Annotated in this window: 123 protein-coding genes, 4 tRNA genes, 1 rRNA gene and 1 pseudogene (1 of these 129 only partly in view); 49 read left to right on the forward strand and 80 right to left on the reverse strand. The window is 51.8% G+C overall.

Features of this window, described 5'->3' with window-relative positions; all coding sequences use genetic code 11:
* Positions 1-388 precede the first annotated feature (388 nt).
* Genes E3E23_RS06980 through E3E23_RS07005 form a run of 6 tightly spaced genes read right to left on the reverse strand, consistent with a single transcriptional unit; the run spans position 389 to position 12561 of the window.
* Entirely contained in the window at positions 389-2317 is a 1929-nt protein-coding gene (locus E3E23_RS06980; RefSeq protein ID WP_167907547.1) for a VWA domain-containing protein, read from the reverse strand.
* Positions 2318-2330: 13 nt separating this feature from the next.
* Positions 2331-5885 carry a magnesium chelatase subunit H gene (gene bchH, locus E3E23_RS06985; protein WP_167907548.1) on the reverse strand — a complete coding sequence of 1185 codons (3555 nt, stop codon included), beginning with the start codon at positions 5883-5885 and terminating at the stop codon, positions 2331-2333.
* Positions 5864-9619, reverse strand: a complete 3756-nt coding sequence (gene cobN, locus E3E23_RS06990; RefSeq protein WP_167907549.1) for a cobaltochelatase subunit CobN — start codon at positions 9617-9619, stop codon at positions 5864-5866. The genes bchH and cobN overlap by 22 nt, the downstream gene beginning before the upstream one ends.
* Positions 9616-10389: an ABC transporter ATP-binding protein gene (locus tag E3E23_RS06995; protein ID WP_167907550.1), complete on the reverse strand. Its 774-nt coding sequence runs from the start codon at positions 10387-10389 to the stop codon at positions 9616-9618. The genes cobN and E3E23_RS06995 overlap by 4 nt, the downstream gene beginning before the upstream one ends.
* Positions 10382-11428 carry an iron ABC transporter permease gene (locus tag E3E23_RS07000; protein ID WP_167907551.1) on the reverse strand — a complete coding sequence of 349 codons (1047 nt, stop codon included), beginning with the start codon at positions 11426-11428 and terminating at the stop codon, positions 10382-10384. The genes E3E23_RS06995 and E3E23_RS07000 overlap by 8 nt, the downstream gene beginning before the upstream one ends.
* A gap of 2 nt (positions 11429-11430) precedes the next feature.
* Positions 11431-12561, reverse strand: coding sequence for an ABC transporter substrate-binding protein (locus tag E3E23_RS07005; RefSeq protein ID WP_167907552.1), 1131 nt, complete (start codon positions 12559-12561; stop codon positions 11431-11433).
* Between the two features lie 349 nt (positions 12562-12910).
* On the opposite strand from E3E23_RS07005, the gene E3E23_RS07010 reads away from it, so the two are divergent.
* Positions 12911-13921: a lipopolysaccharide assembly protein LapB gene (locus E3E23_RS07010; protein WP_167907553.1), complete on the forward strand. Its 1011-nt coding sequence runs from the start codon at positions 12911-12913 to the stop codon at positions 13919-13921.
* 113 nt (positions 13922-14034) lie between these two features.
* Here the strand turns inward: E3E23_RS07010 and E3E23_RS07015 are convergent, their stop codons facing one another.
* The 4 genes from E3E23_RS07015 to E3E23_RS07030 form a co-directional block, all read right to left on the reverse strand.
* A complete protein-coding gene (locus E3E23_RS07015; RefSeq protein ID WP_167907554.1) occupies positions 14035-14310 on the reverse strand; it encodes an elongation factor 1-beta in 276 nt (91 codons plus the stop codon).
* 18 nt (positions 14311-14328) lie between these two features.
* Positions 14329-14508: a zinc finger domain-containing protein gene (locus E3E23_RS07020; protein ID WP_012572828.1), complete on the reverse strand. Its 180-nt coding sequence runs from the start codon at positions 14506-14508 to the stop codon at positions 14329-14331.
* Positions 14509-15103: 595 nt separating this feature from the next.
* A tRNA-Ile gene (locus E3E23_RS07025) sits at positions 15104-15181 on the reverse strand.
* A 14-nt stretch (positions 15182-15195) separates the two neighbouring features.
* Positions 15196-15273 (reverse strand) — tRNA-Glu (locus E3E23_RS07030).
* Positions 15274-15460: 187 nt separating this feature from the next.
* Here E3E23_RS07030 and E3E23_RS07035 point away from each other — a divergent pair.
* A pseudogene (locus E3E23_RS07035) lies at positions 15461-15637 on the forward strand (hypothetical protein); the annotation flags it as partial.
* Here the strand turns inward: E3E23_RS07035 and purF are convergent.
* The gene (gene purF, locus E3E23_RS07040; RefSeq protein WP_167907555.1) at positions 15600-16931 is read right to left on the reverse strand and encodes an amidophosphoribosyltransferase; all 1332 of its coding nucleotides are present in this window, start codon (positions 16929-16931) and stop codon (positions 15600-15602) included. The pseudogene E3E23_RS07035 and the gene purF sit on opposite strands and share 38 nt — an antisense overlap.
* Before the next feature lie 166 nt (positions 16932-17097).
* Between purF and purC the strand changes: the two genes are divergently transcribed.
* Positions 17098-17793 (forward strand): phosphoribosylaminoimidazolesuccinocarboxamide synthase, encoded by a 696-nt coding sequence (gene purC, locus E3E23_RS07045; RefSeq protein WP_305849838.1) that lies wholly within the window; start codon positions 17098-17100, stop codon positions 17791-17793.
* Here the strand turns inward: purC and E3E23_RS07050 are convergent.
* Positions 17777-17956: a hypothetical protein gene (locus tag E3E23_RS07050; protein ID WP_167907545.1), complete on the reverse strand. Its 180-nt coding sequence runs from the start codon at positions 17954-17956 to the stop codon at positions 17777-17779. The two genes, purC and E3E23_RS07050, sit on opposite strands and share 17 nt — an antisense overlap.
* A gap of 23 nt (positions 17957-17979) precedes the next feature.
* Positions 17980-18984: a phosphoribosylformylglycinamidine cyclo-ligase gene (gene purM, locus E3E23_RS07055; RefSeq protein WP_167907858.1), complete on the reverse strand. Its 1005-nt coding sequence runs from the start codon at positions 18982-18984 to the stop codon at positions 17980-17982.
* A gap of 118 nt (positions 18985-19102) precedes the next feature.
* Here purM and purT point away from each other — a divergent pair, with 118 nt between their 5' ends.
* On the forward strand, positions 19103-20392 hold the full coding sequence (purT, locus tag E3E23_RS07060) for a phosphoribosylglycinamide formyltransferase 2 (protein WP_167907557.1): 1290 nt from the start codon (positions 19103-19105) through the stop codon (positions 20390-20392).
* A gap of 294 nt (positions 20393-20686) precedes the next feature.
* On the opposite strand, the gene purE is transcribed toward purT, so the two are convergent.
* From purE to E3E23_RS07075, 3 genes are all read right to left on the reverse strand, one after another.
* On the reverse strand, positions 20687-21118 hold the full coding sequence (purE, locus tag E3E23_RS07065; protein WP_167907558.1) for a 5-(carboxyamino)imidazole ribonucleotide mutase: 432 nt from the start codon (positions 21116-21118) through the stop codon (positions 20687-20689).
* A gap of 66 nt (positions 21119-21184) precedes the next feature.
* Complete coding sequence (locus tag E3E23_RS07070; protein WP_167907559.1) at positions 21185-21934, reverse strand: hypothetical protein; 750 nt, start codon at positions 21932-21934, stop codon at positions 21185-21187.
* A 3-nt stretch (positions 21935-21937) separates the two neighbouring features.
* Positions 21938-22570, reverse strand: a complete 633-nt coding sequence (locus E3E23_RS07075) for a hypothetical protein (RefSeq protein ID WP_167907560.1) — start codon at positions 22568-22570, stop codon at positions 21938-21940.
* Positions 22571-22730: 160 nt separating this feature from the next.
* On the opposite strand from E3E23_RS07075, the gene purD reads away from it, so the two are divergent.
* The 9 genes from purD (at position 22731) to E3E23_RS07120 (ending at position 31284) form a co-directional block, all read left to right on the forward strand.
* Positions 22731-24047 (forward strand): phosphoribosylamine--glycine ligase, encoded by a 1317-nt coding sequence (gene purD / locus E3E23_RS07080; protein ID WP_167907860.1) that lies wholly within the window; start codon positions 22731-22733, stop codon positions 24045-24047.
* A 10-nt stretch (positions 24048-24057) separates the two neighbouring features.
* Positions 24058-25200, forward strand: a complete 1143-nt coding sequence (locus tag E3E23_RS07085; RefSeq protein WP_167907561.1) for a formate--phosphoribosylaminoimidazolecarboxamide ligase family protein — start codon at positions 24058-24060, stop codon at positions 25198-25200.
* Positions 25201-25210: 10 nt separating this feature from the next.
* Entirely contained in the window at positions 25211-25456 is a 246-nt protein-coding gene (purS, locus tag E3E23_RS07090; RefSeq protein WP_167907562.1) for a phosphoribosylformylglycinamidine synthase subunit PurS, read from the forward strand.
* A gap of 1 nt (position 25457) precedes the next feature.
* Positions 25458-26129, forward strand: coding sequence for a phosphoribosylformylglycinamidine synthase I (gene purQ, locus E3E23_RS07095; protein WP_167907563.1), 672 nt, complete (start codon positions 25458-25460; stop codon positions 26127-26129).
* A gap of 5 nt (positions 26130-26134) precedes the next feature.
* Positions 26135-28279, forward strand: a complete 2145-nt coding sequence (gene purL, locus E3E23_RS07100; RefSeq protein ID WP_167907564.1) for a phosphoribosylformylglycinamidine synthase subunit PurL — start codon at positions 26135-26137, stop codon at positions 28277-28279.
* A complete protein-coding gene (locus E3E23_RS07105; protein WP_167907565.1) occupies positions 28276-29271 on the forward strand; it encodes a formate--phosphoribosylaminoimidazolecarboxamide ligase in 996 nt (331 codons plus the stop codon). Before purL ends, E3E23_RS07105 begins: the two co-directional genes overlap by 4 nt.
* Positions 29272-29338: 67 nt before the next feature.
* Complete coding sequence (guaA, locus tag E3E23_RS07110) at positions 29339-30262, forward strand: glutamine-hydrolyzing GMP synthase (RefSeq protein WP_167907862.1); 924 nt, start codon at positions 29339-29341, stop codon at positions 30260-30262.
* A 10-nt stretch (positions 30263-30272) separates the two neighbouring features.
* The gene (locus E3E23_RS07115) at positions 30273-30839 is read left to right on the forward strand and encodes a GMP synthase subunit A (RefSeq protein WP_167907566.1); all 567 of its coding nucleotides are present in this window, start codon (positions 30273-30275) and stop codon (positions 30837-30839) included.
* A gap of 166 nt (positions 30840-31005) precedes the next feature.
* Positions 31006-31284 (forward strand): TonB-dependent receptor, encoded by a 279-nt coding sequence (locus E3E23_RS07120; RefSeq protein ID WP_167907567.1) that lies wholly within the window; start codon positions 31006-31008, stop codon positions 31282-31284.
* Here E3E23_RS07120 and E3E23_RS07125 read toward each other — a convergent pair.
* From E3E23_RS07125 to twy1, 11 genes are all read right to left on the reverse strand, one after another.
* Positions 31236-31985 carry a DUF2101 family protein gene (locus tag E3E23_RS07125; protein ID WP_167907568.1) on the reverse strand — a complete coding sequence of 250 codons (750 nt, stop codon included), beginning with the start codon at positions 31983-31985 and terminating at the stop codon, positions 31236-31238. The two genes, E3E23_RS07120 and E3E23_RS07125, sit on opposite strands and share 49 nt — an antisense overlap.
* Positions 31986-32004: 19 nt before the next feature.
* On the reverse strand, positions 32005-33075 hold the full coding sequence (locus E3E23_RS07130; RefSeq protein ID WP_167907569.1) for a hypothetical protein: 1071 nt from the start codon (positions 33073-33075) through the stop codon (positions 32005-32007).
* A 2-nt stretch (positions 33076-33077) separates the two neighbouring features.
* Positions 33078-35636 (reverse strand): hypothetical protein, encoded by a 2559-nt coding sequence (locus tag E3E23_RS07135; RefSeq protein WP_167907570.1) that lies wholly within the window; start codon positions 35634-35636, stop codon positions 33078-33080.
* Positions 35636-37090 carry a hypothetical protein gene (locus tag E3E23_RS07140; RefSeq protein ID WP_167907571.1) on the reverse strand — a complete coding sequence of 485 codons (1455 nt, stop codon included), beginning with the start codon at positions 37088-37090 and terminating at the stop codon, positions 35636-35638. Before E3E23_RS07140 ends, E3E23_RS07135 begins: the two co-directional genes overlap by 1 nt.
* On the reverse strand, positions 37087-37560 hold the full coding sequence (locus E3E23_RS07145; protein WP_167907572.1) for a hypothetical protein: 474 nt from the start codon (positions 37558-37560) through the stop codon (positions 37087-37089). The genes E3E23_RS07140 and E3E23_RS07145 overlap by 4 nt, the downstream gene beginning before the upstream one ends.
* Positions 37541-37981, reverse strand: a complete 441-nt coding sequence (locus E3E23_RS07150; protein ID WP_240920769.1) for a hypothetical protein — start codon at positions 37979-37981, stop codon at positions 37541-37543. Before E3E23_RS07150 ends, E3E23_RS07145 begins: the two co-directional genes overlap by 20 nt.
* A gap of 2 nt (positions 37982-37983) precedes the next feature.
* Complete coding sequence (locus E3E23_RS07155) at positions 37984-38619, reverse strand: class III signal peptide-containing protein (RefSeq protein ID WP_167907574.1); 636 nt, start codon at positions 38617-38619, stop codon at positions 37984-37986.
* A gap of 39 nt (positions 38620-38658) precedes the next feature.
* Positions 38659-39288: a hypothetical protein gene (locus E3E23_RS07160; protein ID WP_167907576.1), complete on the reverse strand. Its 630-nt coding sequence runs from the start codon at positions 39286-39288 to the stop codon at positions 38659-38661.
* Positions 39285-40376, reverse strand: a complete 1092-nt coding sequence (locus E3E23_RS07165; RefSeq protein ID WP_167907577.1) for a cell division protein FtsZ — start codon at positions 40374-40376, stop codon at positions 39285-39287. The genes E3E23_RS07160 and E3E23_RS07165 overlap by 4 nt, the downstream gene beginning before the upstream one ends.
* A gap of 7 nt (positions 40377-40383) precedes the next feature.
* The gene (locus tag E3E23_RS07170; protein ID WP_167907578.1) at positions 40384-42609 is read right to left on the reverse strand and encodes a prenyltransferase/squalene oxidase repeat-containing protein; all 2226 of its coding nucleotides are present in this window, start codon (positions 42607-42609) and stop codon (positions 40384-40386) included.
* A gap of 72 nt (positions 42610-42681) precedes the next feature.
* Complete coding sequence (twy1, locus tag E3E23_RS07175; protein ID WP_167907866.1) at positions 42682-43668, reverse strand: 4-demethylwyosine synthase TYW1; 987 nt, start codon at positions 43666-43668, stop codon at positions 42682-42684.
* A 131-nt stretch (positions 43669-43799) separates the two neighbouring features.
* Between twy1 and E3E23_RS10080 the strand changes: the two genes are divergently transcribed.
* Complete coding sequence (locus E3E23_RS10080; RefSeq protein ID WP_256366235.1) at positions 43800-43934, forward strand: hypothetical protein; 135 nt, start codon at positions 43800-43802, stop codon at positions 43932-43934.
* Here the strand turns inward: E3E23_RS10080 and E3E23_RS07180 are convergent.
* Positions 43931-44512, reverse strand: a complete 582-nt coding sequence (locus E3E23_RS07180; RefSeq protein ID WP_167907579.1) for a HemK2/MTQ2 family protein methyltransferase — start codon at positions 44510-44512, stop codon at positions 43931-43933. The genes E3E23_RS10080 and E3E23_RS07180 overlap by 4 nt on opposite strands.
* Positions 44513-44632: 120 nt before the next feature.
* Here E3E23_RS07180 and E3E23_RS07185 point away from each other — a divergent pair, with 120 nt between their 5' ends.
* On the forward strand, positions 44633-45913 hold the full coding sequence (locus E3E23_RS07185) for a S8 family peptidase (protein ID WP_167907580.1): 1281 nt from the start codon (positions 44633-44635) through the stop codon (positions 45911-45913).
* A gap of 123 nt (positions 45914-46036) precedes the next feature.
* Here E3E23_RS07185 and E3E23_RS07190 read toward each other — a convergent pair whose 3' ends face one another.
* The 10 genes from E3E23_RS07190 to E3E23_RS07230 form a co-directional block, all read right to left on the reverse strand.
* On the reverse strand, positions 46037-46192 hold the full coding sequence (locus E3E23_RS07190) for a 30S ribosomal protein S27ae (protein WP_012572872.1): 156 nt from the start codon (positions 46190-46192) through the stop codon (positions 46037-46039).
* Between the two features lie 2 nt (positions 46193-46194).
* Entirely contained in the window at positions 46195-46491 is a 297-nt protein-coding gene (locus E3E23_RS07195) for a 30S ribosomal protein S24e (RefSeq protein WP_167907581.1), read from the reverse strand.
* On the reverse strand, positions 46481-47014 hold the full coding sequence (locus E3E23_RS07200) for a GTP-dependent dephospho-CoA kinase (RefSeq protein ID WP_167907582.1): 534 nt from the start codon (positions 47012-47014) through the stop codon (positions 46481-46483). Before E3E23_RS07200 ends, E3E23_RS07195 begins: the two co-directional genes overlap by 11 nt.
* Positions 47014-47199 carry a transcription elongation factor subunit Spt4 gene (gene spt4, locus E3E23_RS07205; protein WP_068665664.1) on the reverse strand — a complete coding sequence of 62 codons (186 nt, stop codon included), beginning with the start codon at positions 47197-47199 and terminating at the stop codon, positions 47014-47016. Before spt4 ends, E3E23_RS07200 begins: the two co-directional genes overlap by 1 nt.
* Complete coding sequence (locus E3E23_RS07210) at positions 47196-47756, reverse strand: DNA-directed RNA polymerase (RefSeq protein WP_167907583.1); 561 nt, start codon at positions 47754-47756, stop codon at positions 47196-47198. The genes spt4 and E3E23_RS07210 overlap by 4 nt, the downstream gene beginning before the upstream one ends.
* A 36-nt stretch (positions 47757-47792) precedes the next feature.
* Positions 47793-48329: an inorganic diphosphatase gene (locus E3E23_RS07215; protein WP_167907584.1), complete on the reverse strand. Its 537-nt coding sequence runs from the start codon at positions 48327-48329 to the stop codon at positions 47793-47795.
* Positions 48330-48440: 111 nt separating this feature from the next.
* Positions 48441-48710 (reverse strand): hypothetical protein, encoded by a 270-nt coding sequence (locus tag E3E23_RS10150; RefSeq protein WP_371807529.1) that lies wholly within the window; start codon positions 48708-48710, stop codon positions 48441-48443.
* Positions 48710-48874, reverse strand: coding sequence for a hypothetical protein (locus E3E23_RS10155; RefSeq protein WP_371807530.1), 165 nt, complete (start codon positions 48872-48874; stop codon positions 48710-48712). Before E3E23_RS10155 ends, E3E23_RS10150 begins: the two co-directional genes overlap by 1 nt.
* A 4-nt stretch (positions 48875-48878) precedes the next feature.
* Entirely contained in the window at positions 48879-49094 is a 216-nt protein-coding gene (locus E3E23_RS07225; RefSeq protein WP_167907585.1) for a hypothetical protein, read from the reverse strand.
* A gap of 401 nt (positions 49095-49495) precedes the next feature.
* Positions 49496-49571, reverse strand: a tRNA-Gln gene (locus E3E23_RS07230).
* Positions 49572-49698: 127 nt separating this feature from the next.
* Here E3E23_RS07230 and E3E23_RS07235 point away from each other — a divergent pair.
* Positions 49699-49956 (forward strand): hypothetical protein, encoded by a 258-nt coding sequence (locus tag E3E23_RS07235; RefSeq protein ID WP_167907868.1) that lies wholly within the window; start codon positions 49699-49701, stop codon positions 49954-49956.
* A gap of 721 nt (positions 49957-50677) precedes the next feature.
* On the opposite strand, the gene E3E23_RS07240 is transcribed toward E3E23_RS07235, so the two are convergent.
* Positions 50678-50755 (reverse strand) — tRNA-Pro (locus E3E23_RS07240).
* 79 nt (positions 50756-50834) lie between these two features.
* On the opposite strand from E3E23_RS07240, the gene E3E23_RS07245 reads away from it, so the two are divergent.
* Both E3E23_RS07245 and E3E23_RS07250 read left to right on the forward strand, forming a co-directional pair.
* Positions 50835-51893 carry a glycosyltransferase family 2 protein gene (locus E3E23_RS07245; protein WP_167907870.1) on the forward strand — a complete coding sequence of 353 codons (1059 nt, stop codon included), beginning with the start codon at positions 50835-50837 and terminating at the stop codon, positions 51891-51893.
* A 71-nt stretch (positions 51894-51964) separates the two neighbouring features.
* Positions 51965-53653: a DUF4910 domain-containing protein gene (locus tag E3E23_RS07250; RefSeq protein WP_167907872.1), complete on the forward strand. Its 1689-nt coding sequence runs from the start codon at positions 51965-51967 to the stop codon at positions 53651-53653.
* On the opposite strand, the gene E3E23_RS07255 is transcribed toward E3E23_RS07250, so the two are convergent.
* Together E3E23_RS07255 and E3E23_RS07260 are read right to left on the reverse strand one after the other, a co-directional pair.
* Entirely contained in the window at positions 53650-53991 is a 342-nt protein-coding gene (locus E3E23_RS07255) for a transcriptional regulator (RefSeq protein WP_167907586.1), read from the reverse strand. The two genes, E3E23_RS07250 and E3E23_RS07255, sit on opposite strands and share 4 nt — an antisense overlap.
* Before the next feature lie 69 nt (positions 53992-54060).
* On the reverse strand, positions 54061-54711 hold the full coding sequence (locus E3E23_RS07260; protein WP_167907588.1) for a metallophosphoesterase: 651 nt from the start codon (positions 54709-54711) through the stop codon (positions 54061-54063).
* A gap of 517 nt (positions 54712-55228) precedes the next feature.
* Here E3E23_RS07260 and E3E23_RS07265 point away from each other — a divergent pair.
* Both E3E23_RS07265 and E3E23_RS07270 read left to right on the forward strand, forming a co-directional pair.
* The gene (locus E3E23_RS07265) at positions 55229-56023 is read left to right on the forward strand and encodes a nitrilase (protein ID WP_167907590.1); all 795 of its coding nucleotides are present in this window, start codon (positions 55229-55231) and stop codon (positions 56021-56023) included.
* 292 nt (positions 56024-56315) lie between these two features.
* Positions 56316-56693 carry a multidrug transporter gene (locus tag E3E23_RS07270; protein ID WP_167907874.1) on the forward strand — a complete coding sequence of 126 codons (378 nt, stop codon included), beginning with the start codon at positions 56316-56318 and terminating at the stop codon, positions 56691-56693.
* A 16-nt stretch (positions 56694-56709) separates the two neighbouring features.
* Here the strand turns inward: E3E23_RS07270 and E3E23_RS07275 are convergent, their stop codons facing one another.
* Genes E3E23_RS07275 through E3E23_RS07295 form a run of 5 tightly spaced genes read right to left on the reverse strand, consistent with a single transcriptional unit; the run spans position 56710 to position 59213 of the window.
* Positions 56710-57498, reverse strand: coding sequence for a methyltransferase domain-containing protein (locus E3E23_RS07275; protein ID WP_167907592.1), 789 nt, complete (start codon positions 57496-57498; stop codon positions 56710-56712).
* A 20-nt stretch (positions 57499-57518) separates the two neighbouring features.
* Positions 57519-57764, reverse strand: coding sequence for a hypothetical protein (locus tag E3E23_RS07280; RefSeq protein WP_167907594.1), 246 nt, complete (start codon positions 57762-57764; stop codon positions 57519-57521).
* A gap of 35 nt (positions 57765-57799) precedes the next feature.
* On the reverse strand, positions 57800-58168 hold the full coding sequence (locus E3E23_RS07285; RefSeq protein WP_167907596.1) for a PadR family transcriptional regulator: 369 nt from the start codon (positions 58166-58168) through the stop codon (positions 57800-57802).
* A 5-nt stretch (positions 58169-58173) separates the two neighbouring features.
* On the reverse strand, positions 58174-58878 hold the full coding sequence (locus tag E3E23_RS07290; protein WP_167907876.1) for a YhfC family glutamic-type intramembrane protease: 705 nt from the start codon (positions 58876-58878) through the stop codon (positions 58174-58176).
* Positions 58879-58883: 5 nt separating this feature from the next.
* Positions 58884-59213, reverse strand: coding sequence for a heavy metal-binding domain-containing protein (locus E3E23_RS07295; RefSeq protein WP_167907598.1), 330 nt, complete (start codon positions 59211-59213; stop codon positions 58884-58886).
* Between the two features lie 118 nt (positions 59214-59331).
* Between E3E23_RS07295 and dph2 the strand changes: the two genes are divergently transcribed.
* From dph2 to E3E23_RS07320, 5 genes are all read left to right on the forward strand, one after another.
* Positions 59332-60366 carry a diphthamide biosynthesis enzyme Dph2 gene (gene dph2, locus E3E23_RS07300; RefSeq protein ID WP_167907600.1) on the forward strand — a complete coding sequence of 345 codons (1035 nt, stop codon included), beginning with the start codon at positions 59332-59334 and terminating at the stop codon, positions 60364-60366.
* Positions 60363-60974, forward strand: coding sequence for an METTL5 family protein (locus E3E23_RS07305; RefSeq protein ID WP_167907602.1), 612 nt, complete (start codon positions 60363-60365; stop codon positions 60972-60974). Before dph2 ends, E3E23_RS07305 begins: the two co-directional genes overlap by 4 nt.
* A gap of 77 nt (positions 60975-61051) precedes the next feature.
* The gene (locus E3E23_RS07310; RefSeq protein ID WP_167907604.1) at positions 61052-62029 is read left to right on the forward strand and encodes a hypothetical protein; all 978 of its coding nucleotides are present in this window, start codon (positions 61052-61054) and stop codon (positions 62027-62029) included.
* A gap of 122 nt (positions 62030-62151) precedes the next feature.
* The gene (locus tag E3E23_RS07315) at positions 62152-62985 is read left to right on the forward strand and encodes a hypothetical protein (protein WP_167907606.1); all 834 of its coding nucleotides are present in this window, start codon (positions 62152-62154) and stop codon (positions 62983-62985) included.
* A gap of 36 nt (positions 62986-63021) precedes the next feature.
* Complete coding sequence (locus E3E23_RS07320) at positions 63022-64347, forward strand: RsmB/NOP family class I SAM-dependent RNA methyltransferase (protein ID WP_167907608.1); 1326 nt, start codon at positions 63022-63024, stop codon at positions 64345-64347.
* A gap of 4 nt (positions 64348-64351) precedes the next feature.
* On the opposite strand, the gene E3E23_RS07325 is transcribed toward E3E23_RS07320, so the two are convergent.
* From E3E23_RS07325 to E3E23_RS07365, 9 genes are all read right to left on the reverse strand, one after another.
* Positions 64352-65434, reverse strand: a complete 1083-nt coding sequence (locus E3E23_RS07325; protein ID WP_167907610.1) for a mechanosensitive ion channel family protein — start codon at positions 65432-65434, stop codon at positions 64352-64354.
* A 2-nt stretch (positions 65435-65436) separates the two neighbouring features.
* Positions 65437-66075: a DUF432 domain-containing protein gene (locus tag E3E23_RS07330; protein WP_167907612.1), complete on the reverse strand. Its 639-nt coding sequence runs from the start codon at positions 66073-66075 to the stop codon at positions 65437-65439.
* A 74-nt stretch (positions 66076-66149) separates the two neighbouring features.
* Positions 66150-66335 carry a hypothetical protein gene (locus tag E3E23_RS07335; protein WP_167907614.1) on the reverse strand — a complete coding sequence of 62 codons (186 nt, stop codon included), beginning with the start codon at positions 66333-66335 and terminating at the stop codon, positions 66150-66152.
* A 152-nt stretch (positions 66336-66487) separates the two neighbouring features.
* Positions 66488-67135 (reverse strand): DUF434 domain-containing protein, encoded by a 648-nt coding sequence (locus E3E23_RS07340; RefSeq protein ID WP_167907616.1) that lies wholly within the window; start codon positions 67133-67135, stop codon positions 66488-66490.
* 20 nt (positions 67136-67155) lie between these two features.
* Positions 67156-67926, reverse strand: a complete 771-nt coding sequence (locus E3E23_RS07345; protein WP_167907878.1) for an HD domain-containing protein — start codon at positions 67924-67926, stop codon at positions 67156-67158.
* Between the two features lie 102 nt (positions 67927-68028).
* Positions 68029-68439, reverse strand: a complete 411-nt coding sequence (locus E3E23_RS07350; protein ID WP_167900031.1) for a PIN domain-containing protein — start codon at positions 68437-68439, stop codon at positions 68029-68031.
* A gap of 30 nt (positions 68440-68469) precedes the next feature.
* Positions 68470-69702: a translation initiation factor IF-2 subunit gamma gene (gene eif2g, locus E3E23_RS07355; RefSeq protein ID WP_167907618.1), complete on the reverse strand. Its 1233-nt coding sequence runs from the start codon at positions 69700-69702 to the stop codon at positions 68470-68472.
* Positions 69703-69858: 156 nt separating this feature from the next.
* Positions 69859-70236: a 30S ribosomal protein S6e gene (locus E3E23_RS07360; protein ID WP_167907620.1), complete on the reverse strand. Its 378-nt coding sequence runs from the start codon at positions 70234-70236 to the stop codon at positions 69859-69861.
* 121 nt (positions 70237-70357) lie between these two features.
* A complete protein-coding gene (locus E3E23_RS07365; RefSeq protein WP_167907622.1) occupies positions 70358-70663 on the reverse strand; it encodes a hypothetical protein in 306 nt (101 codons plus the stop codon).
* 295 nt (positions 70664-70958) lie between these two features.
* Between E3E23_RS07365 and E3E23_RS07370 the strand changes: the two genes are divergently transcribed.
* Positions 70959-71129, forward strand: coding sequence for a preprotein translocase subunit Sec61beta (locus E3E23_RS07370; protein ID WP_167907624.1), 171 nt, complete (start codon positions 70959-70961; stop codon positions 71127-71129).
* Here E3E23_RS07370 and E3E23_RS07375 read toward each other — a convergent pair.
* A complete protein-coding gene (locus E3E23_RS07375; protein ID WP_167907626.1) occupies positions 71126-71788 on the reverse strand; it encodes a hypothetical protein in 663 nt (220 codons plus the stop codon). The genes E3E23_RS07370 and E3E23_RS07375 overlap by 4 nt on opposite strands.
* A 93-nt stretch (positions 71789-71881) precedes the next feature.
* On the opposite strand from E3E23_RS07375, the gene engB reads away from it, so the two are divergent.
* The gene (gene engB, locus E3E23_RS07380; protein ID WP_167907880.1) at positions 71882-72511 is read left to right on the forward strand and encodes a GTP-binding protein EngB; all 630 of its coding nucleotides are present in this window, start codon (positions 71882-71884) and stop codon (positions 72509-72511) included.
* Here the strand turns inward: engB and E3E23_RS07385 are convergent.
* A complete protein-coding gene (locus tag E3E23_RS07385) occupies positions 72458-72922 on the reverse strand; it encodes an Lrp/AsnC family transcriptional regulator (RefSeq protein WP_167907628.1) in 465 nt (154 codons plus the stop codon). The genes engB and E3E23_RS07385 overlap by 54 nt on opposite strands.
* Positions 72923-73094: 172 nt before the next feature.
* Here E3E23_RS07385 and E3E23_RS07390 point away from each other — a divergent pair, with 172 nt between their 5' ends.
* The 3 genes from E3E23_RS07390 to E3E23_RS07400 are packed head-to-tail and all read left to right on the forward strand — an operon-like array spanning position 73095 to position 75430.
* Positions 73095-74162, forward strand: coding sequence for a Clp1/GlmU family protein (locus tag E3E23_RS07390; protein ID WP_167907630.1), 1068 nt, complete (start codon positions 73095-73097; stop codon positions 74160-74162).
* Positions 74163-74206: 44 nt separating this feature from the next.
* On the forward strand, positions 74207-75037 hold the full coding sequence (locus E3E23_RS07395) for a geranylgeranylglycerol-phosphate geranylgeranyltransferase (RefSeq protein ID WP_167907882.1): 831 nt from the start codon (positions 74207-74209) through the stop codon (positions 75035-75037).
* Positions 75038-75049: 12 nt separating this feature from the next.
* Positions 75050-75430 carry a ribonucleoside-triphosphate reductase gene (locus tag E3E23_RS07400; protein WP_167907632.1) on the forward strand — a complete coding sequence of 127 codons (381 nt, stop codon included), beginning with the start codon at positions 75050-75052 and terminating at the stop codon, positions 75428-75430.
* A gap of 100 nt (positions 75431-75530) precedes the next feature.
* Here E3E23_RS07400 and E3E23_RS07405 read toward each other — a convergent pair whose 3' ends face one another.
* From E3E23_RS07405 to E3E23_RS07425, 5 genes are all read right to left on the reverse strand, one after another.
* On the reverse strand, positions 75531-76337 hold the full coding sequence (locus E3E23_RS07405; protein WP_167907634.1) for an OB-fold nucleic acid binding domain-containing protein: 807 nt from the start codon (positions 76335-76337) through the stop codon (positions 75531-75533).
* Positions 76334-76702 carry a replication protein RepA gene (locus tag E3E23_RS07410; RefSeq protein ID WP_167907636.1) on the reverse strand — a complete coding sequence of 123 codons (369 nt, stop codon included), beginning with the start codon at positions 76700-76702 and terminating at the stop codon, positions 76334-76336. Before E3E23_RS07410 ends, E3E23_RS07405 begins: the two co-directional genes overlap by 4 nt.
* Positions 76703-77767, reverse strand: coding sequence for an OB-fold nucleic acid binding domain-containing protein (locus tag E3E23_RS07415; protein WP_167907638.1), 1065 nt, complete (start codon positions 77765-77767; stop codon positions 76703-76705).
* A gap of 124 nt (positions 77768-77891) precedes the next feature.
* The gene (scpB, locus tag E3E23_RS07420) at positions 77892-78467 is read right to left on the reverse strand and encodes an SMC-Scp complex subunit ScpB (protein WP_167907640.1); all 576 of its coding nucleotides are present in this window, start codon (positions 78465-78467) and stop codon (positions 77892-77894) included.
* Positions 78468-78509: 42 nt separating this feature from the next.
* Positions 78510-79556 (reverse strand): DUF835 domain-containing protein, encoded by a 1047-nt coding sequence (locus tag E3E23_RS07425; protein ID WP_167907642.1) that lies wholly within the window; start codon positions 79554-79556, stop codon positions 78510-78512.
* 139 nt (positions 79557-79695) lie between these two features.
* Here E3E23_RS07425 and rrf point away from each other — a divergent pair.
* The 3 genes from rrf to E3E23_RS07440 all read left to right on the forward strand — a co-directional run bounded on the left by rrf (position 79696) and on the right by E3E23_RS07440 (position 81198).
* Positions 79696-79817, forward strand: a 5S ribosomal RNA gene (rrf, locus tag E3E23_RS07430).
* Positions 79818-79876: 59 nt separating this feature from the next.
* On the forward strand, positions 79877-80536 hold the full coding sequence (locus E3E23_RS07435) for a protein-L-isoaspartate(D-aspartate) O-methyltransferase (protein WP_167907644.1): 660 nt from the start codon (positions 79877-79879) through the stop codon (positions 80534-80536).
* 38 nt (positions 80537-80574) lie between these two features.
* A complete protein-coding gene (locus E3E23_RS07440) occupies positions 80575-81198 on the forward strand; it encodes an HAD-IB family phosphatase (RefSeq protein ID WP_167907646.1) in 624 nt (207 codons plus the stop codon).
* A gap of 184 nt (positions 81199-81382) precedes the next feature.
* On the opposite strand, the gene E3E23_RS07445 is transcribed toward E3E23_RS07440, so the two are convergent.
* Together E3E23_RS07445 and E3E23_RS07450 are read right to left on the reverse strand one after the other, a co-directional pair.
* A complete protein-coding gene (locus E3E23_RS07445) occupies positions 81383-82594 on the reverse strand; it encodes an A24 family peptidase C-terminal domain-containing protein (protein WP_167907648.1) in 1212 nt (403 codons plus the stop codon).
* Between the two features lie 22 nt (positions 82595-82616).
* Positions 82617-82784, reverse strand: coding sequence for a class III signal peptide-containing protein (locus E3E23_RS07450; RefSeq protein ID WP_167907650.1), 168 nt, complete (start codon positions 82782-82784; stop codon positions 82617-82619).
* A gap of 93 nt (positions 82785-82877) precedes the next feature.
* Here E3E23_RS07450 and E3E23_RS07455 point away from each other — a divergent pair, with 93 nt between their 5' ends.
* Together E3E23_RS07455 and E3E23_RS07460 are read left to right on the forward strand one after the other, a co-directional pair.
* Positions 82878-83213 carry an ASCH domain-containing protein gene (locus E3E23_RS07455; RefSeq protein ID WP_167907883.1) on the forward strand — a complete coding sequence of 112 codons (336 nt, stop codon included), beginning with the start codon at positions 82878-82880 and terminating at the stop codon, positions 83211-83213.
* Positions 83214-83216: 3 nt separating this feature from the next.
* The gene (locus tag E3E23_RS07460; RefSeq protein WP_167907652.1) at positions 83217-83786 is read left to right on the forward strand and encodes an ASCH domain-containing protein; all 570 of its coding nucleotides are present in this window, start codon (positions 83217-83219) and stop codon (positions 83784-83786) included.
* Here E3E23_RS07460 and E3E23_RS07465 read toward each other — a convergent pair.
* Positions 83767-84048, reverse strand: coding sequence for a hypothetical protein (locus tag E3E23_RS07465; RefSeq protein WP_167907654.1), 282 nt, complete (start codon positions 84046-84048; stop codon positions 83767-83769). The two genes, E3E23_RS07460 and E3E23_RS07465, sit on opposite strands and share 20 nt — an antisense overlap.
* A gap of 158 nt (positions 84049-84206) precedes the next feature.
* On the opposite strand from E3E23_RS07465, the gene E3E23_RS07470 reads away from it, so the two are divergent.
* The gene (locus E3E23_RS07470; RefSeq protein WP_167907884.1) at positions 84207-84917 is read left to right on the forward strand and encodes a TIGR02253 family HAD-type hydrolase; all 711 of its coding nucleotides are present in this window, start codon (positions 84207-84209) and stop codon (positions 84915-84917) included.
* 126 nt (positions 84918-85043) lie between these two features.
* On the opposite strand, the gene pgsA is transcribed toward E3E23_RS07470, so the two are convergent.
* The 3 genes from pgsA to E3E23_RS07485 are packed head-to-tail and all read right to left on the reverse strand — an operon-like array spanning position 85044 to position 87753.
* Positions 85044-85607 (reverse strand): archaetidylinositol phosphate synthase, encoded by a 564-nt coding sequence (gene pgsA / locus E3E23_RS07475; RefSeq protein WP_167907885.1) that lies wholly within the window; start codon positions 85605-85607, stop codon positions 85044-85046.
* Between the two features lie 2 nt (positions 85608-85609).
* On the reverse strand, positions 85610-86152 hold the full coding sequence (locus E3E23_RS07480; RefSeq protein WP_167907656.1) for a tRNA (cytidine(56)-2'-O)-methyltransferase: 543 nt from the start codon (positions 86150-86152) through the stop codon (positions 85610-85612).
* Positions 86149-87753: a transglutaminase-like domain-containing protein gene (locus E3E23_RS07485; RefSeq protein ID WP_167907658.1), complete on the reverse strand. Its 1605-nt coding sequence runs from the start codon at positions 87751-87753 to the stop codon at positions 86149-86151. Before E3E23_RS07485 ends, E3E23_RS07480 begins: the two co-directional genes overlap by 4 nt.
* Before the next feature lie 48 nt (positions 87754-87801).
* On the opposite strand from E3E23_RS07485, the gene E3E23_RS07490 reads away from it, so the two are divergent.
* From E3E23_RS07490 to E3E23_RS07500, 3 genes are read left to right on the forward strand one after another with little or no spacing between them, the layout of a single operon-like run.
* Positions 87802-88575 carry an S-adenosyl-l-methionine hydroxide adenosyltransferase family protein gene (locus E3E23_RS07490; RefSeq protein WP_167907660.1) on the forward strand — a complete coding sequence of 258 codons (774 nt, stop codon included), beginning with the start codon at positions 87802-87804 and terminating at the stop codon, positions 88573-88575.
* Between the two features lie 18 nt (positions 88576-88593).
* Positions 88594-89157: a nicotinamide-nucleotide adenylyltransferase gene (locus E3E23_RS07495; protein WP_167907662.1), complete on the forward strand. Its 564-nt coding sequence runs from the start codon at positions 88594-88596 to the stop codon at positions 89155-89157.
* 44 nt (positions 89158-89201) lie between these two features.
* Complete coding sequence (locus tag E3E23_RS07500; protein WP_167907664.1) at positions 89202-89966, forward strand: nucleotidyltransferase domain-containing protein; 765 nt, start codon at positions 89202-89204, stop codon at positions 89964-89966.
* On the opposite strand, the gene E3E23_RS07505 is transcribed toward E3E23_RS07500, so the two are convergent.
* From E3E23_RS07505 to E3E23_RS07515, 3 genes are read right to left on the reverse strand one after another with little or no spacing between them, the layout of a single operon-like run.
* The gene (locus E3E23_RS07505) at positions 89944-90528 is read right to left on the reverse strand and encodes an HAD family phosphatase (protein WP_167907666.1); all 585 of its coding nucleotides are present in this window, start codon (positions 90526-90528) and stop codon (positions 89944-89946) included. The two genes, E3E23_RS07500 and E3E23_RS07505, sit on opposite strands and share 23 nt — an antisense overlap.
* An 11-nt stretch (positions 90529-90539) precedes the next feature.
* Entirely contained in the window at positions 90540-91727 is a 1188-nt protein-coding gene (locus E3E23_RS07510) for an MFS transporter (RefSeq protein ID WP_167907668.1), read from the reverse strand.
* 38 nt (positions 91728-91765) lie between these two features.
* The gene (locus E3E23_RS07515; protein WP_240920770.1) at positions 91766-92236 is read right to left on the reverse strand and encodes a GNAT family N-acetyltransferase; all 471 of its coding nucleotides are present in this window, start codon (positions 92234-92236) and stop codon (positions 91766-91768) included.
* A 118-nt stretch (positions 92237-92354) separates the two neighbouring features.
* Between E3E23_RS07515 and E3E23_RS07520 the strand changes: the two genes are divergently transcribed.
* Positions 92355-93674, forward strand: a complete 1320-nt coding sequence (locus tag E3E23_RS07520) for a glycosyltransferase family 39 protein (RefSeq protein ID WP_167907670.1) — start codon at positions 92355-92357, stop codon at positions 93672-93674.
* 93 nt (positions 93675-93767) lie between these two features.
* Here the strand turns inward: E3E23_RS07520 and E3E23_RS07525 are convergent, their stop codons facing one another.
* Positions 93768-94589, reverse strand: coding sequence for a GNAT family N-acetyltransferase (locus E3E23_RS07525; protein ID WP_167907672.1), 822 nt, complete (start codon positions 94587-94589; stop codon positions 93768-93770).
* A 72-nt stretch (positions 94590-94661) separates the two neighbouring features.
* On the opposite strand from E3E23_RS07525, the gene E3E23_RS07530 reads away from it, so the two are divergent.
* Positions 94662-95165: a hypothetical protein gene (locus E3E23_RS07530; RefSeq protein WP_167730835.1), complete on the forward strand. Its 504-nt coding sequence runs from the start codon at positions 94662-94664 to the stop codon at positions 95163-95165.
* On the opposite strand, the gene E3E23_RS07535 is transcribed toward E3E23_RS07530, so the two are convergent.
* A complete protein-coding gene (locus E3E23_RS07535; RefSeq protein WP_167907674.1) occupies positions 95137-96297 on the reverse strand; it encodes an MFS transporter in 1161 nt (386 codons plus the stop codon). The two genes, E3E23_RS07530 and E3E23_RS07535, sit on opposite strands and share 29 nt — an antisense overlap.
* A 57-nt stretch (positions 96298-96354) precedes the next feature.
* Here E3E23_RS07535 and E3E23_RS07540 point away from each other — a divergent pair, with 57 nt between their 5' ends.
* Positions 96355-97296, forward strand: a complete 942-nt coding sequence (locus E3E23_RS07540; RefSeq protein ID WP_240920771.1) for a carotenoid biosynthesis protein — start codon at positions 96355-96357, stop codon at positions 97294-97296.
* A gap of 77 nt (positions 97297-97373) precedes the next feature.
* Here the strand turns inward: E3E23_RS07540 and E3E23_RS07545 are convergent, their stop codons facing one another.
* Complete coding sequence (locus E3E23_RS07545; protein WP_167907888.1) at positions 97374-98141, reverse strand: DUF2202 domain-containing protein; 768 nt, start codon at positions 98139-98141, stop codon at positions 97374-97376.
* A gap of 233 nt (positions 98142-98374) precedes the next feature.
* Between E3E23_RS07545 and E3E23_RS07550 the strand changes: the two genes are divergently transcribed.
* Entirely contained in the window at positions 98375-99049 is a 675-nt protein-coding gene (locus E3E23_RS07550) for a carbon-nitrogen hydrolase family protein (protein WP_167907889.1), read from the forward strand.
* Positions 99050-99061: 12 nt separating this feature from the next.
* Here E3E23_RS07550 and E3E23_RS07555 read toward each other — a convergent pair whose 3' ends face one another.
* Complete coding sequence (locus E3E23_RS07555) at positions 99062-99814, reverse strand: DUF2202 domain-containing protein (RefSeq protein ID WP_167907676.1); 753 nt, start codon at positions 99812-99814, stop codon at positions 99062-99064.
* Between the two features lie 146 nt (positions 99815-99960).
* On the opposite strand from E3E23_RS07555, the gene E3E23_RS07560 reads away from it, so the two are divergent.
* Positions 99961-100410 (forward strand): dual specificity protein phosphatase family protein, encoded by a 450-nt coding sequence (locus tag E3E23_RS07560; RefSeq protein WP_167907890.1) that lies wholly within the window; start codon positions 99961-99963, stop codon positions 100408-100410.
* Here the strand turns inward: E3E23_RS07560 and E3E23_RS07565 are convergent.
* Both E3E23_RS07565 and E3E23_RS07570 read right to left on the reverse strand, forming a co-directional pair.
* Positions 100397-100960 (reverse strand): nitroreductase family protein, encoded by a 564-nt coding sequence (locus E3E23_RS07565; protein ID WP_167907678.1) that lies wholly within the window; start codon positions 100958-100960, stop codon positions 100397-100399. The two genes, E3E23_RS07560 and E3E23_RS07565, sit on opposite strands and share 14 nt — an antisense overlap.
* A 43-nt stretch (positions 100961-101003) precedes the next feature.
* Positions 101004-101753 carry an MBL fold metallo-hydrolase gene (locus E3E23_RS07570; RefSeq protein ID WP_167907680.1) on the reverse strand — a complete coding sequence of 250 codons (750 nt, stop codon included), beginning with the start codon at positions 101751-101753 and terminating at the stop codon, positions 101004-101006.
* 63 nt (positions 101754-101816) lie between these two features.
* On the opposite strand from E3E23_RS07570, the gene E3E23_RS07575 reads away from it, so the two are divergent.
* Genes E3E23_RS07575 through E3E23_RS07585 form a run of 3 tightly spaced genes read left to right on the forward strand, consistent with a single transcriptional unit; the run spans position 101817 to position 103423 of the window.
* Complete coding sequence (locus E3E23_RS07575; protein ID WP_167907682.1) at positions 101817-102278, forward strand: Mut7-C RNAse domain-containing protein; 462 nt, start codon at positions 101817-101819, stop codon at positions 102276-102278.
* A 32-nt stretch (positions 102279-102310) separates the two neighbouring features.
* Complete coding sequence (locus E3E23_RS07580) at positions 102311-103021, forward strand: 6-hydroxymethylpterin diphosphokinase MptE-like protein (RefSeq protein WP_167907684.1); 711 nt, start codon at positions 102311-102313, stop codon at positions 103019-103021.
* A 48-nt stretch (positions 103022-103069) separates the two neighbouring features.
* Positions 103070-103423 carry a hypothetical protein gene (locus E3E23_RS07585; protein ID WP_167907686.1) on the forward strand — a complete coding sequence of 118 codons (354 nt, stop codon included), beginning with the start codon at positions 103070-103072 and terminating at the stop codon, positions 103421-103423.
* 15 nt (positions 103424-103438) lie between these two features.
* Here E3E23_RS07585 and E3E23_RS07590 read toward each other — a convergent pair whose 3' ends face one another.
* Positions 103439-104266 carry a hypothetical protein gene (locus tag E3E23_RS07590; protein WP_167907688.1) on the reverse strand — a complete coding sequence of 276 codons (828 nt, stop codon included), beginning with the start codon at positions 104264-104266 and terminating at the stop codon, positions 103439-103441.
* Between the two features lie 61 nt (positions 104267-104327).
* Between E3E23_RS07590 and E3E23_RS07595 the strand changes: the two genes are divergently transcribed.
* Positions 104328-104546: an LSm family protein gene (locus E3E23_RS07595; protein WP_167907690.1), complete on the forward strand. Its 219-nt coding sequence runs from the start codon at positions 104328-104330 to the stop codon at positions 104544-104546.
* A 9-nt stretch (positions 104547-104555) separates the two neighbouring features.
* Positions 104556-105293 (forward strand): molybdopterin-guanine dinucleotide biosynthesis protein B, encoded by a 738-nt coding sequence (mobB, locus tag E3E23_RS07600; RefSeq protein ID WP_167907692.1) that lies wholly within the window; start codon positions 104556-104558, stop codon positions 105291-105293.
* Positions 105294-105709: 416 nt separating this feature from the next.
* Here mobB and E3E23_RS07605 read toward each other — a convergent pair whose 3' ends face one another.
* Together E3E23_RS07605 and E3E23_RS07610 are read right to left on the reverse strand one after the other, a co-directional pair.
* Complete coding sequence (locus tag E3E23_RS07605; protein WP_167907694.1) at positions 105710-105865, reverse strand: hypothetical protein; 156 nt, start codon at positions 105863-105865, stop codon at positions 105710-105712.
* Between the two features lie 133 nt (positions 105866-105998).
* Positions 105999-106689, reverse strand: partial view of a hypothetical protein gene (locus E3E23_RS07610; RefSeq protein ID WP_167907696.1) — the 3' portion only. The gene runs 77 nt beyond the window's last position; 691 of the gene's 768 nt are visible here — the last part of the coding sequence; its start codon lies beyond the right edge, outside the window — the gene reads right to left on this strand; its stop codon occupies positions 105999-106001.

Raw genomic sequence — 106689 nt, forward strand, 5'->3', positions numbered from 1 at the left:
TTGTCCATACCCTTCGGACCGAGGGTGGTCCTGATGGTCTCGGCGACTATCCTAGCGGCCAGAATGTTGAGCCTCTGGGCGTCCCTTCCAACGTACCTCTGGGTTCCCTCGGGCAGAATAACAACCGGCTGTCCAGCGAGCTGGGCCATCTCCCCTCACCTCCGCCCGTTCTCTTTTTTATGAGTGGAGGACTTTTAGTTACAATTAGTGCATCCGCTTTATCGTTCCTTTGGGCTATTTATAAAATTTTCGGTCCCTTGCTACGCCAGTGCGGCAGTGCGGTACGCCAGGGGATGAAAGTTTCAGGAAATCAGAGCCGCCAGGTGACCCAGTCTTCTCTCTTAACACTAACACCGTCATTCTTCCAACTACAGAGCGCTTCAGAGGGCTAAACTTTGTGCACCTTTGCCCCAGCAACCCGCTCCAGGATGGGGACGTAGGACAGGCCCGGGTTTATTCCCCTTCCTCTCGTGTCATAAACCGTAAGCTCAATATCCCTCTTTTTCAGCGCCCTGGCCAGCTCCGTTATTTCCTCCTTAATCCTCTTTCCAAAGAACGGAACGTTCGCCTTTCCGTCGGTTATTAGAAAAGCTCTCACCTTGACCGACCGGTCCTTCATCCTCTCCCTGTTCGCTAAAAGCAAAAGATTGTAGAGGGCAGAGCTTAAAGGTGTCCTCCCTCCAGTCGGAACGCTCTCTATTTTCTCAAGCACTTCCCAGTAGTTCTTAGTGGGTGGGACGAATATCTCCGCCTGGTTACCTTTCGCAACGATCAGGGCCATCTTTGACTTTTTGATGTAGCCGTTCTCAACCAGCTTCTCCGCTATCCCCTTCGCGATGCTAATTCTTTTCTGCACAGCCATGCTTCCGCTCGAATCCAGGAGCAGAACCCAGAGCGTTGGTGCCTTTGCTTTCCTGACTCTAACGCGAAGGTCGTTTAAATCAAGCTTTATTGGAGGCTTTTTTCCATTCAACATGGCGCAGATAGCCGAGTTGTAAAAATCAACATCCCTTATTTCACCTTTGGGGGGAACGTAAGAGACGGGAATGCCTTTCGGAAAGTTTACCACTGTAACGCTGACGTCCCTTGAGGAGCGGTATCCTATGAATTCGCTTCCATCGAAGTTTTTGCTCTCTATCCTTGGGATTTTAGCTTCGCTTGAGCGAAAATTTTTCTCTAAATTTCCAATCCCCTGACTTCGAGACTCCTGGTTTCTCCTTTCACTTTTTTCTTCCTTCTTGTGCTCATGCTTATGGTCGTGTTTGTGGTCGTGATTGTGCTTGCCATCGTCCTTAGGCTTTGGGGGCCTCATCTGGGGTGGCTTTTGGAAGGGCTTGTCCCGCAGGCGGTGCGGTAAAGCTAATTCCATGGCTTTTTCTAGGTCTTCCAGTGAGACCCTTCTCCTTCCGTTTAGGGCAGCTATTGCCTTGGCCGTCTTTATCGTTGCTATCTCGGCCCTGTTGGTTTTGATTCCCAGGTTAACGACCGTTTCAGCCAAAAGCTTCAGCAAATCGTCGCTTATCTCGACCTTCGGCAGAATCTCCCTTGCCTTAACGATCCTCTCCGTGAGCTTCTTCTCTTCGCTCTCATACTTTCTGTAGAAGCTTATGGGGTCTTCATGGAACTCCTCAACGCGCTTGACTATCTCTATCCTCTCCTCTGGGTTCATCGGTGCTGAAACTTCAACGCATAAACCGAACCTGTCGAGGATCTGCGGTCTGAGCTCGCCTTCCTCAGGGTTCATGCTTCCAACCAGGATGAACCTCGCCGGATGCCTGAAAGAAATCCCTTCCCTCTCTATCGTGTTCCATCCCATTGCTGCAGCATCTAAGAGTGAATCGGCTATGTAGTCATCGAGAAGGTTCACCTCATCGATGTAAAGGACCCCTCTGTTTGCTTCCGCTAGTATTCCCGGCTGCAGAGCTTTTTTGCCCTCCTTCAAAAAGCGCTCCACATCAACGGTTCCAACGAGCCTGTCTATGGTAACACTAAGGGGCAAGTCCACAACGCGCATCTTCCTCTTTGCAACCGGCAGCTCTTCTCCCCGCTCATACCTCTCATAACAGCTGTCGCACATCTCCAAAGGATTTCTCGGATTGCAGTTGAAGGGACAATCTGCCACAACTTCAATCTCGGGCAAAACGTTGGCCAAAGCCCTAACTAGGGTCGATTTCCCCGTTCCCTTATCACCCTTAAGCAGGACACCACCGATCAGCGGATTAACGGCCACAGCCAGCAACGCCAGCTTGGCCTTTTCCTGCCCGACTATTGCAGAGAACGGGAAGACCAAACGCTTGTCTCTTTGAGCTTTTTCCATTGATGTCACCTCCTCAGATCTCTTCTTCAAGCATTCCGTCCAGCTCAAGGTATCTGTCCTCTAGTTCATCCAAAACTTCCTCATCAGCGTCCCAGTAACCCCTCTTATTCGCTTCAAGGAGCCTTTCGAGTATTTCCTTTGTCGCATACGGATTGCTTTCCTTTAGCCTTTCAAATATCTCCTCATCAAACACAAACCTTTCAGCAACTTTATCCCATACCCAGTTTTCCACGGCATTTGTAGTTGCCGCCAAGCCGAGCAGGTTCTCAATCCTTTCCGCTATTTTTTGCACTCCTAAAAACTCATGCTTCAGCATCTCATTTATCCACTTTGGATTGAGGATCCTTGTTATGGTTCCTCTTTCTATCGCCTCTTTAACGCTCTCAACTTTTACAACCTCCCTTGTAGTGTCCGCTATGAGCATTTCTGGCTTCTCACCCTTCAGGAGTTCAATGGATTTTGATAAACCGCCAAAAAACTCGTAGTAATGGTCTAAATCCGTGATTTCGTAGTCGTGAGAGTCCCTCACTTGCGAAACGAGGTCCACTTTCCTCAAAAGACTTTCGAAGACTTCACGCGCCTCCCTGGAGTAGTGCCCTTTTGTGTATGCGTAACTCATGGAGGAGATGTAAGCTTCTGCTAGGTCTCTTTCTTCGCCCCAAATGCCATCCTCGACAAGTTGGAGTAATCTCGTGTTGTATTCTGTTGAAGTAGGCCCAAAAATTCTCGCCTTTGCCAGCTCTCCATAGTTACCTAGCTCTTTCACATGTTTTTTCACAAAGTTCATCTCTTCCGGCTCATCAAGCTCCGCGACCATTCTAAAGGCTTTATCGAGCAGCTCCATAACATTTGGAAACATCTCCCTAAAGAAGCCACATATTGTAACGACAACGTCTATCCTCGGCCTTCCAAGTTCCTCAAGGGGAATCACTTCAAGCTTCTTTTCCCAGGGGCTTGCGTGAACTACCCTGACCCCAATGTATTCCAGTATTTGGGCGATTGTTTCTCCATAAGTTTTTGCCGTTTCAAATCCCCAAAGAACTACACCGACGCTCTCTGGATATTTTCCATGCTTTTCTAGATATTTCCTTATTGTTGTCTCTGCTATTTTCCTTCCCCTCTCAACGGCGGATTCCGTTGGGACTTTTAGCGGATCAAATGCGTAAATGTTCCTTCCCGTTGGCAAGACCTCTGGATTTCTTATAACGTCTCCTCCAACGGAGGGCTCTATATACAGCCCGTTCAGACCTTCAATCAAGTTTTCAAGCTCCAAAGAGTTATCTGCAAACTTTTTAGCAACCTCAAGAGCGTGTTTCAGTGTCTTCTCATACTCCGGGAATCTTTCGCCCTTTAAAAATCGCTTAACAATTTCTTTCGCCTCTTCCTCGATTTCTTTGAGTTTTGATGGGTTGTTAAGCACTTCTTCGTAGGCTAAACCCTTCTTCTCGGCGATTAACCTGTTCAGGGACTTTATCTCCCCTCTATCGTATCTTGCTATGAGTGTTATGAAGTCCTCCAATTCCTCCAGGCTGTATTCCTCCCCTATTACGTGCAGGCCCTTTGGAATTATTGAGCGTTTGTATTCGTAGAGTTTTGCCTCTATTTCGTCCAGGTTGTCCCCAAGATTTAACTTCTCCGCAAGCTCTAACGCTTTTTTCTTTGCTATCTCCGCCCTCGGCTCATCTTTGCCTGAGGCCTCTCTGTACTCATTTAAGAGCTCCTCAAGCCTTGCATATTCCTCGTAAAGCCCGGAGGTCGTATATGGAGGGGAGTTGTAGCTGATTAAAGTCCCGTAAAGTCTTCTTTTGGCTATCGTCGCTTCAGAGGTGTTTATAACATGGTAGACGTAGAGGTTTGGCATCGTTCCGATTAAAATGTCCGGGAAGCATTTCGAACTCAATCCCACTTCCTTCCCTTTCATAAACTCCGCCAGCCCGTGGGTTCCAACGTGAATAACACAATCCGCCCTGAAAACATTCTCAATCCACTTGTAGAATGCTATGTACTGATGGTGAGGCGGCTTAGTTTGGTCGTGAATTGCCGAATAAAGATCCTCACAGCTCAGCGGGGGCCTTGACGGCTGAACGCCAATGAAGACGTTTCCTAAAATTACTCCGGGGATTAAAATGCCATCCTCATCGACCATTATTTCTCCCGGCGGCTCTCCCCAGAATTTTATAACCTCCTCTCTAACATCCTCCGGCAGCTCGTTGAAGTATCTCAAATACTCTTCAAGGCTCATCCTCGGACATTCGATTTTTTCTGGGGGATAGAGCTTTGGATTGAAGAGCTTTCTTTCTATGAATAGATCCTTTATTCTGGCTTTCTCAACTTTGTAACCTTCTTTTTCAAGCCTTTCAAGAATCCTCTCAACGCTCGCAAAGGTGTCTATGTAAGCCGCACTGCCGAGATTCTCTTCTCCAGGAGGATAATTGTAGATAATTATTGCCATCCTCTTCTCTTCATTTGGCTTCCTTTTAAGCTCAAGCCATTTGTTCACTCTATTGACAAACCTATCAACCCTATCCGGTATAGGGACAACTTCACAATCTCTCACCCCGCAGATAGGGATGGGCTCAACCCCACCATCCATCTCCGGCAGTTCAACAGTAGTTATGGTCTGAAGGACATTTAATCCCCTCTTGCTCCTTTCCCAGTCCTCTATCTCCTGCATCAGCATTATAGCCGGCGTGAACAGCTTTGCCTTTTTCTTTTCCAAAAACTCTATCGCCGGCCTTGGGTCACCTCCCAAAGGCCCTCCGTTCAGCCGGAACCACAGCAAGCTGATTATGCAGTCGATGTCATCCTTAAGGTACTCCCTCATGGCTTTCAGATTCACAATCCCGTCGGAGTATACGGGGATTATATTCGCGTCCAGCCTGTTCATGATCTCCCTAAGTGTCGGTATGCAGGATTCGAGGTGCATCCCGCCGTAAAAGATTATTCCAACAGTTGGCTTGCTTGGATCGATTTGGGGCTTATAACCGTACCCATAATCTGGGTGATACAGGCCAATCTCTGGATATTCAATTGGATTCCCAGCCCTGACGTCCAATCCCTTTATTTTGCAGATAAAGAGGAACATGTTCTTGTAGTTCTCATAGCCTCCGTTGGCCCAATACTTCACAATCCTGATGTAACTCCTGGCATCCCTAAAAACTCCAAAAGGCAGAATTTTTCCCATCGCTTCTATAATGGTCTGAATTCTGTTTATCCACTTCTTTACGCTTTCAGGATTTGTTCCGTAAGACATGTTAGCTCCTTTTACCCTGCTCATTCTAAAATTGCCAAGCTTTGCGAGGGAAAACAGGGAAGAGCCGCCAACTAAGATTACAACGTCCTTATCTTTATAATCAAGCTCTGTAAGCGAGAGAGGATCTCCTCTAACGTCTATTAAAACTATGTCTGCCCAATCAACATAGCTCTGGAGGTTATCCACCTTGTGAAGGTCGTGAGCAAATATTAGCTTGACATCTGCATGCTCCTTAACATCCTCAATTGCCCTCACGATGCTTCTGTTCACAATGGTCGAGATTAAGAGAATCTTCACCCTCTTATTTTCTGCCATAGCTCTTCCACCTCCCTTATGTTTTCACTCCAGTGTTCGTCGTCTTCAGCCGTGTAAATTTCAATCGTCCCGCCCTGGACTTCCCCTTCACCAAGGCTTTCCTCCAGAATTCCCTCAATTTCCGAATAAACTTCCATGAGCCTTTCAATGAGCTCATCGCTCGTCTCCCACAGGCCGCGCTCATAAGCTTCAATCAATCTTCTTGCAATTTCCTCAATAGCATAGGGATTATGCTCCTCAAACCATCTCCTCATCTCTTCGTCCAGAACGTATTTCTGTGCTATCTCGTCAAAAACCCAGTCTTCAACGAGCTTCGTCGTTGCCTCCCAGCCGTATAGGTGGTTGATCTTCTTGGAGAACTCGCTCGCCCCCCTGTAGCCGTGCTTCTTCATCTCCTCAATCCAGCGCTCGTTGAGGAGCTTTGCCCTGACGACTCTCTCGAGCTCAACTTTCATGTCAACGATTTTGGTATCGCTTATGTCCCTCGTGTCTGTCTGAACCACTTCAGCGTTCTTGCCGGTTAGGGCATCAACTGCGGCCTTGAATCCTCCGTGATGGGCAAAATAGCAGCAGCAGTTAGTCGGGTCGTGCTCGTCGCTTATGTGGTTTCTGTTGATTATATCTACTTCCTTTAGGTTCAAGACCAGCGAGTCATATGCTTCAACGCCAAAGGTATCCTTTCCGTAGGCGTAGCCGCTCCACTGAATCCATACCTTAGCCAAGTCCTCATCACTTCTCCAGCCCGATGATTCGACCGCTAAATTCACTCCAGCCCCGTAGGCACTCGGTGGGGCCGAGAAAACCCTAAACCTTGCGAACCTCTGTGCCTCTTCAAAGCTCTTTCCGAGCTCAATGAACTTTTTGATGTGCTCAACGTAGTGCTTTCTAATGTAGTTCATTTCCGGGGGTTCATCCAGCGTAACGACCTTCTCTATGGCCTCGTCAATCAGGTAGATGTAGTTCGGCAGCGTGTCCCTCACGATTCCGCTTATTCTAACCAGGACATCAATCCTCGGCCTTCCGAGCTCCTCCAGAGGTATGACTTCAAGCCCGGCAACCACATCTCCCTTCCAAACCGGCCGGACTCCGATCAGATACAGAATCTGGGCTATCTGCTCTCCATCCGCCTTATAACCGTCTATGCTCCAGAGAACCTGCCCGACGCTTTCCGGGTATTTTCCATGCTTTTTCATGTATTCCTCCAGGAGCTTCTCCGCGGTTTCGACTCCTATCTGCCACGCTGCTTTAGTCGGCAGAGTCCTTGGATCAACTGCATAGAAGTTCCTTCCCGTTGGCAAAATCTCGAACTTCCCCCTCGTTATCGCGCCCGAGGGGCCGGGTTCAACGTATTCTCCACTCAGTCCCTTCAAGAATCCTTCGTGCTCCTTTTTACACTCAATTATTTTCTCTGCAACTTCCAGGGCTTTTCTAAACGTTTCTTCAAGCTTTTCTTCCTTCTTAACTTTAAATCCAAACTTTTCAATTTCTTCTGCAATGACTTCAAAGCTTTCTCCCTTAAGCAAACGCTCCAGGCTCTTGACTGCTATCCTGTGGAAAATCTCCAGAAGCTCCCTGTTCGTGAACCCGTTTGTAGTTCCCAAGGGGTTCTTTTTCATCTCATCGTAGTCAAGGCCCACTGCCTCAGCTATGACGCGCTTAATCGAAGGAGAAGCGTAGGAATCATAGGCCATTGCAGTGGCAACGTATTCTGCCAGCCTCTCGGGCTCCTCTGGCGGATAGCCGAAGATGTGCAGGCCGAGGTTTATCTGGGAGCCCCTCATCAGCTCAACGTAGCGGTGTATCTCCTCTATCGTCCGCTCCTCATCTTCGGGATCTGCTATTCTCAGCCTGTTTTCCTTGGCCTTCTCAAGAATCTGTTCGTAAATTTTCTTTCTCCTTGCCTCGTCTCCCAAGTTCTTAGCCTTTGCATACTGGGTTAGGAGGGAGTCCAAATCGTCCAGAACCTCCGCCATTCCCATCGGGGGGTAGATGTGGTCTATCAACGTTGCGTAGCTTCTCCTCTTGGCGATAACACCCTCCATTGGATTGGAGACAGCATAAACGTAGAGGTGAGGAACGTCGTCCAGGCTCGCCTCAGGGACACACGAGGGGGAGAGCCCGACGCCTTTTCCGGGCCTGAATTCAAGGTAGCCGTGGGTTCCGAAGTGGACCATTACATCAGCCTTGAATTTCCTGGTTATCCACCTGTAAACGGCCCACCACTGGTGCGGTGGGACTATCCTTGGATCATGCAAAATTCTGCACACCTTTCCATCGCACCTTGCCCCAGCGCAGCCGAACTTGGGCTGGGGAGTTATGAAGACGTTCCCGAACCTTATCCCCGGGACGACGAACTTCCCGTCGTGGACCATACCGACCAGCGCTTTGTCAACTTTCCCAGCCAAAACATCCTCAGGTCTTCCCCAGTCCCTGACGATTCTCTCCCTCAAGTCCTCCGGTAGCTCGTTGAACCACTCCAGGTACTCCTCCAGGCCCACGAAGTCAATCGCCCCGCCGCTCTTGACAATCTCCTCAATGCTCGTCCACCTAAACTCGCTTATCGCCTTCCTCTCCAGGATCAGCTTTATCAGCTCTTCACCGTTCTCCGGCAGGTCTTCACCAACGTAGTAGCCTTCTTCTTTGAGCCTGTGCAGAAGTCTGACGATGCTTTCGGGAACGTCCAGGCCGAGGCCAACGGCGACGTTCGCCTCAAGGCCTTTGCACGGCGGGTTTATCAAAACGATTGCTATTCTAACTTCATCCTTGGGCTTCTTCCTGAGCTCGACCCACTTCTTCACCCTTCTGGCCAGGTACTTCATGTGCTCTTCATAGGGCTCGCCCTTCTTGTAGCCCTCAATGTTTCTGGTTCCGGCTATGAAAATCGGCTCAATTGCACCCGCGACTTCCGGAATTATCACCCCATAAACCTGAGTCATGTAGTCAACGCCCTTCTCGCTTTTCTTCCAATCCTCGAGGGACTGGTGGTAGGATCTTATCGGGGCGAAGACCGGGACGTTGAGCCTCTGCAGGTTCTTCAGCTCGACCGTGCCGAAGGAGATTAAGCTCACGAGGGCTTCTACAACCGGCTTTCCATCCTTCATGAAGAACTCCTCAACGGCCTCGCTCTTCTCCCTTCCAAGCCCCGTCCTTGAGTCTTTTCCGTAGGTGAAGACCGGGATTACCCCAAAGCCTTCCTCCTCAAGGGCCCTGATGAGCTCTCCAATTGGTCTGAAGTCCTTGTAGAGCCAGGTGCTCCTCCAGAAGAGAACTCCAATGAGGGGCTCCTTCCCGTAGGCTTTCAGGTATTCGTCCAGGCTTTCAAAAAGGCCCAGTTCAGGGTGGTAAATGCCGTGCATCGGCACCTCTTGGGGATCTTCGTAGTCGACCTCCGCTCCAGCGAGGCCCGCAAGGAACCTGACCAGGTTCCTCAGGTTCTTCTCGCCCCCGAGGACGTAGTAGGTCTTGGCCTTGATCAGAACCTCCTCCGGGACGTTTGCCAGGCCCTCCAGGCCGGCGCAGGCGATGACTTTAGCTTTGCTTTCTTTAATTCTCTCCTCCACTATTCCAGGAAGCTCGTGGGCGTAGATGAAGATTACATCCGACTTCTCTATCTTGTCCAGCTCTCTCTCACAGTTCTGGTCGGTGAGCACGAGCCCATCTATTCTCTCCTCCCCAAGTATCTCTTCTAGCAGGGGCAGGGGCCTCGCGCCGTATCCCAGGATGAAGCATATCATTGAATCACCTCCGTTCTGGGGAGTATGAGCCTGAAGCCGTCGAACTCAAGGACGCACACGGGGACGCCGTAGACATCGCGGAGTATCTCCTCCCGCAGGACTTCAGGCGGTCTCCCGACGGCCCTGATCTTGCCCTCCCTGACGAGGGCTATCCTGTCGGAGTAGAGGGAGGCCAAATTGGGGTCGTGGAGCGTCATGATGGCCGAGATGCCCTCCTCCCGCGCGAGCCTCTTGACTATCCCGAGGACTTTGACCTGGTTCTTGAAGTCAAGGTGAGCCGTTGGCTCGTCGAGGAGCAGAACCCTCGGCTCCTGGACGAGGGCCCTCGCTATCAGAACCAGCTGCATCTGACCGCCGCTCAGCTGGGTGTAAGGTTTATCCTTAAAGCGCTCGAGTCCGAGGAGCCTGAGCTTTTCGAGGGCCTTCTCGTAGTGCTCTTTTCTCGGGCTCTCAAAGGGACCGAGCTGGGAAGCTAAACCCGTGACGACCACGTCCAGAACCGTGTAGGAGAAGGGCGGCGTGTGGGACTGTGGGACGTAGCCGGCCAACTTGGCCCTCTCCCTGATGGGCAGCCCGTGGAAGTCCCGGCCGTCAATGAAGACGCACCTCTCCTTGGGCTTCAGCAGCCCGTAGATGGCCTTCAGTATGGTGGTCTTCCCGCTTCCGTTGGGGCCGAGGAGCGTCACGACTTCCCCTTCCTTCACCTCGAGGGTGACCCCTTCGATGCTGAAATCACCGTAGCTGAACGACAGGCCTCTGACCTCAAGCATCCCATCCACCGCCCGTCTTCCTGAGCAGGTAAGCGAAGAAGGGAATTCCAAGGAGGGTCGTTATTATACCGATCGGTATCTCGTAGGTCGCCACAGACCTCGCGAGCGTATCTGCTAGGGCCATGAACGAAGCCCCCAGGGTTATCGTCAGGGGTATCAGGGTCTTGTGGTCCGGACCGAAGGCCATCCTGACTATGTGGGGTATCATCAGCCCGACCCACCCGATTATACCGCAGAAGGCTATGGAGACGGCCGTTATCATGGAGACGATGACTATGAAGACGAACTTCAGCTTCTCGGTCTCGACACCCACGATTTTAGCCTCCTCACCGAAGGAGAGCACGTTCAGCTGCCAGCGCATTGAGTATATCAGGAAACAGCCGACGAGGATCACCGGGAAGGCCACTCTGACCGAGCCCCAGTCCGAGTTGGCGAAGCTCCCCATGAGCCAATAGACGATGCTCGCCAGCTTGTCGTGCTCCATAAGGAACTTGAGGAGGGATGTTAAAGCTGAAAAGAGGGCGTTGACTATGATTCCAGCGAGAACGAGCGAGACTGGGGTTATCCTCCCGCCGACCCTCGCCAGCGAGGTCGTTATGAAGACCGCGAGGAGCGCGAAGGCGAACGCTGAAGGAGTCACACCTACGCCAACGGAGAGGCCTATAGCTAAAGCCGCGCCGAAGGCAGCCCCGGAAGAGATGCCAAGGATGTAGCTGTTGACGAGGGGGTTCCTGAATATGGCCTGCAGGACGGCACCCGAAATGGCAAGGGCCGAGCCGACGAGCATGGCCATCAGGACGCGGGGGAGGCGTATCTCAAAGAGTATGGTCTGGTAAACGCTCGGGTAGGGGATTGTGACGGAGAAGGATATCTTTCCAAGGGTTAAAGTTTTCAAAACTTCGGAGATGATCTGAGCCCCTTTAAGGAGCACCATACTCACGACGGCGGAGGGAGGAATTGGATAGGTTCCTATACACAGGCTTACGATGAGGGCAAGAACCGGGGAGAGCAAAAAGGAAAGGTGGAGGGCCTTCCTCATGCTCACCCACCCTGGTAGAACGGGCTGTAGAATTTCTCAATCAGCTCGTCCCTGACCGACTCCCAGCTCTGGTAGCGGTCGGGGTAGATTACGTTGGCCATCTGGTAGAGGCCGACTATTATCCTCGGGCCCCAGTCGAGGTAGCCCTTTGAACCTGCGAGGATGCCGTAGACGTGTCCTTCCCTCACGGCCTTGATTTCCTGCCACCTTGAGTCATTTTTAATGCCGTTCACGGCGCTGTCAAGCTTGTCCTGGCTGAATGACGTCACAATTAAAACGTCCGTGTCGTTGCCCCAGTAGGCGATTATCTTCTCGAGGTCGAGCTTGGGCCACTGGGTATCGAAGGTCATGTCGAAAGCTAAGTTGTGGGCACCGACGAGCTCCACCATGCTCGCCCACGCGCTTCCGTTGGCGTAGACAGTGACCGGGCCCGCGATGTCCTTGGGGGCGCTTATGAGAAGGGCGTTCTTCCTCTCACTCTCTGGAATCTGGGCGGCGGTTTCCTTCACGGCGCTGAGCTTCTCCTCCATCCACCCGGCCAGCTCACCGGCCTTCTCTTCTTCATCAAAGACCTTTCCAAGGAGCTCGACGACCTCCACGTTATCCTCGATGGTCTTAGCAGTGAGCGCTATGACGGGTATGCCGAGCTCTTCCGCCTTCTGTATAGTCTCGGCATCGGCGTACTTGCCGCCGTACCAGTCGATTATTATGAGGTCTGGATTTAAGCCGACGACGGTCTCCCAGTTGAGGCCCTTGAAGTTGCTGCCAACGACGGTCTTGTTCTTCACATCATCCGGGAGGTAGGGGTCATAGGGGACGTACTTGCCTATGCCGATTATCCTGTCCTGGACGCCGAGGACGCAGAGTATCTCCGCCCAGTAGCCGGAGAGCACTATCACCCTCTCGGGCGGCTTATCTATGGTGACGGTCCTTCCCGCGAAGTCCGTGACGGTTATCGGGTACTTGGGAGCGGCAGTGGTGGTTGTCTGAGATGAAGTCGTCTCGACGTGACTGGAGGGGGGCGCGGTGGTAGTCGTCGTGGCGGTCCCGCCGCTTATACAGCCGCTCGCCACGACGCCAAAAATCAAAACCCCGACCAGAAACAGGGTGAATATCTTTCCGCGGGATTTCATTGTGCTCACCACCATGTTGTGCTACTAATTTTCAACTTAGTAATACAAAACCCGTGGAGTATAGCTGACTTTTAACACTTTTTAAAACAACAAGTTCCAAACTTATGGTTTTTGATAATACCAAAAACGAAAAGAATTAGACCCACCTGTTTATGTGGACTTCGACGCCGAGCCCTCAAGCCCTATCCCTGTATGTTCCACTTCTTCCTTTAGCCCAGGGATTTTAGCATTAGTCATTGTTCCGAGCCTTTAGAATCAAGCAAATGTCCGAGTCTTTGATGACACATCGGCCGGGTATAAGCCATACCTTTTTAACTGGTTTAGGCTAACCGAAGGCAGGTGATGAGGAATGAACGAGTTTGAGAAGGCGTTAGCCGAGAAGGACTGCGAGAAGCTCCTGGAGCTCTTTGATGATTACATAGAGGGCATTGAGGACGAAGAGAAGCTCAGGGAAGAGCTGAAAAAGCTTGAGGAAGTCGTCATCGAGTGCGACGACCCCTACGATTTGGCCCACGAGATAGCTCACGTCTACGCCCACCTCGACGACGTCGAGAGGGGCATCGAGCTCTACAAGAGGATAGCAGAGAGGAAAAAGGACGACCCCGAGGAGTACGCTACCGCGCTCTACTATCTGGCGGATGCATACGAGCACTTCGGCATGCCCGAGAAGGCAATAGAGACATATGAGGAGCTTCTCAAGCTTGAGGAAGAACTTGGAAACGAGAGGGAGATAGCCCTGACCCTGGCCAACCTGGCGATAAACTACGACGAGCTGGGCGAGACCGAGAAGGCCCTAGAGCTCATGGAGCGCGCGAGGGACATCTTCTCGAGGCTCAGCGACGAGAAGAACCACCTCATAAGCCTCCTCGACTTGGCCCACTTTCACTACGAGCTCGGGGACTACGAGAAGGCGGAGACTCTCATCAGAGAAGTCCTCAGGAGCCCGAGGGAGGACGAGATTGAGATAAACGCCAAGCTCGTCGAGGCCGAGATATGGGCTGGCAGAGAGGACTACAAAAAGGCATTCTTGGCCCTCAGGGACGCCCTCCTGAAGGCGGTAGAGACCAGCGACGAACTCTTTGGGCTGGTCTTCGACACGCTGGTGGACTTCATAGAGGGGCTCTTCAACGAGAAAGCCTACAGGGAGGTCTACGAGAACGTCCACCTCTTTGCCGAGGCCTTTGAAGATGACACGGCCGACTTCTTCAGAGCCATAGGCGAGCTCGCCCGCTGGAAGGAAGGTGACGAGGAAGCGAAGAAGAGGTTCGACGAGCTCTATTCAAATGTCGAGAACGAGGATCTGAAAGCAATCCTCGACGAGTGGAAGAGGCCGAAGCTGAGCCTGAGCGTGGGGCTTTGAGCTGGAGTATCCCTTTTTGACTCCTTTTTAATATTCCGTATAGAAACGCAACGGCCTACAGGCCAAATGATTCCCAGACAGAAGCCTGGAAGATTAAAAGTAGAGAAGAGGATTCAGATCCTCGAAACGGTCTCAACTTCCGCGCTCTCGACGTTCTCAACCTGCCTGAAGATCTCGGTGACCTCGTCGTAGGAGTAGCCCTCGGCGTCCTTACCGAGGATGTAGAACTTAAGCGCAACGAGACCGAAAGCAATCGGCTCGCGCTCGACCTTGGCGAGGCCGAACTTTTCTGGAATAACAGCCTTGAGCTTCTCCTCGAGCTCGTCGAGGTTGACATCCGGGTCGGTCGGCATGATCTTTATAACGCCAACAAGGTTGAAGTCGCTCATTCTTTTTCACCTCCTAATTCATGGCCCCTCCCAGCCGCACTTGGGGCACTTGTAGGGGACTGAGAGGACCCTGCAGCTTTCGCAGCGCCAGATGATCTCCTCTCCACAGTTCGGGCAGACAAAGTGAGTGGCGTGCTCCCTTGGGGTTATCTCCTTTCCGCATGACGTGCATACGGGTATCTCGAACTTGGCTTCCACTGCGAACACCTCCAAGAAAGGTGGTTTTTAATCACTGGTGAGCGTTGAGGAAGCTGACTTATAAACCTTTCCCCCTCAAACTTTTCTAGCGAAAAGTTTGATCAAAAGTAGTTCACTGCAAAATTTGAGCCTTTCACAAAAGTGTGTTTCCTTTTGAATTTTGCTCGTTTTCAGGAGAATTCACCATAAATTCCGCACCTGAAATCAAGCAGGTTTTAATTCTCACCCGGCGCTCGAAGAGCACAATCGGGGGTAAACTTCTAAAACAAGCAATTTTGAGAAGGGCATACGAGCTTTGATCAAACTTTTGCTTGGCAAACAAGCCTTTGGAAAAAGCTTGACCAAAACTGTTCCCTTTCTGTTAAATTGGTAGGGAACAAAAGCGTGCACTCTTAAAACTGCCTTTGAAAGAGGGTTTGCCCCCAGAAACAGCCGATTAAACAGTTTCACTTCATATTCTGGCGTCCGAAGGACGCCTTGTGGAGAGTGAAACTTTGAAAACTGGCCGTTAGAAGGGTAAACCCTGTATGGATACGCGTTTTTAGAAACGCACGCAAGCTTTCCGTCAACGCTTTGCGCCAGCAAAGGGTTGTACTGGTGGGCCCGCGGGGCTTCGAACCCCGGACCTCCCGCTTATCAGGCGGGCGCTCTGACCAGGCTGAGCCACGGGCCCGCGAGAAATGTTTTTGGTGCCCCGGCCGGGATTTGAACCCGGGTCGCGGGATCGAGAGTCCCGCATGATTGACCGGGCTACACCACCGGGGCGTGCGTCCAATATCATAGGGCCGAGGTTGCTTTAAAAAGTTTTCGGTGGGGAGGAAGCCCCTGTGAGACTAGGGCACCCCCACCGGGGCAAACGATACCCGCCAGAATACTGGACATCAGCCGATGCCAGAAAACTGAACCGATGCCGCTACCAATTTTCCAGCAGTCCGCATAAGATTGAACCTGGATGCGTGCCAAACTTGGCGGTGTTCCTGAGGGCGTCATAGCGGTTCCATTCCACTTCAAGGCCAACAGGCTGACGAACGAGGCACTTAACAAGGCTGGAACTCCAGAGTTCAAGTCCTCTGCCTGCAGAATAAGGAAGCTCAGAAGCGGAAGGCCCACTCTGGATACTCACCCGTGAGGCAGGCCATGCAGAGCCCTTCTTTCCCAACCACTTTTTTCAGTCCGCCAACGCTGAGATAGGCTAGGCTGTCGGCGCCTATAGCCGATTTCACTTTTTCAACGCCCCCGAAGGCTGCTATGAGCTCGTGCCTCGTGGGTATGTCTATACCCATGTAGCAGGGATGTTTTATGGGCGGAGAGGCTATTCTTACGTGCACCTCCTTCGCGCCGGCCTTTTTGAGCATGGCCACTATCCTCTTCATCGTCGTGCCCCTGACTATTGAATCGTCCACGAGGACGACGCTTTTGCCCGAGACGACCTCCTTAACTGGCGAGAGCTTGAGCCTGACCTTCAGCTCGCGGTGGAACTGGCCAGGGGTTATGAAGGTTCTCCCGATGTAGCGGTTCTTTATTAGGCCTTCGGAGTAGGGGATGCCGCTCTCCTGGGAAAAGCCTAAAGCGGCTGCCCTTCCGGAGTCGGGAACTGCTATGACGACGTCCCCATCGGCGGGGCTTTCTTTAGCGAGCTCGCGGCCCATCCTCACGCGGGCGCTGTAAACGTTCACCCCGTCGAGCGTGCTGTCCGGTCTGGCGAAGTAGATGTACTCGAAGACGCAGTGGTGGTGGCTCTCCTCCGCTAGAACTTTGCTCTCAACCGAATCATCCACGAGGAAGACCTCGCCGGGCTTTACGTCCCGTATCTCATCAACAAAGAGCCTCAGCGCGGAATCCTCGGAGGCGAAGTAGTGGCCGTCGCCCCTTCCGTAGCTCAATGGTCTAAAACCAACTGGGTCCCTTGCGACGAGGAGCTTACCGTCGAAGAGGAAGGCAACGGAATAAGCGCCTTTGACCTCGTTGAAAACTTCCCGCATCGCCTCGAACTCGTCCCCAGTTTCCTTGAGGTGCCAGAGGAAGGAAACGCCAAGGAGCTCGGAATCGACGGAGTGGCTGAACCTCACGCCGAGCCTCTCGTAATGCCTCCTCAGGGGGAGAAAATTCGTGAGGGTACCATTGTGAGCCAAAGCAAGCCTCTTCCCGCAGCAGGAAACTTCGAGCGGCTGGGCCTCATTGAGCGAGCCTGAGGTGGAGTAGCGGACGTGGGCTATAGCTAAGTCCGACTTGAGCCTGCTCAGCTTGTCTCCCTTAAAAACCTCTGAGACGAGACCAGGCCCCTTGAGGGTTTTAACCATGCTCTCCCAGACGCTTATGCCAGCGCTCTCCTGGCCGCGGTGCTGAAGAGCTATGAGGGCATAGTATGCCTTCTTTGGGGCGTTTTCAGTCTTCGCTGCAAAGATTCCGCACTTCTCCCTCATGGTGAACCCTCTTGAGGCTCTATGTTGATTTAAACATGATGATTAGAGCCAATCTTTCCAGGATTTTTAGCTCCTACATGTTTAAAAACTTTGTCCATCTTTTGCCATATTTTTGATAAAACAAGCCTTAAATAGTCGCTAATTTTACACATAAATGGTGAAGTTCATGGAGATCTACGAGGGCAAGGCCAAGAAAATAATCCCGCTCGACGATGGAAAGGCCGTAATGGAGTTCAAGGACGATACCACGGCCTTCGATGGCAGAAAGAAGGCTCAGTTCAGGGGCAAGGGCTGGCTGAATGCTCAGATTAGCGCGAGGCTCTTCAAGCTCCTTGAGGAGAGGGGTATAAAGACTCACTTCATAGGGGTCGCTGGGGAGGACAGACTCATCGTCGAGAGGCTCAGGATGTACCCCATCGAGGTTGTTGTGAGAAACGTCGTCGCTGGAAGTCTTAAGAAGCGCCTGCCACTTGAGGAAGGCACCGAGCTGAGCGAGCCGATAGTCGAGCTTTACTACAAGGACGACTCGCTCGGAGACCCGATGATAAATCACTACCACGCCAGGGTTCTCGGCATAAGCGAGGAGGAAATTAGAGAGATGGAGCTCATAGCTCTGAAGGTCAACGAAATTCTGAGGAAGTACTTCGCGGAGAGGGGAATAATCCTGGTGGACTTTAAGCTGGAGTTCGGGAAGAACGAGCGTGATGAGATAATCTTGGCCGATGAGATAAGCCCAGACACCTGCCGCTTCTGGGATGCAAAAACCGGAAAAAGCCTCGACAAGGACGTCTTCCGCTTCGACAGGGGGGATTTGATAAGCGCTTACGAGGAGCTTTATAAGAGGCTTACGGGCGAGGCCTGAAATCCGAGTCATAGGTTATCCACACAGTGTAGCATCCCTTTTCGTCCTCCACTATTTCTATCCTTCTCAGTCTGGGTCCGTACTCTTTGAGGGCCTCCTCAACGACCTTGGGGAGCTCCTCAAGAAAGGCCTTTCTCTTAACCGTCATCTCCACCTGCTCCACCCAAGAAAAGTAAAGGTAGGGGCTTAAAGCCTTACCCCGTAGTTCTCCACCTTTATCCCGGGCTCTTTCGTCACGCTTCCGAGGGAAAAGCTCTCATAGTGCTTGTTGAGTATTTCCAGGGCTTCTTCCTTATCCTCCTCTGGAAGGGCGACGACGAAGCCCACGCCCATGTTAAAAACCCTGAACATCTCCTCAAACGGAACGCCGCTTTCGTGAATGAGCTTGAATATCCCCCCTAGTGGGGGCATCTCAAGGGAAAAGCCGTAGTTCGTTAGGCGCTTGAGGTTGAGCAGGCCGCCACCGGTTATATGCGCCAACCCGTGGATCTCTACCCTCTCCAGCAGTTCAAGGATTGGCTTGACATAAATCCTCGTCGGCTCGAGGAGATGCTCCCAGAGCTTTTTCCCATCGAACTCGTAGTTGAGGCCGTATCTTGGAATGAGAAGCTTTCTCGCAAGGGTTAGGCCGTTTGAATGTATCCCCGAACTGGAAATTCCAATGACCGCGTCTCCGGGCTTTATCTTCTCGCCCGTTATTACTCCATGTTTCTCGACGACACCGATGGCGGTTCCGGCTAAATCGTAGCCGTTGATGAGGTCGGGCATTACAGCAGTTTCGCCGCCGACTATGGCTATTCCCGCTTGCTTTGCCCCCTCGTGGAGACCCTTCGCAATCTGGGAAAAGACTCCTTCGTCGGGCTCTTTTACCGCGAGGTAATCGACGAGCGCTATTGGCTCAGCCCCAACGCAGAGCAGGTCGTTCACGTTCATGGCTATCATGTCTATGCCAATGGTGTCGAACTTACCAACGGCCTCAGCAACCAGAATCTTAGTGCCTACTCCGTCGGTCGTCATGGCGAGGTAAAAGTCCCCGAAGTCCATTAATGCCGCGTAGTGGCCGAGGTTCTGAGCCGGTTCTCCGAGCTTTCCTTTCCTGAAGGCAAAGGTTGTCTTGGCGGCATTTATTATACTCTTTAGAGCTTTAGCCGTCTTTTCGTCGTCCACACCAGCCTGGGCATAGGTCAGCATGAGCAACACCTAGCCTTAGTTTGCGTGGAGGCTTAAAAGATTTGCCATCTTTATGCTTAAAAAGGCTTAAATATATGCAATTTTTAACATCTTAACGTCAAACATTGGGGTGGATTTCATGATAGACCCAAGGAATGAACTCGGTACACCCCTCACCGACGGGGCAGTTAAGGTTCTTCTCCTCGGGAGCGGTGAGCTCGGAAAGGAGATAGCCATTGAGGCCCAGCGCCTGGGCGTTGAGGTTGTAGCGGTGGATAGATACGCCAACGCCCCTGCCATGCAGGTTGCTCACAGCTCTTATGTGGGCAACATGAAGGATAGGGACTTCCTCTGGAGCGTTGTCGAGCGGGAGAGGCCCGATGCCATAATCCCCGAGATTGAGGCCATCAACCTCGACGCGCTGTTTGAGATTGAGAAAGAAGGTTATTTTGTCGTGCCCAACGCCAAGGCAACCTGGATAGCCATGCACCGCGAGAGGACGAGGGAAACCTTAGCAAAGGAAGCCAACGTCCCAACGTCAAGATACGCCTATGCAACAACTCTCGACGAGCTCTACGAGACGTGTGAAAAGATTGGCTATCCCTGCCACACCAAGGCCATAATGAGCTCCAGCGGAAAGGGCTCCTACTTCGTGAAGGGTCCTGAGGATATCCCCAAGGCCTGGGAGGAAGCGAAGAAAAAAGCTAGGGGGAGTGCAGACAAGATAATCGTCGAGGAGCACATCGATTTCGACGTCGAGATAACCGAGCTGGCAGTTAGGCACTACGATGAGAACGGGGAAATTGTGACTACCTTCCCCAAGCCCGTTGGCCACTACCAGATAGACGGTGACTACCATGCCAGCTGGCAGCCGGCCGAGATAAGCGAGAAAGCTGAACGGGAGGTTTACAGGATAGCGAAGCGCATAACGGATGTTCTCGGTGGTCTTGGCCTCTTCGGCGTCGAGATGTTCGTTAAGGGCGACAAGGTCTGGGCCAACGAAGTCTCCCCGAGACCCCACGACACTGGAATGGTGACGCTCGCCTCCCATCCGCCAGGCTTCTCGGAGTTTGGCCTCCACCTGAGGGCCGTTCTCGGCTTGCCAATACCTGGTGAATGGGTTGATGGTTATCGCCTATTCCCGATGCTGACCCCAGCGGCGACCCACGTCATCAAGTCCAACGTTTCAGGTTATTCTCCGCGCTTTAGGGGGCTGGCCAAAGCTCTGAGCGTTCCGAATGCTACAGTAAGGCTCTTCGGAAAGCCCGAAGCTTACCCTGGAAGGCGCTTGGGTGTTGCTTTAGCATGGGACAAACACGTTGGAGAAGCTAAGAAAAGGGCTGAAAAGGTTGCCCACATGGTCGAACTCAGGACGAGAAGCTCCGACTGGTACGATCAAGACTATGAAAAGAGGATGCACCTTCTTTAACACCTTTTTTTAGGTGTCGGCTTTCTTGGAGTTGGCAGGATTAGTCCCTAACACGTGACGGGCGCAGAATGTACTTTTTTGACATAACAAATGAGCACAAAACGCCCTAATTTGTAGACAACATGTGATGTAACGTTGGATAGTTTTTGGCATCGTGATGAGGATTTTAGAACTCTATCAAATCTTTGGAAAAAATGCGAAAAATTTAAATTTGATTAATGTGCCTATATTATGTATGCTCTCTTGATGTTAAAATCAGGCGGTTGAAATCAGCCCCGACCTTAAGGGGAGCCACTAACCGCGCATCCTTTCCCTATAATCTTCGAGCTTCTTTCTTAGTCTCTCATCCCTGAGTGCGAGTATCTCCACCGCGAGCAGAGCCGCGTTCTTGCCGTTGTCTATGCCGACGGTAGCGACGGGAACGCCCGGAGGAAGCTGGGCAATGCTGAGCAGGGCGTCGAGACCGTTTAGCTTAGCAGATACCGGAACGCCTATTACTGGCTTGACCGTGTGGGCCGCTATAATCCCGGGTAAAGCTGCACTCAGGCCCGCTATGGCTATAAAGACGTCGTAGTCCTTCTTTGCCAGCTCCTCAACCTTCTTCGGATTTCTGTGGGCCGAAGCAACCTCGAGGTCGTATGGAACTCCGAACTCGTCGAGAACTGAAGTCACCTTCTCGGCTATATGGCTGTCGCTTTTACTCCCCATGACCACAAGCACTTTCATGGGATCACCATAAACAAAAACTCGACGATTTTAAAATATTTTTGTCCTAAAGCTGACATGAACATGTTAAAGCTCCCTTAGTTTAAGCCCGGATTTAGTGATCTCGTACTCAAACTCTACTGTGTCTTCCAACCCAGGAGCCTTGAGAATCTTCAAACGACGTTTAACTTCCCATCCTTCAATATAGCTCTCCGTTTTTATGATGTATTTGGCCTTGCGGTATAGGAAGGGAAGAACCTTGTTATCAACGCCAGAGTAAAGCCATATGTTGGTTCCGGAGGGATACTTCCGGTAGACATCGGAACGCCGTCTTATCTCCGAGGACACCTCAAGGTAACGGAGCGTGGCATCAACGCCGAATATGTGCTTGTATTCCGACATAACTATCGAGCTGCCCCACAGCTCGCGTCCATCGAACATACCCTTTTCTGCCCAGTACTGCTTGTAACGTCTTATCACATCGATGTACTTCTGCCCGAGGGTTTCTAGTGAGATTGGGCCATTGAGATACCAGACGTTCTTGATGTTGTACCTCATGCCATAGATGCTACCAAAGGTATCGATTATTACCAGTCGATCTTCGTTGAGATGTTTGGTAGCGCTAACGCCGTTTCGCTCCAGTATGGAAAGCAGCACAGGAATGGGATAGCTTATGTTGAAGAGGCCAACGAGGTTATCACTGTCGAGCTTGGAGGAGATTATCTTAAACACTATCTCCTTTCCTCTCGAGCGTGAATCGGCTTCATGAAATAGTATTAGGGATCCTTTTTCTATGTCTCCTAAAACATTGTCAAGTTCCTTAACTCCAAGTTTCATCTCTCATTCCCCCTTTGTAACTATGAAATGTCTCTTCCCTCCGTCGGTGTAGACCTCAACTACAACATCCGAATAAGAATAGATGAAATCTTCCAGCTCAGGGCACTCTGCGGGATTGTAAGTAAGTATTGCCCTGATATCGCTCTGGGGAACTTCGTATCGGAGAGCCCAAATGGACTTGTACGTCCTGAGGGGATTAGAGAAAAGCCTGCAAACATCAGATGCCAAATAATCAACTATCCACACGCGCTTAGGAATCTGAGAGAGACTTCCGATGAAGCTCCTTATAAGATTACGGTACTTCGTCACAAAAACGCCGTCGTCGAGGTAGCCGCCGATAACGTAAACTCCAGGTTCAAGATGCTCTATCCTCTTCATGCTCCCAAAGACGTCCACGATGTAAAGGTTCTTCCCCAGAAAATCATCCACATTTATGCCAACAAATTTTAGATTTGCAAGGAGACTTAGAAGAGGCTCATATGATACCAACCAGACGGTTTCTTCTATACTGAGAAGGTAATTGACCATCTTTAGAGCTTCAAGGGCTCCAAACGACTCCATATCTCTTTCTATTATTGCCATAGTATTGTTCTTTCCCAGTGACTTTAGTAGCTCTATTAAGTTAATCTCCTCCATAAATAACCCCCCTCAAATTAGAAATTCTTCCACGATGCTTAAATAGTTAATCCTCGAGTTTGGACGTTTCACTTGAATTCCCGACATGTTCTTTGTTTACAAATTTTTGTTAAAACAAGCCTTAAAAACTTAAGATTTTTACACAAAAATGGTGAAGTTTATGAGGGTTCTGCTCATTGGCGGCGGTGGTAGGGAGAACGCGATAGGTGAAGCGTTAGTTAATGCTGGGGCCGAGCTATACGTCATTTCAAAGCACAGAAATCCGGGCCTTCTAAGACTGGCCAAAGATTACGGAATAGCAAAAGAAACGGACGTCCTCAAGGTTCTGGGCTACGCGGAAAAGTGGAACGTCGAACTGGCCTTCATAGGCCCGGAGGCACCATTGGAGGCAGGGATAGTAAACGCACTCGAAGAGGCGGGCATTCCGGTTGTTGGGCCGAGCAGAGAAGCTGCACAACTCGAGACTAACAAGGCCTTCGCGCGCTCGCTTATGGAGAGACATGACATCCCTGGAAGGAAGCTCTTCCGCGTTTTTGACAGCATTGAGGAGATGAAGCGTTGGATAGACGACTTTGGAAGGCCCGTAGTTGTTAAGCCCTTTGGCCTCACCGGAGGCAAGGGCGTTAAAGTTGTCGGCTACCAGCTGAGGGACAACGAGGAAGCAAAAGCCTACGCTGAAGGGCTCATAAGGAAGGATGGAAGGGTTCTCATCGAGGAGAGGACCGATGGCGTTGAGTTCACCTTCCAGGTCTTCACCGACGGGAAGAGAGTTCTGCCGATGCCTCTAGTCCAGGACTACCCACACGCCTACGAGAACGACGAAGGCCCGATAACGGGCGGAATGGGCTCATACTCGTGCTCAAATCACCTCCTGCCCTTCGTCATGAAGGATGACTACGAGAAGGCTCTGAAGACGCTGAAGGCAACGGTCGAGGCCATGAGGAAAGAAGGAATTCCCTACAAGGGTATCCTCTACGGCCAGTTCATGCTGAGCAAGGAGGGGCCGGTGATAATCGAGTACAACGCCCGCTTCGGCGATCCGGAGGCCATGAACGTCTTGCCCCTGCTCAGGACGAGCCTCCTTGAGATAGCCGAGGGAATAGTGGACGGGAGCCTCTGTAGGGCAGAGTTTGAAAAAAAGGCAACGGTCGTGAAGTACCTTGCGCCGAGGGGCTATCCAGAGAACCCCGTGAAGGGCGCTAGGATTGAGGTGGACGAGAAGGCAATAGCTGAGACCGGAGCGAAGCTCTACTACGCCTCAATTGACGAGAATCTCACTCTCCTGGGCTCTCGCGCATTGGCAATCGTCGGCATCGCCGATACCCTCGAGGAGGCCGAGCGCATAGCCGCCGCTGGAATAGGCTACGTTAGGGGCGAGCTCTTCTACAGGAAAGACGTCGGCACGAGGAGGAGCGTGGAGAAGAGGATCCAGCTGATGAAGGAGCTTGGAAAGGAGTTTGAGCCGTTCGGATGCTGAGGTGGTTGTGATGATAAGTCGCGAGGATATTTTGGGCGTTCTCGAGAAATACGATCCAGAGAAGATAACCGTTGGCGTCATTGGAAGCCATTCCGCGCTGGACATAGCCGATGGTGCTAAGGAGGAAGGTCTCCCGACGCTTGTGGTGGCTCAGAGGGGCAGGCACAGAACCTATGCCCACTACTTCAAGCTCAGGAGGACGAAGGACGGCCTAACCAAGGGGTTCATCGACGAGGTCATCGTCTTGGAGAAGTTCGCCCGGATAATTGACGTTCAAGAGGAGCTGAGAAGGAGGAATGTCATCTTCGTTCCCAACCGCTCCTTCGTCGTTTACGCTGGCATCGACAGGGTCGAGAACGACTTTTTAGTCCCGCTCTTTGGCAGCAGAAACCTCCTCAGGAGTGAGGAGAGGAGCGAGGAAAAGAGCTACTACTGGCTGCTCGAGAAGGCTGGCCTTCCTTATCCCGAGCCAGTGGGGCCAGAGGAGATTGACGACGTCGGTCTGGTAATAATCAAGCTCCCCCACGCGAAGAAGAGGCTGGAGAGAGGCTTCTTTACGGCTGCCTCTTATCGGGAGTTCCGCGAGAAGGCGGAGAAGTTGATTAAGCTTGGGGTGATCACGGAGGAAGATTTGAGCAGGGCCAGAATCGAGCGCTACATAATCGGCCCGGTGTTCAACTTCGACTTCTTCTACTCGCCTATCGATGGGGAAATCGAGCTTTTGGGAATAGACTGGCGCTTCGAGACGAGCTTAGACGGCCACGTTCGCCTGCCCGCTTCCCAGCAGCTCACCCTGCCCGAGCACCAGTTCGAGCCAGAATACACGGTTACTGGTCATGCGAGCTCCACTTTGAGGGAGAGCCTGCTTGAGAAGGTCTTTGACATGGCTGAGAAGTACGTGAAGGCGACGCGGGAGTATTATCCCCCTGGCATAATCGGGCCCTTCACTCTTCAGACGGCCGTTGACAAGGACCTCAACTTCTACATCTACGACGTTGCTCCAAGAACCGGCGGCGGAACGAACATACATATGGCCATGGGCCACCCCTACGGCAACGCCCTCTGGAGGAGGCCGATGAGCACTGGAAGGAGGATGGCACTTGAGATTAAGAGAGCTGTGGAGCTGGGCGAGCTTGAGAAGGTCGTTACATGAGGTGGCCTGAATGAGGTGGAAGGTCAGGGTCATAGTCCGCTTGAAGGAGGGCCTGAACGACCCCGAGGGAAGGGTGATAGGAAAGGCCCTTAGAAACCTCGGCTACTCCGTTGGGTGCCTCAAAGTTCCGAAGTGCTTTGAGTTTGAGCTGGAGAGCGACGAGCCGGAGAGGGAAGTTGAGGAGATGTGCAGAAAGCTGCTCGCCAATCCAGTTGTCCATACCTACGAGTACCAAATCGAGCCCCTGGGTGAGTGACATGCCGAGGTTCGCGGTGGTGGTTTTTCCAGGGACGAACTGCGACTTCGAGACCGAGCGGGCAATAAGAAAGGCCGGCGGCGAGGCCGAGAGAATCTGGTACAGAACCTCGCTCAAGAATTTTGATGGCGTCGTCCTTCCTGGGGGCTTCAGCTATGCCGATTATCTACGCGCTGGAGCGATAGCGGCGAGGCAGGAAATAATGGAGGAAGTGAAGGAGCTGGCAAAGGACGGAAAGCCTGTCCTCGGCATCTGCAACGGCTTTCAAATACTGACTGAATCCGGCCTCCTCCCGGGTGCTCTGAGACCCAACAGGATTCCGAGGTTCATCTGTAAGTGGGTTAATCTTAGAATAACTGACACCGAGACAGCCTTCACTCAGTTCTACGAGCCTGGTGAAGTGATAAGAATGCCAATAGCCCACGCTGAGGGCAATTACTACGTTGACGAGCCGTCAAAGGTTCGCATAGCCTTCCAGTACAGCGACGAGAGTGGGAACATCACGGAGGAAGCAAACCCCAACGGCTCGCTGCTCAATATAGCGGCCATAGCCAACGGGAAGGGCAACGTCCTCGGAACCATGCCTCACCCGGAGAGAGCCAGCGACCGCTTCTTAGGGAGTGAAGACGGCCTCAGAGTTTTCCGTTCGATAGTGGCTTACGCGAAGAGGTGAAGACAATGTTCCTCCACGAGGAGAAGATCATCCGCGAGAGGCTCGGCCGAGAGCCGAACGAAGTTGAGTGGGCGATGCTTGAGGTCATGTGGAGCGAGCATGCCTCCTACAAATCAAGTCGCCCGTGGCTTAAGCTTCTACCTACAAAAAACGGGCACGTCATCCTCGGTCCCGGTGAAGACGCTGGAATAGTGAGGTTCGACGATGAAACTTGGATAGTGGTGGGAATAGAGAGCCACAACCACCCGAGCGCTGTGGAACCCTACGGAGGAGCAGCAACGGGCGTCGGCGGCATCGTCAGGGACGTGCTCTGCATGGGCGCTCGGCCAATAGCGCTGCTCGACCCCATCCGCTTTGGGCCTCTCGAGAAGGAGCGCAACCGATACCTCTTCGAGTACGTGGTGAAGGGAATAGCCGACTACGGCAACAGAATAGGCGTTCCAACGGTTGGAGGAGAAACGGAGTTCGACGATAGCCTGGACAGTTACACCCTCGTCAATGTGGTCTGCGTCGGAATAATGAAGCCCGAACATTTAGTGCACAGCTATGTCACCGAGGCTGGCCTAAAGCTCGTCATTGTTGGCAACAGAACTGGAAGGGACGGAATCCACGGTGTTACCTTCGCGAGCGAGGAGATGAGCGAGAACGCCGAGGAGAAAGACCGCTCGGCCGTTCAGATTCCCGATCCCTTCACGGAGAAGCTCCTCATAGAGGCAACTCTCGAGGCCGTTTACACCGGCAGGGTGAGGGCACTCAAAGACCTCGGCGGCGGTGGCTTGACCTGTGCCACCTCCGAGATGACCGGAAAGAAGGGCTTCGGTGCGGTGATTTACGCGGACCGCGTGTCCCAGAGGGAGCCCGGAATGAACGCGGTGGAGGTCATGATCTCCGAGAGCCAGGAGAGGATGCTCTTCGCCGTGAGGGAAGAAGACGTCGATGAACTCGGAAAGATATTCGAGAAGTACGAGCTCGAGTGGACGGTAGTTGGGGAGGTAATCGAGGAGCCGCGCTTCACAGTTTACTGGCATGGCGAGAAGGTCGCCGACCTACCGATAGACCTGCTGACCGAGGTTCCAACAATAGAATGGTCTATAAGGCCATACAGCATCGAGAGGGACGTTCCCGCTCCAAAGGTGAGCTTTGAGGAAGCCTTCAAGCTCGTCTGGGGCAGCCCGAACGTAATAAGCAAGGCCTGGATATGGGAGCAATACGACCACGAGGTTCAGGGGAGGACCGTTGTAAAGCCAGGAAGGGATGCGGCAGTTCTGAAGATAAACGAGGATTATGGTTTGGCATTTGTGGCAGATGGAAATCCACGCCACAGCCACCTGAACCCCTACCACGGGGCTATGGGAGCCGTTGCAGAGGTTGTCAGGAACCTCGTAAGCGTCGGAGCTGAACCCCTAGCTTTAGTTGACAACCTGAACTTCGCTTCGCCTGAGAGGCCGGAGGTTTACTGGAGCTTCGCCGAGACGGTCAGGGGACTTGCTGATGCTGCCAGTGCCTTCGGCTTGGCATACGTCAGCGGAAACGTCAGCTTCTACAACGAAGTTGCCGGAAAGCCGATAAAGCCCACACCTGTGGTTGCTGGTCTCGGAAAGGTGAAGCTTGAGGAGATGCCAGAATTTGGTCTCGAGGAGGGTCTGCTCATTGGAGTCGTGGGTTTCACGAGGAGAGAACTCGGCGGAAGCGAACTCTTCAGGGTTCTCGGCGTTGATGGAGGCATGGCACCAAGAGTCCGGCTCGATGAGGAAAAGAGAAACGCCGATGCGGTGCTTGAGGCCATCGAGCTTGGTTGGGTCAAAGCAGTTCACGACGTTTCCAAGGGCGGCATCGCGGTGGCCCTAGCTGAAATGGCGATGGCTGGAAAGGTTGGTTTCACGGTTGACCTCTCGAAGATTCTGGTCGAGGGAAGTCTCGGCCCACTTGAGGTGGCCTTCTCTGAAAGCCACGGGCGCTACGTTGTAGCCTTTCCCGAGGAGAACCTCGAGACCCTCAAGGGCATCTTCAGGGACTTCGCCGTCATCGGCAGGGCTGGAGGAAGGGAAGTGGTCTTCAAATGGAACGGTGGGACTCTGCTGAGGAGACCTTTGGAAGAGCTGGAAAATATTCACCGCTCGCTTCCAAAGCTCTTGGGTGAGGGGGAATGAGGATAGCCACTTACGCCTCCCACTCCGCCCTTCAAATTTTGAAGGGCGCCAAGGATGAGGGCTTCGAAACGGTAGCCTTCGGGAAGGCGAGGGTCAAGCCCCTCTACACGAAGTACTTTCCGGTTGCGGACCACTTCATAGAGGGCGATTATCCAGAAGAGGAGCTTCTTAGGCTGAATGCAATAGTCATCCCAACTGGTTCTTTCGTGGCACACCTTGGCATCGAGGTAGTTGAAGGAATGAGGGTTCCCTACTATGGCAACAAGGCCGTTCTCAGATGGGAGAGCGACAGGAACCTCGAGCGGAAGTGGCTCGAAAAGGCCAAGCTCAGGCTTCCGAGGGTCTATAAGGATCCAGATGACATAGATGGTCCGGTCATAGTCAAGCCCCACGGAGCAAAGGGCGGCAGGGGCTATTTCCTGGCAAAGAGCCCTGAGGACTTCTGGGAGAAGGCGGAGAGGCTCGGCATAAGGAATAAGGAGGACTTAGCCAGTCTTCAAATCCAGGAGTATATAATTGGAGTACCTGTTTACCCCCACTACTTTTACTCGAAGCTCAACCGCGAGCTGGAGCTTATGAGCATCGACAGGAGGTATGAAGCAAACGCCGATTCGTTGGGAAGGATTCCCGCTAAAGAGCAGCTTGATCTCGGCGTTGAGCCGAACTATACAGTGATTGGCAACATACCAATCGTTCTCAGGGAAAGCCTGCTTATGGACGTTATCGATGCCGGCGAGAGGGTGGTTAAAGCTGCCGAAGAACTTATGGGTGGCCTCTGGGGCCCCTTCTGCCTCGAGGGAGTCTTCACAGAGGATCTGGAGTTCGTCGTATTCGAGATTTCTGCCAGGATAGTGGCTGGCACGAACCCCTTCATCCACGGTTCGCCCTACAGCTGGCTGAGGTACGACGAGCCCGTTAGCACAGGCAGGAGGATAGCTATGGAGATAAGGGAGGCTTTGGAGGAAGACAGGCTTGACGAAGTTTTGACATAAACTTGAGGATTTGCTACAGGATAGATTTATAAATTGACTGTCCAATGCGAAGGAAAAGGTGATGCTCATGTGGGAGAACTTCATAGAGGAGAAGGTTAGAGAGATTAGGGAAACCGTTGGCGATGGAAAGGCCATCATAGCGCTCAGCGGCGGTGTTGACAGCTCTACTGCCGCGGTTCTGGCACACAGGGCCATCGGGAATAAACTTCACGCGGTCTTCGTGAACACGGGCTTCCTAAGGAAGGGCGAGCCGGAGTTCGTGGTGAAGACCTTCAGGGACGAGCTCGGTATGAACCTTCACTACGTTGACGCTCAGGAGAGGTTCTTCGAGGCCCTCAAGGGCATAACCGACCCCGAGGAGAAGAGGAAGATAATAGGCAGGGTCTTCATAGAGGTGTTCGAGGAGGTTGCGAGGGAAATAGACGCGGAGTTCCTGATTCAGGGCACGATAGCCCCAGACTGGATAGAGAGCGAGGGCAAGATAAAGAGCCACCATAACGTCGGCGGACTGCCGGAGAGGCTGAACCTCAAGCTTATCGAGCCGTTGAGGGACCTCTACAAGGATGAAGTCAGGGAACTGGCAAAGGAGCTCGGCCTTCCGGAGAAGATATACAACAGGATGCCCTTCCCGGGTCCCGGACTGGCCGTCAGGGTTCTTGGGGAGGTTACCCCCGAAAAGGTCGCCATCGTCAGGGAGGCCAACGCCATCGTGGAGGAGGAGATAGCTAAAGCTGGACTGAGGCCGTGGCAGGCCTTCGCGGTTCTGCTGGGCGTCAAGACCGTCGGCGTTCAGGGTGACATAAGGGCCTACAAGGAGACGATTGCCGTTAGGGTCGTGGAGAGCCTCGACGGCATGACTGCAAATGCCATGAACGTCCCCTTTGAGGTTCTCCAGAGAATAGCCTTCAGGATAACGAGCGAGATTCCACAGGTTGGCAGAGTCCTCTACGATATAACCAACAAGCCGCCGGCGACTATAGAGTTCGAGTGAGGTGAAGTGAATGATAGTCATAATGGACAACGGCGGCCAATACGTCCACAGGATTTGGCGTACTCTTAGATACCTCGGCGTCGAGGCGAAGATAATTCCCAACACTACGCCCCTCGAAGAAATCAAGGCAATGAGGCCCAAGGGAATAATCTTCTCTGGGGGACCGGACATAAACAAAACTGGCAACTGTGAGGCGATTCTGGAGCACTACGACGAGTTCAGCGTGCCTATCCTCGGTATCTGCCTCGGCCACCAGCTCATAGCGAGGCACTTCGGCGGTAAGGTCGGCAGGGGCGAGAAGGCCGAATACAGCCTCGTGGAGATTGAGATACTCGAGGAGAACGACATCTTCAAAGGGCTTCCGAAGAGGCTCAAGGTTTGGGAAAGCCATATGGACGAGGTGAAGGAGCTCCCGCCTGGCTTCAAACTTCTGGCAAAGAGTGAGACCTGCCCGATCGAGGCTATGAAGCACGAGGAATTGCCAATCTACGGCGTTCAGTTCCATCCGGAGGTCGCCCACACCGAGCGGGGTAATGATATCTACCGCAACTTCGCTCAGCTCTGCGGGGAGCTCTAGTCAGCTAGTCGATCCTCTCCTCATCTTTTTCTCGGCAACGGGTTTACTCATCATCCCCGTTTGACCCTTCTTTTATCTGCCTTAAAGCCTTTCCTCTGGTTACGACTGGACATTGCAAAATCAAAAACTTTTTAAAGTTTTGCTTTTTACTCTTTGTGGTGATATCTTGGGGCACACGGTATACTATCGCACGCGCATTGAGCAGTGGGATGACTTTAGGCGGTTCATCGAGAGAATTTGCGAGGGCATCGGCTATGAGTTAATAGAAACGAACGACTCCATAATCATACTCCCAGAATGCCCAGGCGTCGAACCCCTCGAAATAAAGAGGGAGGGGGATGGTTTCGTCAAGACGAACTTAGTCGAACCCTGCCACTCCATCTACCTGCTCGTCATTCACTCGCTCTGCTCCTTTGGTTCGGTCGAGCTCTGGGAAGATAAGTAAATCTCGATTATCTTCGTTGGCACCGCGCCCCTAAGGCGCCTGTCCTCAACGATGAGCTTCACGACCCTTCCGACTTCGAGGTCGTCAACTGCATCCACCCAGTAGTGCCCGGGCTTGACGTTGGCGGCGATGTCGTCATGAACGAAGACCTTCACCGCGTTGCTCCTTATCTCCTCCACCACTCCATACGTCCAGTCTCGGCCGTATTTGCTCTTGAAGTACCACCTGAATGCTATGACTGCTATGAACACCAGCACAAGGTAGCCGTAGTAGTGGTAGATGCTAGTGGCGATTTTCCTGATGAGGGCATAGCCGAGGAACGCGCCGAAGGAGATCAGTGAGATATAGTAGTAGAAGAACCTGTACGGCTCTGGGTCCACGAAGAACTCCCAGTTCCTGACTATTGTATAGCGCAGGTAGAGGAAGTAAATTATGGCTATCCCAACGATCCAGGGGATGCTGAGTCTGAGAAAGAGCACTGTGAGGTTGACGATGAGGTACAGCAGGAACCCCATCTGGAGCCTGAGGCTCAGGAACTCGTGGACTGTCAGTGGTTTTTTGACGAGCTTTTTGAGGTGTTTGAACTGGGGGGGACTTTTGGTAGGAGTTGGTAGAATTATTGGTTTTATTGCTCTTTTGGCCCTCTTGACGCTATATTCAGCGAATTCTCCGACTGAGTAAAGAAAATCAATTATTTTCATAGTTTTTCACCGTCCTACTTTAGGATCCCATGATGGCTTCGTAACTATATGGATCGAGTATAATGTTATATTCTGAGCCGGGCACGGGTGATCCGTCTAAACACTGATCGTCTATGGCACATCTCAGATAGTAGTAGTCTATACTTGTGGAATCTGGGGAAGGTGCCGTTCCAAGAGCCCTTAGGGTTTCTAGTAGAACATTATCTAAAGAGGGCACCATTAATGTCACTAGGCCAATGGGAAGGGGAGTTTCAGTCCCTAGGTCCTTCTGAAATTCTCTAGCCAGAGATAGGTAGCGTGCGTGGTTGTTCGTATTGCCCTCAAAGCGTTCTAGGATTGATGGATATGCTATTTCATCGCTTTCTATTCCGATATAGCACTGCTCCAGTGCAGCGTTGTCTAGCTCTGAAACGTTGTAGTATCCATATTCGCTCCCTGGGAACGGGATTCTGCATGGTTCTATTACGCGGGTATAAAGTCCATTCAGCTTCCTAACTATAAATGGGTCCTCAAATCCAGAAATACTCATGATGGCGTAGATATAGCCCTCTTGGGGAAGATCACCGGTGTACATGACTTTTCCTGATGAGTCCACTATGGTGATGTCTTTTACTTTGATTCTTACTGCTAAGTGGAAAGAATCTAGAGGGGCTACTGTAACCTCAAGGTGATTAGAGACGAATTCCTCGGGGTTGTCTGGAGTTATTGCTATTCCTTGAGCTTGTAGGTAGTCCACCATGTTTTCAAACCAGTATTTTAGTGTGAAGTTTTCCATTTGGGCTTGTGATATTCCGTTGATTTCCCCGTAGATTATGAGATCTGCCATGGTTTTGGAAGCATTATCGACGAATCCGTTGTTTATCACGTATTCTGTCATGAGTAGGTATGACTTTTTCATGCTGAGATCCACAGCGTTCCTTAGGTCATCTTGAAGGCTTAGTATGCTGAAGTATTCCCTCTCAGCGTTGATTCTATCATTTTGGGCGGAGATTATTCCAAAGGATGCATTCTCATAAGTGGCCAAGAGAAGTAGTAAGGGAATTATAAGGATGAGGACGGTAGTGTTCAGCAGGAAAGCCCTACGCCTCATCTTTAACCCCTCCATATCCTAAGAGTTACTTCTATAGGGCCAAGAGATGTGGGGACATTTCTAATGCCTATTGACTTCGCTGAGAGCCCCTGGAGTCTCACCCGTATTGGATTGTCCTCGGTTCCTGGTAGCTGGGTGTAATCCTCCCTTGCCCCAAGCTGGACGAAGAGTCGGAATATTGCATCATCCAACGCATACTCAGAGGGCTTCAACGCCGATGCATTTATTGGTATGGGTGTTTCGCCGGGTTTGCAGTTTCCTATAACTACCGTGTCTTGGCCTATCGTACCCGTTAGGTTGTACCAGTATATTAAATTGTAGCCACAGGCGTTGTCTTGAGAGTAATGGAGGAATATTCTGCCGTAGGGGACATAGCCGTACAGGAAATAACGGACGAGGGCCCTGCTGTCGTCGTATCTAAATGTGTAATCATCTGAACTGCTTATGATTTTGAATGTATTCTCTTGGCCGGGAACCATTATTTGGTCTGTTAACCTCCTATAAGCAACACGTATCAAATAATGATCTAGTGGAAATTCTAGGAAATTGGCTTCTGCGTTAGCTCCCTCATAGAGATCTGTAGTACCGGAAGGATATCCCCTAAAGTATATTGCACTCCATATATCAACGTACCACGGGACTGCCTTTTCTGGAAGATAATATGAGAAGGTCATTCCCGTGTATGTGCTTGCCCAGCTTACCGGCTCTCCCGTGGGATCAAGGGTCTTGAACTCCTCCTGTGGAATGTAGAATCTGTTTATGCTGACATCGCTATCGTATTGTATCCGGATAAACGAATCGGGATACCCATAGAGTCTTCTTGGATTGTTCCAAGTTGTATTGTAATCTTGACCGGCGTATCTAACGACTCGGTCATAGCTTGGGTCATAATAAGCGTCGAGCATTATAACCAGGTTGAAATTCTTTTTGTTGAGGTTTTCCAGAGTAGTGTAGTTTAATATCCCCCCAAGGAGGGTATCGTTGGATATTGTAAGTGTTGTTAAACTTCCATCGAGGGTGGTGTTCTTGTACACTAAGTTTAGGGTGGTTCCGTCGGAATAATATATCCTTACCTCATGAACCCCCTCAACTGTTAAAGTGGCCTCAATTCCCTTTATCTGTCCTGGAACAAATAAGGAGTTTAGGTAGTATATACCAGTGGCTGAACTGTTGATATCGTATAGTTCTACCAGTCCAGGGTCCTGGACACTAGGGTCGGTGGTTGTATATTTTAAATAAAGCCAGCTACCGCTGCCGAAGCCTATCTCCTCGTCTCCGTAGCTTGTAAAGGTGGCCTGTACTTCGTTTGAACCTGCGTGGAAGAGTGAACTCACATTTTGGTCGTACGGATTGGTGAGTAGATTCCCATTTATTATGACCTGCATTGTTTCATAATTCGATCTCTGGGCCGCGTGCCATTGTCCGTCAAATATTGAAGCATCGAAAGGTAAAGTTATGTTAAACCCAATCTGAAGGGTATTGTATGGAGATGTATAGTACGTTGCCTCTCTTATCTGGGGAGAGTTTGTATATACTTGTGAGGACTGAATGTAATCTTTTACGAACTTCCCTTTTTCCCTATGTCCTTGCCAAGTAACCTCTAAGTAAACGCCTCTGTTTAGGAGAATTTCAATGTAATTCCCATTGGTATAGTAGTAATAGAGTGCATAGATTTCATAAGTCTCGGTCAGGGTATTTCCTATGGGATCCCCCGAAAGATACGAAGTGCCTGCTATGATAATATACTTGTCAGAGTATACTCTGAATCTCCATACGATTTTATTATAAAGATCATAGACTACTTGGTTATTATTTAGGTTTTCGTTTATGCTGATTACTGAAGTGTCGTACGTTGCGATTAGTTGGAACTGACCAAAAGTTATTGTATCACTTGCTAGTGCAGTATTATACTCGAAGTTAAACTGCTGGACAGAAAGATCAAAGTTTTCGGATTCCTTAATACCTCCTGCTAGAACCCTCTGAATTCCTATCAAATCTTGCCTTACAAAGGAGCCCTTGGTGAGTTGAGCCTTGGCTACATATCCACGGGGAATCATGTTCTTGACGTATCCGCTAACCACAGTAGTGGCGACTCCAACATCCCTTGCGTTTTGATAGGAGTTATCAAAGGTCAGAAATGGGCTGGTATAGTTGTTGATTATGAGTTGGTACTTGTACTCCCGAGAGAGTCTTTCTAGTAGATAACTAAGAATCACCTCTGCCCTCTTCCGATATGAGGGATTTGTTGCTTGTATGTCATTAATAGCCCAATACGTGGCGACGATATCTAGAGGTGGCATATCTGGAGTAACATACGTTAAATCAAGAGTTCCGTTCTCTATCCACTTATCAATTACACTCGGATCAACCAGCTGATTGAGTGCAACTGTTCTCATGATTTCCAGAATGCCCTGCGCTACTGCTTTATTTTGGTTCTGAAGCGCCGGAACATAAATTCGTGAGGGCGTCCCTGTTACAGAAGCTATGCTGACTACTATCATGAGAACTAACAGGAGTGACAGTAATGCATCCAGAGTAAATATGAATCCTCTCCTTTTCATTAGGTCTCACCTCCCCAGTCGTCCCACACTTCGACTCTCATGAGAAACGTATCGAATTTTGGATCCAGGAATGGTTCTAGACTCGGCGTGATAGTTACATGTAGAGAATCTCTACTCCACCCAGATAAGGAGTACATCCATAGGCCTATAACTTCGCCTTCTTGGATTTCATAAAGATCCTTTAGGGGGATGCTTACAGAGAGGTTTCCGGAATACATTTTTATTGAGCCATTCTTGTAGACTAAGACTGCCTTTAATCCCTCATTGGACTCGTTTCTGTAAACCTTAAGTCCCGCGAGTCTTGATCCACTCATGATGACAAACTCCACGCTACCGATGTCATCCGGGGCAGAAATTGTAAAGATTCCACTTTCAGGTATCTGGTACTTGAGTTCGCCATAGATTAATGGCATTGTAGTAGAGGGCCCGGCTAGGAGGTTGTAGTGAATTCTGCTCACAATGGCGACCCTATGTGCTACTTCAATCCACTGCGATCTTTCCTTTGAACTCTTTATCTCGTCGGGATCAGTTACTATCTCCTTGTCTATTACAGCGAACATATAAGTAGGCTCATTTTTTTCTACGAGTTCATCATATGTTGTGTAGTTTGCCCAGATCCCTGGGCGAGAATTGTCGTATGCGGAGACTGTTATAACAACGTTTCCAATACCAACGAACTTAAAACTGTACGGGCATTCCCCACCTTGTCCACCAAAGTTCAACTGAAAGTTGCTAACCTCTGGACCAGTTATGTACATTTCTACGATCGCATTTGAGGGTATGACGTAATTCTCGGTGTATTGTCCTCGTTTGGCAGTGAGATACACCGTCTGACCGGTTATGAATTTTATATAATCTCCCTCGACCAAGTTAATATTATTGCCCCGTTTAAGATCACAGATGGACTCGTTTATATATGTGTTCCCTCCCCGCCTTATTTCGATATAAGTTACCACGAACACATTGTTTCCATTTGGATCCCCCGTTATTCTGAAATTTATGCCTGGGGGGTTATCTTTGGGGTTCTCAAAAGTCTTGTTATACAGGTATATTTTGGGGAAATCCCCGGATATTCCAACTCGGAATTCAGAAAGATAACCCTCAAGAAGAACGTCCTTGTCGTTGACCATTTTGGCGAGAATGCTTTTTAATGCCTCCTTAGATTCATTGAGCGCTATCAATTTATCGTAGTCCAAGGGATACATACTATTGTTCTTTCTCAGCCCTACAACCTCTGCATTAGACGGCTCAAGTACCCAGTTGCTTGGCTCCCCGGGACTTTTGGTCAATAAATCCAGCATATTGTCAGCTAGGTTTGCCCTTTCGTACCAGCCCAGCATGGCGGTTATATCGTCCTTCAGTGCGCTGGATGTGCTGGTTATGGCTCCAAGCATGAGGATAACTATGACCAATGAGAGCATCGCGTCAAAGGACAGCAGCTGACCCCGCCTCATTTTCTCATCACATCCACGTTTATCTCAACCTCTTTCCCACCAAAATACAGCTTACCGTCTCTCATCTGAACGTTCGTCTTCGAAGCGAGGTCGTTGACTATATACTGCTCTATGTTGGTCTCTATGCTCGTCTCCGGGAAGGTGCCCCCTGCGTATAGTATGGTGACGTTAACCTGTATTCTGTCGGCCAGCTCTTTCATGGTGAGGGATGCGAGCTGGAATGAATAGTATGTGTAGTTGTTTGCGGTTATTATTGCGTTCAGAGGGGTGTACTCGGTTTCGTTGGTCACCACCCCAGTGTTCAGGTACGCACAGGCATTGGACGCAGAATTCCTTACATAGACTACCAGTGAGATGTCCCTGTTTTCGTTCAGGTAGGGAGGCACTATTATTAGAATGCCCGTGAGGATTATCGCGATTATGAAGAGGCTCTCAATCGCAGTCTGGGCCTTACGGCGAGACATCGACATAGAGCCTCTCCTCCGTCTCGTTGTACGTTGCCACTATGTGGAATTCCTTTTTTGCCGCGGTGAGGGTGACTGAACTCTCCCTGTAAATCGGCACTGGGCTCTTCTGGATGACGAGATATTTTCTCCCCGCTATCGTGGCGTTTATCATGATAGTATCGTTGGAGGGCACGAGTGTGACTGTGACTTTGTCGCCCGCATCTAGGGACATGGACAGTTCTTTCTTGATACTAAAGCCGTCTCCAACCGCGTAGACTTTAGTAACGGAATCCCTAACGTCTATTGAGAACACTTTGAGTTTCGTAATCACATCGAAGGTTTCGGCGTAGCTCGTCTCGCTGCTGGCAATATAGACTAAGTTGACCATCGTCAAGGTTATCAGAGTAACCGCAAAGAGGAAGTCTAGACTTATCTGTGCTCTCATCTTCAGCCACCGGGATTGATGTTTATTCTCAGCTCGCCCTTGGCCGAGTCGAACGTCCAGCTCTCCGGCTGCTCCGGGTTCCACTCAACGACTATCTTCAGGGTTGGGGGGAGGTTTGTGGGATCTATCTCCAGGCCGTACAGCGTAATAGTTCCAACTGTGATGCTCCCGGATGGTGACCATACGGATGAGTTGCCGTAGGGCACCGCCTGATACATCGACCTGCTCCAGAAAACGTTCTTGTTCCCGCCCGTCAGAACGGGAGTAAACCCCGTGCCTGTGACCGTAACATAGGTGCCGTTACCATCGCTACTATAGTTGCCATAGGTTATGAATATTTTCGGACTCTCCAGGTTCAGGGCCTTTTCGAGCATGCCCGCATCCCTTAAGTATGTCAGCTTGACGTATGTAGTGGACTTGGCACCCGGTCCCTGGGCGTAGACCTGGCTTATCGTGTTGGAAATAGCGTTGGCGAGGTTCTTCTCCTCAAGACTTACCTGAATACGGAGGGTTTCGATTGAAGTTGAACCTTCCCGGAAAGTAATGTTGTTCACAGAGTAAAGTAACAGTATAAGCATTATACCGAATATAAGCATGAACTCCAGTGATATCTGGCCACGCCTAGCTTTTTGCATCATATATTCTCCCCTCAATAGTGATTAGTTGTGAGCATCTATTTAACCGTTACTCTCCGATTTTTCGGCCTTTACTACCGCAAAAAGGCTCGTTCCGATTTTTTTAGTTGCAACTCCAAAGTAATCACCGCTGAAGATTTTGAATTTGTACCTTTCTGGAGGCAGGGAGTGCTTCCTCACGAGCTCGTCCAGTTCGTCAATAAAGAACTGGGTTAGCTCATAGTACATCAAATCGAGCTTTTCCTTTGTGTAGTCTCTAATGAAGAGAAGGGCAGGGAGCAGTGCGAGGCCGATGATAAAGTAGGGCTGGCTGAAGAGGACGGAAGCTACAATTGTCGCGGCTATAGCTCCTCCGATTACAGCGTAGGAGGCTTTTTCCGCATTCTTTATCCTCTTGGCTTCCTTTACTTTACCCTCCCAGATGTCGAGAAGTGCTGGGTTGTAGAAGTCGAAGGCCGTGTGGCGCTTCCCCTTGGCTATTCTTTTTCGGATTAAATCGTCCCAGTCGTCTTGATAATAAATGACCTCTCCGTGTATCTTTGCTCTCTCGGCATCTAGTGAGGAGATAATTCTGATTATATCCTCGGCGCTCTCGTGGGCTATGTGGGAGTAGACTTCCTTCTCGTCGAGCTCTAAAGCGACCTCGACGGAGTCCTTTATTGGCTCGGTCATTCTTCACCACCTGGGTATATGTCATCGAAGTCCGGCAGGCCACTCAGGAGTTCCTTCTTCCTGGTTTCCGCTTCGGCCTTCGCCTCCATGAAGGACCGAGCGTAGTGCTTTGCGGTCAGAACTATGTCCTCTATGCTCTTGCTGTCGTAGATGCCGCTGAGGAGTGTAACTACCTCTACCTCTCTCTCGCGCGGGTCTGGATAGAAACCCCTGAATATCTGTTTGCCCCTTATCTTGTTGGTGAGATACTCTAAGGCCTCAAATATCTCAGTGGCTTTGAGTATCTCTGGTGGGCCGTGTATTGCAACCAGCCCGTAGAGGGCGGATTCTATGTTCGCATCGAGGTAGAGCCCCTCGTTCTCGAAGGACTTCATTATGAGCCGGGAGAGGCTTTTGACCTTGTTCGCGTCGGCCTTTGCGTAACCAATCGTCGCAAAGCTTCCAAAGGCCTTCAGCACGAATTTCAAGTCGCTCGCGTCAAGGGTCTGCTCCCCTGGCACGTCAACGAGGGCCAGTAGGGAAGCTATGCGCTCGACTATGGTGTAGTTTATCCTCTCGTAGGCCTTGGTTATGTCGTCGCCGCTTTCTTTCAGTTTGTTGTTGTCGATGGCTATTATGGAGTCTGCTATCTTTGAGAGCTTGTCGATGGTTATGGCCGCGTTGATGGTGGGCCTTATGCCCTCCTCTCTGAGGGGGAGTGCCCCGATGGCTACAACAAGGGAATCTGGGTATTCCTCCTTGAGTGCCTGGGCCAGAACTGGTGTTCCCCCCGCGCCAGTTCCGCCTCCGAATCCAAAAGTGAGGAAGAAGACGTCAACGTCCTCATAGCCGATTATCGAGCCTATCTTGCGCATGACTATTTGCAGGTCGCGCTTCATGGCTTCCCTGCCGAGGAGGGGGTTGGCGTTTACACCTTTGCCACCTGTGAGACCTTCTCCTATGAGTACCCTTCTCTCCGGCGGGATGTGCTTGAGGTACTCTAGGTCGCCTTTGGATGTGTTTATGGCGAGAGTTTCGAAGTCCACCAGCGCGAAGAGGTCGGCTATCTTAGTTCCACACTGACCAACCCCTATGATTATAGCCCTCACGACTTAATCACCCCACGACTATAACGCGCACCCTACTGTTCTCGTTAAGAAGGACAAGCGCGTCTCCCCTAAGGTATCTAATGAACCCTGTTGTGAATATTTCTTTTACGATTTCGGCGTTTTCTGGCTCGTAGAATATGAACAGCACGACGCCCTTAGGGGTCTTGCCAGGGATGAGTACCACTGCTTTGTCCGTTGGAACGGTGACGTTGCCCACCGTGACGGTTCCGTTCTCAACGTGGAACCTTAGGTAGGGGTTGTACTCCCTTATGCTGTATTCTCCAAAGTTCGCCATCACTATGTAGCTCTCTTCGCCGATGGTTGTGGAGTTGGCCTCGATAAATCCTCCTGCGAAGAGGTCGTTCAGCGTGGTGACTATCTCACTCACGCTCTCATTGTCCATTCCAGGCGCTATGATGTGGAAGACGTCCTCGTCGAGGGCCCTTTCAACGTCGTAGAGGTCGACTGGCGGTATGTACTGGAAGCGCGAGAGGTAGAGTATCGCGCTCGCTATCTCTATAGTATTGTTTTCTATCAACCCGCTGTCGCGGGCGTCCATGACAAAGTTAAGAGTTTCATTGGTGTAGTTGTAGCCGTACTTGAGGAGCAGATCTGTGGTCCTAACAGTAAGCTCAACGCTTGGCGTTCCTGGATATTCCTTGTTCTTCTCCCATATGTAGTATACCTTCCAGTAGGACCATCCGCCATTGACCCTCTGTTCGATGAGCCACTCGATGTGTGGTTGAAGCTCCTCCCGCGTGGCTATTCCATCGAGGGCCTCGAGGACAGTGATAGTGGTGAGGACATCTGGCTTGAGCATATATGAGAAGTATCTCGTGGTAACGTACGTTCCCCAGCCGTCGTCCGTTATGCTCAGGAGCCAGTCCTTGGCCTTCTGAATTAGCGGGTCGTCGGGGCTCACGCCGAGATCGCGAAGGGCCTTGATGGCCAGTGCCGTTTCGTAGGGCTGAGGACCGAGAATGGTGTTGCCCCAGAGGCCGTAGTCGAGCTGAGCGTTGCGTATGAGCTCTATCGCCTGCTCCTTCTCCTCATCTGTGAGGTTGTTGTACATCAGGAGAGTCTCAAGGGCGTAATAGTAGCCGACTGACATCCTGCCGTTCTGCTCCACCCAAGCCGCATCCCTCTGGAAGGCATCCCTCGCCCACGCTACGGCCCTGTCTATTGACTCCTTCTCCGGATAGCAGGCTTCTATAGCTTTGAGAGCGTAGTAGGTGGCCGTCTCGTCGGATGGATAGTTCAGATGGAAGCCCCATCCGCCATCGGGGTTCTGCATGTTTTTGAGCTCTTCACAGGGCATCTCGTAGGGGTTTTTGGTCTCGGTTAGTGGAGTTATCTCAAAGGACGTTGACAGCGCCATCAGGGCGAATGAGGTAGTGGCTATCATCTCCGTGGAGGAGAACATGTTTGGCGTGTTTATCCAGTAAACGAGATCGTTGGTGGTTTTCTTGTAGGATTCGAGCTTCGTAAGTATCCTTGCGGTGTCAAAATCAAGAGGCGCGGAGAGAACGAGGGCGTAGGTTAGCATCGCCCTCTCCTTCATGGTTATGGTATCGTTGTTGAGTAGGATGCTCTTGACTTCCTCTATGGTCCCGTTATCGACAGGATAGCCGATACTGTGGTACGCGATGAGTTTAAGGGCAAGGGCTTCGTAGTTAGATATCTCACAGGAAGCGTTTTCGATGTACTTAACCGCGTCGCGGATGGTCTGGCTGTTGTAGCTGTAGCCGCTCTCTCCGAGGGCCCAGATTGCTACCACCGTTGGGTAACATGAGGTAGGTGTCTCTGGAACATAGCCCCATCCGTTTTGGTTTTTCGCCAAAATCAGGTATGAAATTCCCCTTTCAATGGCGGATCTTACCTTGAGTCTCCCCTCCGTTCCCAGATATGGGTAAGCCTTCTTCAACGCTATAACAGCATAGGCGGTATCGAGAACGTTGCTCGTCTCACCCGGGTAAAAGCCCCAACCGCCGTCGGGATTCTGGTTGGTGAGGAGCGTTTCTACTAAGGCTTCTATGTTGGGATCAATAATAACGCCCGAGGTTAAATCATCAACCGCCCCTGATAACGCCATCAATGCAAGGCTTATTTCCCTCGTCTGCTTTGTAGAGTCGGCTGCATCCCTGAGGAACCTTGCAGAACCATCTATCGTGCTCGCGCTGACGACTGGGATCAGCATGAAAACTACCAGTATCAAAGCTAGAACCTTCTTCATTATCTTACACCCCTAAGTTTATTCTAAGCGGCCAAAATAAATAAACCTTTTCCATAAAAAGGGAGAGAAAGCTCAGTGCTTTATGAAGCGTTCCGTTTTATCCACATCATCGCGCATTATCAGAACGACACGGCTCGGCTCGTACTCGTCCTCGATGTGGTAGCCCGGAAGGTGCCTGACGAGCTCTTCGGCGAAGGCCCTAATTTCCTCATGGCGCGGCATGTTGTTGATCGTCAGTCTATTGCGTGAGAAGCCGACGAACATGTAGGCCTTAGCCTCGACGAACATAGGCTTGGCTTTCATTATGAGCTTTGCGTAGCCCTCTGGATTATGCATGTTCTCGCCCTTGACGAGCGTGAGTCTTATCACCGTCCTCGTCGGCAGGCCGTTCATGAGCTCGAGCGTTCTAAGGATTTTCTCCCAGCCGTCGGGAATCATTGGGACATTGACGCGGTTGTAGGTCTCTATATCTGGAGCTGTAAGCGAGACGTAGAGCTGGGTCGGGAGCTTGTCCTCTTTAATCATCTCTTCGAGTCTCTCCGGAACCGTTCCGTTGGTGACGATGAATGTTGTGAGGCCCCTCTTGTGGAACTCCTCAACGAGGTCGCCCATGTACGGATAGAGCATGGGCTCACCCGAGAGGCTTATAGCTGCGTGCTTTGGATTCCATGCCTCCTCGAACTTCTTCATATTTATTCCCGGCATGCCCTTGTAGCCGACCAAAAGCTTCCTCTGGGCCTTTATGCTCTCCTCGACTATAAACGCTGGATCGTCCCATGGCTTCGGCAGTTCGACGTCGAGGAACCCCTCCATTGGGCGCCAGCAGAATATACAATTGTGGGTGCACCAGGCAAGGACTGGGGTCATCTGGAGGCAGCGGTGGGCGTGAATGCCGTAGAACTTCTGCTTGTAGCAGAATCTGTCATGCTTTATACTCTCCTTTAACCAGTGGCAGAGCTTCACTCCGCTGTGATGGCCCACTAGAGCGTAATGTTGCTTCTTGAAGAGTCTCGCGATTTCTTCGGGCATGTTTGGATTGGACTTCACAACTATTGCCATTAGTCTCACCTAACTCGAGTTCAGGGATGCTTTTAAAAACCTGTTGGGAACACAACTGTCCCATATTTTATCGTCGAAAAATACTTCGACGATTGGGAAAGGTTTAAAAGCGGAAGTTCGAGGCTACTTTTATGTTTGAGCGGATAAAACCAAACCTTGTGCTCAACGCAAGGGATCTGGAGCCCGTCCCTGAGGAGGAGACTGAAGTCGAAAGCAGGCCCAAAGTCAGGTTCCTCTTTGAGATTAAGAGGCGCCACCTGGCTTAATCATCAAACGATGCATTTATCAGCACTATATCTTCGAAAAAGACATGCTTCTTAGCGGCTATTTTCCCACGCAGTCCAACCGCTTCAAGGTTTCTGAGGGTCTCCTCTATCCCTGTTATGGAGCTCTGGACTATCTGGACGGTTCCTCCAGGCTTGAGGTAATTCTTCACTTCGTTGATGAACCTGTCTAACACTTCCCTGCCCGTTTCCCCACCCACGAGGGCAAGGTCTATGGGCTCCTCGGGCTCACCTGGAAGGTAGGGGGCGTTGAAGGTGATGATGTCAAATTTCCCTTCGACGTTCTCAAAGAGGTCGCTAACACGGAACTCGGCGTTTTTTATGCCGTTCAGCCTTGCGTTCTCCCTGGCAAGCTCCACTGCGAGAGGGTTTATATCAATTCCAAGAACGAATTTGGCTTTCCTCGCCATCAGGAGGGCGATTATTCCGGTGCCTGTGCCCACATCCAGGGCAACGTCGCCTTTTTTAACCGCTAAGTTCTCGGCTAAGAGGAATGTGTCCTCCGCTGGCTCGTAGACCTGGGGATGGAGTTTTATCCTCAGTCCTCCGTAATACAGCATGATGGTAGCTGGTTCCCAACCTTTTTGTGTTTAACGCTTTGTCTTTTGGCTTTGCTACGAAAGACTTAAGTGTGAATGCCTTCATGTATGGTATATAAACATGTACTGGGGTGTTGTTGAATGAACAGGAAAGTAGTTATAAGTGGTTTGATGGCTCTACTGCTTCTGGCAGCAATCTTTGCAGTCCCCGCTGTCGCTGAGAAGCCAGAGATGATCAGGGTGGTAGTGCACATTGATAAGGCCCAGTTCAAGCCGAACGAGGTCCTTGGAATTGGTGGTCATGTTATCTACCAGTTCAAGCTCATAGATGCCGCCGTTGTTGAGATACCCTCAACCGCAGTGGGCAAACTTAAGAAGCTACCTGGAGTCAAAATGGTTGAGTTCGACCATCAAGCGGTCCTCTTAGGAAAGCCTCCGGGAGTCGGAAAGCCTGGGAGTTCCCAGCCGGCCCAGACGATTCCGTGGGGAATTGAGCGTGTTCAGGCCCCAACCGTCTGGAGCATAACCGACGGTTCTAGTGGTGGGGTCATCGAAGTTGCAATTCTCGATACTGGAATAGACTATGACCACCCAGATCTTGCGGCTAATCTTGCTTGGGGTGTTAGCACCTTGAGGGGCAAAGTTTCTACAAAGCCGAGAGCCTACTACGACCAGAACGGCCACGGAACCCACGTTGCTGGAACGATAGCCGCCCTTAACAACGACATTGGCGTCGTCGGCGTCGCCCCGAAGGTTGAGATATATGCAATCAGGGTCCTTGACGCCAGCGGAAGGGGTTCTTACATCGACATTGCCATTGGAATTGAGCAGGCCCTCCTCGGTCCCGATGGGGTTCTCGATGCCGATGGCGACGGAGTAATAGTCGGCGATCCGGATGACGACGCTGCCGAGGTCATAAGCATGTCCCTCGGCGGTTCGGCCGATGACCAGTACCTCCACGACATGATCACCAAGGCCTACTTGTACGGCGTCGTGATAGTTGCCGCCGCCGGTAACGAGGGCGCCGACAGCCCGAGCTACCCGGCCGCCTACCCAGAGGTCATCGCCGTCGGTGCCACCGACTCAACCGACGCCATAGCCTACTTCAGCAACCTCCGGCCTGAGGTCAGCGCTCCGGGTGTTGACATCCTCAGCACCTATCCGGACGACACCTACAAGACCCTCAGCGGAACCTCAATGGCCACCCCGCACGTCAGCGGTGTCGTTGCGCTTATCCAGGCTGCGTACTACAACAAGTACGGCGAGGTCCTTCCGGTCGGAACCTTTGACGACATGGGCACGGACACCGTCAGGGGAATCCTCCACGTTACGGCCGATGACCTCGGGGATCCAGGGTGGGACATATACTACGGCTACGGAATAGTCAGGGCCGACCTGGCCGTTCAGGCGGCCATCGGCTGATTCTCTTCTTTATTCCCCTTTGATGGTCCTTCTCAGAAAAGTTTTCCAACTTTCGCAAAGTTCTAAAGGTTCGAAATGATCCCGAGAAACGTTCTAAGGCGATTTAGAGAAGAGAAAAAGAAATCACTTCCTCTTCCACTCGGTGTAGCCGCACCTTCCGCAGCTCCAGCGGTCCTTGTGCTCGGCCATGAAGACACCCGGACCGCAGCGCGGGCAGAACTTGTTCTTCCTCTTGACCTTACCGCCCTGAACCTCGTAGAGCTTCCACTTCTGTCCCATCTTCACTCCTCCTCCTTGGTTATTATTCCGTCCCTAATGAGAATGTATTCGGGCTCGATATAGAGCATCCTCTCCTTGCTCTCGTAGGCCTTGGCATAGCCCTTGCTGACCCTGCTACCGAAGTAGGACCTAATGTACTGAACAACGGTGGTCTCAGGGTTGAGGTCGAGCATGGCAACGAGCTTGCCCTTGACGTCCTTCCTCGAGGGGGTCGGCTCACCCTCGTGGATAATGTCGAAGTATATCTCCTTTCTTCCGAGGAGCTTGTTCTCCTTTATCTCGGTAACCTTAATCTCCATCGCGAACCACCTCCATCTTGGACATGAGCTTCCCGCACTTGAGCTTACATTCAGGAGTTACCTTTATAAGCACTACTCCCTCGTTGGGCTGGCCGTAGAGCACCACTGAGCCCTCGGGGGCGTAGAGCACCGCTGGAATCGCCGCGAGGTCTTCCTCTCCGCACACCTTTATGTAAACCCTACGGCCCCTCTCGGCCAGTCCAAACCCCTTTCTGATTGCGTTTAATAAAGCTTTCGTTATTGTTCCGGGGGGATTTTGCACGGTCATTATAACGGCTTCGTTCTCGATCTCGGGACTGTACTCCCGTCTTTTTGTCTTGTGGTCGTATATGGCCAAATTCGGCTTTATCCCGAGCCTGAGGACGTTCTCTGTGACGACGTCACCAACTGTAACGATATGCCTGGCCTTTTCAAGCTCGCCCCGTATCTTCAAGTAGGGTTCAGGAATCTCCCCTCGGATAAGCCTTCCGAGGGGCTCCTTCAGCACTTTTCGGAGCTCAGGAGTTAATTTGAAGTAGAGCATCATCTAACCCTTATCGCGTACTTTCCTGGAACCTTAACGCCCAGCTTCTGGGCTATCCTCGACTTCTCCGGCTCGGTAATGATGACGAGGTCGAACCATTCATCGCTCAGGTCCCTGCCGCCGCAGACGGGGCAGCGGTCTTCCGTGGTGATGAAGTGGCAGTGCCTGCAGGCGCGCTCCTTCATGCCTCGCCCTCCTTGCGCTTCTCCTTCTCAATCCACTCGAACTTTCCAAGACCGGGCTGCCTCATCGTCAGGCCGATCTTGTTCTCCCTTATGACCCTGCTCTTGATGCTCACCGCGATAATCCTCGCCCTGACTTCGTCTCCAAGCTTAAGGGTTCTCTTGGTTTCTTTACCGAGGAACTGCTTGTTCTTCTCGTCAAAGACGACGTAGTCGTCCATGAGCTGTGAGATGTGAACGAGACCGTCCATCGGGCCTATCCTTATGAAGGCACCGTAGGGAGCAACGTCGATGACCTCGCCCTCAACCACCTCGTGCATCTCCGGCTTCCAGACGAGGACGTTGAAAATCACGTCGTGGTAGGTCGCTCCGTCTCCAGGGACGACGACGCCTTGGCTTATCTCCTCAACGTCCATAACGGCTAAGATGACTCCCTCGTCCCTGTCGTAGATTCCCTCATACGTCTCTCTCAAAACTATCTTCGCGGCTTCCTTTGGGTCCATGGTGAACATCTTGGGTGGAATCCTCACGACGTCCTTAATCTTCAGGAGCTTGTACATGCCTTTACCTCCTCTCTCAAAATAAAGTGGGGAAAATCAGTCCTTCTTGCCGAACTTCTCCTTGTAGAGCTCGATGGCACGGAGGATTTCTTTCTTAGCTTCTTCCGCGTTGCCCCAGCCCTCTATCTTGGTGACCTTGCCCTGGAGCTCCTTGTACCTCTGGAAGAAGTGGGCTATCTCGTCGAGGAAGGCCTTCGGAACGTCGTCGACGTCCTTCCAGTCGTCGAAGTACGGGTCCTCAACGGGAACGGCCAGAACCTTCCAGTCCTTGTCACCGCTGTCCTCCATCTTCATTATGCCTATTGGCCTGGCCTCGACGATGGTGAACGGGTAAACGGGCTCGCGCATGATGACCATTATATCAAAGGGATCTTCATCGTCGTACCAGGTCTGTGGAATTATTCCGTAGTCGATCGGATAGAAGAACGGGCTGTAGAGGACTCTGTCGAGCTTGAGAAGGCCGGTCTTTTTGTCTATCTCGTACTTGTTCCTGCTCCCCTTTGGAATCTCTATGAGAGCGTAAACAACCTCGGGAACCTCCGGTCCTGGCTCCAGATCATGGAACGGGTTCATCACTACCACCTCTTACCACTTGTAGAACTTCTAGGTTAGGCTTTCGGATAGGGCTTTTAAAGTTGTTGGTTGTGAAACGGGGAAAATAGTAAAGGGAAAAAGAAAAGGGAGTCAGTTGGCCTTCTTCTTCTCTTCGGGCAGGGGTTTCCTGTACTCATAGGAGATGCCGCCCTCGATTATGGCGTAGACTTCTTCTTCGCCCTCTATATAGTGCAGTATTGGCTTGTCCAGCAGCTCAAAAGTCGTCTCCAGATCCTTTGGAGTCCTTAGAACGACTTCCATGTAGAGGGTCACGTCCTCTGGAATCTTCAGGAGTGTGACAACACCATGGTTGAAAGTGACCACACCTTCCCTCTCAAGCTTGGGGATGTGGGTCTGCATCAGGCTGACGTAGACGCTTTTTTATGCTTCCGGTTGGTGTCCCCTTCTTTCTCGGCTATATACTCAACGAGCTCCCTGAGTTCGGCCTTGCCTTCACATCTCTGTAGGAACTCTATCAGGAGCATCCTCCTGTCGTTCCCCAGTATCATCGTTGCGGTACCCATAGTATCACCGTAGGCGATAATGCTTCCGCTTGTTTCCGTTGGTGTAAAATGCCTCTACCTTTTTCTGGTCTATCATCTTCCTGAGCGTTCTTTCAACTTTCTGTCTCGTGCAGCATATTCCTCTCTCATTCAGGAATCTCGTCAGAAACGCTACGCTCAATGAACCGTGAACCCTCAGGAGGTTTGCAATCTCTCCCTCAAGGTTTATTACAGTGTTCATGCCCTCACCCCCATCTTAGGCAAGTAAAATGTAACACTAAAGTCCTGTACCTATCTCTGTGACGATACTATTTAAAAGTTCCCAAAAAGTCTGATTTTTGAATTTTTTCGATTTTCGTGTTTATTTTCGCCTAAAAGAAGCTTATTTTAAAAGAAACGGTAAGATATTCCCATTTCTGTTGTTTTTTGATATGGGGCTTTTTTGAGTTGTTGGAAAATATGTAACACTACAGGCTCTAACCCACCATATAGGCTCCTTGACTTGTTCAACTTCCAAAAGTCGGCTGGCATTCATGATAAAGCCCCTTAATGACGTGATACATTGTGAGGTATAACATGAGGTTCGAGATTAGAACACAGAAGATGATAAAAGGGGGGTTCGACGTCTGGAGCCCAGTTGAATGGTAGCCCCGCGGGGATTCGAACCCCGGTCGCGGGATCCAGAGTCCCGCATGCTTGGCCGCTACACCACGGGGCTGTGCCCGTTGATAGGTTCAGGTATTGATTTATAAATTTTATCCTCTCCCCTGGAATTTCATGCTCCTAGCGGGGCTTATGCAAAAAATTTATATTTTTCTCTACTTCAATGGTAACTGGTGGGAGCAATGGACTTCGCCCTCTTCATGGAGAGGTACGGCTACCGAATTTTGGTGCTGGTTTTTGGCGCCGCTATACTCGGAATCATGCTCGCGCCCTTTGTGATGACTTTCTGGGCCTTCAGCAGCAGCGGCATTGCGGCCGCGGTTATCGCGGTGATAGTGCTCGCAATAGGCATTGCATTGATGGTCGTCCCGAAGTTCTGGAATTTCGCTGACAAGATGAGACAGACCCACGTCATTGAAGACTGGAACGAGGAAAAGTAGCGCCAAACTTTGCAGCGCAAAGTTTGATCAAAGAGTAGACTTCCTGCTAAATTGGTTGGAGTGAGTTCGCATGTCTTTTATGGAACACTGTAAAACTGCCAATTGGGGAATAAACCCACTTAAGAACCGGCCATTTTGGGATTGACATGCGAGCCTTGATCAAACTTTGCGAAGGCGAACAACCCTTGCACTGCAAAGGTTGATCAAAGTTTTAAACTCCCTCAAAACTTGCTGGAAAGAGTTCGTATGTCTTTCTAAAAGTGGGAATCACAAATTGGTTTTGTTTTAAGCTTGGCTTTTTAAATTGTTTCTATTTTCTTTTGGCGCCCTTCGGGCGCTTTCTTGAGTGAAACACCGTAAAACGGCCTTTTAATTGTAGAAACCACTTGGGAATTGGCAATTCCAAAAGCGACATACTGACTTTGATGAAACTTTTGCTTGGCAAACAAGCTTTTGGAAAAAGCTTGACCAAAAGTTTCCCTTTCTGTTAAAGTGCCAGAGAGCAAAGCGTGCGCTCTAAAACTCGCTCTTAAAAGAGAGGGTAACTCCAAAACAAGCCTGTTAAGAGGTTTCGCTTTCATTCTGGCGTCTTTCGGACGCCCTGGGGAGAGTGAAACTATGGCAAATTGAGATTTGAAGAGTAAACCCGACTTTGAAAATTGCGTTTCAAAAAAAGCACGCGATTTTTCCGTCAACGCTTTGCGCAAGCAAAGGGTTGTTATGGTGGGGCCGCCGAGATTTGAACTCGGGTCCCCGGCTCCCGAAGCCGGAAGGATAAGCCAAGCTACCCCACGGCCCCATGCCCGCTGATAAGGGGACTCGCAGGACTTATAAAGTTTACGGAGTAGTCTGATGTACAGGGTGGAGGAGTGGAGAACATGAAGGTCTCGGTGATAGTACCAACGTACAACGAGCGCGACAACCTTGAGGAGCTCTTCGAGAGAATAAGCAAGGCCCTTGCTGATTACGATTATGAAATCATCGTTGTTGACGACGATTCTCCTGATAAAACTTGGGAATTTGCCCAGAAGCTAGCCGAAAAGTATCCAGTTAAGGTTATCCGCCGGACGAAGGAGAAGGGTCTCTCCTCGGCGGTCATCCGTGGCTTCAAGGAGGCGAACGGCGACGTCTTCGTCGTGATGGACGCCGACCTACAGCATCCACCGGAGGTGATTCCCCGGCTGCTGGAGGCAATCGAGAACGGCGCGGACATAGCCATAGCCTCCCGCTACGTTAAGGGAGGGGGCGTTAAGAACTGGTACTGGTACAGGAAGCTGATCTCCAAGGGAGCTATAATGATCGGCCGCATCGCCCTGCCGAAGATAAGGGACGTTAAGGATCCCGTGAGCGGCTTCTTCGCCCTCAGAAGGGAAGTCGTCGAAAACGCCCAGCTTAACCCCATCGGCTTCAAGATACTTATGGAGATACTCATCAAGGGCAGATACCAGCGCGTCGAAGAGGTTCCATTTATCTTTGGCCTCAGACACGCCGGCGAGAGCAAGCTCGGCGGAAAGACAATAATCAACTACCTCAAGCATATTTACAGGCTCATGAAGTGGGAGGGCGAGCTGGACAGGCTGGTGAAGTTCACGCTCGTTGGCCTCTCGGGAGTACTCGTCAACCAGGGCTTTCTCTGGTTCTTTGTCGAAAAGCTCGGCTGGGACAAGATACTCGCCAACATTCCTGCCATGGAGCTGGCCATACTCAACAACTTCACCTGGAACGACCTCTGGACTTTCAGAGACCTGAAAAGCAGGCCCCTTTATCAGCGCCTCCTGAGCTTCCACCTTGCCGCTCTAACTGGGGCAATCGTCCAGTGGATCATCTACGCTACCCTCGTCTTCCTTGGAATGAACTACCTCCTTGCTAACCTGGTCGGCATCGCCGTCTCGTTCATAGTCCGCTTCCTCGTGAACAGGCACGTCACCTGGGGTTAGTTGGCTTTTTCATTTTCCCTGCCGGAGGCCAACCTTAAATATCCAGAGGGCTATTTCCTCCGGGGATGGACATGATGCGCTTTTTGAAGGAAGCAGAGGTTTTTGATTCGACCAACGTTCTCCACTACATAGCCGAGATAAGCCAGTTCCACAGGATACAGGGCTCGAAGGAGCTCCCTGAGGCAGTTAAGTTTATCAGGGAGGAGCTCAGAATCTGGGGGGTTAACTCTCAGCTCTTCGAGGAGTTCTACGATGGGAAGACCCGCTATCTGACGTTAAAGTCTCCTATAGCGTGGGATTTAGTCCATGGAAAGGTCGAGCTCCTTGGAAAGGTTCTCACGACTTCGATGAGCCCTCTGGTGGTGATGGCCCACTCCCCGAGCGGGAAAGCTGAAGGTGAAGTCGTCCACATAGCCAAGGACGAGGACTGGGAGAAGGCTGAAGGGAAAATAGTCCTGGCTGGTAGGGACTGGAGGGACGCCTATAGAAGGGCCAACGAGGTAAAGGCAAAGGCGTTCATCGCCTACAGGGAGGGAACCGGGGACGCAATTCCATACATCGGCCTCTTCCTCACTAAGGATGAACTCGAATGGGCAAGGATTCCGGCCGTTGCAGTTCCAGAGAGCCTAGCAAAGGCGGTCATAGGCAAGCTGAATTCGGGAGAAACAGTTAAAGCGAAAATAGAGGTCGAGACCCAGATAAACGAGCGTCAGGTTCTCCCAATCCTCTACGCCGAGATAGGAAGGCCTCCGTTCATACTCTTCACGGCCCATATCTGCCACCCCAAGCCCGGGGCCAACGACAACGCCTCGGGAAGTGCGATGCTCATAGAGCTCGCGAGGGTTCTCAACGGCCTTTACGACGACTCCTTCCGCTTTGGTTTTGCCTTCCTCTGGATACCTGAGTACTATGGCACTCAGGCATTCATCGAGAAGTACGCCGAGCTCGACAAGTACTATGCTGTTATAAACCTCGACATGGTTGCCGGGAGCGAGGACAGGGCCGGTTCGACGGTGATGCTCGTTAGAACCCCTGTGTCGAGGTTCTCGGTGGTCTCAGGGGTTCTTGAATATTTCCTCGAAAAGGCAAACGGAGCCGGAAAAAGCTTCTCGGGAAGCCCAATGCCGAGGCTCAAGCTTAAGTCTTATCCCTACGAGATGGGCAGCGACCACGATGTCTTCAACTTCTTTGGTATTCCCTCGGTAATGTCCATAACGTGGCCCGACCGCTTCTACCACTCCAGTGAGGATACCATCGATAAGGTGAGCAAGGCAACCATCGAGCTGATTGGTAAGGCTGTTCTGGCGACTGCCCTGGCACTGGCAAAGGCAGAAAAGGACGAACTCCAGCGCTTCGCCAGGGGCTACGCCATGAAGTATCTGGGTGAACTCGGGCGCGACAGGGACACCGAAAAGGTTGAGAGGCTCGTCATGATGGGCCTCGCGAGGGACTCGCGCTTCCTCGAAATCCAGAGCGGCCACGACTTCGAGAGAATGCCATGGCTTAAGTGGGTGAGGAAGGGTATCATTTCGGCGACTTTCATCCGTGAAATTGACGAGAAGGCCTATGAGGAGTTTAAAGCACTGACGAAGGATAGAAAAGTTCTCGCCCACCTTCACGAGCTCTTAATGCTGGGTGAGCTTCTACCGAAGGACGAAGCCTTTGAAGCCCTTGAGGAGGAGTTTGGCAAGGTGGATGTGGAGAAGCTCGAGAGGCTCGTGGAGATGCTGGAAAAAACAGGAATTGTGGGGCTCCTCTAACTCCTCTGGCCAGAGGAGCCCTTTAATTCTTTCTCCAGCTCGTTTATCCTCTTTACAAGGTTCTCCTTAATGTTTTCGAGGACCTCACTCGGTGAGACCGCGGTGTAGACGTAGCCGAGCCATCCCTGCTCGATGAGCCTCCTTTTTAGAATTCCTCTTCTATACAGCCTCAGGACGTGCTCCCTGACCGAGCGTTCGCTTATTCCGAGCTCCCTCTGTATTTCAGTTATTCTCATTGGCTCCCTTTTCTCAAGCAGGAGGCGGTATATTCTCAGTTCCGTCTTCTTGATACCCATTGAGCGCAGCAGTGCCTCGAGCTTCTCATAGACGTCGCTCATCTTCCCCACCTGATGTACTCTCATCCCACCTATGAAAAGTTGTCTTCATACTCATTAATAAAGTTTGTCCTACCGGAAGGAAACTTCACCTATGTAGAGCCCGTCGGGTAAAAAAGCCTTTCCCTTCTTTGCATTTCTCAAGAAGGGGACCATCTTAATACCTTCCCTCGCATCAAAGCCCTCTAGGTATGGATTTACGGAGGGCAGGATTAGAAACTTCTCCACCCTCAAGAAGCACTTGGTTTTTCTGAGGACTCTACCCCTCTTGATGCCACAAGCGGGATGTATGTGGCCGAGGTAGGCCTCAACGAACTCCACCTCTGGCAGGTTTGTGTGTCCGTGGAGTAAAAGGAGGCCGTCAATGACGAGATGGTCAACGACATTGATGTTTGGAAACTTCCCGGCAACCTCTTCTATGCGCCCGTCATGATTGCCTTTGGTTATTACAGTTGGAATCTCTCTCAGCTCGGAAAAGAACCCCATCAACAGGCGCTTCATCGTGAAACTAAGTCCAATGGGCTCTTTGACATCCCCCAGGAGTATCAGCAGGTCGGGGTCTCTCTCCCTTATGAACTCGGCGAGCCTCTCTTCGAAGTGGGTCCTTATCCTCAGCCCGCGGGAAAGCTCAAACCCTATGTGTGCATCGGCCAGGAGGAGGGTCTTCCCCCTTGAGGTTTTAAGCTCGAGTGAGAGCTTCTCGAAGGCATCGAAAAAGTCCATAGCACCACCAAAAAGCAAATCGATAGAAAAGGAGAGGAGGGTTATCAGATGAGTCCGCGCTCCTTCCTCCTCTGCCTCTTGAGGCGCCTGATCCTCTTCTTAATCCACTTCCACCTCATCCTTCCCTTCTTCTTCCACTTCCTGGGTCTCCTCTTCATGAGCATCACCCCTGAGCTTTAACTCCACCCTTAGCTCCAGCGGCTCCTTTTTAAGCTTTTCCGTGGGGAAAGGTTAGCTCCCTTTGGACGGTCGAAAAGGTGCATCCACGCCCAGACCTGCCCGAAACGTCGAGCGAGGATAGGTTCTCACTTTCAGATTTTTCCTAGGTTTTTATTATAGTTCGGCCTGTTTTGGTAAATTAAATTGCCAATATGCCAAAATGCGTTATCATGAAAATCGCAAATCTTGAATACAGTTTTATGAAACGTTTGTGAAGCCTGAAACGCTACATAAGATGCGGCATGTTCTACTCCGCTAACCTTATCTACTCCACCAACAAAGATTGGACGGTGGTGTTATGCGGGTAGCCTACGTCCAGATGGAGCCCAGGCTTTTGGAAGTGGACAGGAACCTGAGCAGGGCCGAGAGGCTCATCAAGGATGCCGCCAAAGAGGGCGCGAAGCTCGTAGTTCTTCCCGAGTTGTTTGATACGGGCTACAATTTTGAGACCCGGGGGGAAGTTGAGGACGTTGCGATGCAGATACCAGATGGTCAGACAACCGAGTTCCTCGTCGAGCTGGCGAGGGAGCTCGAGGTCTTTATAGTCGGAGGAACTGCTGAAAAGGATGAGAAAGGAAAGCTCTACAACTCCGCCGTTATAGTTGGCCCCATTGGATTGGGCTACATTGGAAAATATCGTAAGATACACCTCTTCTACCGCGAGAAACTATTCTTTGAGCCGGGCAACCTCGGCTTTCGCGTCTTCAACATCGGAATTGCCAAGGTCGGCGTGATGATATGCTTCGACTGGTTCTTCCCCGAGTCAATGAGGACTCTCGCGCTCAAGGGTGCCGAGGTGATAGCTCATCCCTCCAACCTCGTCATGCCGTACGCCCCGCGCGCGATGCCAATAAGGGCCCTTGAGAACCGCGTTTACACAATAACGGCCAACCGCGTTGGTGAGGAGAGAGGTCTGAGGTTCATAGGCAAGAGCACGATAGCCTCGCCGAAGGCGGAAGTTTTGGCCATGGGGAGTGAAAGCTCAGAGGAAGTCGGGGTAGTCGAGATAAACCTCGAGCTCGCCAGGGACAAGAGGCTCAACGAACTCAACGACGTTTTCAAGGACAGGCGGCCCGAGTTTTATTTTGTATGAGCCGATGTCCTTCAGCTTCCATTTGTTTTATCTTGCTTTGTCGGTCGGGTGATGTAAGCCTCTGGCAGATGTTGTAGTAATGAAACTTGTAACGATAGTATCTTGGGGAGTAAGCAATTGGTCTTGGCGGATTTTTCATTAAAGCCGTTGTTCTTCTTGTAATTCACAATGAGCATACAAGAACTTGGAGAAACAGCATAAAAGACTGCGGATTGCACAGCTTTTTGGCGATGGGGCTATTTTTCGAAAGAGTTTTAAAAAATAAGGCCTTAAATGAAAGCTGGTGCTGAAAATGAGAAGACTAATCCTCCCCGGAGTATTGCTTGTGATTGCAGTGGTGGTTGGTTTTGTTGCACAGGCGGCACTCCTGCCGGCCAACTACGTTTACGAGAAAAGCTATGTGTGTCCCAATCACATCCAGGCCGAATTCATTCCAGCCAACACTTCCGTCACTGGGTACATCAGGGCAGAACATCCATTTTCGGCTTACGTGATTATCTCAGATTCTGGCTATTTTGGGGAGTTTGATCCTTCGAGTGCCGTGATGATGTGGGAGAATGTAACTGCAGTAGAGCTTGACTTCCAGGCTCCTGGGGAGGATTGTTACCTCGTCGTAAGGAACGGAAACACGAGCCAGATAGTCGAGATAAAGTTCAAAGCGGAGCACTGAATGGAAACGCAGAAGATCAAAAATCAGTGAGCACTCCTCTGGCGATATTCTTCCTCGGCCTTCTGAAGTAGAGCAGGTGGGAAACACTGTTGATCCCGTGTTCGTTTCTTGTGATGAGCTTCCATTCCCTGAAGAAGACGCTCCCGATGGCCAGCTGCGACGCAACGTCCCAGAGCCTGTACTCCTCTTCGGTGATCTTCTCGAAGCCCGGCAGCTTGTAGTATGTCCTCCTGAAGGTGCCCCTCTTGAGGTTGTAGCCTTCGTGAACTGAGACTATGGTGTGGTCCTCCGTTTTAGATTCGACGAGGAAGTCTTTGTAGCCTATATGGTATAGAATTCCGTAAACCCTGTCAGTTTCCTCCATGACGAAAACTCCATCTTCGCTCAGGCTCAGGGCGACATTTGCGAATATTCTTACGGCATCGAAGGGGTCGAAGTGTGGCATGGTTAGACCCCAGAGAACGGCCAGATCGTGCTCTCCTACGAGCTTTGAAACTTCCCTCACATCTCCAGTGATGAGCTTAAGCTCTGGACTTATCCCCGCTATCTCGAGCCACTTCCTGGCCTTCTCAAGGTCCTCATTCCTTGCGTCCAGAACCGTCAGCAGTGGGGCATTAGTGGCCTTGGCAGCGGCCGCTCCGGCAATTCCCGTACCGGCGCAGAGGTCGAGCACTCTGGGCTCTTCCGGCAGGAGCCCCTCCATGAATTCAAAGACCTTTACTATCCTCCAGAACCTCCCCACGGCTCTTTCGTCATCGGGCTCCATTCTCCAACGAAGGTAGCGGTAGAGCTCCTCGAGGGACATGGTATCACCTGTTTTACTAATCATCGGAGGATATTAAATTTTTGATCACAGTATCCTTCTTCCCCCACTGCGATGAGCAGGCGGGATATCTGGAGGAACACAACCCCTAGGAGCCCGAACGTGATGAGAAGCCCAAGGATGGTGTTGTTAAGAAGTATTCCGTAGGCGCTTGAGAGGATTATCAGAACCCATAGGAACGCGAAGATAACCGTAATGACTGTTAGAGTTTCGGCGAAGATTCTCGAAGGCGTGGGTGAGCGCTCCAACAGGTATCATAAGCCAGCTATAAAGAGCTGGTTCGTTACGGCTCCCATAACTCCTCGCCCATCCGCTTTATCACCTCTGCTATCTCCTTTATTTCACCCCTCAACTCTGCCAGAATTTCCCTTCCAAGATCCGTAAGTCTGTAGTACTTCCTTGGCCTTCCGCCGACCTCGGCCCAGAAGTCCTCAACGAGTCCGTACTTCTTCAGGCTCTTTAGGAGGTCGTAGAGCGTTCCCTCGCTCGGAACGAGCCTTCCACTGCTCAGCTTCTCAAGCTCCTTCCTTATCGCGTAGCCGTGGAGCTCACCCTTCCTTTCGAGCAGGGAAAGAACAAGGTAAGAGTAAAGACCGGAGCGTAGGTCCTTGAGAAGCTTTTTGAGGGCTCTCTCCTTTTTGCTCCCAAGCAAACACTTCACCATATTACTTTTTCTTCCTCAGGCTTCTCGACCTTCACCCTGGGGATTATGTAGTACATGAGCGCGAGCGCTATTACGGCAAAGATTGCCTCAGTGGCGTACATAAATATCTCGCTCCCGGTCAGCTGATAGTAGGCTGCCATTGAGTCAACGATCGTATGCAGACCGACGATTGCAATCAACCCCTTCTTTCCGAAGCCTTCTCTGTATGCGTAGGCGAGGAAGACCGTTGTCCCTACATGGAAGAGCACGGCGAAGTAGCGCTCGACCAGCGAGAGGAGGGCCGTGCTGACTGGAACGTCCAGAGGGGTCTCGCTCGCTATCGCGGCAACGGCGGCGATTATTCCCACAAAGAAAGCTTCGGTGACGCCGAATCCAAGCCCCACGAAGAGAGCAGTCCTCAGGTCTTTCCCTTTAACGAGAAGATATTTGGTGCCCTCCTGGACGAGGCCAGCAACAAAGCCCAGCCACAGCGAGGCCGCTATGGTAAAGGCCGCCCCCTTGGCTATGACATCTGCGTTCGAGCGTATTCCCAGAGCCAGCAGGGGCAGCTGCTGGATTGGGTTCTGGACGATTATCGCAATGAAGAATATCGCCAGCCCGAATACGAACTCTGACCACTTCGTCCTTTTGAAGCCTAGGAAGTATATCGTGGCCCAAGCGAGCAAACCTCCCAGTATCGGGAACGGGAGGAGGTACATGGCAATCACTCCTTTTCCACGACCACCGCAGTACCGTAGGCATAAACCTCGGCAACGCTAGAACCGACGTTTGCAGTCGCGAAGCGAACGTTTACAACGGCGTTGGCGCCGAGCTCCTTGGCGTGGAGTACCATCCTTTTCAGGGCTTCCTCCCTGGCCTCGGCCATCATCTGGGTGTACTCCTTCACCTCCCCGCCTTTGATGTTCCTGAAGAAGGCCGTTATGTCCCTGCCCAGATGGGTGGCCTTAACTATTCCTCCCCTGGCTATTCCTTTGATCTCAACTATTCGGTATCCGGGCACGCTTTCGGTCGTAACCACTATGATGTCCTCCATAACGTCACCCCCAATACATCGGACTTCGAGGTATATTGGGTGTGAAAATATAAAAATGTTCCCTCCCCTTCTGGGGAAGAATTTTAAGGCCCCCTTATGAAGGCTCATTGGTGAGAGGATGCACGAGATAAATGAGCGAGAGATATTGAAAGTACTTGGAGAGCTTAAAGCTAAGCGCGTCCTTATCCAGACCCCTGAGGGGCTCAAGCGCGAGGCCCAGTTTCTGGCCGACTTTCTTGAAGAGAACGGGATAGAGGCGATAATAAGCGGCGACATCAACTACGGTGCCTGTGACCCTGCTGACAGGGAGGCGAAGGCCCTCGGTTGCGACGCGCTCATTCACCTCGGACACAGCTACATGAAGCTCAACCTTGAGGTTCCCACCATCTTTATTCCAGCCTTTGCCAAAGTTGACGTTCTTCCTGCGCTGGAGAAGAATCTGGACGAGATTAAAAAGCTCGGGAGGAAGATAGCGCTCGTTACAACCGCCCAGCACATACACCAGCTGGAAAGGGCCAGGGAGTTCCTTGAAAATGCCGGCTTTGAAGTCCTCGTAGATGAGGGTGACGGAAGAGTAAGCTGGCGCGGCCAGGTTATCGGCTGCAACTTCACCGCCGCCAAAGTTGACGCCGATGGGGTGCTTTTCATCGGTGCTGGATACTTCCACCCGGTTGGAGTTGCCCTGGCAGTTAGGAAGCCCACCCTGGCGGTAAACCCCTACAGTGGGGATGCGATATGGATGAATGAAGAGGCCGAACGGATAATACGAAAGCGCTGGGCCCAGATAGCGAAGGCCTACGACGCGGAAAAGTTCGGTGTCGTTGTAAGCACCAAGAAGGGGCAGCTTCGTCTGGCGGAGGCGAGGAGAATAATTAAGCTCCTCCGCGAGCACGGGAAGTACGCGAAGCTCATAGCCATGAACCACATAAGCTATCCCGCTCTCGAAGGCTTTGACTTCGATGCCTATGTGGTCGTGGCCTGTCCAAGGGTGCCCATAGACGACGTCGAGAACTGGAAGAAGCCAGTTCTAACTCCACCTGAGGTGGAACTCCTTCTCGACCTGCGCGAGGACTACGAGTTCGATGAAATCTTCGGGGGGAAACGCGATAAGGACGAGCCTTTTGGCATAGCCCTCCACGGGGTGAGAGGTTGAGGAAAAAGCACCTTGCAATGATCCTTTCAAGGCTGAAAGGCTTTCCAGAGCCGAAACCCGAGCTGGAGCAGTACAGAACCCCCGGAGACGTTGCGGCAGAATTGCTCTGGCTGGCTCACTCCATTGGAGACATTGAAGGCAAAGTCATCGCGGATTTGGGTGCCGGGACTGGAGTTCTGAGTGCAGGCGCATGCCTGATGGGGGCTGAAAGAGTCTACGCCGTTGAAATCGACGGGAAGGCTTTAAGAATCGCCAGGGAGAACGTTAAATCTCTTGGCCTTGAGAACTGTGTTGAGTTTGTAAACTCTGACGTCTCGGATTTTGCCCTCCGTGTTGATACTGTGATAATGAACCCTCCCTTTGGCAGCCAGGTGAAGCATGCCGACAGGCCCTTTCTTATGAAAGCCTTTGAGATAAGTGACGTCACTTATTCCATCCATCTCGCGAAGCCCGAGGTGAGGAGGTTCATCGAAGCGTTCGTTAGAGATGCCGGTTTTTCAATAACTCACAGGATAACTCTTCCTTTTGAGATTCCCGCCCAATTCTTCTTCCATCGAAAGAGACTGGAGAGGATTCTAGTCGATATTTACAGGTTCGAGAGGACTTAAAACACCGACTGGCGAAAAAAATATATTGGATAACCCCCAACCAATAGTAGTTGCTATAATCGATAGTGGTGGCTGTAATGGGTGGTGTCTCCACCGATAAAATAAGGGAGCTGATACTTTCTTGGCAGATGATGGATGCGGTTGAACTGTCCCGGGGTAGTGAGGAGGCGCTTCTGGCACTTATTGACCTCGCCAGGGAGGAAGATAGAACCACAAAGATGAGGGCCCTTGCCGCGCTCGGGGAGGTTCTCAAGGGGACCGACAGAAAGACGAAGTCCCTAATATTGAAGAACGGTTTCGATGCAATAGTGGAGGCCCTCAATGAAGGAGATGAGCGACTTAACATGAGGGCCCTTGGGGTTTTAAAACGTCTGGTTGGGGAAACTCCCCTGGGGAAAAAACAGCTGGTGGACCTCGTGGATGCACTCGCTTCACTGGTTTCCAGGGGCGAAGGCCTGGCATGGCTCGAGGCGGTGGAGCTTGCGGCGAAGATATCCGTGCCCTCTCCCCCCGATGGAGTGCTCTCCCGCATGGCGTCCCTCCTCAACTCGCCTAACCTCCACGGAAAGGCACTGGCTTTGAGGCTGCTTCTCAACATGGGACAACCGTCAAGTGAAAACTGGGGCCTTATCCTCAGGGGGACGGCGGAGCTCCTAAGGAGTGGGAATCCTCTCCTCGTAGAAGCTGCCCTAGATGCATTGGCAGACATACTAAAGCTCCCGAGTACTGCCCCTATGGAGGGAGTTCTTCGGGAAATTCTTCCGGTTCTCAAAGAGCTTACAAAGACCGCCGATAACTTAGTCCTGCGCGCGAGGGCCCGTGAAGTTCTGGGGCTTTTGGAGGGCGCACTTTACAGCTACTACCGTTCGAGGCCGGGGGAAGCTAGGAATGTTGTTAAGAAGTTCCTGAACGCGGGTCTCATCGATGAAGCAATGATCCTCGCTCTGGTTGTGGGGGACTCCTCTCTGTTGCTTGGAGTCGACGGTGAAATGCAGCCTCCCGACGTGCTTGGGCGGACGTTCGATAAACTGCCCGGGTCACCGCGCGGGCCATAGTGCTTGCCACTCCTCACTTCCCCGGGAGTGGTGGGGTGACTGGTTAGTTAGGAGAGCCACTTAAAATTCGTAAAGCGAAAAGCGAAATTAATATATGTTCGAAATTCGAATTATCTACTGTAATGTCCCCGCGCAACACTCTATCAAAAGCCGAGCTCAGAGAGATTGTGCTTTCCTGGCAGATCTTGGAGGCGGTTAGACTGGCCTCCGAGGATGAGGGCCTTCTGTTTCTCATTCTGGAGCTTGCCAGGGAGCGGGATGATACTACGCGCCTTAGGGCGTTCATGGCCCTTAACGAGATTTTCAAGAGAACTGGTGGGGATGTGAAGAGCAAGGTTCTAAAGAACCATCTGGATGTGTTTATTGGTGCACTGACTGACGAGAACGAGAGAATAGTAATGAAGGCGCTTCGTGCTCTGAGGCACCTGGTTGAGGGTATTCCCCTTGAAGAGAAGGAATTCCTGGAGATAACAGAGGTTTTAACGAATCTTGTGGAAAATTCAAATCATCATGACATAGTGACGCTGGAAGCTATTGACGTGCTCTCAAAAGTTCGGCCACTCAGAATGTCCGAATCCGTAAACACCAAGATCAATAAACTCATCGGTTCCGATGACCCATACTTAAAAACGATAGGGCTGTGTCTTCTTGTCAATTCTTTTATTCCCTCTGATGACGTGGATGCTTTGAGACTCCTGCTTACTGAGGCATATACTCTCCTCTTGAGTGGGGATGATTTCCTTTTGGAACTGATCCTCGATGTGTTGGGGGATGTTATGAAGTATCCTCTTCCTGCGGACGTAAAAGATGAGGTCGTAAGAATCTCTAAAGTTGTGGGGGAGTTAATCCACCAAAAAGAGGATCCTCTGGTGCGTATAAAAGCCAAGGAGGTCTCTGGACGGGTTACATCTTTTATTTCTAGTTCACAGTCTGTCAGGGAGTTTCGCAGGTTTTAAAACCCTAACCTCAAGAATTCCTTGAGGGGTGCAAAGTTGGGGAAGCTCAAACTGAGCGACAGACAGCTCTACGCGCTGATCGAGGCGGTAAAACTCGGTGAGGAGATTAAACCGAGCCAGAGTGCCAAGAGAAAGGCCTTCGCGAAATACCGAATCGATGGGTGGGAGAACTCCAAGCTTACCGGTATCTTCTATTCAATTCAGCGGAGGCTCGGCCTGATAGACGAGATAATCGAGGAGCTGGTCGGGGTTTCGCCCTACATCCTCGACCCCTGGCTGAGGGCGACGCTTAGGGTTGCCGTGGAGGCTGCCGTCTTCAGGGACCCGAGCGAGAAGACGAGGGGACATTTGAAGGGCCTCGCCCAGTTTCTCTCGAGGAGAACACACCCATTCGTGGGCTATTACTACTATGACCTTCTCCCGAGGGTTCTGGAATACGTCCCCAAGCTAGACACCGAGGAGAAACGCCTCAAATGGGAATACCTGTTTCCAGAGTGGTTTATCCACAGGATGAGGGAGCTCGTTGGGGAGGAAGCAGAGGAACTTCTCAAGGCCCTTAACGAGACCCTGCCAATGAGCATAAGGGTGAATCTCCTCAAGGCGAGCGTGGATGAGGTTGAGGACTACCTGGGGAATAAGGAAGTGCGCTTCGAGAGGAGCGAGAGGATTGAGACCGTTCTGAGAATCCTTGACCCGTTCAATCCCGAGTGGCTCTTCAACAAGGGGCTTGCCATACCACAGGAAGAGGCAGCAGCGGTCGCCTCGCTCATTTTGGCTCCCGAACCCGGGGAAACGGTGGTTGATTTGGCGGCCGCTCCCGGAGGCAAGACCGCCCACATGGCCGAGCTTATGAGAAACGAAGGAAGCATTTATGCCTTCGACGTTGATGGAGCAAGGATAAAGCGCATGAAGGAAATTCTAAGGAGAAGTGGCGTTAAGATAGCTGAAGTAATCAAGGCCGACGGGAGGAAGGCTCCAGAAATCCTCGGGGAGGAGATAGCTGACAGAGTTCTCCTCGATGCCCCCTGCACGAGTGATGGAACCATAGCGAAAAACCCCGAGCTGAGATGGCGCCTCAGGGAGAAGAACATCCCTAAGGTCGTTTCCCTTCAGAGGGAGCTCATCGAGAGCGCCTGGAAGCTGCTGAAACCTGGGGGAAGGATGCTCTACTCAACCTGCTCGATGCTGCCAGAGGAGAACGAAGAGCTAATTGAATGGTTCCTGGGGAGGCACGATGATGCCCGTTTGGTTCCCCTGAAGGGCCCCTATGATGAGGGATTCCTGCCCGGAACGATGAGGGCCTGGCCCCATAGGCACAGGACGATAGGCTTCTTCTACGCCCTGCTGGAAAAGAAGGAGTAGGGGTTCAGGTTTCCTTTTCGAGTTTTATCCTCAGCGGCTCTGCGAACCAATTAACGCGCTGCGGGAAGGGTATCTCTATGCCGGCCTCGTCAAGGGCCTTCTTCACTTTTGATATCAGCTCCGTTTTGACGTCGAACCATTTCTCACTCGGAGCCCATGCCCGGATCGAGAGTATAACCGCGTTGTCCCCAAGGTCCTCGACGAAAATGAGGGGCTCTGGTTCCGCCAGGACTAGGGGCATCTCGTCGAGGGTTTCCCTTATCACCTCGATGGCCTTTTCGATGTCTGCACTGTAGGCTATGCCGATCCTTACGTCCACCCTTCTGGCTGGATACCTCCGGAGGTTGATTATGTTGCTGTTGAAGAGCTTTTCGTTTGGAATTCTGATAAGGGTGCCGTCCCAAGCCCGAATCCGAGTCGACAGGATTCTTATGTCCTCCACAACGCCCCCGAGCTCGCCTATCTTCACTGGGTCGCCGATGTTAAGGGGCTTATCGAAGTACATGAAGACTCCGGAGATGAAGTTCGAAACTACAGTCTGGGCTGAAAAACCGAGGACGATACCTGTTATTCCCGCCGCGGCGAGAAGGGCGCTCAGTTGAGTGCTGACTCCTGCAAAGTTGAGACTCAGAAAGAACGCCACGGTGATGAAGGTATAGTAGAATATTTTGGCCTTTATCTGCACGTCTGGGGAGGGCCTCCTGCCCGCGCTCATGATGAAGTAGTCCTTGGACTTCCTGGCTATCAAGTAGGCGAAGTAAAAGAAGCCGACCGCGAAGGTTATGTTCCCGACCGTCGTCCGCAATATCGGGTAAGCCATTAAGCCAATCTCAAAGAGGGACCATGTTATTCCCCCAAGGACGAACATGCGGAACACTATATCAGCGGTGTCCTCGTTGATTATCCACGTGAGGCTGGTCTCCTTTGATTCCCTGATTATGATTTTTCTGAGGATCCTCCCAAGGATTATCATGGCAATTAGGATAACAACTGCCTTGATGGCCGTTTCTAATGTTATCCCCGCCAGTATTGGTTTCTCCAGGCCTGTGGGGAGAGTTGTGGTGGTATTATCCGTTAAGTTTGCCATTCTCACCACCTCATCTTGAAGTTTGGTAGCGGTTCTGCCCTGTGGGTGGCCTTCAATGTTCCATCGGGCGGGTTTCCAGTGTTGTTGACCTCGTAGGGCTCTTTGGTTGTCAGTATTACGAGCGGGTAGTATGCCCTCTCCGGGGAGTAGAACATGACGCTGTTCCTTATCGGGATGACAATCTTATCGACGAGCTTCCACTCGTCGGTTGGATTGTTTATCACGAGCTTTATAACACCGAGCTCCTCGGGTGTTCTCTCGAGGAACTCGCTCACATGATAGCGCGCTATTACACCTACGTTATCCTGGCCGTAGAGCGCGTACTTCTCCCTGCCGATCACGAAGCGGTCTATCGTAACGTCTCCACTTTTGACTTCTATATCTATCGGAGCGGATAGGTAGCCTGTGAGCCTCTCCTTGGGTGGAATGGCTATTCTGGACGAGAACTTCACCATGAGAAACTTGACTCCATAGCCCGTGGCAGGTGAGGGGAGTACATTAAACGCCCCTTCGCCCCGTTTTATCAGAACCCGAACATCGTCCCGCTTGTAGAGGATTTTATCCCCCGGCATCTCTACGAGGTGTATTTTTTTGTCGAGGATTTTGATGAACTGCGTTTTGAGCTCGTGCTCTCCAAACATGGATAAAAATTGGGGTTTAAGGATTTAAAGTTTGCCTGGGATTGTGGAAAAATTGATAAAACAACGAAAGGGCCTCAGACCTTCTCGAAGCCTATGTCATCGAGCTTGAGGTAGGTGTACATGTTGGTTCCCTGGGCAATGAAAACGTAAGTATCGCTGTATCCTCCCGTTTCTGAATGGGTTTCGCTCTTCGTGTACTGGTATTCTCCTGTTTGGGCGGATGAAGTGTCCCCTCCACTTATGCAGCCGTTAGCACTCACAAAAAGCAAAATCACCAAGAAAATTGCAGAAACTACTTTACCTTTTTTCATAATATCCCGACCTTTTCCTTAGATTATACCTACCACACAGTTGGAATATTTAAACATTAGCTCCGGTATGAAGTCGTCTTCATACGTTTTCCGAGCCTGTGCTATCGTTCCCTCAAGAGTTGCTGAAATGATACTGGTCTCTTCCCGAGCTTCTCCCCAACGTATCTCGCGAGGTCGAAAACGTGGGGAACCTTGGAGATTATTCCAACGTCTGCCGTTGCAACAACCTCGAAGGCCTTAAGCTCGGAATCTGGGTTCTTCACAAGTTTTACCTCACCGGAAAGACCGAACTCGACCAGCTTTTCTTCCGTCAGCTTCCTAATTTCGCCACTCTTTGGGACGTTTTTTCCATAGAGGAACACCGCCTCTCCAACTTTCAGCTCGTTCAGAGCATTCGCTATTTCCCCGAGCAGGTTCGGGGTCCTTTCGCTAAGCCTGTACTTCCCCTGATATTTTAAATCCCTGACCAGACCGTCCTCGCAGAGTATCGCTTTTCCCTCGAGGAGCGATTCGAGGGTTATAAGGACGTTGAAGCCGTCAATTGCTAAAACATTCCCGGCGAGCTCTCCTGGCCTGAGGAGCTTTCCCTCAACTTCTGTGATCCATCTGTCAGAAAAGACGCATCTGGCCAGAAGATGCCGCTCTTTCTTCGTAAGCCTGTAGTGGTTGGCAACGAATTCTAATGCATAGCTTTTCCGGTAGCCCCTGTTGAGGAGGTACTTGAGATCGAGGTAGGCATCGGGAAGCATGGAGAAAGTTGGGATGAAGGTTAAATAACCTTCTCCATTACCTCCTCGCCGGCGTGTATCCTTATCCTCACCTTCCCGCCCAGTACCGAACTCTTGACCTTCTTCGTCAGTATCTCGTCCACTTGGAAGACTCCCGCGAGGTGCTTCATGCGTATCTCAATTAATATCGGCTGCTCCTCATTTCCTTCCTTGATTTCGACGCTCTCTATAGCCAATGCCGAAACTGCGTGAATATCAACGCGGTCCTTCTTGTGGACCAGCCTGCTCCTTCCTGCCTCCATGTCGCAGCCGTCCGCTATTGTCACTAAGCTGCCCTCGACCGTCGTGCACGGAACGTGCTCGTCGTGGGTGTAGATGGCGTTGAGCGTTAGCGCCTTTAGGAGGAGCCAGTCGTCTTTCTCGAACTCCTTGGCGAGCCTGTCGATGATGGGCTCTGCAAGGAAGACGCTGAACTCGTAGTGGTTTATTCTGTGTATCATGTTGCCCGTGTCGTGGAAGAGCGCGCCGAAGGCCACTATGAACTTGCTCCAGCGGAAGGACTTACCGAGCTTTTCGGCGGTCGTCTCGATGCCGAACTTCTTGATGATCCTGAGCAGCTCCAGAGCCCGCCTCGTTGTGAGGAGAACGTGGATCGGCCCGTGGTCGTTGAACTGGTAGATGTTCAGCACTATGTAGTTAGTCGTCTCGAAGTAGTAGTGGTATTCCTTGAATGCCCGCTCGTACATTTGATATAGCTCGTCGTCTTCCATTAGTTCCCTAATCTCTCTCAAAAGATCCTCTTCGGTGTACACATTTCCCACCCGAATGCATGGAGAAAAGGAAGTTTTAAGGGTTTTGAACGCCCAGGCGAAAAGAACTCTTTGAATGGTTGTGGAGCTTGGACAGAAAATAGCTCACTCCAGCATTCCTTCAAGCTCGAGTATCTTCTTCGAGCGGAGATAAACCACGGGAATGCCCCTCGCGCGGAGCCTCTTTTTCAGCCCCTTATCGTTGGTGCAGACCACAACGCGCTCGTTATTCAGGGCGAAGTCAAAAATCTGGTCGTCTATCGGCCTTTCCCCAAAGCGGCCTATATCAACGGTCTCGAACCTCTCGGCCAGCTTCTTCGCCATCCTGATGGCCATCAGGTCCTTCCCGCGCGACTTTCTTTCGATGACGTCCAGCTCCTGAAGGACAACGTTTGGAATTACAATCCTGAACTTTACATCGAGAACCCTGTTCAGCTCGGATATTATGTCGACGCCGAACTGCCCCGGGACGAGGAGAAAGTTGGTGTCTGGAATAACGAGCCACTCGCGGCGCATGGAGACCACCAGAAGGAAAGAAAAGAGGGCTCACTCCCTGATGAAGCCGTAGCCTATGAGTCTCCACCTGCTGCCGACCTGCCTGCTGATGGCAACCCTGTCGCCGACCTCGGCACAGATGGGTATCTGCAGCTTGAGCTCGACTTCGTCCTTTCCGAGGCCGGTAACGAGGCCCATCGTCCTTGCCGTGCCGACGTTGAGGAGCAGGACTTCCCTCCTCTTAATCGGCTCGACCTTAAGCTCCTCCTCGGTTCCTACTACCCTCTCGAGAAGGTGAACCTCAAGCCTGAGCTCATCCCAGACCGGCGGGAGCTTACCCGGCTTTCCGACGACGTTTCCAGCCATGAGGTCACCCTTGGTGAGGAACGGGTCGAGCTTGGTTCCCACTCCGACGAGACCTCCCGGATAGGCTTCCTCGACGAATCTTCCTCCCGCCTGGAGGGATACGATTTCGGTGGTTATCGGCTCGTACTTGATCCTGCCGTGCTCCTCGTAAGGAACGCCCGGGCGGATCTCTATCTCGTCGCCGACCTTGAGCTTGCCCTGGACTATCGAACCGCCGATGACTCCACCGACGAGCTTCTCGGGCTTGGTTCCGGGCTTGTTGACGTCGAAGCTCCTCAGAACGAGCATCTTTGGAGGCTTGTTCGGATCGTGCTCGGGCGTTGGGATGAACTCCTCTATTGCAGCCAGGAGAACGTCAACGTTCGCTCCATGCAGGGCCGAAATCGGGATTATTGGAGCGTTTTCTGCCACTGTCCCCTTAACGAATTCCTTTATCTCATGGTAGCGCTGTATGACCTTCTCCCTATCGACGAGCTCGATCTTGTTGAGGGCGATGACGATGTTCTTGTTGCCGACTATCTGGAGGGCCATGAGGTGCTCCCTCGTCTGAGGCATAACACCTTCGTTTGCCGCTATGACGAGAACGGCTCCATCCATGAGGGAAGCTCCGGCGAGCATGGTCGTCATGAGTGCCTCGTGTCCGGGGGCATCGATGAAGGAAACCCTCCTCTCGAAGTCAGTTTCAGCGCCGCAGTACGGGCAGACAGGGGAGTTTGAATACCTGCCACAGCTCGGGCACTTCCTTATCTCGGCATCGGCAAAGCCTATCTTGATGGTGATTCCTCTCCTCAGCTCCTCGCTGTGGGTGTCTGTCCAGATTCCGGTTAAAGCCTTGGTGAGTGTCGTTTTACCGTGATCAACGTGACCAACCATTCCGATGTTGACCTCGGCCTGTCTAAACTCCTTCTTCTTTGCCATCTTCTCTCACCCCTAAGATTAGAGAGTTTGGGCATTTATTAAGGTTACCTCATGGGGGAGGAGATAGAAACTGGAAGATGATTCGGCTGATCAAAATTCCGCACACAGGAACATCTGAGGAAAACCTGAAGAAGTTTAAGGGTGAAAGGAAGAAGCTCAGAAGACGAGCTTCATGTTGATCTGAACGATCTCGGGGCTGATGGTGTTGCCCCTGACGGTCTTCTTCCTCCTCTCACCCTTCTCCTTGGGCCTGAAACCCGGTCCCCTGGAGACGAGGATCTTGACCCTCCTCGGACCGTGGACATCGGGCCTCATGGGGAAGCCGTCCTTGTCGGTTCCGCCGGTTATCTTGAGCTTGGCATCGGCCGGAATCTCCTCGCCGAATATCTCGGTGAGGTTGAGGCCAAGCTCCTTGGCGGAGATCTCATCTCCGATTCTCTTTCCAATGAGCTTCTCAGCCTCTTCGCCGCTTATCTCAACCTGCCTGGCGATACCGTTCTTTGGGTTCGATATGACGAGTTTAAAGGTCGCCATTTCCTCCCACCTCCTACGTCATTAGCGGGATTCATTGGGTAAACCCCTTATCCACCATGGGCTGAGGGCTACCATTTAAAAAAGTTTCTTCTTCCAAAAAATTGAGAGGGAGCAAAGCTCCTTACTTCTGGCTCAGACGATACACCCAGTTCCATAACCTAACCATATATTCAATGGTCGGCGGGTAGCTCTGGATTACCTCCGTGATCTCCATGTTCTTTCTGAACGTCGGGGTTATGATCACCTCTTCAAGGATCTCCCTGCTGGGTGCTTTCCAGATTGTGTAGGCACCGCCGTCGAAGTTGTATGCGGCTAGGAATTCGACCCCCTTGGGCAGTTCGGTTGAAGAAAAGAAGTCGGCAGCTTCCTTTGCGGCAACTGCACTCTCGTCTATTGACCATCTATGAGTTACATGGTATACGGGCATTGGCACACCTCCACGTAATTCACTAAAATTTCCATGCATACCTGTTAGATGGGGCACCGTTGGGTGGGAAGAATCGCTGGGTTTCTTTGGTGCTCCAACTTGCGGCCTCACCCAGATAGAACCTGTTACTGGGGCCTTGGGCTTATGTTATATAAAGCTTTTGGCAGACATGTCTAAATATACATCGCGAAAAATCTTTACACAACTAAGGTTAAATTGTGGGTGAGGGAATGGCCCACCATCAAAACTTTTTTATACCGTGCCGAACTTAGGGATTTCGTAAGAGGTGAGAGGGATGGCAAAAGAAAAGGCGACGCTACCACCCACTGGCGCCGGTCTCATGAGGTTCTTCGACGAGGATACCAGGGCAGTAAAGATAAGTCCAAGGGGCGTTATAGCCCTCACGCTGATACTCGTTGCTATGGAGTTGCTTCTTCACGCCTTTGGAACCCAGATCTTCGGTTAAATGAAGCTGGTTTTCTTTAATCCCCTTGCGTTCAGTTCCTCGTTTATTATCGCCCTCACGACTTCTTCGAGCTGGGTCTGGATGAGCTTGTCTACGTCATCCTTTATTTTGTCGATGTCATGCCTCAGTCCCTCCAGGAGCCGTATGTAGTCCTTCGCCATTTCGAGCTGGCCTTCCTGCCTAATTAACTGCTCCTTGAGGTGTTCGAAGTCCTCCTTCATGACATGGAGCTTCCTGAGCTCCCTCTGTAGCTCGTCGAGCTGTTTGGTTAATGCGTAGTTCTCCTCTTTGAGCTTCTCTATAAGCCTCTCTTTGGCTTCAAGCTCGCGCACAAGGGCATTGTACTCCTCAGCTATCTGGGTAAGCCTTTCTATCTCCCTCAAGGGGGGCACTTTACCGTTTCCGAGGATTATGACGTCCGGACCCACGTTGACGATGTCATCCGGTCTGATTTTCATTTTTTTCTCGTTGGAGAACATTCCTGGATGCTCGCCCTTTCCGAGGTTTTCCACGAGCTTCATCTTCAGGATAAAGTAGAACTGGTCGCCCTCAACCTCGACGTTGATGTCCGTCACGAATCCAAGTATCCTTCCCTCCGTAAGGGAAATCACGAACTTGTTAATGAGCTGATTGGCCTTGGCCTCGCTACCCTCTGCCATAAACACCACCGCGATTATTTGCCCCTTGGCATACTTAACCTTTCCGCCAAGCCTTATAAAGTGAAAAACCTTCAACCTCATCCGGTGAGAGACATGATAATTTTCGTGGGGAGATCGAACGTTGGCAAGAGCACGCTCATCTTTCGCCTGACCGGAAAGCTTGTTAAGCGAGGCAAGCGGCCGGGGGTTACGAGAAAGCCTGTCGAGGTCAACTGGCGCAACAGAAGGGTCATCGACATGCCGGGCTTCGGATTCATGAGCGGCCTGCCGAAGGCCAGGCAGGAGAGGATAAAGGACGAGATAGTCCACTTCATAGAAGACAACGCCGACGAAATAGAGCTCGCGGTTCTCGTCATAGACGGCAAGAGCGCGCTGGAGATAATTGAGCGCTGGGAGAAGCGCGGTGAGATACCGATTGACGTCGAGTTCTTCCAGTTCCTCCGAGAGCTGGGTATACCGACCATCGTCGCTGTGAACAAAATAGACAAGGTCAAGAACCTTCAGGCCACTATGAACCGCCTCGTGGAGAAGTTCGGGCTGAGCGGCACGTGGAACGACCACAGAGAAACCTTCGTGCCGATATCCGCCAAGTTCGGGAAGAACCTCGAGGAACTGAGGAGGCTCATGGAGAAGAAGCTCCAGGAAGGTAAGAGGAAGGAAAAAGAGCCTTCAGAGGACTTCGAGAACGATATGGGTGATGGTCTCCTTGACGCCGTCGAGTGAGGCTATCTCCTCGAGTATCTCGTCGAGTCTGGTCTTGTCTGCCTCGATTATGAGGTCTATATCCCCGGTAACCCTGTAAATCTTCTTTATCCTGAGCTTCTTTATCTCCTCGTAAACGTGCTTTCTCTTAGTTGGCTCGATTCTAACAAAGACAAAGACGTCACCTTTCTTCTCTCCGAGGAGGTCGAGGGCCTTGTCGGTGAGGTCGATGAAGCCCCTTCCCGTTCTTATGTAGCCGAGCTCTTTGAGGATCTTGAGGTGGTTGCTGAGAGCCTGCCTGGTTATTCCCAGCTCTTCGGCAAGTTCATCCTGGGTCTTTTCAACGGTATGGACCTCTATTGTCTTGCCTTCGTCATAGAACTTCCTGAGCAGTCTAATTTGTCTTGGGGTAAGGGTGGGTTTCTCTTCCATTTCCAAAACCTCCTTTGCAAGATTAGCGTTTACACCTTTTACATCTTTTATTAAACCAACTAGTTTCAAGGCCAATGTCAAATTTTCTTGGCCTCTACACTGATAGCCCCAAGCTTCTTTTATAAGTCTTTCTCAAGATTAACTTTTTAATCCTCGCCTCCAACCAACTCACATGAACAAAGCGACCTACACCGAAGACGTCCCGGAGGACAGGTTTGAACTCCTTGAGCGGATTGCCAGTGATGATAAGCCGCTTAAGGTAATGCTCGTCGGCGGAACTGACAGCGGAAAGACCACTCTGCTGACGTTTTTAGCAAATGGTCTCCTTGAACTGGGCTTCAGGGTCGCTGTAATCGACAGTGACGTTGGGCAGAAAGGAATTCTTCCTCCAGCGACCTTGAGCCTCGCCTTTCCGGAGGAGCGCTTCAAATCGCCGGGCGACCTGAAGGGGGTCGCTCACTACTTCATCGGAACCACTTCTCCCGGCCAGTATGCCGGAGAGATGGCGGTGGGTGTTAGGCGCCTTACCGATATAGCGATCAACGAAGCCGACGTCGTTCTTATAGATACCACCGGATTTGTAACCGGTCCGGGCCTCGAGATGAAGCGTCTTAAGGTCGAGCTGATAAAGCCCGAACTTACACTCCTCTTGGAGCGGACGGACGAGCTGAGTCATCTGAGGAAGGTCCTTGCTCCTTACACGGAGATAATTGACCTCTCCGTGAGCCAGAAGGCAAGGGAACACTCGCGGAAAGAGCGTCGGGAAGTGAGGAAAGAGAAATGGAAGACCTACTTTTCAAATGGAGAGCTCATCGAGGTGGATCTGGAGAAAGTCGCCCCAACCGGGACGGAAATGTTCCGCGGCAGACCGCTGACGTCTGAGGAAAAGGATCTCCTCGCCGCCCTGTTCAAGTGGCTCGTGATTGCAGGCTGGAAAAACGAGCGCTACACCGTCGTTAAGGCCGATATGGAAAGCTTCCCAAGGCACTATAGCAAATCCGTAATTCACACTGTGGATTTTGAGAAGCTTAGCAACCTGCTCGTTGGCTTTATAGATGGGGACGGCCTGTGCCTCGGGGTTGGCATACTCAAGTGGATAAACTTCAGCGAAATGAAAGCGCAAGTGCTTACTCCACTCACACCCGAGGAACTGGAGAAAGCCCTCGAGCTCAGGTTTGGGCGCATACGGGTGCTTGAAACAGGCGAGGAACTTGGCCTCCTTCGGAGGGAGGAGCTGTAGCAAAGGTTTTTAAATTAAGAACCCAATAGAATTAGGTGGCCCTAATGGAGCTCAAGGCGTTCGTTGAGATAACGAGGCCCCACAACTGCGTCCTCGCTGGGATAGTGGGTCTTCTAGGCTCTATAGTGGCGGTGGGCCACTTCCCGGACCTTAAAACCAGCCTGCTTGTCTTCTTAGTGGTCACCCTCGGCTGTGCCGGTGGAAACACGATAAACGACTACTTTGACTACGAGATTGATAAAGTCAACAGGCCAGATAGGCCCCTCCCGCGGGGGGCTATGGATAGAAAAACCGCCCTCTGGTACGCGATGCTCCTCTTCGCCGTCGGTCTGGCCTTGGCTTATATGATAAACCGCTACGCCTTCATCCTCGCTATCATAGCCTACGTTACGATGTTCCTCTACGCATGGAAGCTCAAGCCGCTCCCATTCATCGGGAACCTCGTGGTGGCTGGCCTTACGGGTGCGACGCCACTTTACGGTGCCGTCGCTGTTGAGCACCTCGGCCTGGCTGGCTATCTTGCCATCTGTGCCTTTCTTGTGAACGTCGCGAGGGAAGTCATCAAGGATATAGAGGACGTCAAGGGGGATTTGGTAAAAGGTGCTAAGACTCTACCCATCATATGGGGAAAGAAAAAAGCCGCCTACGTCGGGTCGTTCTTTGCCCTGTTAACGGTCATTGCCTCATTCCTGCCTGTGAAAGCTGGTGTGGGTGTTGGTTACTATGCTATGGTTCCTGTGGACGTGATTATACTCTACGCGGCCTATCTAATCCTGAAGAGCCAGGAGAGAGAGGTGGCACGCAAATCACAGAAGTTGCTCAAGATGAGCATATTCCTTGCCGTTATGGCGTTCCTGATTGCTGCAATAGTTTAGGGGGTGAGTCTTATGGAGTTTAGGGATGAGATAATCAAGAACCTTGAGGGGGAGGGCCTCTGGACGGTTATCACGTTCAAGACTCCCCACGGGCCAGGGGTTACGATGGAAAAGCTAAGCTCGGTCGTTGAGGAGGCTGGATGGAAAGTAACCTTCAAGGCCAACTGGTGGACTGCGGATATACCCTACGGCCTCATCAGGATGGACCTCGAGAGGGACGGAAGGGAGAAGATACTGCTCGGCAAGTGGATACTCGGCGAGGACTGTGCCCTAATCAAAGTGGAGAACTTTGACCTCGAACGCGGAAAGGACGAGTTCTTCCGCATGGTGGACAGCATAACCTCGACCCTCATCCACGACCCCGTGATAAGGACGATGAGGGAGCAGTACTGAGGGGATGTTTTTAATTTTTAACTTTTCTAAGCTTTTTAATCCCTCACCTAAGACGAGTGGTTTGTGAAAAAGAGGGTGAAGGAAATATTGAAAAGCTGACTCACAGCGGCTCGTAGTAGCCTATCTCCGGTTCGTAGATTTCTCCCTCAGCTAAGAGCTGGGTTATGGCCTCTTCGATGAGCTCCTCGTCGAACTCCTTGGAGAGCTTCTTAACGATGAACTTGTGCGAGAGGGCCTTCTTCTTCTCGTTCAGCAGGTCGAGGACAGCCTTCTTGGCCTTCTCCAGCTCTGGGCTCTCTTCTGCCTTCTCCTCTAGTTCCTCCACTTCCTCCTCGAAGAGTTCCTCCTCGAGGTTTCTCTGTTCGAGCATTATGGTGTAGAGCTCGTCTATAGTGAGGAGCATGTCCTCGCTTACACCTTTGTTTTTGGCTATCACCTTGGCCTTCGCCGTGATGCCGTACTTGTCGTAAATCTCAAAGGCTATCTGGGCCTTCTTTGCGTGCTCGACCTTCTCCTTAAGGGTCTCGAAGCGGTGGAGTATCCACATGTTGGGGTGGACCTTAGCTATGCCCTCCACGAGTATCTGCTTGTCGTCGCGCCATTCAGCAACCTTGCCGATTATCTGGACGAGGTCGCCCTTCTTCACGAGCCTTATAAAGCGGGTGTCGTCTCTAAACCCGAGAACCCATATCGTCCCTGTTCCGTCGTCTATCTGGAGCTTTCCGTAGGTCTCGTCGTCGCTTATGACTGGCTCGCGGACGACGGTTGCGACTACCTTAACGCGGTAGACTTTCCTCGCGTCCTTCGTTATCAGGTAGTTGGGCTCGAAATCGCCCTCGCTCTTGACGTAGTATCCCTCTATGATATCCTTTATGTAAACCCTACTCGCTGGGAGGCGCTTCTTCATTCTGACCACCACGCGAGCGTGCTCTCAACCTTTGGGAGAACCTTCCTCTCAAGTTCTCTAATCTCCTCGAGGGCTTCCAAATCGGCCTCGCTGAAGTCCTGTATGACCTCGCCGTAGATGTGAACCCCCTCGTCATTCCTTATGACTCTCCCTATGACCCTGACGATTTGACCGTTCTGAGGGAGGACGTTCTCCTCGCTCTCGATAAGTATGACTCCAGTTCCGTCGTCGAGCCAGAAGGTGTAGTCCATCTTGTCGACCTTGAAGGCCTTTCCTATGAGAGCCACGCGGGTGTCGTCCTCGGTTATTTCTCCTATTTTCCTCTCGACGGCCGGCTTGCGCCGCCTGTACCTAACCTCCTCCATTCACAGCACCTCCTTGAGGGCCTCCTTCAGCTCGGCCCTCACCCGGCTTATCTCCCTTCTGTAGTCCACCTCGTCCCAGCCGAAGGCCTTCAGTATTAGCCCGAGGAACTTGTCGTCCACCACGTTGCCCCTGACCACTATTTCCCTGCCGAGCAGGTAGTAGTACTCCTCTTCTGCGAGCTTCCTACTGGCTTCCTTGGCAGTTAAGCCCTCCTCCATGAGCTCCCTCATCCTCTCGGCTATCTCTTCCGGATCCTTTCCGATAAGCTCCGCCGCGTCGTCCCCGAAGAGAGTTGTCCTGATGTAGCCGGTGGAGTCGTCAAGGCCAAAGTCAATGATGGTTATCTTTATCGGGTGAACCTCGCCGTGCTCGGGGCACACCCAGGTGTCCGTTGCGGGCTCGTAGTCAACCTTTCTCCTGCACTCTGGACAGGCGTCGTAAACGGTAACGCGGTATAGCCTCGCTATAGTTCCGCGAACCTCAACGAACCTTTCACCGCCCATCAACTCGCCTATATTGACGCGCCTGTAGTTGTAGCTCCTCACCTCTTCGAGCGGTGGGATTTCTTCAACGCGCGGATCCTCTGGATTGAGTATTATCCTCGTCCTGAAGTTGGCATGGAGTTCTATTCCGGACCTGCCCTCCCTGATGCTCGGGTCTATAATCTTGATTACATCTCCCGGGTTAAGCTCGTTGTAGTACTTGGCCACTTGACTGTCCCAGAGGACGAGCCTGGCTTTTCCGGTGGAGTCGTAAATTATCACGTTGGCGACCTGGCCGCTCGAGCCGTCCCTCCGCTGGTACTCCCTCGGCGGGTACTTCCTCAGTATCCTCGCGACTATGTTCACGTTGGTCATCCCGGGAACGAGATCTGCTATGTGAAGGAGCTCTTCTCTCCCCTCCAAGTTGACGCCCAACTCCTCGGCGAGCATTAAAGCCGCGGCATGCTCGGAAATTCCCTCGCGGGAAGCTATCTCCGCTATCTTCTCTTCGATTTCGTCTTTGGAGAGACCCTTCTGCCTCTCTATCATCTCGATGATTTGTTCCTTGGTCAGCACTCCCATAGAACTCACCTTAATGGTAATAATGGGTGCGGGTATTTAAACTTTTCTCTAGGGGCTGAGTTCTTGGAAAAGAGCGTTCTGTTTCTTTTATGGGCAGAAATAAGGGAACTGAAAGGTTAAGAAATTACTCTTCGCCTTCTGAAGCCGCCTCACCTTTCTCGAGCTTCTCGATTAAATCGCTGTACTCAGCGTGAACCACTTTCTTGAAGGCCTCCTTAATTATCATTGGATCGTTCTCAGGGAATCCGTAGAGCTCAGCAAATTTGGGCGTTGTTCCGAGGAGCTTTGTCCTCTCGTAGGGTTCCGCATAGATGAGGCCCATCTCCAGTAGCTTCCTTATGTGCTCGTAGGCCTGGCTTCCGCGGAGCTTCACGAGCCTGCTCTGCTCTATCGGCTGAAGATAAGCTATAAGCGCCAGCGTTTTCAGCTCGCCCGTCCTCAAATCGGGCCTCGGCATCAGGTGGATAACTTTTTGAGAGTACTCCTGCTTCACCTGCATCACGTACTTGTCCCCGAGAACGCGCACCACTTCGATTGCACTCTTCCGCTCTGCATATTCCGCTGCGATAAGTTCGATGAGCTTTTCGAGATAATCCAGCGACTTTATTCCCAAAGCTTTGGACAGTTCTTTAACGCTCAGTGGCCGTCCAGAAACGAAGAGGGCTGCCTCAACAAGGGCCTTGTCTTCTATGAGTCCCATTATCACCACCTCCTTGGAGATTTGAATTTCCTCTTATAGGGTTTACTCCCCAAGGAGAATTCTCCTGATGGTGAGGTACTCCTTCTTCTCCCAGGCTGCCTCGTCGACCACCACTAAGAGGGAGCCGTTTCTAACTACGACCATATCTCTAAGGGTCGCCAGGAACTTCACAACTGCGGTGATACCGTTGTATATCGTTAGATACTCGATGCCGTCTAGTATTATGACGCCGTTGAGTCCATGCGTCTCTGCCTCGCGCAGGTACCTGTTAGAAAGCTCGAGCATTTTGGCCAGGTTCGTGGGGTGAATTGCGTTCTCCCCCCTTGTGTTGGTGATGAAGTACGTTCTCCACGTTTCTGGAGGGGATACATCCCTGACAAAAGCTAAGGCCGGGTATTCCCTAAGCATCTCTTTCATCTTGCGGTATTCATCACTGGGAATCAGCTTGACTCCGGGCTCGATGTTGGCCTTTACCGGATTCTCCAGCTTGATGAACTCTTCGGAAAGCACCATGCAGGCCATGAAGTATACTGAGAGAACCGTAAGTATGGCCCCCAATGTGAAGCCTATCGGGGCGAACCAATCCACACCCCTGAGGAAGGGATAATCCATCTCGTGAAGTCCCATCAGAAGAACCATCCACCCAGCCCTTTTGGCTCTCTTGAAGCTCTCCTCGCTGGCGTGCAGTATGAATAGTCCAGATAGGACAACAAAGAAAGCAGAGACACCGTAGGAGATGCCCACTATGGAAACCCAGTCCTTGCCTAAGGCCACACTGTACAGGGCGGCGATCAGGGGGGGAGTGGCATATATGAAGGCGTGTTTGGTATTCCAGCCGAGCTCCTCGGAGAGAAATATTAGTGAGCCGAGAAATAGCATGGAGGAAAACGCAGCTTCGGTGATTGCTATAAGCCGGAGGATGTCCAGGGCGTCGGAGACTATGCTGAGAGCCGCGATTATCCAGGCGAGGAACCATACAAAGGCGGACCTTCTTCGGGAGCGGAGGTAGACTTTGAGGAGAATCATTGAGACTGTCAGCTTTGCAAGCAGACTGAGGGTCTGGCCAACCAGCAAGAGGGACTTATTCATGCTGCTCACCTATGGATGTCCAAGTATATTTTTGGACTTCAAAGCCTAAAAACTTTAACTGACCACCTAACCACAAAATGACCGTTGGATGCTCCCTGACCGCAATCTTTATAAACCCATCCCGATAGGTCAATAGCGGTACGGCGGTCATAGCGGCGGGGTTACACCCGGTCTCGTTTCGACCCCGGAAGTTAAGCCCGCCAGCGATCCCGGGTGTACTGCCCTCCGAGAGGGGGCGGGAAACCGGGGACGCCGCCGGCCACTATTCCAACTTCTCGCTTCTTCGCAAGCCTTATATCCTAGTAGGGTCTATTCTCTATATGCAGGACAAGCTCTACCGCAGGTGGGTCAGGACCGTCGATGCCCTCGTAAGGGAGGGCATTATAAAGAGTGATAAGGTTAAGCAGGCTTTTCTTAAAGTTCCGAGGTACTTCTTTGTTCTTCCTGGGCACGCCAAGTGGGCCCACGTTGATGAGCCCCTTCCCATTCCAGCGGGTCAGACCATCAGCGCTCCACACATGGTTGCCATAATGCTTGAGCTCGCCCAGCTTGAGGAGGGCATGAACGTCCTTGAGATAGGCACCGGAAGCGGCTGGAACACGGCTTTAATAGCTGAGATCATTAAGACCGAGGTTTACACCGTTGAGAGGATCCCCGAACTCGCGGAGTTTGCCAGAAAGAACCTTGAGAAGGCCGGCTACGCCGATAAAGTCCACATCATTATCGGCGACGGTACGAAAGGCTTTCCTCCCAAAGCACCCTACGACAGGATAATCGTTACAGCGGGGGCGCCTAAAGTCCCTGAACCGCTGATAGAACAGCTCAAGCCGGGAGGGAAGCTCATAATTCCAGTTGGGAAATACCACCTATGGCAGGAGCTCTATGAGGTTACAAGGCTCGAGGACGGAAGCGTAAAGACCACAAGGCATGGTGGGGTGGCTTTCGTTCCCCTTATAGGCGAGCACGGCTGGGAGGGGTAGGCTTTTAAGTCGTGATGAGCTTTTCTTCTGGTGGGATCATGGTGAGACTGATTGCATTTGACCTTGAGGGAACGCTTGTTAAATCCGTCTCCAGCTGGGTGGAGCTTCATAAGAAGTTCGGAACATGGGAGAAGGGAAAGGAATACGCTGAGCGCTTCTTCGCTGGGGAGTTTGACTACGCAACGTGGGCAGAGCTCGACGCTTTGCTCTGGAGGGGCCATACAAGGGAGGAGATAATGGAGTGGGCTAACTCTGTGGAGTACATGGATGGTGCATGGGAGCTCATCGAATTTCTAAAGGAGAACGACTTCAAAATAGCGATACTGAGCAGCGGACTGATGTGCCTCGCGGGAAGGATAGCCAGCGAACTCGGCGTTGATTACGTCTTCGCCAACGAGCTGATTTTTGATGAGAACGGCTTCGTCACCGGAAAGGTAAAGTCTGTAGTGGATTTCGAGAGCAAGGGGAGAATTTTGGAGGAGCTAAAGAAGGAGTTCAACCCGGAGCTGACTGTTGCGGTCGGCGACGGCCACAACGACCTCAGCATGTTCCGCGTTGCCGATGTCAGCATTGCTATAAACCCGCACGAGGGAGTTGAGGGCGACCACAACGTCGAGAGCCTGCACGAGGTCATGGAGATAATCAAGGGGCTCCTCGAGTGATTCTTTTCTTCCTCGGGGTCGGTGAAGGGCGTGTTCATCACGACGCCGCGCGAAACGCGGTCTCAGCAAAGCAAAAGCTCGTCATCCCCCTGTCGGCCCGACCGGAACCCCCGCTTCACTCCTCCGCGGAGAGGGCGGGAAGCCGGGCCGTTGGGGGATTGGAAGAGGGGTTAAAAAGCCTTGCTCAGAGGCCGGCTATTTTGAGCTGTATCCACCAGAAGATGTCGCCCCAGAAGTATGCTATTAGGAAGCCGATGAAGAGCGCAGGGGCAAAGGGCATAGCCTTCTTCCTCAAAAAGCGGTTCTCAAGCTTCCCCTCCTCAACAAGGCGCTTGAGTTCCTCGATCTGCTCCTTCTTTAGCCCTTCTGCGGTGGGGGACGCTATGACCCTGCCGTAGTCTGGCCTCAGGACTTCGAGGTTGGCCGTCAGGAGGGAGATCTTCAGGCGGACAAAGGCATCGGTTCTGTCCCTCCCTATCTGGCCGTTCTTCTCGAATATCGTCTCGCCGAGGATGTCCCATTCCTCAAGCTCTTCAACGGGCACCTCCTCCATGAGAACCTCGGTGCGCATGAACTTGACGGTCGAGAAGAAGACCTTGAAGAGGTATATCACCGCGAGCAGCCTGGCGAATATCCAGAGAGCCATTCTGGGGTCGAGGTAAAGCAGGTAACCGAGCACGAGAAGTCCAAATGCATCACCGAACTTCCTGGCCCTTCCAAGTGCCACCACTACAATGAACGTGAAGGCCCATCCAAGAAGACCACCGAACACGGTTCCAGTCGTGTCGTAGAGGACTATCTGCAGCCCCAGTGCCGCGGTTATCCAGAGCGCAACCTCAACTGTGAGCCTGGCCCCGCCGGTGAGTATCTCCTTCAGCTCGCTGAACTTTTTCCTGGCTATGATTACCCCAAACGAGTAGAGGAATATGAAGGGGAACACTGCGATGATGCTGTTGAAGAGTATTGAGAGGGGATACACCGGGTAGGTCAGGGCGTAGGGGGGAACCACCGATGCTGTAGCCGGTGGATACGGCAGGAGGGCCGAGAAGCCGGCGAGGATAACCACGTCGCCGCTCGCCCAGGCGCCGATGATGTAGAGGATGACTCCAAGGGCAAGGCCGATGAAGAAGCCGATAATTCCGGAGAGAGCCAAGGGAACGTCTCCGGCTTTAATTCCCTGGTAGAGATAGTACAACACTCCTATCTCCGTTGCAGGAACGACGATCTTCGAGATAATTCCGAATTCAGACGTTTCCTCCTTTTTCCCTCTCAGCCTCTCGATGATTTCAAGGGTTGGAAAGACGTGGGAATCGAGGATAAAGCCGGACTTCAGATCTGTGTAGGAGGTTAGAATACCCGAGATAAGCCCGACAAGAAGGGGTATCGAGATGTCCATAACCCAACCCTCCGAATTTTAGCTAGAGATCCTCAAGAATTTGCTTCCTAACCTGGGTCGTGTAGTTTGAAATGGCCTCGTTGAGGTTCTTCGTGCCGTTGAGCACCACTCTCGCTGCCATAAGCACAAGCACAAGCACCGCGGCCAGCATAAAGAGGTACTCTATCGCGCCCTGGGCGTTTCTTTTCATCACTTACACCTAAACTATCTGCGGCGCTAAAGGATTTAAAAGTTTCCATTGGCTAAGCTTTTAAGTGGAGTGAAAAAGGGAAACGTGGTGAAGATGAAGGTCTACAGGCTGTACGTGAAAGACGAGTACCTCGAGATGATAAAGTCCGGGGAAAAGAGGATAGAGGTCAGGGTAGCTTACCCCCAGCTGAGGAACATAAAGCCCGGCGACAAGATACTCTTTAACAACGAGGTTCCGGCAGTTGTTACTGGTGTCAAACGCTACGAGACGTTCAGGCAGGTTCTGCGCGAGGAGCCAATTAAGAAGATCTTCCCCGACGAGCCGAGCTTTGAGAGGGCCGTGAAGAGGTTCCACAACATGTATCCCAAATGGAAGGAGAACAGGTATGGGGTCATGGCCATAAAGTTCAAGCTCGTCGGTGAGGGATGAAGGATGAGGCATCTTGAGTTTGACGGACGGTACAAAGATGCCATCCTGAGCGGAAAAAAGCGGGCGACGGTACGGCTCGGCAAGAGGCCAAACCTGACACCGGGAGACGTAGTTTTGATACACTCCGGTGGCTATGCCATAGGGCGGGCGGTAATCGAGCGAGTTGATAGCAAAACCGTTGGGGAGCTTACCGATGAGGACGCGTTTCTTGATGGGTTCTCAAGCAGGGAGGAGCTGATTGAGGCTCTGAAAGAGCACTACCGTCACGTTACAGATGACTCAAAGGCCCACGTGGTCGTTTTCAGGCTCGTTGAAAAGTTCGATAAACCCGTCACCTCTTCCGACTATGCCTACGAGGGGAACCTGCCAATTGAGATAGCGGAGATGGCCCTCAAGCACCTTGACCTCCCCGAGGAGGATAGAAAGCTACTTGAGCTCTTTCTGAAGTCTGGGAGCCTTAGGAAGGCCGCCTATAAGCTTGGGGGTCTGAACAAGAGATACTTAATACGGGACGCCCTGAAAAGGGCCTACGAGGAGTTGAAAAAGAAAGGGCTCATGGGGCCGAGACTTTGATGCTTTCGAGCACGCTTACCTTTGCCTCGCTTCTATTGATTCTCTTAACGGCAGAAAGTTTGACCGGGATGAGCTTGAAGGTGCCCCCATGAATGAGCCTTCTAAGTTCTCTCACGAACTCCTCAGCTTCCTTCTCGCTCATGAACTCCACCTTCGCAATGAAGTCGTACTCCCCGTAGAGCCAGTATCCCTTCACGGGGAGCTTTTCCAAAACCTCGTCTCGGACGCCCCAGACGAGGAGTATCGCTTCGATTTCCCTCACCCCCTATGTTTTCCTCCCTGTGGTTTCACCACTGATAAAAGCTTTTCCAAAGTTTTTCTGTCATGTGGGCAAGTCTTCGAAATTCCTTCGGTACAAAGTTGTCGTTGTGCCAAAGGAAGCGTTTTAACGTCATCCCCGGAGTTTTTACGGTGATAACGATGCTGAAGGCCGTGTTCTTTGACTTCGTGGGCACGCTCATAACGAAGGAGGGCGAGAACGTCACCCACCAGCATATAGTCGAGGAGGTTCTCAAGAAGGCAGGCAGGGATGACCTCGATGTTATCAGAATCTGGGAGGAGTACGAGGCTGAGAGCTCTGCCCTCTTTAAGGAGCTCGCAGGAAAGCCTTACGTCAGAATAAGGGACGTTGACACAAGGGCAATTGAAACTGTCGCCCAGCGTTACGACTTCACCGTTCCAGAGGACTTCTGGGAGGTAAGCATAGCCATGCACGAGCGCTATGGAAGGCTCTTCGACGATGCCGTCGAAACGATCAGGGCCCTCAAAGAACTCGGCCTCCACGTTGGAATAATCACGGATTCCGACAACGATTACATCGAGGCCCATCTGAAGGCCCTCGGTATTTACGACCTCTTCGATTCAATAACTACCAGTGAGGATGCGGGTTTTTACAAGCCACACCCTAGACCCTTCGAGCTGGCTCTTCAGAAGGCGGGCGTTAGGCCAGAAGAGGCAGTATACGTCGGCGACAACCCGGCTAAAGACTGCGTTGGGGCCAAGAACGTTGGTATGTTCAGCGTCCTCCTCGATCCGAGCGGAGCCAAGCGCGAGCTCTGGGTGAACTGCGACTTCGTGGTCTCACGGCTGAGCGAGGTAGTTGATATCGTGAAGGGCCTACAGGAGGATTGAAAACCTCTATCTTTTCTCGAGGGGGTAAAAAGAGGTCGCGGCGAGGGGTCGGTAACGGCAGGGCTCATCACGGTGCCGCGCGAAGCGCGGTTTCAGCTAGCGAAATTTTCGTCATCCCCTCTTGCCTCACCTCAGCCTCTGGTAAGCAGCCCACATCCTCTGGAAGACGGTTATCCAAGCGAGCACGGCAACGATGTAAACACCGTAATCAACGTGGCCAAAGAGTGCGGTGATTATCAGGATGAGAAGTCTCTCAGCCCTTTCGGCTATTCCTACCGCCAAGGTTCCTGAGCCGGCCAGCTCCGCTCGGCAGCGTTCGTAGCTGACGAGGTAGCTCCCCATGAAGGTTATAAACGCCACCTTCCAGTCTACCAGGTTACCGAGGGCTATCCCAAACAGTACAGCCCCGTCGCTTATTCTATCGAAGGTGGAGTCGAGAAAGGCGCCAAAGCGGCTTGTCTTCCCAGTCAGCCTGGCGAGCGTTCCGTCGAGGGCATCCACGAGAGAGCCGAAGAGGAGTACCAAGGCGGCGGTAAACTGTTCGCCGCGGTAGAAGAGGTAGGCACCGGCGAGGCTTATCAGAAGTCCGATGACCGTCAGGTGGTTTGGACTCAGTCCGGTCTTTGCCAATGGCCGCACTATTGCCTCAAGGTAGCCTTTGACCGCCGGGCGGTATCTGTTCAGGGCCATTCTCATTCCTCCTCTAGCTCGACGACCTTCTTGCCTTTCTCCTGCGGGATTATCTTGAGCCTGGCGTTCTTGAACTCCTTTCTGAGTCCTTCACCATCGAGCAGCCTGTCGAGAAAGACCGCTAAAGCGGCAACCTCGCTGTGGGGCTGGTTTCCGACGGCCACGTTGTAGTTGGCCATCTCGTAAACTTCTTTTGGCACCTTTTCCGCTCCAACGACCACCATGATGTCCCTTCCCGATTTCAGCTCTTCCTTAATCTTTGGAACCGCATCGTCGATGTGAATGCCGTACATGGTCAGGTGGGCTATTATTCCGCCCGTCTCTTTCCACTCGCGCATTATCCTTTTCCAGCTCGGATTGAAGGTTATTTCAAAGGGACCGCCCCATCGCTTAACCACGTCCTCAACGCTCTCCTTCACGTGCTCGTCAACCTCTGCCGCGATTATTATTTTATCCGCGCCGAAGGCCCTCGCAGTCAAGGCTACGTGTGTCGTTATTCTTTTGTCTCTCTCCGGCCTGTGTCCAAGGCGAAGCACTACAATCATCCAACCTCACCCGCGAATATTTTCCAGTATCTTGTGAAGTCGTCGCTCCATGTCATCGTCCTGTAGAACTCGTACATGGTTTTTACGTCTTGCTCTATTTTGCGTGTGCTGTAGGTGGAGAGCACCCTGTTGAGGTCCTCCTTGCTTGGGGCCGAGAACAGGAAGAGGGCATAGAGCCTCTGGTTCTCGTCGAGGTTGTTCATTACTATCATGAGCTTGGAGCGTAGCTCCGGTTTGAGCCTCTCGGTTACTATCCTAAGGAGCCTGTCCTCGAGATCAGCCAGGAAATCTCCCGTGACGTCCACGTGCTCGTGCCCGTTGAGGCTCGAGGGGGACTGAGCAACGATCCTATATCCGTCGCGCGTTACGAGCTGGTACAGCTTGGGGAAGTAGGGACTGGCCAAGTACTCGTCCAGTGAGCCAACAAAGCCGTGCTTGATGTCAGCTACGTACCAGCCATCCGCGGTGTAGAACTCGGTCATCGGCCAGAGGGTGCAGTTGGTTCCGTTGAAGAGCGTAACTATCCTAGCGGGAACGTCCACTGAGCGCAGCATCGCGGTCATGAGTATCTGAGCTTCGGCATAACTTATCCTGTCCTGTGGGAGGATCTTTGAGGGCTCGAGGGTTGAAGTGGTGTCCCCGAAGGAGTATGTCCTCATCATCCAGTCGTAGATGGCCTGAGCAGCCTGGAACTCTGATTCGGCGTTGCCGATTACCTTGAGCGTTAGGTTCCTCAGATCCGTCCCATTGAATGCCGATGTCGAGTTGTAGCGCTCCATCCAGTAGCCGTCCACTATGTACTCGTCGGTTATCCAGTGATACCTGAGCCCATAGGCCGTTTGCAGGGTCTCGTCATCCTCCTCCCAGGGCCTCCACACGACTTTGAGCGGCACGCTTTTTACTATGCTGCTCTCGGCGCCGCTGAGGGAGTATTTGACTATGACCGAGATGTAACCGTCTCTGTAGGCATAGGGGGCCTTGATGGTATAGCTCAGTTCGATCTTCTCGTTGGCATCCAGAGTATCCGGAAGGGCGTCGGCACTGAGGAGCTTCATCCCGTCCATGAGGTTGAAACTTATGTCGCGGAGATCCACTGGAACCTCCAGCGTGTTTTCGATGGTGACGTTTATCTGCGCAGTTTCCCCGCCCTTTAGTGTGGATGGAGCTTCCACATTAAGCTTCAACTCATCTGGGGGGCCTGCCTCGTCTGATACAGTGATTCTAAACTGCCCGTAGAAACCGGTCCAGGAGCGCTTGAGCTCGTCCGTTAGCTCGAGGGAGAGCTTTAAGTTGTAGACCCCCGGCTTTAGGGGCGCCCTCAGGATCCACACGAGTTGAACGCTGTCGCCAACTTTCAGCAGATCAGGAAACTTGGGCTCCTGCAGGATTTGAAAGTTGTCGTCGCCGAGGACGAGCGTCGCACCCGTGAGACCAACCTTTCCTGTGTTGTTGACGAAGACCATCACGTGAAGAGTGCCGCCTGGCCTGACCAGGGTTTTATCAACCGAGAACCTAACCTCGGCCGGCGGCTTGAAGAGGCAGCCGAAGACCAGTACCACGAGAATGAACACAACCGGAACGAGCGCCTTCCTCATGACCATCTTCCAAAGCCTCTTAAGCACTGACGTTAATAAAGTTTGGGTGGTGTCATGATAACGCTGACGACGGACTTCGGCTTGAGGGGCCCCTACGTTGGCGAGATGAAGGTCGCCATGCTGAGGGTCAACCCCAGCGCGGTGCTGGTAGACGTTACCCACTCGGTAACGAGGCATTCGATTTTAGAGGGCTCCTTCGTCATGGAGCAGGTTGTCAAGTATTCCCCCAGGGGAACGGTTCACGTCGGTGTCATCGATCCGGGCGTTGGCACCTCGAGGAGGGCGGTAATAATCGAGGGCGAACAGTTTTTAGTCGTTCCAGATAACGGTCTGGCCACTCTCCCGTTGAAACATATAAAGCCCAGAAAGGCTTACGAGATAGACTTCGACAGGGTCAAACGCTTCACAGGCTGGAGGATAAGCTCCACCTTCCACGGCAGGGACATATTCGGCCCCGTTGGGGCGTTACTCGATGCTGGGCATTCTCCGGAGGAGTTCGGCAGGGAGATTGATCTGGATTCGCTCGTCAGGCTCGAGGTGGAGCCGAAAAGGGAAGGAGATGTTTGGAAGCTGAAGGTCATCTACATCGACGACTTCGGCAACGTCATCCTGAACCTTGAGAACTACGGAAGGCCAAGGGCAGTTGAGCTTCCCGGCTTCAGCCTTACTATTCCATACCTCGATACCTACGGCCGTGTAAAGCCCGGTGAGATGCTCGCTTTACCTGGCAGCCATGATTACCTCGAGATAGCGGTCAATCAGGGTTCAGCTGCAGATGTGTTGGGTCTGAAAGTTGGGGATGCCGTGGATGTGAAGTTAGTCCAATGAAAGTAAGGGGTGATTAAAATGCCGAGGCGCGGTCTCTTCGTTGGCCGTTTCCAGCCGGTTCACAATGGGCATATCAGGGCCCTTGAGTTCGTTTTCTCGCAGGTGGACGAGGTGATAATAGGCATTGGTAGTGCTCAGGCCAGCCACACGCTCAAGAACCCCTTCACGACGAGCGAAAGGATGGAGATGCTCATAAGGGCTCTGGACGAGGCTGGTCTGGAGAAGCGCTACTATCTGATTCCACTACCGGACATCAACTTCAACGCCATCTGGTCAACTTACGTCCAGAGCATGGTTCCAAGATTTGACGTCGTCTTCACTGGAAACTCTCTTGTCGCCCAGCTCTTCCGTGAGAGGGGCTATGAGGTCGTAGTACAGCCGATGTTCAGGAAGGATATCCTCTCGGCGACGGAGATAAGGAAGCGTATGGTGGAAGGAGAACCCTGGGAGGAGCTCGTGCCGAAGAGCGTCGCCGAGTTCATAAAGGAAATCAAGGGTGTTGAAAGGATAAAGATGCTCGCCACAAATCTTGAAAACTCGGAGAAAGAGCTGCAGGCGCCGATAAGGATTCCGGAGTTTTAGAAGCCTTGGATCTCTTTATTTTACTTTGAATAGGGGAGATATGTATGGAGGCAGACTGGAAACTCGCTTTGGAACAGTTCATCGAAGACTGGAAAATTAAGGACTTCGTTGAGGCCGCTCTGCTAACTGGAAGTTATGCAGTTGGGCTACAGACCAGATACTCCGATGTAGACGTTTACATCGTGCTCTCCGATGACGTGGAATGGAGGGAGAGGGGAAACGTCGTTATAGATGGGACTTTAATCGAGTACTTCGCAAATCCAGCAAGACAGATCAGACACTACTTTGAGGAGGAGTTTGCCCAGAACAGCCGGGCCACAGCGAGGATTATAGTAATTGGGAAAGTTCTCTTTGACAAGACTGGAATAGCTGAGGTTCTAAAGGCGGAAGCGCTGGAATACATGAAGAGACCCTTTGAACGGCCCGATGAAACCTGGGTGGAGGTAGCTAAGTACTCCCTCTGGGACATGCTCGACAGTCTGAAGGACGCTGAAGACAGGAACGATCCCAGCTCTGGCTACCTCTACCACCTGGCTCTCAGCAGAGCCCTTGAGGTTTATTCGAAGTTCTTGGGTGTTGAAATTCCTCCAGCTAGCAAAGTTTACAGGCTCTTCAGCGACGAAAGGTTCAGAAAAGCGTACATGTTTGAGGAATTTCCCGATGGGGAGTTCGTGAAGCTGTTTCTGAAGGCTCTTGAGAGGCGCGAGGCCGAAAACCTGAAGAGAGTCATAACGCACATCTTCGAGAGGATGGGAGGCTTCAATATCAACGGCTGGCGGCTGAGAACTAAGGCTTTAGATTCTTTATGAAATCCACCAGCTCTTTCAGGTCTTTTACCAGAAAATCCGCCCCGGGTATCTCTCTGCCGACGGCTATCCCCACATTGGCTTGCTCAAACATCTTTGAATCTGCGCTACCATCCCCAATGGCGAGTAGAAAGGTCTCCTTGAACCGTCCAGCTATCTCGCCCTTATCCTTGACGCGGAGATCTATCCCCTCAAACCTTCCCTCCCTGAAAACCGCCCTGTTGGCCATGAACTCGTCCCCGAGTGCCTTAAAGGGTTCAAGAACCTCCTCAAAGGAGCCGCTGATGAGAACCACCTTAAAGCCCTTCTCCCTGAGCATTTCAACGAGCTCTCTCGCCTTGGGGCTCACGCTGACCTTCTCCCTCGCCCTGAGGAACGTCCCCTCATCGATCCCTCTTATGAGCTCCACCCGTTTGAGGAGGGAATCCAGCCACTCCACCTCTCCGGAGAGGCCCTTTTCAAGAAGCTCCTCTATCTCCCGTTTTCCTGTTATTCTGGCCATCTCCCTCCAGAACTCGAAGTCTGTTAAAGTCCCCTCGACGTCTATTACCGCGACCTTCTTCATTTTCCATCCCCTCACCGGGGGCTATTTCTTACCTTCGCCTTTCTAAAGGCTTCCCCTCTAACGAAAAGTACCCCAGCTAAGAGGAACAGAACTAAGCTGGCTGCATAGGGCAGCGTCGCATGTACGCTCGCTAGTGCGCCGGCGATGAACGGCGTAACGAGAGCTATCAAGCGGTTGTAGCTCGATATCGCCGCATGGAACTCGCTGGCGCGCTCCTTTGGGATGAGCGAGAACTGCCACGAGCGGTAGAACGGGAACCAGAAGGTGTTTCCAAAGTCTCCGATAGCATAAACCAGCAGCGCCAGCCAGAACGGCGGTGAGAGCGCCATGACGAGGGCATAGACCGCGTTGAGGAACATTCCAAGGCCTATCGCCTGAAAGCCCTTCCCCTTCGGAACCCTCTCGCTGGCGTAGGTTCCAATTATCGAGGCCAGACTGCTCGCGCAGGCTATCAGCGTTACCTCGAAGACCGTCTTGTGGAGCACAAAGACAACGTAGTTGATGAGCACCAGCTCAGGCGCGAGGGACCACGCCAGAGTCAGCAGCGCTTCAAAGGCCAGCAGGAGCTTGAACTCGCCGACCCTGAAGGTGAAGCCCTCAGGGGTTAGCCTCTTCTCTTTGCCAACCGACGGAAGGAAGAGCCAGATGTATGCAATCGTGAAGAGCGAGAGGAGGCCAAAGGCGATGAAGGCCAGTCGATAGTGCTCCGCCGAGCTCCAGACGTAGCCGAAGAGGTAGCCGAGGATTGGGAAGGTTACCAGCCTGCTGATTTCGGGCAGGCGCAGGTGCCAGGCGAAGATTTCTTCGTACCTGTCCTCCGGGTAGATAATCTGCTCATAGGCACGGTAAAGAGGGTAAAGCACCGTCGAGAGCTTCTCGACTGTTCTTCCCGCAAAGAACATGACCGGAGCTATAGCACCTTTGGCAAAGCCGTAGAGGACGTAGGCTATTCCGTCGAGGGCGTCAATTACCATCAGCCCTTTCTTGATGTCCCATCTGTTGAACGCCCTGCCGAGGAGATATGTAAGCGGAATCGCGATGATGTTGACGGCGGTAAAGAAGGCCCCGACCTCGAGGACGGAGTAGCCGGAGTACATCATATAGAGGGGCAGAAGAATCCAGACTATGAGCTGGGGCGCTATGATAGTGTGGTAGAGCATGTAGGCTTTGGCATCTCGCGGAATCTCGCTCCAGCGCATAGGAACACCATATGGGTTTTTAGAACGGACCTATAAGCCTAACGCTCTTCCTTTCCCTTTAGGCACTTCACGTAAATCAGAGCCGGCTCGCCCCATTCTGGATAGGGGTCTATTAAAGCAACCCTGACGAGACCTCTCTTTTCGTAGAACTTCCTCGTTTCATCGTAGGGCTTGTAAAATAGATCGCCTGAGGTTTTCACTACGAGAACTTCGAAGCCTTTCTCAAGGGCCCATCCCTCAATGAAGGCCAGCAGTTCCGAGCCTATTCCTTTCTCTCGCTTCTCACGCTTCACGGTCATCCAGAGGATTTCGAGGGCTTTTTCATTGAGGGGCTTGACCGCTATGAAGCCAAGGACGCCCTTGCTAAGGGCTATGAACGTAATCTCACTCTTCAAATCCTCTTCAATCGCTTTTATTCCAGCTTCGTTGAACCACTCTCTGAGGTCTTTGGCTATCTGGAGGCACTGCAAATACTCTTCTTCACTTTGGAGGGGTTTGATTTTCATCATAATTGGTCACTTTTAGACGTTTTCTTAAGTCGTATGAAACGCTCCGAAACATTCTTTTGTAGAGTTCCTTAAATAATCCCAGCCTAATAATCTTTTGGCTGGACATGGAGGGAGTTCGATGAATGCGGGCAGGTTTGAGATGGAGATTAAACTTGAAAATCCAGAAACCCGCTACTTCCTGATGATGCTTATCATAGCACTCATAGTTTTCTCAGCTGTTTTAGTGATCCCTATCAAGCTCATAGAGCCCGACGACATAACGTACTACGCCGCAATGAAGGCGTTTTCCCAGGGCAAGATTACAGTTTCGCGTTCCGAGCTTCTGGAGCTTCAAAGAGATGCAAGCTATGAAGAGCTCATAGGCGTGCCTAATCTTGCAGGCAAACACCTTGGAATACAATATGTGAGAATTGATGTCGATGAATATGCTTTGGAAAAGGCGCCCGGTTATGCCTTCATACTCGCCTTCTTTCACAAGCTCGGGCTTGAGAGAATAGTAAATTTAGTTTTTGGACTTTTTGGGCTGGTTGTCTTCTACAAGCTCATTTCACTGGCTTACAATCCAAAAGCCGCTTTCTTCTCTTCGCTAATTCTACTCTTTAATGCAACCTTCTTGGGAATGTTCTACAGGATTTACATGTCAGACTTTGTCAGCATGGTGTTTGTGCTCATCGGCGTGGCGTTCTATTATATGGGGCTCGAAAAAGAAAGCAAAACCCTAGCTGTATTTTCTGGATTAGCTTTGGGTTCGAGCGTAGCAATAAGATATACAAACGTAGTAATTTATCCTGCAATCCTGCTCTATGCGCTCTGGCTCTTGAAAAAGGGTATGAAAAACCCGCTTAGATACTTTGGCCTGCTCCTTTTGGGCTCAATTCCTCCTGCAATCCTGCTCATGATATATCACTACACGGTCTTTGGAAGTCCCTTTAGGGTGGGCTATGCCTATACAATTGGCTACACAAACTTTGCCCTCCAGTTCCTGCTGAAGGGAGAGTGGCATAGGGCCTTTGCAATACTCCTGAGAAACCTTCTGGTTCACCCAAAGCTTCTCTTTGAAGGGTTTCCATCAATCTTCCTGCTCCCGGCGGGCTTATACTTTGCAAGAAAAAGCCGCTTAACGCCCCCATTATTCCTGTGGTTCTTAGCTTACTTCGGGCTCTACTTCCAATACGATTGGCTCCGCGCAGATGCCTACATCTTCCAAATGCGCTTTTATCTCCCCTTCGCCCCAGTACTCGCGGCTTTTGCTGGTGTCATTATATGGAAGCTCTTGGAGGGGGAGGATGAGCTTAAAGTGCTGGGCTACACGCTCTTTGGATTCCTAATACTTGTAGACTTATCTTCATTTGCGAGTTTTGTGGCCCACTACGTCCTTAATTTTGGGTTTGGACAGCCTTTACTGCCTCCTCCTTCCCCGTTACCCAGTGGGCTTTGACTGACCTGGAGTGGTACTACCCCAAACACTGGAATTCGCTCCAAACTACCCCATTGAAGTATTCCGGAATATCCTTAAGGTATCTTCTTGCTTTTACCCGCGGAGTGTCGTCAGAGGCATCCGGAACACCAGCACGTTCGGCTCCTCCGTCTCATCCCAGAGCTTGAGGCCGAGCCCCATTAGGCCTAGGAGGACGGGATTCATTCCGCCTGGGAGCATGATGTCGAACCATTCGCCCCTTTCCTTCGCAACGTAGGCCATGGCTGGAAGCATCGTCCTTATGCAGGCAAGCCCAGTTGAGAGCGGAGTGAAGGTCGTTCCTCCTCTTGGGACTATGAACTTGAAGCCGTCTATCTCGTAGACCTCTGCCCTCTTCCTGAGCCATTCTAACGTTTCCTCGCTCCTGTGGAGGAACTTCCAGCCAAGCGGGATTATTCCGAGCGTTAAGTCCTCGTAGGTCAGCTCTGAAGGGGTTGGTTCCTCCTGATCGAAATCCTCAGCTTTGGCACCGAGAACGTAGAACTTGGCAAGGATTGAGAAGCCGTCCTTCTTTGCCATAGCTATGCTCTCCCTGTTGAGGAAGTAGGTGGAGAACTCGAGGGCCTCTATTTTTCCTTCCTCGGCGAGCCTCTCACCGAGTTCGAGCATAAAGCTGTGGAGGAGCCTTCCGAAGCCCCTGCCCCTGTAATCGGGATGAACGCGCAGGCCCTCAAGCCAGCCAACGCGGTTTGGAAGGAGCGTCAGCTTTGCAGTGCCGATGACCCTGCCGTCCAGCTCCAGGACGTAGAAGTTGCCGTCTTTAACCCAGTCATCGAAAACTTTCGCTAAATAGTCCTCTCCGCCCCACGTGAGCCTTGCTATCTCCTCAATGAATGGCTTATCTTCAGGTCTGGCTTCGCGGATGAACGGCTCCATAGTTTCGTTTCACCGGAGACATCTTAAGGAAAACCTTTTAAGCACCTTTCGTTATTACGACTGGTGGTGTTAATGCAGAGGGTCTGTTCCCTTGTCATTGCGGTTCTTCTGATTCTCTCAACCACCCTCGGCTACCTCTACCACGGGGAGAGAAACGACGTGGAGAACGCGAAGGGGGGCATCTTTCAAGCCTCCACCATGGCCATTTTCTGCCTTTCGGACATGGCTGCCCTTGAAACGATGCTCGAAAACAACGTGAGCGATGATGTTCTAAGGGAAAGGCTGAGCCGCTACACTTACTGCGCCTGGGAGCTGAGCGGGGCATCTTTTTCGCTCTACGAGCTCACGGGGGAGAATAAGTACTGGAACCTCTACGTGGCGGGTGGCAATCTGGAAAGCTACTTCTCAACGGCTGTAAACAGCCCGGATCCCAGAGAGAAGGTTTCCAAGGATGTGAGAATCTTCAATGAACTATCTGAGGAGTTGTCCTCCATACTGCAGAATGGAGGGGTAGAGAACCTCACTGACGCCGAGGCGGAGAGACTTTTCAACCTAGCTCAATCGCTCTCAGGCTGAGCTGGAGAAAAGCCAACGCCACGAGTGCTATGAGAAATGCCCCAGAGGAGAGGCCCAGTGGGGAGAGACCCCTCTCAATCAGCCACGCAAAGAGTATCTGTGAAATTGGAATGACGAGCGTTGCGAGGGCGTCGAAGATTCCCCTGAAAGTCCCCAGTCTCTCAAGCGGAAAGACCTTCTGGAAGAGGCTGTCGAAGGAGACGTTGATGAGAGCACCGCCGAGGCCTAGGACGAAGACCGCCGGTAGAAGCGCCGCAACTTTGGGAAGACCAACGAGGATGAGGGCGAAGCTCTGGAGCAGCATACCAGCTAAGAGTGGCCTTCTGATACCCAGTTTCCTTCTGTGGGCAAAGTAGGTGATTCCCAGAACGGCCACCAAACTCCCCACCGTCGTCAGCGACTGAAGTAAGCCGTATATCACCTCTCCCTTTTCCAGGGCCCTGAGCGATGAGAAGACGAATATCCTGAAGGAGCCGAGGGCGAAGTTGAAGAGCAGGAGAGTTATCATGAAGCCAATGACGAGCTTTCTGCGGATTTTAGCTGGTTTAGACCTTTCTTTTGTCTCTTTTTCCCGCTTCACATCAACGTTGAGGTACGGAATCAGCGCGAGTGCACCGATGAATAAGAGGGCTGCATCTATCAGCATGCTCCATATTCCGAAGCGGTAGGCGAGAAAACCCGCGAGTGGATACGCGAGGAGTGAAGTGGCCTCACCAACGGTCTCCTTGGTCGCGTTGAGCCTCTGGAGTTCGGACTCGTGGAGGGTCATTGAGGCAACGAGCGAAAAGCCGTAGTACCTGTGGAGGATGTCCAGAGCCGAAATCCCTGAGACGAGGAGATAGAAGGCCCAGATGTTTGAGGAGAGAGGGATTATGAGAACCGCCAGGAAAGCCTGAAGGATGAGCGCGAGAAAGGCCAGCCTCACCTTTTTGACCGTTCTGTCGAGGGTTCGGCCGAGAATGGGTGGCAGGATAACCCATGGAAGGTGAGTGAAGAGCGCGTAGCCACCTATGCTTATCAGTGAGCCCGTAGCGTTCAGGATGCTCCAGGGTAGGGCAACGGTCTCTATGGCATCCCCGGCTACTCTGAGCGAGGCAATGAGCAGGTAGAGGTGGTAGAGGGCTTTCTTCATAGATGGGCCTGGGAAGATGCTGTTTTGAGTTTTACTAGGTAGGTGCCCATATGAGACATGCTCAAACTCATACCAAACGAGGGCCTTGCCAGAGAAGTTCAGGAGCTCAAGAAAGTTCTCACAGCGCTTACGGCTCTGTTCGCGGTCGCTCCTTCTATCCTGTTCAGGGATAAGCTTGCGAACATCGGAGAGTACTTGAGCGGGATTTACTCGCCCGCGGGACTGCTCTGGGGCATCACCTTTGGAGCCCTGATGCTTGCGGCAGTTCGATACCTTTTTATCATCCTGATACAATTGAGGTGTATGGAAAGGGATATCCAAATCGCGCTAGTTTTAATTCTGCTGGCCAACGTCCTCAAGACGTCTCCCATTTATCTCGTACTCTACATGGCCTCCTTCGTGCTCCTGTCGCGGAGAGCTTGGACGTCCCTGCCAAGGCTCCTCCTCTGGGCGTTCTTTATCGGATTTGTGGTCGAAATAATTGGAACTCGCGTGTGTGCACCCTTCGGGTGCTACGAGTACATAAACTTGAGACCTCAGATTCTGAGGGTCGGACTCTTCGTTCCATTCGCCTGGGCAATTTTTGGGGCGGTCTCTTACCTGGCGGCAAGCTACTACTTCACGAGCCCATCCAAGAGGATTCTCTTTGCCTCCCTGCTGATGGTGATTATTGATCTCTCCGTCGACCCTATTATGACCTCGTGGGAGGCGTGGATCTGGAAAACGACCACTGAGGTAACTTGGTTCGACATCCCCTGGACCAACTACTTGGGCTGGTTCGTGGTGTCCCTGATGTTTTTCTCTCTCTACGAGCTTTTAAGGGGAAGCGATGTTGACAGAAAGCTGTCCCGGGTTGGGCCGCCGGTTTACCTGCTGGAGATGTTCACATTTGCCCTCTACGCTCCATCTGCCGTGAAGTTTCCAGCGGAACTAGCACTTGTGCTGTCGATTGCAGTCTTGGCTTTCCCCTACCTCGTTACCCAACTCCGCACAAGGTAGGATTGTAGAAATTCATTTCCTGCTTCTTATGAGGACGAACGTTAGAACGGAGAAAATGGGGATAAGAAAACGGGCACTCAGTCCGTCGGCATTCCCGTCTCCATCGGGGAGTTTACTATGGCCTCGTACTCATCCTGCGGTAGTATCTGGGGCTCGTAGGTTATCCCGTACTGCCTTGAGAGCACCGTGGTGAAGGCCCTGAGGTGGTTCCTTGAGCCCATCATGAGGTTCTCGAAGACGTACTTGATGTCTTCGTTGTCGGTCTTGGCCAGCCACTCTTCGAGGTCCTTGATGTCAACCTCCTCTATGAGTGCTCCCACTTCGAGGGCCGCAACTTCGCTCTGCATTCCCTGCTCAACGAGCTGGTCGTAGAGCTTTTGAAGCTCGGGGTTCTCGAACTCGCCGATGTCCTTGCCAGTGGCCGGGTCGGTCAGGTTGTACTTCTCGATGAGTGCCAGCACCATGTCCATGTGGGCCTGCTCGCTCTGGGCTATGTTGTTGAACACTGGTTCACCCCACTTCTCGTAGAGAGTCAGGTAAACGTCCCTCGCGAGCTTCTCCTCCTCGCGCATGTAGAGGATCGCCTGAATCTCTTCCAGGCTTAAGTCCTCGGTTGGGAGTGAATAAACGTAGTCCACGTTGTACGTGATGTCAGCAAAGCCGCCAGCCGTCACGTTGCTGGGTGGTCCGCGCGGGGCCGCCTCGGGACCGTAACCCTGAGTCACCGTGGGACTTGAGGACTCGGTGGTCGTAGCGTCCTCCTCCGTGGTTATGCATCCTGCGCTGAAAACCCCGAAGAATATAACCCCTATGATCAGGAGCCCGTAAAGCTTCTTACCAAGCATTTTCATCACCTTTTCCCATATGTAATTCAAATGTTACATATGCTCGCAACTTTATAAATCTTTCGGGTTACAGAAGTGGGGAGTGGCTGGAGAAGAAAGGGACGAGGGACATTACCTCAATCATCGGCGCTGTGCACTGGATATGGCGGGCTGTAGTGGAGGCCGTTTCGTGCATTTGGCGTGATGGATTTAAAAAGAGGCTGGTAAGAAACAAAAGTGTGCGGGTGATGACCTTGAGACTCGCTCTAATCCCGATGAAGGTTAAAGTCAACGACTTTGAGGCCAACTGGCGAGAATTTGAGCGGCGCTTTTGGGAGGCCATGGAACACCGCCCTGACATCATAGTTTTTCCGGAGTACTGCCTCACGGGCTTCAAGGAGTGGGACTTCAGTCGGGCAGTCCTCTACGACGAGATAGTCTCAAGGGTGAGCCGCCTGGCGAGGGATAATTCGGTTTACGTTATATTTGGCCTCCTTGAGCCCTACAAGAACTGCACCTACAACTCGGCGCTCCTTATAGACCGCGAGGGCGAGGTTGTCTTGAAGCACCGCAAGTTCCAGGAGCCCATGAGGTTCTGCACCGGCAACACCGTGAGGACTGCAAGGACGGAGTTCGGGAAGCTCGCGATAATCATCTGCGGCGACCTCTACAACAAGAGGATAGCGAAGTGGATTCGGAGAAAAAGACCGGACTACCTCTTCGTGCCTATGGAGTACTCCCCAGAGGGTGGAGAAATCGCCGTGGAGGACATCGAAGCGATGTCTGAACGTGTTAGGCTTTTGGGGGTTAGGACATTTATCGTTAACGCTCATCCGCCTGGTGGAGCATGGGTCTTTGGCAGGAATGGAAAGCTCCTGGCCCAGAGCCGTGGGGAAGAAATTTTGATCTACGAACTCGGAAAAGGATAAGAAAAGAACCGTTCATCCGTTGTTGCCGTATCCCTGCGGTCCGCCCTGTCCCCCGGTCTCCATCGGGCTGCTGATGATCTGCTCGTACTCCTCCTTGCTGAGAATCTGGGGCTCATAGGTTACGCCGTAGTTCTTAAGGGTGCTCACGAAGGATCGGAGGTGGTTCCTCGAACCAATCATGAGGTTCTCGTAGACGGTTATTATGTCAATCTTGTTCGTCTGGGCTATTCTCTCCTGGAGGTCAACTATGTCTGTCTCCTCTATCAGAGCTCCAACCTTAAGGGCGTCAACTTCGCTCTGCATCCCCATCTCGATGAGCTGGTTGTAGAGCTCCTGGAGGTGTGGGTTCTGGAATTCACCTACTCCTTCGTTTATCGTTGGGTCTGTGAGATTGTACTTCTGGAGGAGCATTCTAACGGTGTCTATGTGGGTTGTCTCACTCTGGGCTATGTTGTTGAATATCGGAAGCCCCCACTTGTCGTAGAGCTTAACGTAAACGTCGTGGGCGAGTTTTTCCTCCTCGACCATGTAGAGCAGACCATTCTTCTCCTCTTCCGTTAGAGGTGCCGCTGGAAGGGAGTCAATGTATGACTGCAGGTTTTGCGTGTCGATGTTTCCATTTGAATCAGCAACGAGCGGAATCGTATCGGTGGGCGTCGAAGTTTCCGTGGGAGTTGTGGAGGTCTCTGTGTCGCTAATGCATCCAGCCGCGAGAACGCTTAGGAGCAGAATCCCAACCAGGAAAAATGCGTAAATCTTTTTCATAACTATCACCCCGCCCGGGGATTGCTCCCCGGACTCTGCACGGTGGTATTTACGTGATGGCTCCTAAATAGGTTTTGGTTGTAACCACTGGGTTGGTGCCGAAGTAAGGCTTATCTTCGCGTGGGCATACTCTCTTGGGGGTGGTGATGATAAACCCGAGGTTCGTATCCGAGAATGTTGCCTTCTCTTCAATGCCATATCCAGAGGACATTCCAAGGCTTGCTGAGGAGTTCGGGGCCTTCGTTGTGCTGGTCGAGGATCACGAGCTCTTCTATGGACTCGAAAGGCTGAAAGAACTCGGCCTGGAAGTTCTCCACAGCCCGATTCCTGACTTTACTGCTCCAAGCCTTGAAGCGCTCCTTGAAATACTCCGGTGGATCGAGGAGAAAACAAGGGAAGGCAAGCGGGTTCTGATACACTGTCTCGGCGGCTCTGGGAGGAGCGGGACGGTGGCGGTTGCGTGGCTCATGTATTCTCAGGGATTGTCCCTGCGGGAGGCCCTCACGAGGGTTCGTTCGCTAAGGCCGAGCGCCGTTGAGACTGAAGAGCAGATGGAGCGTTTAATGGATCTTGAGAGATTCCTCAAAACCCGTTGAGGCTCATGACTTCCTCCAGCCTTTTCCTCTCGTACTTCGGCTTCGGATCAGTGGGATATCCAACGGGAAGGATGGTCTGGAGCTTGTAGTCCTTTGGGGCGTTCAAAAGCTCTTCTATCAGCCTCGGATTCGGTGGCGTGTACGTAACCGTGCCTAGCCCTTCTTCCTCCAGCGCGAGGAGGAGGTAGCCAACCGCTATCCAGACCGACTGAAGCCAGTAGGGCGCTTTGGTGTGGCCGAAGACGAGTATCAGGTAGGGTGCATCGCTCAGGAAGGGCTTCTCTGGTGAGAACCCTTTTTCCTGAAGCCACTCACCGAGATCTCCTTCAACCTTCTCGTAGAACTTCCTCTCGGCATCTTCGCAAAGCTCTCTTATCCTGCCCTTGAGCCACTCGTCATCGATTACGACGAAGTGCCACGGCTGCGCGTTCATCCCCGATGGGGCTTCCTTTGCGGCTTCTATTGCTCTCATAATTGCATCCATCGGAGGCTTATGGGGGAGGAACTGCCTTACAGTCTTTCTCCGCTTTGCCAGCTCGAGAACCCTCATGCAACCACCGTGGAAGTTAGGAAGCGGAGAATAAAACGTTAACTCAGACGTAGAAGACCATTCCGTCGTATGCGACCAGGACTTTGTTGCCCCACCTTTCACGCACGTGTTTGGTGAGCTCCAGGAAGGGCAAGTTTTTATGGGATATGTGGCTCAACACTGTTCTCTCTGCAATTTCAAGCCCAATCTCAGCAGCCTCATCAACGTTGTTGTGGTATGGATCGCTGAATCCAGGAGGATAAGTGGCATCGACTATCGCCAGTCTCAGAGGAGCCTTTTTCCTGAGAATCTCCCAGGTCTCCTCGGGCAGTTCCTTGGTATCGTAGAGCAGAGCTATAGTCCTTCCGTCCTCTTCTATGAGGTAGCCGAGGGTTTCAACCTGGTGGTTGAGCCTGAGGGCGGTAATCCTTAGCGTGTCAACATTCACGGTATCGCCGGGCTTTATTACCTTGGGTCTCAGGTTCTTTGGGTCGTTGAGGATGAGGGCGTCGGCCTGACCTTCTGGGGCATAGAGGGGTGTTTGGAGTGCCATCCAGCGGAGCTTGTAGAGGCCGTAGAGGTGGTCGTGGTGCCAATGCGTAAGAAAAATCGCCTCAAGGGGTACGTTGAGGTGGTCCCTTATGTCCGTCCCAACGTCGAAGAGAACGGCTTTTCTATTTTCCGTGATTACCGCCAGCGTTGAGGGCTTTCTCTGGGCAAAGCCGAAGTTTCTCGCTTCGCTGCATGAGGGACAGGTGCACAGATGGGCTGGAATGCCCTCGCTGCCGCCCGTGCCAATGAAGTAGACTATCATGCCATCCCCTGTTTCACAGCCGTGAAATATTTCCTTTATAAGGGTTGTTCCCAAGTTTTTCCCATGAAACTCATCGCCGACATGATGCTGGGTCGTTTGGCAAGATGGCTCCGCCTTTACGGCTACGACACTCTCTACGGCATCACGGACGACGAGGGGATAATTCAAGTTGCACTCACCGAGGGGAGGGTAATACTCACGAGAGACTCTGGCCTGGCTGAAAGGGCGAAGAAGCTCGGGGCCGAGGTAATCCGCCTCTCCTCGAACTCCCTTGAAGAACAGGTTGAGGAGCTCAAAAAGTACGGCTTGGAGTTCGGGGAGCTCTTTCCGGCCAATGCGAGGTGTCCGAAGTGCAACGGTCTGATAAGGCCCGTGAAGAAGGAAGAGATTAAAGGGAAAGTTCCACAGAGTGTTTATGAACGCTACGACGAGTTCTACGTCTGCGGGAACTGCGGGCAGATATACTGGCCGGGAAGGCAGTGGAGGGAGATGCTCAAAATCGACAAGAGGCTGAGGAGGATTTAAAAACTCCCACCCGAAGTCTGGCTGGTGAGCCGATGGAGTGGAAGGAATGGGAGCCATTCTACCTCAGGATCGTCCGGGAGATGGGTTATTCCATTGAGAAAGACCGCGAAGCCGCCCAAATACTGCGAGCGCTTCTGTTGGAGGGTGATGAGTATATCCTGAAGGAGGAGCTTGGGGCGGTTATCGAGAGGAAGATCTATGTTTTTGGGGCGGGTCCAAGTCTGGAAAAGGCCTTGGAGAGGTTTGACTTCTCCGACGGGACTCTCATAGCGGCTGATGGGGCAACGTCAGCCTTACTTGAGTTTGGATTGGTTCCCGATATAGTAGTCACCGACTTGGACGGCAGAATTCCTGATCTGAAAATAGCCAACGATAGGGGGTCTTTCGTGGTAATCCACGCCCACGGCGACAACATCGAGAAAATGAATGTTTACGTGCCCCTCTTCCAGCGAATTCTCGGGACGTGCCAGACGGAGCCTCTTGACATTGTTTACAACTTTGGAGGTTTCACCGACGGAGACAGGGCCGCTTTTCTTGCAGAAGCCCTCGGGGCGAGGGAGATAGTTCTTGTCGGCTTCGACTTCGGAGAAACCGTCGGAAAGTGGAGCAAGCCTGGCCTGAGAGAGCACTCCCCCGTCTGGGAGAGCAAGAGGAAGAAGTTTGCCTTCGCCCAGGAACTGTTAAAATGGCTGGAGAGGAATGGGAGCGCTAAAGTTACGTGGTTCCAAGCTTCAGACTTGTAGGGGTAACTTTTTATATCGTTTCTCCGCTACTAACATTTAGGTGATTCCATGGCGGACGTTGAGATTGCGAAACTGCTGATAAAGATTGGAGGAATAATCTCGCTCATAGCGGGTGTTCTTGAGGGTCTGGCGCTCCTAATAACCATAATCGGGATAATTCTCGCGGTTCCGGCCTTCATACTAGCCTGGTGGATTTACAAGCGCTCCATTGAAGTGATTGAGCTCATTGATATGGGTGACTACAAAAAAGCCAAGGACAAACTCATAATTCCGATGGTGCTCTCGCTGATTTTCTTCAGCACAATCAGTGGAATCCTGATGCTGATTGGCTTGATATTACTTCCTTCAAAACCATCGAAGGATTTGGAACCCAAAGGACCCACGGACTGCCAGGGGTATTGAAAATAAAAAGAAACCTCAAACGAGGTTCTTCAGTTTCTTTACCTTCCCGGCCTTTATTTCGATGTAGCCAAACTTCTTCAGGAGCCTTAGAGTTTCCTCCAGGGCCTTCCTGGTAAAGTTTATGACGAGCGTTCCCTTCTCCGTTGGGATCTCCATCGGTGAGGTCTTCAGGAATGCGTTTATGAGGTCTTCTTCAGGCACCTTCTCCTTTCCGATGGCCTTCAGAACTTCGGTAGCAACTATGGCCCTTCCAATGAGTGCAAAGTAGACCCTCAGAAGGTAGTCCTCCGGGAAGTACCTGCTCGCGAGCTTTCCGAGGGTGTTTATCTTGGCTATGTCAAGCTCTAGTATCTCGAACTCATACTCCGGGACAAGGTCGGTGAGGGCGAACTGCTTGGCTACCTTCTCGACTCCCTCTGGATTGTGGACGAGGTTGAAGGGGAATTTGAACTCGAACTTCAGGCTCATAACGTCAACGCCTTCTTTAAGCTTCACCACTCCGTCGCTGTAGTCTATTGCCCCGTTCTTCATGAGCTGGTCGAGGAGCTCGGCCACCCACGGCCCTTCTTGGATCAGGCTCTCGATGTGCTCGCCCACCTTGATGTGCTCGAGCAGGTGATTTAGGCTCTCCTTGAATGACAGGAAGCCCTCTTTCAGGGCTTCCCTATCGGCGCCGTTGAGAACCTCTATCTTCGCGCCGATTTCCTCTAACGTGCCCTCTAGAAGGTAGCCAGCAAAGCTTTCGTAGCTCAACCTCTCGTGAAGCTCGAACTTGATTCCTTCCCTCTTCAAATCCTCGAGGAAGGCTCTCCTGATTGCCTCGTTCTTTGTGACGAACCTCATTCTATCACCGAACGGGAAACGATTAAAAGCCTTATAGGTTTTTGGTTTTGGAGGTGAGACGATGAGCGAGGGGAAGCAGTACCTCCTCGACAGGACGCTCGAAACTTGGAAGGGAAAGAGGGTAGCGTTAGCCGTTAGCAGCGAACATTCCTTCACTGGAATACTCGATGACTTCGACGAGGAGGTTATCCTCCTGAAGGACGTCGTGGACATAGCCGGAAACAAGGCCAAGGCTCTGATAGTTAAAATCGATGACCTTAACTGGATAATGCTCCTCTGAGGTGATAATATGAAGGCCATAGCCTTTGTTGGTTATAAAAAGAGCGGGAAAACGGCAGCGGTTGAAGCCGTCGCAAGGATTCTCAAAGAGCGGGGCTACAAAGTGGGCATAGCCAAGAGCATGCACGCTGACTTTGACAGGCCAGAGAGCGACACGGGGCGCTTCTCGAGGGTGGCTGACTACGTTCTCGTTAAGGCCAGCGATACTGAGGCGCTTCTCTTCAAGTCCAAGGACATCAATGCCTTCTTCTCCACGATGCCGAGCGTTGATTTTCTCCTGCTCGAGGGCTTCAAGAGCGTAAAGCACGTGCCAAAGGTAATATGCGCGAAGAGCGAGGAAGAGGTCAAAGAGTTAAACGACGGCTTAGCTATAGCGGTCAGCGGGGTTATAGCTTCCACAGGAGTTGAGGAGATAGACGGCCTGCCCGTGATAAACGCTCTCACCGAGCCCGAGAGGCTCGCAGACCTTATAGAGAAGCGCGCCTTCATGCTGCCCAACATAGACTGCAGAATGTGTGGGTACAAGTGCGCCGAAATGGCGAGGATGATTGTCAAAGGCGAGAAAACGCTCAACGACTGTGTGGTTCTCAGCTCAAAGCCGAAGGTCACCGTCAAGATAGACGGCCAGGTTCTTCCGATGAAGGACTGGGTACAGGAGCTCGTCGAGAAGACGATTAAGGGCATGCTCTCGGCCATGAAGGGCTACAGAGGTGGGAAGAAGATAGAGATAATCATAAGGGAGGAATGAATCAATCACAAAGCTCTCTTTTTATCCACTCACCTCTGCACAGAGCTTTCTGAACTCCTCCTCGGTCCCGCCCTCTCCGAACATTCCCTTTTTTACTGTCTTTGAGAGGCGCTTTATCTTCTGCCTCAGCTCCTCTTCATTTGAGGACTGCCTGACGGCAAGTTTTATCCTCTCATAAAATGTGATCGAGGTTCATCACGATTACTACCCTTAAACGTTGTGTCTGGAGCTTAAAAGATTTTATCCTTGGGATACTCATGGCTCATTGGTCTTTTTCTCCCTTGGCAGGTACGTCCATTTTCGAGAATAGAGAGGCAGTGATAAGGGGGAGTGATCACTCCCAGAACTCCTTCGGTACCAGCGGTATCGCGTCGATCCTTTCGAAGTCGCGGTCGAGGGTTGCGTATCGACAAAAATCACTCCTCGTTCACCTTCGCCCTAAGGCGAGACAGTTCTTCCGCGGTTCTCCCAGTGCCGAACATTCCTCTCCTGACTTCCTTCGCAAGCCGCTGAATTTCCTGTCTAACCTCCTCGATTTCAAGGAGTTCCTTTATGAGCTTGGAGGTCCACATTCAGAAGGCCATTTTGGTTTTGAGTTCTTCCATACCCTCTCCCATTTCAGTATGTGGTTGTTGGATTTAAGGTTTGATACGGGGTTGTGCAGGGGAGATATTGCCAAAACCAAATATCGTATATCGTAAAAGGCTAAGTTTCCTCCCCAATCCTCTTCAGCCAGTGCTCCTCGACGCTGATCCTTGACTTCTCCATGACCTTCTGCCTGTATTCTTCCTCCGCCCTGATGAGGGGCAATAACTTCTTCGTGCTGAGGTAGAAGATGGACAGGAGAGCCAACTCTGAGACGAAAGGCAACAGTGCTATTACGTTTTCGTAGTTCACGACGCCGAAATCCCAGAGGCCGTGGAGTACCGGGGATGCGAGGAACATCGAGCCCCCGAGGAACTTGTTTCCATTCTTCATCAAGAGGTAGCCCTCGAACATCACTATCGCCCTGATCGCGTGGCTCATCTTGGCCAGGATTACAATGATGGCGTGGGTATCGAAATTCAGGGCGTACACCCACGCCTCCATGAGGCCAAACACTATTCCCACGAAGAACGCCATTCCCAGCTTTTCCCTGAGCCACTGGGCTTCACTCTGGAATATTTTCAGCCCCAGGATTATCGTGATGAACTTGGTCCCCTCTTCTATGAAGCCAACGGCCATGAGGTTTTTAAAGGACTCAAAATCGGTCAGGAACATCTCAAAAACGATGGGGAAGGTCCCTATCACGAGGAATGAGATGAGTCCCATGATGAACATGGAAAGCCACGAAATCCTCGGCCTTATCCTCACGAAGAACCAGACCATGAGCGCGGGCTCGGCGATGAGTGCTATG

Origin of the sequence: Thermococcus sp. CX2 (assembly GCF_012027555.1) — an archaeon.
Taxonomy (GTDB): domain Archaea; phylum Methanobacteriota_B; class Thermococci; order Thermococcales; family Thermococcaceae; genus Thermococcus.

Excerpts from the sequence above, each read along its gene's own strand:
- E3E23_RS07190 (WP_012572872.1), bottom strand. The coding sequence starts at position 46,192 with ATGGGACAGAAGTGGAAGCTCTACGAGGTTCAGGGCGGTAAGGTCAAG.
- E3E23_RS06995 (WP_167907550.1), bottom strand. The coding sequence starts at position 10,389 with ATGCTTGAGGTCAGAGGCCTGTCGTTCAGCTACGGTGATTTCAGCATC.
- purQ (WP_167907563.1), top strand. The coding sequence starts at position 25,458 with ATGCCGAGGTTCGCGGTGGTGGTTTTTCCAGGGACGAACTGCGACTTC.
- E3E23_RS07315 (WP_167907606.1), top strand. The coding sequence starts at position 62,152 with ATGTCCCCGCGCAACACTCTATCAAAAGCCGAGCTCAGAGAGATTGTG.
- E3E23_RS07440 (WP_167907646.1), top strand. The coding sequence starts at position 80,575 with ATGGTGAGACTGATTGCATTTGACCTTGAGGGAACGCTTGTTAAATCC.
- E3E23_RS07540 (WP_240920771.1), top strand. The coding sequence starts at position 96,355 with ATGCTCAAACTCATACCAAACGAGGGCCTTGCCAGAGAAGTTCAGGAG.
- E3E23_RS07565 (WP_167907678.1), bottom strand. The coding sequence starts at position 100,960 with ATGAGGGTTCTCGAGCTGGCAAAGCGGAGAAAGACTGTAAGGCAGTTC.
- E3E23_RS07415 (WP_167907638.1), bottom strand. The coding sequence starts at position 77,767 with ATGGGAGTGCTGACCAAGGAACAAATCATCGAGATGATAGAGAGGCAG.
- E3E23_RS07480 (WP_167907656.1), bottom strand. The coding sequence starts at position 86,152 with ATGATTGTAGTGCTTCGCCTTGGACACAGGCCGGAGAGAGACAAAAGA.
- E3E23_RS07460 (WP_167907652.1), top strand. The coding sequence starts at position 83,217 with ATGAGGCATCTTGAGTTTGACGGACGGTACAAAGATGCCATCCTGAGC.
- E3E23_RS07435 (WP_167907644.1), top strand. The coding sequence starts at position 79,877 with ATGCAGGACAAGCTCTACCGCAGGTGGGTCAGGACCGTCGATGCCCTC.
- E3E23_RS07260 (WP_167907588.1), bottom strand. The coding sequence starts at position 54,711 with ATGGACTTTTTCGATGCCTTCGAGAAGCTCTCACTCGAGCTTAAAACC.
- E3E23_RS07445 (WP_167907648.1), bottom strand. The coding sequence starts at position 82,594 with ATGGACATCTCGATACCCCTTCTTGTCGGGCTTATCTCGGGTATTCTA.
- mobB (WP_167907692.1), top strand. The coding sequence starts at position 104,556 with ATGAAGGCCATAGCCTTTGTTGGTTATAAAAAGAGCGGGAAAACGGCA.
- twy1 (WP_167907866.1), bottom strand. The coding sequence starts at position 43,668 with ATGGCAATAGTTGTGAAGTCCAATCCAAACATGCCCGAAGAAATCGCG.
- E3E23_RS07140 (WP_167907571.1), bottom strand. The coding sequence starts at position 37,090 with ATGAGGCGGGGTCAGCTGCTGTCCTTTGACGCGATGCTCTCATTGGTC.
- E3E23_RS07390 (WP_167907630.1), top strand. The coding sequence starts at position 73,095 with ATGAACAAAGCGACCTACACCGAAGACGTCCCGGAGGACAGGTTTGAA.
- E3E23_RS10155 (WP_371807530.1), bottom strand. The coding sequence starts at position 48,874 with ATGGGTACCGCAACGATGATACTGGGGAACGACAGGAGGATGCTCCTG.
- E3E23_RS07275 (WP_167907592.1), bottom strand. The coding sequence starts at position 57,498 with ATGTCCCTCGAGGAGCTCTACCGCTACCTTCGTTGGAGAATGGAGCCC.
- guaA (WP_167907862.1), top strand. The coding sequence starts at position 29,339 with ATGTGGGAGAACTTCATAGAGGAGAAGGTTAGAGAGATTAGGGAAACC.
- purE (WP_167907558.1), bottom strand. The coding sequence starts at position 21,118 with ATGAAAGTGCTTGTGGTCATGGGGAGTAAAAGCGACAGCCATATAGCC.
- E3E23_RS07450 (WP_167907650.1), bottom strand. The coding sequence starts at position 82,784 with ATGAAAAGAAACGCCCAGGGCGCGATAGAGTACCTCTTTATGCTGGCC.
- E3E23_RS07560 (WP_167907890.1), top strand. The coding sequence starts at position 99,961 with ATGATAAACCCGAGGTTCGTATCCGAGAATGTTGCCTTCTCTTCAATG.
- E3E23_RS07265 (WP_167907590.1), top strand. The coding sequence starts at position 55,229 with ATGCGGGTAGCCTACGTCCAGATGGAGCCCAGGCTTTTGGAAGTGGAC.
- E3E23_RS07590 (WP_167907688.1), bottom strand. The coding sequence starts at position 104,266 with ATGAGGTTCGTCACAAAGAACGAGGCAATCAGGAGAGCCTTCCTCGAG.
- purC (WP_305849838.1), top strand. The coding sequence starts at position 17,098 with ATGGAGATCTACGAGGGCAAGGCCAAGAAAATAATCCCGCTCGACGAT.
- pgsA (WP_167907885.1), bottom strand. The coding sequence starts at position 85,607 with ATGGCCCTGAACAGATACCGCCCGGCGGTCAAAGGCTACCTTGAGGCA.
- E3E23_RS07395 (WP_167907882.1), top strand. The coding sequence starts at position 74,207 with ATGGAGCTCAAGGCGTTCGTTGAGATAACGAGGCCCCACAACTGCGTC.
- dph2 (WP_167907600.1), top strand. The coding sequence starts at position 59,332 with ATGCACGAGATAAATGAGCGAGAGATATTGAAAGTACTTGGAGAGCTT.
- E3E23_RS07185 (WP_167907580.1), top strand. The coding sequence starts at position 44,633 with ATGAACAGGAAAGTAGTTATAAGTGGTTTGATGGCTCTACTGCTTCTG.
- E3E23_RS07195 (WP_167907581.1), bottom strand. The coding sequence starts at position 46,491 with ATGGAGATTAAGGTTACCGAGATAAAGGAGAACAAGCTCCTCGGAAGA.
- bchH (WP_167907548.1), bottom strand. The coding sequence starts at position 5,885 with ATGGCAGAAAATAAGAGGGTGAAGATTCTCTTAATCTCGACCATTGTG.
- cobN (WP_167907549.1), bottom strand. The coding sequence starts at position 9,619 with ATGATATGCTTCATCCTGGGATACGGCGCGAGGCCCCTGCCCCTGCTA.
- E3E23_RS07005 (WP_167907552.1), bottom strand. The coding sequence starts at position 12,561 with ATGAAATCCCGCGGAAAGATATTCACCCTGTTTCTGGTCGGGGTTTTG.
- E3E23_RS07555 (WP_167907676.1), bottom strand. The coding sequence starts at position 99,814 with ATGAAAAAGATTTACGCATTTTTCCTGGTTGGGATTCTGCTCCTAAGC.
- E3E23_RS07505 (WP_167907666.1), bottom strand. The coding sequence starts at position 90,528 with ATGAAGAAGGTCGCGGTAATAGACGTCGAGGGGACTTTAACAGACTTC.
- E3E23_RS07580 (WP_167907684.1), top strand. The coding sequence starts at position 102,311 with ATGGAGTGGAAGGAATGGGAGCCATTCTACCTCAGGATCGTCCGGGAG.
- E3E23_RS07535 (WP_167907674.1), bottom strand. The coding sequence starts at position 96,297 with ATGAAGAAAGCCCTCTACCACCTCTACCTGCTCATTGCCTCGCTCAGA.
- E3E23_RS07375 (WP_167907626.1), bottom strand. The coding sequence starts at position 71,788 with ATGGCAGAGGGTAGCGAGGCCAAGGCCAATCAGCTCATTAACAAGTTC.
- E3E23_RS07410 (WP_167907636.1), bottom strand. The coding sequence starts at position 76,702 with ATGGAGGAGGTTAGGTACAGGCGGCGCAAGCCGGCCGTCGAGAGGAAA.
- E3E23_RS06980 (WP_167907547.1), bottom strand. The coding sequence starts at position 2,317 with ATGGAAAAAGCTCAAAGAGACAAGCGTTTGGTCTTCCCGTTCTCTGCA.
- E3E23_RS07235 (WP_167907868.1), top strand. The coding sequence starts at position 49,699 with ATGGACTTCGCCCTCTTCATGGAGAGGTACGGCTACCGAATTTTGGTG.
- E3E23_RS07115 (WP_167907566.1), top strand. The coding sequence starts at position 30,273 with ATGATAGTCATAATGGACAACGGCGGCCAATACGTCCACAGGATTTGG.
- E3E23_RS07070 (WP_167907559.1), bottom strand. The coding sequence starts at position 21,934 with ATGAAACTTGGAGTTAAGGAACTTGACAATGTTTTAGGAGACATAGAA.
- E3E23_RS10080 (WP_256366235.1), top strand. The coding sequence starts at position 43,800 with ATGTTTGAGCGGATAAAACCAAACCTTGTGCTCAACGCAAGGGATCTG.
- E3E23_RS07400 (WP_167907632.1), top strand. The coding sequence starts at position 75,050 with ATGGAGTTTAGGGATGAGATAATCAAGAACCTTGAGGGGGAGGGCCTC.
- E3E23_RS07145 (WP_167907572.1), bottom strand. The coding sequence starts at position 37,560 with ATGTCGATGTCTCGCCGTAAGGCCCAGACTGCGATTGAGAGCCTCTTC.
- purT (WP_167907557.1), top strand. The coding sequence starts at position 19,103 with ATGATAGACCCAAGGAATGAACTCGGTACACCCCTCACCGACGGGGCA.
- E3E23_RS07455 (WP_167907883.1), top strand. The coding sequence starts at position 82,878 with ATGAAGGTCTACAGGCTGTACGTGAAAGACGAGTACCTCGAGATGATA.
- E3E23_RS07350 (WP_167900031.1), bottom strand. The coding sequence starts at position 68,439 with ATGCGCCGCGAGTGGCTCGTTATTCCAGACACCAACTTTCTCCTCGTC.
- E3E23_RS07545 (WP_167907888.1), bottom strand. The coding sequence starts at position 98,141 with ATGCTTGGTAAGAAGCTTTACGGGCTCCTGATCATAGGGGTTATATTC.
- purF (WP_167907555.1), bottom strand. The coding sequence starts at position 16,931 with ATGAGGGAGAAGTGCGGAATCTTTGCAGCGAAGACTGAAAACGCCCCA.
- E3E23_RS07310 (WP_167907604.1), top strand. The coding sequence starts at position 61,052 with ATGGGTGGTGTCTCCACCGATAAAATAAGGGAGCTGATACTTTCTTGG.
- E3E23_RS07525 (WP_167907672.1), bottom strand. The coding sequence starts at position 94,589 with ATGGAGCCGTTCATCCGCGAAGCCAGACCTGAAGATAAGCCATTCATT.
- E3E23_RS07325 (WP_167907610.1), bottom strand. The coding sequence starts at position 65,434 with ATGGCAAACTTAACGGATAATACCACCACAACTCTCCCCACAGGCCTG.
- E3E23_RS07425 (WP_167907642.1), bottom strand. The coding sequence starts at position 79,556 with ATGAATAAGTCCCTCTTGCTGGTTGGCCAGACCCTCAGTCTGCTTGCA.
- E3E23_RS07330 (WP_167907612.1), bottom strand. The coding sequence starts at position 66,075 with ATGTTTGGAGAGCACGAGCTCAAAACGCAGTTCATCAAAATCCTCGAC.
- purL (WP_167907564.1), top strand. The coding sequence starts at position 26,135 with ATGTTCCTCCACGAGGAGAAGATCATCCGCGAGAGGCTCGGCCGAGAG.
- purS (WP_167907562.1), top strand. The coding sequence starts at position 25,211 with ATGAGGTGGAAGGTCAGGGTCATAGTCCGCTTGAAGGAGGGCCTGAAC.
- E3E23_RS07605 (WP_167907694.1), bottom strand. The coding sequence starts at position 105,865 with ATGTGGACCTCCAAGCTCATAAAGGAACTCCTTGAAATCGAGGAGGTT.
- E3E23_RS07250 (WP_167907872.1), top strand. The coding sequence starts at position 51,965 with ATGATGCGCTTTTTGAAGGAAGCAGAGGTTTTTGATTCGACCAACGTT.
- purD (WP_167907860.1), top strand. The coding sequence starts at position 22,731 with ATGAGGGTTCTGCTCATTGGCGGCGGTGGTAGGGAGAACGCGATAGGT.
- E3E23_RS07225 (WP_167907585.1), bottom strand. The coding sequence starts at position 49,094 with ATGAACACTGTAATAAACCTTGAGGGAGAGATTGCAAACCTCCTGAGG.
- E3E23_RS07360 (WP_167907620.1), bottom strand. The coding sequence starts at position 70,236 with ATGGCGACCTTTAAACTCGTCATATCGAACCCAAAGAACGGTATCGCC.
- E3E23_RS07530 (WP_167730835.1), top strand. The coding sequence starts at position 94,662 with ATGCAGAGGGTCTGTTCCCTTGTCATTGCGGTTCTTCTGATTCTCTCA.
- E3E23_RS07170 (WP_167907578.1), bottom strand. The coding sequence starts at position 42,609 with ATGAAGAAGGTTCTAGCTTTGATACTGGTAGTTTTCATGCTGATCCCA.
- E3E23_RS07495 (WP_167907662.1), top strand. The coding sequence starts at position 88,594 with ATGCCGAGGCGCGGTCTCTTCGTTGGCCGTTTCCAGCCGGTTCACAAT.
- scpB (WP_167907640.1), bottom strand. The coding sequence starts at position 78,467 with ATGGGACTCATAGAAGACAAGGCCCTTGTTGAGGCAGCCCTCTTCGTT.
- E3E23_RS07595 (WP_167907690.1), top strand. The coding sequence starts at position 104,328 with ATGAGCGAGGGGAAGCAGTACCTCCTCGACAGGACGCTCGAAACTTGG.
- E3E23_RS07085 (WP_167907561.1), top strand. The coding sequence starts at position 24,058 with ATGATAAGTCGCGAGGATATTTTGGGCGTTCTCGAGAAATACGATCCA.
- E3E23_RS07295 (WP_167907598.1), bottom strand. The coding sequence starts at position 59,213 with ATGGAGGACATCATAGTGGTTACGACCGAAAGCGTGCCCGGATACCGA.
- E3E23_RS07515 (WP_240920770.1), bottom strand. The coding sequence starts at position 92,236 with ATGATGAAAATCAAACCCCTCCAAAGTGAAGAAGAGTATTTGCAGTGC.
- E3E23_RS07470 (WP_167907884.1), top strand. The coding sequence starts at position 84,207 with ATGCTGAAGGCCGTGTTCTTTGACTTCGTGGGCACGCTCATAACGAAG.
- purM (WP_167907858.1), bottom strand. The coding sequence starts at position 18,984 with ATGCTGACCTATGCCCAGGCTGGTGTGGACGACGAAAAGACGGCTAAA.
- E3E23_RS07215 (WP_167907584.1), bottom strand. The coding sequence starts at position 48,329 with ATGAACCCGTTCCATGATCTGGAGCCAGGACCGGAGGTTCCCGAGGTT.
- E3E23_RS07510 (WP_167907668.1), bottom strand. The coding sequence starts at position 91,727 with ATGCGCTGGAGCGAGATTCCGCGAGATGCCAAAGCCTACATGCTCTAC.
- E3E23_RS07520 (WP_167907670.1), top strand. The coding sequence starts at position 92,355 with ATGAATGCGGGCAGGTTTGAGATGGAGATTAAACTTGAAAATCCAGAA.
- E3E23_RS07015 (WP_167907554.1), bottom strand. The coding sequence starts at position 14,310 with ATGAGCGACTTCAACCTTGTTGGCGTTATAAAGATCATGCCGACCGAC.
- E3E23_RS07500 (WP_167907664.1), top strand. The coding sequence starts at position 89,202 with ATGGAGGCAGACTGGAAACTCGCTTTGGAACAGTTCATCGAAGACTGG.
- E3E23_RS07010 (WP_167907553.1), top strand. The coding sequence starts at position 12,911 with ATGAACGAGTTTGAGAAGGCGTTAGCCGAGAAGGACTGCGAGAAGCTC.
- E3E23_RS10150 (WP_371807529.1), bottom strand. The coding sequence starts at position 48,710 with ATGCAGACCCACATCCCCAAGCTTGAGAGGGAAGGTGTGGTCACTTTC.
- E3E23_RS07210 (WP_167907583.1), bottom strand. The coding sequence starts at position 47,756 with ATGTACAAGCTCCTGAAGATTAAGGACGTCGTGAGGATTCCACCCAAG.
- E3E23_RS07075 (WP_167907560.1), bottom strand. The coding sequence starts at position 22,570 with ATGGAGGAGATTAACTTAATAGAGCTACTAAAGTCACTGGGAAAGAAC.
- E3E23_RS07370 (WP_167907624.1), top strand. The coding sequence starts at position 70,959 with ATGGCAAAAGAAAAGGCGACGCTACCACCCACTGGCGCCGGTCTCATG.
- E3E23_RS07155 (WP_167907574.1), bottom strand. The coding sequence starts at position 38,619 with ATGATGCAAAAAGCTAGGCGTGGCCAGATATCACTGGAGTTCATGCTT.
- E3E23_RS07130 (WP_167907569.1), bottom strand. The coding sequence starts at position 33,075 with ATGAGGCGTAGGGCTTTCCTGCTGAACACTACCGTCCTCATCCTTATA.
- spt4 (WP_068665664.1), bottom strand. The coding sequence starts at position 47,199 with ATGAAGGAGCGCGCCTGCAGGCACTGCCACTTCATCACCACGGAAGAC.
- E3E23_RS07160 (WP_167907576.1), bottom strand. The coding sequence starts at position 39,288 with ATGACCGAGCCAATAAAGGACTCCGTCGAGGTCGCTTTAGAGCTCGAC.
- E3E23_RS07490 (WP_167907660.1), top strand. The coding sequence starts at position 87,802 with ATGATAACGCTGACGACGGACTTCGGCTTGAGGGGCCCCTACGTTGGC.
- E3E23_RS07255 (WP_167907586.1), bottom strand. The coding sequence starts at position 53,991 with ATGAGCGACGTCTATGAGAAGCTCGAGGCACTGCTGCGCTCAATGGGT.
- E3E23_RS07385 (WP_167907628.1), bottom strand. The coding sequence starts at position 72,922 with ATGGAAGAGAAACCCACCCTTACCCCAAGACAAATTAGACTGCTCAGG.
- E3E23_RS07105 (WP_167907565.1), top strand. The coding sequence starts at position 28,276 with ATGAGGATAGCCACTTACGCCTCCCACTCCGCCCTTCAAATTTTGAAG.
- E3E23_RS07135 (WP_167907570.1), bottom strand. The coding sequence starts at position 35,636 with ATGAAAAGGAGAGGATTCATATTTACTCTGGATGCATTACTGTCACTC.
- E3E23_RS07180 (WP_167907579.1), bottom strand. The coding sequence starts at position 44,512 with ATGCTGTATTACGGAGGACTGAGGATAAAACTCCATCCCCAGGTCTAC.
- E3E23_RS07000 (WP_167907551.1), bottom strand. The coding sequence starts at position 11,428 with ATGAGGAAGGCCCTCCACCTTTCCTTTTTGCTCTCCCCGGTTCTTGCC.
- E3E23_RS07365 (WP_167907622.1), bottom strand. The coding sequence starts at position 70,663 with ATGCCCGTATACCATGTAACTCATAGATGGTCAATAGACGAGAGTGCA.
- E3E23_RS07585 (WP_167907686.1), top strand. The coding sequence starts at position 103,070 with ATGGCGGACGTTGAGATTGCGAAACTGCTGATAAAGATTGGAGGAATA.
- eif2g (WP_167907618.1), bottom strand. The coding sequence starts at position 69,702 with ATGGCAAAGAAGAAGGAGTTTAGACAGGCCGAGGTCAACATCGGAATG.
- E3E23_RS07245 (WP_167907870.1), top strand. The coding sequence starts at position 50,835 with ATGAAGGTCTCGGTGATAGTACCAACGTACAACGAGCGCGACAACCTT.
- E3E23_RS07340 (WP_167907616.1), bottom strand. The coding sequence starts at position 67,135 with ATGCTTCCCGATGCCTACCTCGATCTCAAGTACCTCCTCAACAGGGGC.
- E3E23_RS07485 (WP_167907658.1), bottom strand. The coding sequence starts at position 87,753 with ATGGTCATGAGGAAGGCGCTCGTTCCGGTTGTGTTCATTCTCGTGGTA.
- E3E23_RS07125 (WP_167907568.1), bottom strand. The coding sequence starts at position 31,985 with ATGAAAATAATTGATTTTCTTTACTCAGTCGGAGAATTCGCTGAATAT.
- E3E23_RS07290 (WP_167907876.1), bottom strand. The coding sequence starts at position 58,878 with ATGTACCTCCTCCCGTTCCCGATACTGGGAGGTTTGCTCGCTTGGGCC.
- engB (WP_167907880.1), top strand. The coding sequence starts at position 71,882 with ATGATAATTTTCGTGGGGAGATCGAACGTTGGCAAGAGCACGCTCATC.
- E3E23_RS07405 (WP_167907634.1), bottom strand. The coding sequence starts at position 76,337 with ATGAAGAAGCGCCTCCCAGCGAGTAGGGTTTACATAAAGGATATCATA.
- E3E23_RS07200 (WP_167907582.1), bottom strand. The coding sequence starts at position 47,014 with ATGCTCTACTTCAAATTAACTCCTGAGCTCCGAAAAGTGCTGAAGGAG.
- E3E23_RS07150 (WP_240920769.1), bottom strand. The coding sequence starts at position 37,981 with ATGAGAGCACAGATAAGTCTAGACTTCCTCTTTGCGGTTACTCTGATA.
- E3E23_RS07570 (WP_167907680.1), bottom strand. The coding sequence starts at position 101,753 with ATGATAGTCTACTTCATTGGCACGGGCGGCAGCGAGGGCATTCCAGCC.
- E3E23_RS07575 (WP_167907682.1), top strand. The coding sequence starts at position 101,817 with ATGAAACTCATCGCCGACATGATGCTGGGTCGTTTGGCAAGATGGCTC.
- E3E23_RS07270 (WP_167907874.1), top strand. The coding sequence starts at position 56,316 with ATGAGAAGACTAATCCTCCCCGGAGTATTGCTTGTGATTGCAGTGGTG.